General features: G+C 60.2%; 103 protein-coding genes, 1 tRNA gene and 3 pseudogenes (2 of these 107 cut by a window edge). 51 read left to right on the top strand and 56 right to left on the bottom strand.

Annotated elements, in window-relative coordinates; genetic code table 11:
• A protein-coding gene (locus tag NAV33_RS14905; RefSeq protein WP_255981385.1) for a GntR family transcriptional regulator crosses the window boundary here: on the bottom strand, window positions 1-438 show its 5' portion. It extends 222 nt beyond the left edge of the window; 438 of the gene's 660 nt are visible here — the first part of the coding sequence; it begins with the start codon at window positions 436-438; its stop codon lies beyond the left edge, outside the window.
• 240 nt (window positions 439-678) lie between these two features.
• On the opposite strand from NAV33_RS14905, the gene NAV33_RS14910 reads away from it, so the two are divergent.
• From NAV33_RS14910 to NAV33_RS14945, 8 genes are all read left to right on the top strand, one after another.
• Window positions 679-1,140: a GlcG/HbpS family heme-binding protein gene (locus NAV33_RS14910; protein WP_255981387.1), complete on the top strand. Its 462-nt coding sequence runs from the start codon at window positions 679-681 to the stop codon at window positions 1,138-1,140.
• A gap of 449 nt (window positions 1,141-1,589) precedes the next feature.
• Window positions 1,590-2,567, top strand: a complete 978-nt coding sequence (locus NAV33_RS14915; RefSeq protein WP_255981389.1) for a TRAP transporter substrate-binding protein — start codon at window positions 1,590-1,592, stop codon at window positions 2,565-2,567.
• A gap of 74 nt (window positions 2,568-2,641) precedes the next feature.
• Entirely contained in the window at window positions 2,642-3,175 is a 534-nt protein-coding gene (locus tag NAV33_RS14920; protein ID WP_255981391.1) for a TRAP transporter small permease, read from the top strand.
• A 51-nt stretch (window positions 3,176-3,226) separates the two neighbouring features.
• Window positions 3,227-4,513 carry a TRAP transporter large permease gene (locus NAV33_RS14925; RefSeq protein ID WP_255981393.1) on the top strand — a complete coding sequence of 429 codons (1,287 nt, stop codon included), beginning with the start codon at window positions 3,227-3,229 and terminating at the stop codon, window positions 4,511-4,513.
• 26 nt (window positions 4,514-4,539) lie between these two features.
• Window positions 4,540-5,334: an enoyl-CoA hydratase/isomerase family protein gene (locus NAV33_RS14930; RefSeq protein WP_255981395.1), complete on the top strand. Its 795-nt coding sequence runs from the start codon at window positions 4,540-4,542 to the stop codon at window positions 5,332-5,334.
• Window positions 5,335-5,367: 33 nt separating this feature from the next.
• A complete protein-coding gene (locus NAV33_RS14935) occupies window positions 5,368-6,555 on the top strand; it encodes a CaiB/BaiF CoA transferase family protein (RefSeq protein ID WP_255981397.1) in 1,188 nt (395 codons plus the stop codon).
• Window positions 6,556-6,625: 70 nt separating this feature from the next.
• Window positions 6,626-7,834, top strand: a complete 1,209-nt coding sequence (locus NAV33_RS14940; protein WP_255981399.1) for a pyridoxal-phosphate-dependent aminotransferase family protein — start codon at window positions 6,626-6,628, stop codon at window positions 7,832-7,834.
• 34 nt (window positions 7,835-7,868) lie between these two features.
• Window positions 7,869-10,868, top strand: a complete 3,000-nt coding sequence (locus NAV33_RS14945) for an FAD-binding and (Fe-S)-binding domain-containing protein (RefSeq protein WP_255981401.1) — start codon at window positions 7,869-7,871, stop codon at window positions 10,866-10,868.
• A gap of 105 nt (window positions 10,869-10,973) precedes the next feature.
• Here the strand turns inward: NAV33_RS14945 and rnt are convergent, their stop codons facing one another.
• Both rnt and pyrC read right to left on the bottom strand, forming a co-directional pair.
• Window positions 10,974-11,648: a ribonuclease T gene (gene rnt / locus NAV33_RS14950; RefSeq protein WP_255981403.1), complete on the bottom strand. Its 675-nt coding sequence runs from the start codon at window positions 11,646-11,648 to the stop codon at window positions 10,974-10,976.
• A complete protein-coding gene (gene pyrC / locus NAV33_RS14955) occupies window positions 11,645-12,688 on the bottom strand; it encodes a dihydroorotase (protein ID WP_255981405.1) in 1,044 nt (347 codons plus the stop codon). The genes rnt and pyrC overlap by 4 nt, the downstream gene beginning before the upstream one ends.
• Before the next feature lie 195 nt (window positions 12,689-12,883).
• Here pyrC and NAV33_RS14960 point away from each other — a divergent pair, with 195 nt between their 5' ends.
• The 3 genes from NAV33_RS14960 (at window position 12,884) to gloA (ending at window position 15,572) form a co-directional block, all read left to right on the top strand.
• Window positions 12,884-13,777, top strand: a complete 894-nt coding sequence (locus NAV33_RS14960; protein WP_255981407.1) for a flagellar protein MotY — start codon at window positions 12,884-12,886, stop codon at window positions 13,775-13,777.
• Between the two features lie 86 nt (window positions 13,778-13,863).
• Window positions 13,864-15,081 (top strand): argininosuccinate synthase, encoded by a 1,218-nt coding sequence (locus NAV33_RS14965; RefSeq protein ID WP_255981409.1) that lies wholly within the window; start codon window positions 13,864-13,866, stop codon window positions 15,079-15,081.
• Window positions 15,082-15,179: 98 nt separating this feature from the next.
• Window positions 15,180-15,572: a lactoylglutathione lyase gene (gene gloA / locus NAV33_RS14970; protein WP_122165468.1), complete on the top strand. Its 393-nt coding sequence runs from the start codon at window positions 15,180-15,182 to the stop codon at window positions 15,570-15,572.
• Between the two features lie 42 nt (window positions 15,573-15,614).
• On the opposite strand, the gene NAV33_RS14975 is transcribed toward gloA, so the two are convergent.
• The 8 genes from NAV33_RS14975 to rsxA all read right to left on the bottom strand — a co-directional run bounded on the left by NAV33_RS14975 (window position 15,615) and on the right by rsxA (window position 22,598).
• The gene (locus NAV33_RS14975) at window positions 15,615-15,794 is read right to left on the bottom strand and encodes a PA3496 family putative envelope integrity protein (RefSeq protein ID WP_255981411.1); all 180 of its coding nucleotides are present in this window, start codon (window positions 15,792-15,794) and stop codon (window positions 15,615-15,617) included.
• Window positions 15,795-15,902: 108 nt separating this feature from the next.
• Window positions 15,903-16,541: an endonuclease III gene (gene nth, locus NAV33_RS14980; RefSeq protein WP_255981413.1), complete on the bottom strand. Its 639-nt coding sequence runs from the start codon at window positions 16,539-16,541 to the stop codon at window positions 15,903-15,905.
• Window positions 16,542-16,560: 19 nt separating this feature from the next.
• Window positions 16,561-17,274 carry an electron transport complex subunit E gene (locus NAV33_RS14985; protein WP_255981415.1) on the bottom strand — a complete coding sequence of 238 codons (714 nt, stop codon included), beginning with the start codon at window positions 17,272-17,274 and terminating at the stop codon, window positions 16,561-16,563.
• Window positions 17,271-18,041, bottom strand: a complete 771-nt coding sequence (gene rsxG, locus NAV33_RS14990) for an electron transport complex subunit RsxG (RefSeq protein WP_255981417.1) — start codon at window positions 18,039-18,041, stop codon at window positions 17,271-17,273. Before rsxG ends, NAV33_RS14985 begins: the two co-directional genes overlap by 4 nt.
• A gap of 1 nt (window position 18,042) precedes the next feature.
• Window positions 18,043-19,071, bottom strand: a complete 1,029-nt coding sequence (rsxD, locus tag NAV33_RS14995; RefSeq protein WP_255981419.1) for an electron transport complex subunit RsxD — start codon at window positions 19,069-19,071, stop codon at window positions 18,043-18,045.
• A gap of 79 nt (window positions 19,072-19,150) precedes the next feature.
• Entirely contained in the window at window positions 19,151-21,445 is a 2,295-nt protein-coding gene (gene rsxC, locus NAV33_RS15000) for an electron transport complex subunit RsxC (RefSeq protein WP_255981421.1), read from the bottom strand.
• A complete protein-coding gene (gene rsxB / locus NAV33_RS15005) occupies window positions 21,442-22,017 on the bottom strand; it encodes an electron transport complex subunit RsxB (RefSeq protein WP_255981423.1) in 576 nt (191 codons plus the stop codon). Before rsxB ends, rsxC begins: the two co-directional genes overlap by 4 nt.
• On the bottom strand, window positions 22,014-22,598 hold the full coding sequence (rsxA, locus tag NAV33_RS15010) for an electron transport complex subunit RsxA (RefSeq protein ID WP_255981425.1): 585 nt from the start codon (window positions 22,596-22,598) through the stop codon (window positions 22,014-22,016). The genes rsxB and rsxA overlap by 4 nt, the downstream gene beginning before the upstream one ends.
• A 232-nt stretch (window positions 22,599-22,830) precedes the next feature.
• Here rsxA and NAV33_RS15015 point away from each other — a divergent pair, with 232 nt between their 5' ends.
• Window positions 22,831-23,274, top strand: coding sequence for a hypothetical protein (locus tag NAV33_RS15015; RefSeq protein WP_255981427.1), 444 nt, complete (start codon window positions 22,831-22,833; stop codon window positions 23,272-23,274).
• A gap of 31 nt (window positions 23,275-23,305) precedes the next feature.
• Here NAV33_RS15015 and NAV33_RS15020 read toward each other — a convergent pair whose 3' ends face one another.
• Window positions 23,306-24,127, bottom strand: coding sequence for an enoyl-CoA hydratase (locus NAV33_RS15020; RefSeq protein ID WP_255981429.1), 822 nt, complete (start codon window positions 24,125-24,127; stop codon window positions 23,306-23,308).
• 261 nt (window positions 24,128-24,388) lie between these two features.
• Window positions 24,389-25,633, bottom strand: a complete 1,245-nt coding sequence (locus NAV33_RS15025; protein ID WP_255981431.1) for an ABC transporter substrate-binding protein — start codon at window positions 25,631-25,633, stop codon at window positions 24,389-24,391.
• A gap of 242 nt (window positions 25,634-25,875) precedes the next feature.
• Here NAV33_RS15025 and ung point away from each other — a divergent pair, with 242 nt between their 5' ends.
• Entirely contained in the window at window positions 25,876-26,571 is a 696-nt protein-coding gene (gene ung, locus NAV33_RS15030) for a uracil-DNA glycosylase (protein WP_255981646.1), read from the top strand.
• A gap of 38 nt (window positions 26,572-26,609) precedes the next feature.
• On the opposite strand, the gene NAV33_RS15035 is transcribed toward ung, so the two are convergent.
• From NAV33_RS15035 to NAV33_RS15045, 3 genes are all read right to left on the bottom strand, one after another.
• Window positions 26,610-27,131, bottom strand: coding sequence for a DUF4142 domain-containing protein (locus tag NAV33_RS15035; RefSeq protein WP_255981433.1), 522 nt, complete (start codon window positions 27,129-27,131; stop codon window positions 26,610-26,612).
• Window positions 27,132-27,318: 187 nt separating this feature from the next.
• Window positions 27,319-28,155: an HDOD domain-containing protein gene (locus NAV33_RS15040; protein WP_255981435.1), complete on the bottom strand. Its 837-nt coding sequence runs from the start codon at window positions 28,153-28,155 to the stop codon at window positions 27,319-27,321.
• Window positions 28,156-28,196: 41 nt separating this feature from the next.
• Window positions 28,197-29,144 (bottom strand): YgfZ/GcvT domain-containing protein, encoded by a 948-nt coding sequence (locus tag NAV33_RS15045; protein WP_255981437.1) that lies wholly within the window; start codon window positions 29,142-29,144, stop codon window positions 28,197-28,199.
• Window positions 29,145-29,299: 155 nt separating this feature from the next.
• On the opposite strand from NAV33_RS15045, the gene NAV33_RS15050 reads away from it, so the two are divergent.
• A complete protein-coding gene (locus NAV33_RS15050; protein ID WP_255981439.1) occupies window positions 29,300-29,554 on the top strand; it encodes a succinate dehydrogenase assembly factor 2 in 255 nt (84 codons plus the stop codon).
• Entirely contained in the window at window positions 29,538-29,993 is a 456-nt protein-coding gene (locus NAV33_RS15055) for a protein YgfX (protein ID WP_255981441.1), read from the top strand. The genes NAV33_RS15050 and NAV33_RS15055 overlap by 17 nt, the downstream gene beginning before the upstream one ends.
• On the opposite strand, the gene nadB is transcribed toward NAV33_RS15055, so the two are convergent.
• Window positions 29,962-31,575 (bottom strand): L-aspartate oxidase, encoded by a 1,614-nt coding sequence (gene nadB, locus NAV33_RS15060; protein ID WP_255981443.1) that lies wholly within the window; start codon window positions 31,573-31,575, stop codon window positions 29,962-29,964. The two genes, NAV33_RS15055 and nadB, sit on opposite strands and share 32 nt — an antisense overlap.
• A gap of 354 nt (window positions 31,576-31,929) precedes the next feature.
• On the opposite strand from nadB, the gene rpoE reads away from it, so the two are divergent.
• From rpoE to pdxJ, 12 genes and pseudogenes are all read left to right on the top strand, one after another.
• Window positions 31,930-32,511: an RNA polymerase sigma factor RpoE gene (gene rpoE, locus NAV33_RS15065; protein ID WP_019342233.1), complete on the top strand. Its 582-nt coding sequence runs from the start codon at window positions 31,930-31,932 to the stop codon at window positions 32,509-32,511.
• A 31-nt stretch (window positions 32,512-32,542) separates the two neighbouring features.
• Window positions 32,543-33,142 (top strand): sigma-E factor negative regulatory protein, encoded by a 600-nt coding sequence (locus tag NAV33_RS15070; RefSeq protein WP_255981446.1) that lies wholly within the window; start codon window positions 32,543-32,545, stop codon window positions 33,140-33,142.
• 8 nt (window positions 33,143-33,150) lie between these two features.
• Window positions 33,151-34,096 (top strand): annotated as a pseudogene (locus NAV33_RS15075) (MucB/RseB C-terminal domain-containing protein).
• Window positions 34,093-34,599, top strand: a complete 507-nt coding sequence (locus NAV33_RS15080) for a SoxR reducing system RseC family protein (protein ID WP_255981448.1) — start codon at window positions 34,093-34,095, stop codon at window positions 34,597-34,599. The pseudogene NAV33_RS15075 and the gene NAV33_RS15080 overlap by 4 nt, the downstream one beginning before the upstream one ends.
• On the top strand, window positions 34,574-35,989 hold the full coding sequence (locus tag NAV33_RS15085) for a DegQ family serine endoprotease (protein ID WP_255981450.1): 1,416 nt from the start codon (window positions 34,574-34,576) through the stop codon (window positions 35,987-35,989). The genes NAV33_RS15080 and NAV33_RS15085 overlap by 26 nt, the downstream gene beginning before the upstream one ends.
• Before the next feature lie 187 nt (window positions 35,990-36,176).
• The gene (gene lepA, locus NAV33_RS15090; protein WP_255981452.1) at window positions 36,177-37,976 is read left to right on the top strand and encodes a translation elongation factor 4; all 1,800 of its coding nucleotides are present in this window, start codon (window positions 36,177-36,179) and stop codon (window positions 37,974-37,976) included.
• A 1-nt stretch (window position 37,977) separates the two neighbouring features.
• On the top strand, window positions 37,978-38,835 hold the full coding sequence (gene lepB, locus NAV33_RS15095; RefSeq protein WP_255981454.1) for a signal peptidase I: 858 nt from the start codon (window positions 37,978-37,980) through the stop codon (window positions 38,833-38,835).
• An 88-nt stretch (window positions 38,836-38,923) separates the two neighbouring features.
• Window positions 38,924-39,301, top strand: a complete 378-nt coding sequence (locus tag NAV33_RS15100; RefSeq protein ID WP_255981456.1) for a DUF4845 domain-containing protein — start codon at window positions 38,924-38,926, stop codon at window positions 39,299-39,301.
• Window positions 39,298-39,987, top strand: coding sequence for a ribonuclease III (gene rnc, locus NAV33_RS15105; RefSeq protein WP_255981459.1), 690 nt, complete (start codon window positions 39,298-39,300; stop codon window positions 39,985-39,987). Before NAV33_RS15100 ends, rnc begins: the two co-directional genes overlap by 4 nt.
• Window positions 39,980-40,891 carry a GTPase Era gene (era, locus tag NAV33_RS15110; RefSeq protein ID WP_255981461.1) on the top strand — a complete coding sequence of 304 codons (912 nt, stop codon included), beginning with the start codon at window positions 39,980-39,982 and terminating at the stop codon, window positions 40,889-40,891. Before rnc ends, era begins: the two co-directional genes overlap by 8 nt.
• Window positions 40,892-40,971: 80 nt before the next feature.
• Window positions 40,972-41,664 (top strand): DNA repair protein RecO, encoded by a 693-nt coding sequence (gene recO, locus NAV33_RS15115; protein WP_255981462.1) that lies wholly within the window; start codon window positions 40,972-40,974, stop codon window positions 41,662-41,664.
• On the top strand, window positions 41,657-42,403 hold the full coding sequence (pdxJ, locus tag NAV33_RS15120) for a pyridoxine 5'-phosphate synthase (protein WP_255981463.1): 747 nt from the start codon (window positions 41,657-41,659) through the stop codon (window positions 42,401-42,403). The genes recO and pdxJ overlap by 8 nt, the downstream gene beginning before the upstream one ends.
• 35 nt (window positions 42,404-42,438) lie before the next feature.
• Here the strand turns inward: pdxJ and NAV33_RS15125 are convergent, their stop codons facing one another.
• The 6 genes from NAV33_RS15125 to lon form a co-directional block, all read right to left on the bottom strand.
• Window positions 42,439-42,645: a DUF2905 domain-containing protein gene (locus NAV33_RS15125; RefSeq protein ID WP_255981464.1), complete on the bottom strand. Its 207-nt coding sequence runs from the start codon at window positions 42,643-42,645 to the stop codon at window positions 42,439-42,441.
• A gap of 43 nt (window positions 42,646-42,688) precedes the next feature.
• Window positions 42,689-43,579 (bottom strand): LysR family transcriptional regulator, encoded by an 891-nt coding sequence (locus NAV33_RS15130; RefSeq protein ID WP_255981648.1) that lies wholly within the window; start codon window positions 43,577-43,579, stop codon window positions 42,689-42,691.
• A 449-nt stretch (window positions 43,580-44,028) separates the two neighbouring features.
• The gene (gene cmoB / locus NAV33_RS15135) at window positions 44,029-44,991 is read right to left on the bottom strand and encodes a tRNA 5-methoxyuridine(34)/uridine 5-oxyacetic acid(34) synthase CmoB (RefSeq protein WP_255981465.1); all 963 of its coding nucleotides are present in this window, start codon (window positions 44,989-44,991) and stop codon (window positions 44,029-44,031) included.
• Complete coding sequence (gene cmoA / locus NAV33_RS15140; RefSeq protein ID WP_336605399.1) at window positions 44,988-45,731, bottom strand: carboxy-S-adenosyl-L-methionine synthase CmoA; 744 nt, start codon at window positions 45,729-45,731, stop codon at window positions 44,988-44,990. The genes cmoB and cmoA overlap by 4 nt, the downstream gene beginning before the upstream one ends.
• A gap of 105 nt (window positions 45,732-45,836) precedes the next feature.
• A complete protein-coding gene (locus NAV33_RS15145; RefSeq protein ID WP_255981467.1) occupies window positions 45,837-46,232 on the bottom strand; it encodes a protease inhibitor I42 family protein in 396 nt (131 codons plus the stop codon).
• 179 nt (window positions 46,233-46,411) lie between these two features.
• A complete protein-coding gene (lon, locus tag NAV33_RS15150) occupies window positions 46,412-48,793 on the bottom strand; it encodes an endopeptidase La (RefSeq protein ID WP_255981469.1) in 2,382 nt (793 codons plus the stop codon).
• A gap of 151 nt (window positions 48,794-48,944) precedes the next feature.
• Between lon and NAV33_RS15155 the strand changes: the two genes are divergently transcribed.
• From NAV33_RS15155 to putP (NAV33_RS15165), 3 genes are all read left to right on the top strand, one after another.
• Entirely contained in the window at window positions 48,945-49,724 is a 780-nt protein-coding gene (locus tag NAV33_RS15155; RefSeq protein WP_255981471.1) for an AraC family transcriptional regulator, read from the top strand.
• 242 nt (window positions 49,725-49,966) lie between these two features.
• Complete coding sequence (putA, locus tag NAV33_RS15160) at window positions 49,967-53,128, top strand: bifunctional proline dehydrogenase/L-glutamate gamma-semialdehyde dehydrogenase PutA (protein ID WP_255981473.1); 3,162 nt, start codon at window positions 49,967-49,969, stop codon at window positions 53,126-53,128.
• 206 nt (window positions 53,129-53,334) lie between these two features.
• Complete coding sequence (gene putP, locus NAV33_RS15165; protein WP_255981475.1) at window positions 53,335-54,819, top strand: sodium/proline symporter PutP; 1,485 nt, start codon at window positions 53,335-53,337, stop codon at window positions 54,817-54,819.
• Window positions 54,820-54,928: 109 nt separating this feature from the next.
• Here putP (NAV33_RS15165) and NAV33_RS15170 read toward each other — a convergent pair whose 3' ends face one another.
• Window positions 54,929-55,153 carry a DUF3203 family protein gene (locus NAV33_RS15170; RefSeq protein WP_255981477.1) on the bottom strand — a complete coding sequence of 75 codons (225 nt, stop codon included), beginning with the start codon at window positions 55,151-55,153 and terminating at the stop codon, window positions 54,929-54,931.
• A 485-nt stretch (window positions 55,154-55,638) separates the two neighbouring features.
• Between NAV33_RS15170 and putP (NAV33_RS15175) the strand changes: the two genes are divergently transcribed.
• The 7 genes from putP (NAV33_RS15175) (at window position 55,639) to NAV33_RS15205 (ending at window position 65,682) form a co-directional block, all read left to right on the top strand.
• Window positions 55,639-57,123: a sodium/proline symporter PutP gene (gene putP, locus NAV33_RS15175; protein ID WP_255981480.1), complete on the top strand. Its 1,485-nt coding sequence runs from the start codon at window positions 55,639-55,641 to the stop codon at window positions 57,121-57,123.
• A 478-nt stretch (window positions 57,124-57,601) separates the two neighbouring features.
• Window positions 57,602-59,092: a sensor histidine kinase gene (locus NAV33_RS15180; RefSeq protein WP_255981482.1), complete on the top strand. Its 1,491-nt coding sequence runs from the start codon at window positions 57,602-57,604 to the stop codon at window positions 59,090-59,092.
• Between the two features lie 105 nt (window positions 59,093-59,197).
• Window positions 59,198-61,123: a TonB-dependent receptor plug domain-containing protein gene (locus NAV33_RS15185; RefSeq protein WP_255981484.1), complete on the top strand. Its 1,926-nt coding sequence runs from the start codon at window positions 59,198-59,200 to the stop codon at window positions 61,121-61,123.
• A gap of 4 nt (window positions 61,124-61,127) precedes the next feature.
• A complete protein-coding gene (locus tag NAV33_RS15190; RefSeq protein ID WP_255981486.1) occupies window positions 61,128-61,700 on the top strand; it encodes a YfiR family protein in 573 nt (190 codons plus the stop codon).
• A gap of 2 nt (window positions 61,701-61,702) precedes the next feature.
• Window positions 61,703-63,247, top strand: coding sequence for a sensor histidine kinase (locus NAV33_RS15195; protein ID WP_255981488.1), 1,545 nt, complete (start codon window positions 61,703-61,705; stop codon window positions 63,245-63,247).
• Window positions 63,240-63,671, top strand: coding sequence for a response regulator (locus NAV33_RS15200; RefSeq protein ID WP_255981490.1), 432 nt, complete (start codon window positions 63,240-63,242; stop codon window positions 63,669-63,671). The genes NAV33_RS15195 and NAV33_RS15200 overlap by 8 nt, the downstream gene beginning before the upstream one ends.
• Before the next feature lie 604 nt (window positions 63,672-64,275).
• Complete coding sequence (locus NAV33_RS15205; protein WP_255981492.1) at window positions 64,276-65,682, top strand: alpha/beta hydrolase; 1,407 nt, start codon at window positions 64,276-64,278, stop codon at window positions 65,680-65,682.
• A 64-nt stretch (window positions 65,683-65,746) separates the two neighbouring features.
• Here the strand turns inward: NAV33_RS15205 and NAV33_RS15210 are convergent, their stop codons facing one another.
• Window positions 65,747-66,211, bottom strand: a complete 465-nt coding sequence (locus NAV33_RS15210) for a nuclear transport factor 2 family protein (protein ID WP_255981494.1) — start codon at window positions 66,209-66,211, stop codon at window positions 65,747-65,749.
• A gap of 124 nt (window positions 66,212-66,335) precedes the next feature.
• Between NAV33_RS15210 and NAV33_RS15215 the strand changes: the two are divergent.
• Window positions 66,336-66,642: pseudogene (locus NAV33_RS15215) on the top strand (propanediol utilization protein); the annotation flags it as partial.
• Between the two features lie 21 nt (window positions 66,643-66,663).
• On the opposite strand, the gene NAV33_RS15220 reads toward NAV33_RS15215, so the two are convergent.
• The 5 genes from NAV33_RS15220 to metG all read right to left on the bottom strand — a co-directional run bounded on the left by NAV33_RS15220 (window position 66,664) and on the right by metG (window position 71,478).
• Window positions 66,664-67,704 (bottom strand): hypothetical protein, encoded by a 1,041-nt coding sequence (locus tag NAV33_RS15220; RefSeq protein WP_255981496.1) that lies wholly within the window; start codon window positions 67,702-67,704, stop codon window positions 66,664-66,666.
• 587 nt (window positions 67,705-68,291) lie between these two features.
• A tRNA-Gly gene (locus NAV33_RS15225) sits at window positions 68,292-68,365 on the bottom strand.
• Between the two features lie 66 nt (window positions 68,366-68,431).
• Window positions 68,432-69,124 (bottom strand): pseudouridine synthase, encoded by a 693-nt coding sequence (locus tag NAV33_RS15230; RefSeq protein ID WP_255981497.1) that lies wholly within the window; start codon window positions 69,122-69,124, stop codon window positions 68,432-68,434.
• Window positions 69,124-69,333 (bottom strand): cysteine-rich CWC family protein, encoded by a 210-nt coding sequence (locus NAV33_RS15235; RefSeq protein ID WP_255981499.1) that lies wholly within the window; start codon window positions 69,331-69,333, stop codon window positions 69,124-69,126. The genes NAV33_RS15230 and NAV33_RS15235 overlap by 1 nt, the downstream gene beginning before the upstream one ends.
• A gap of 102 nt (window positions 69,334-69,435) precedes the next feature.
• Window positions 69,436-71,478, bottom strand: a complete 2,043-nt coding sequence (gene metG / locus NAV33_RS15240) for a methionine--tRNA ligase (RefSeq protein WP_255981501.1) — start codon at window positions 71,476-71,478, stop codon at window positions 69,436-69,438.
• 194 nt (window positions 71,479-71,672) lie between these two features.
• On the opposite strand from metG, the gene apbC reads away from it, so the two are divergent.
• Window positions 71,673-72,767 carry an iron-sulfur cluster carrier protein ApbC gene (gene apbC, locus NAV33_RS15245; RefSeq protein ID WP_255981503.1) on the top strand — a complete coding sequence of 365 codons (1,095 nt, stop codon included), beginning with the start codon at window positions 71,673-71,675 and terminating at the stop codon, window positions 72,765-72,767.
• A 111-nt stretch (window positions 72,768-72,878) separates the two neighbouring features.
• Here apbC and NAV33_RS15250 read toward each other — a convergent pair whose 3' ends face one another.
• On the bottom strand, window positions 72,879-73,088 hold the full coding sequence (locus NAV33_RS15250) for a cold-shock protein (RefSeq protein WP_003282211.1): 210 nt from the start codon (window positions 73,086-73,088) through the stop codon (window positions 72,879-72,881).
• Window positions 73,089-73,407: 319 nt separating this feature from the next.
• On the opposite strand from NAV33_RS15250, the gene dcd reads away from it, so the two are divergent.
• A complete protein-coding gene (gene dcd / locus NAV33_RS15255; protein WP_255981505.1) occupies window positions 73,408-73,974 on the top strand; it encodes a dCTP deaminase in 567 nt (188 codons plus the stop codon).
• 97 nt (window positions 73,975-74,071) lie between these two features.
• Here the strand turns inward: dcd and NAV33_RS15260 are convergent, their stop codons facing one another.
• The 3 genes from NAV33_RS15260 to NAV33_RS15270 all read right to left on the bottom strand — a co-directional run bounded on the left by NAV33_RS15260 (window position 74,072) and on the right by NAV33_RS15270 (window position 76,480).
• Window positions 74,072-74,755: an SDR family oxidoreductase gene (locus NAV33_RS15260; RefSeq protein ID WP_255981507.1), complete on the bottom strand. Its 684-nt coding sequence runs from the start codon at window positions 74,753-74,755 to the stop codon at window positions 74,072-74,074.
• A 179-nt stretch (window positions 74,756-74,934) separates the two neighbouring features.
• On the bottom strand, window positions 74,935-75,516 hold the full coding sequence (locus NAV33_RS15265) for a superoxide dismutase (RefSeq protein WP_255981509.1): 582 nt from the start codon (window positions 75,514-75,516) through the stop codon (window positions 74,935-74,937).
• A gap of 361 nt (window positions 75,517-75,877) precedes the next feature.
• A complete protein-coding gene (locus tag NAV33_RS15270; protein WP_255981511.1) occupies window positions 75,878-76,480 on the bottom strand; it encodes a LysE/ArgO family amino acid transporter in 603 nt (200 codons plus the stop codon).
• Between the two features lie 99 nt (window positions 76,481-76,579).
• Between NAV33_RS15270 and NAV33_RS15275 the strand changes: the two genes are divergently transcribed.
• Entirely contained in the window at window positions 76,580-77,467 is an 888-nt protein-coding gene (locus NAV33_RS15275; protein WP_255981513.1) for a LysR family transcriptional regulator ArgP, read from the top strand.
• A gap of 6 nt (window positions 77,468-77,473) precedes the next feature.
• Here the strand turns inward: NAV33_RS15275 and NAV33_RS15280 are convergent, their stop codons facing one another.
• A complete protein-coding gene (locus NAV33_RS15280) occupies window positions 77,474-77,755 on the bottom strand; it encodes a hypothetical protein (protein ID WP_255981515.1) in 282 nt (93 codons plus the stop codon).
• Between the two features lie 371 nt (window positions 77,756-78,126).
• On the opposite strand from NAV33_RS15280, the gene NAV33_RS15285 reads away from it, so the two are divergent.
• A complete protein-coding gene (locus NAV33_RS15285; RefSeq protein ID WP_255981517.1) occupies window positions 78,127-79,029 on the top strand; it encodes an ATPase in 903 nt (300 codons plus the stop codon).
• A 91-nt stretch (window positions 79,030-79,120) separates the two neighbouring features.
• Here the strand turns inward: NAV33_RS15285 and NAV33_RS15290 are convergent, their stop codons facing one another.
• From NAV33_RS15290 to hmpA, 5 genes are all read right to left on the bottom strand, one after another.
• Window positions 79,121-81,049, bottom strand: a complete 1,929-nt coding sequence (locus tag NAV33_RS15290) for an autotransporter domain-containing protein (RefSeq protein ID WP_255981519.1) — start codon at window positions 81,047-81,049, stop codon at window positions 79,121-79,123.
• Window positions 81,050-81,220: 171 nt separating this feature from the next.
• Window positions 81,221-82,423, bottom strand: a complete 1,203-nt coding sequence (gene pncB / locus NAV33_RS15295; RefSeq protein WP_255981521.1) for a nicotinate phosphoribosyltransferase — start codon at window positions 82,421-82,423, stop codon at window positions 81,221-81,223.
• Between the two features lie 29 nt (window positions 82,424-82,452).
• Entirely contained in the window at window positions 82,453-82,632 is a 180-nt protein-coding gene (locus NAV33_RS15300; RefSeq protein WP_255981523.1) for a hypothetical protein, read from the bottom strand.
• A 213-nt stretch (window positions 82,633-82,845) separates the two neighbouring features.
• Window positions 82,846-83,022: a general stress protein gene (locus tag NAV33_RS15305; protein ID WP_272887379.1), complete on the bottom strand. Its 177-nt coding sequence runs from the start codon at window positions 83,020-83,022 to the stop codon at window positions 82,846-82,848.
• A 311-nt stretch (window positions 83,023-83,333) separates the two neighbouring features.
• Window positions 83,334-84,512, bottom strand: coding sequence for an NO-inducible flavohemoprotein (hmpA, locus tag NAV33_RS15310; RefSeq protein WP_255981525.1), 1,179 nt, complete (start codon window positions 84,510-84,512; stop codon window positions 83,334-83,336).
• A 267-nt stretch (window positions 84,513-84,779) separates the two neighbouring features.
• On the opposite strand from hmpA, the gene NAV33_RS15315 reads away from it, so the two are divergent.
• Window positions 84,780-85,004 carry a DUF2188 domain-containing protein gene (locus NAV33_RS15315; protein WP_255981527.1) on the top strand — a complete coding sequence of 75 codons (225 nt, stop codon included), beginning with the start codon at window positions 84,780-84,782 and terminating at the stop codon, window positions 85,002-85,004.
• A 3-nt stretch (window positions 85,005-85,007) separates the two neighbouring features.
• On the opposite strand, the gene NAV33_RS15320 is transcribed toward NAV33_RS15315, so the two are convergent.
• From NAV33_RS15320 to gcl, 6 genes are all read right to left on the bottom strand, one after another.
• Window positions 85,008-85,895, bottom strand: coding sequence for an urea transporter (locus NAV33_RS15320; protein ID WP_255981529.1), 888 nt, complete (start codon window positions 85,893-85,895; stop codon window positions 85,008-85,010).
• Between the two features lie 99 nt (window positions 85,896-85,994).
• Window positions 85,995-87,410, bottom strand: coding sequence for a pyruvate kinase (gene pyk, locus NAV33_RS15325; RefSeq protein WP_255981531.1), 1,416 nt, complete (start codon window positions 87,408-87,410; stop codon window positions 85,995-85,997).
• Window positions 87,411-87,536: 126 nt separating this feature from the next.
• The gene (locus tag NAV33_RS15330; RefSeq protein ID WP_255981534.1) at window positions 87,537-88,808 is read right to left on the bottom strand and encodes a glycerate kinase type-2 family protein; all 1,272 of its coding nucleotides are present in this window, start codon (window positions 88,806-88,808) and stop codon (window positions 87,537-87,539) included.
• A 332-nt stretch (window positions 88,809-89,140) separates the two neighbouring features.
• Window positions 89,141-90,031, bottom strand: a complete 891-nt coding sequence (locus NAV33_RS15335) for a 2-hydroxy-3-oxopropionate reductase (RefSeq protein WP_255981536.1) — start codon at window positions 90,029-90,031, stop codon at window positions 89,141-89,143.
• Between the two features lie 144 nt (window positions 90,032-90,175).
• On the bottom strand, window positions 90,176-90,958 hold the full coding sequence (gene hyi, locus NAV33_RS15340; protein WP_255981538.1) for a hydroxypyruvate isomerase: 783 nt from the start codon (window positions 90,956-90,958) through the stop codon (window positions 90,176-90,178).
• Window positions 90,959-91,122: 164 nt separating this feature from the next.
• Window positions 91,123-92,904 carry a glyoxylate carboligase gene (gene gcl, locus NAV33_RS15345; protein WP_255981540.1) on the bottom strand — a complete coding sequence of 594 codons (1,782 nt, stop codon included), beginning with the start codon at window positions 92,902-92,904 and terminating at the stop codon, window positions 91,123-91,125.
• Window positions 92,905-93,020: 116 nt separating this feature from the next.
• Here gcl and NAV33_RS15350 point away from each other — a divergent pair, with 116 nt between their 5' ends.
• From NAV33_RS15350 to NAV33_RS15365, 4 genes are all read left to right on the top strand, one after another.
• A complete protein-coding gene (locus NAV33_RS15350) occupies window positions 93,021-93,929 on the top strand; it encodes a LysR family transcriptional regulator (protein ID WP_255981542.1) in 909 nt (302 codons plus the stop codon).
• A 304-nt stretch (window positions 93,930-94,233) separates the two neighbouring features.
• Complete coding sequence (gene xth, locus NAV33_RS15355; RefSeq protein ID WP_255981544.1) at window positions 94,234-95,079, top strand: exodeoxyribonuclease III; 846 nt, start codon at window positions 94,234-94,236, stop codon at window positions 95,077-95,079.
• Between the two features lie 102 nt (window positions 95,080-95,181).
• Window positions 95,182-95,565, top strand: coding sequence for a DUF2946 domain-containing protein (locus tag NAV33_RS15360; protein ID WP_272887380.1), 384 nt, complete (start codon window positions 95,182-95,184; stop codon window positions 95,563-95,565).
• A gap of 119 nt (window positions 95,566-95,684) precedes the next feature.
• Entirely contained in the window at window positions 95,685-97,073 is a 1,389-nt protein-coding gene (locus tag NAV33_RS15365; RefSeq protein ID WP_255981546.1) for a PepSY-associated TM helix domain-containing protein, read from the top strand.
• 24 nt (window positions 97,074-97,097) lie between these two features.
• Here NAV33_RS15365 and NAV33_RS15370 read toward each other — a convergent pair whose 3' ends face one another.
• From NAV33_RS15370 to NAV33_RS15380, 3 genes are read right to left on the bottom strand one after another with little or no spacing between them, the layout of a single operon-like run.
• On the bottom strand, window positions 97,098-98,489 hold the full coding sequence (locus tag NAV33_RS15370; RefSeq protein ID WP_255981548.1) for an efflux transporter outer membrane subunit: 1,392 nt from the start codon (window positions 98,487-98,489) through the stop codon (window positions 97,098-97,100).
• Window positions 98,486-99,670 carry an HlyD family secretion protein gene (locus NAV33_RS15375; protein WP_255981550.1) on the bottom strand — a complete coding sequence of 395 codons (1,185 nt, stop codon included), beginning with the start codon at window positions 99,668-99,670 and terminating at the stop codon, window positions 98,486-98,488. Before NAV33_RS15375 ends, NAV33_RS15370 begins: the two co-directional genes overlap by 4 nt.
• Entirely contained in the window at window positions 99,667-101,244 is a 1,578-nt protein-coding gene (locus tag NAV33_RS15380; RefSeq protein ID WP_255981552.1) for an MFS transporter, read from the bottom strand. The genes NAV33_RS15375 and NAV33_RS15380 overlap by 4 nt, the downstream gene beginning before the upstream one ends.
• Before the next feature lie 530 nt (window positions 101,245-101,774).
• On the opposite strand from NAV33_RS15380, the gene NAV33_RS15385 reads away from it, so the two are divergent.
• The 3 genes from NAV33_RS15385 (at window position 101,775) to NAV33_RS15395 (ending at window position 105,428) form a co-directional block, all read left to right on the top strand.
• Window positions 101,775-103,391 (top strand): class I adenylate-forming enzyme family protein, encoded by a 1,617-nt coding sequence (locus NAV33_RS15385; RefSeq protein ID WP_255981554.1) that lies wholly within the window; start codon window positions 101,775-101,777, stop codon window positions 103,389-103,391.
• 350 nt (window positions 103,392-103,741) lie between these two features.
• Entirely contained in the window at window positions 103,742-104,194 is a 453-nt protein-coding gene (locus NAV33_RS15390; RefSeq protein ID WP_255981556.1) for a PA2169 family four-helix-bundle protein, read from the top strand.
• 313 nt (window positions 104,195-104,507) lie between these two features.
• Entirely contained in the window at window positions 104,508-105,428 is a 921-nt protein-coding gene (locus tag NAV33_RS15395; protein WP_255981558.1) for an AraC family transcriptional regulator, read from the top strand.
• Window positions 105,429-105,431: 3 nt separating this feature from the next.
• Here the strand turns inward: NAV33_RS15395 and NAV33_RS15400 are convergent, their stop codons facing one another.
• From NAV33_RS15400 to NAV33_RS15420, 5 genes are all read right to left on the bottom strand, one after another.
• Window positions 105,432-105,893: a carboxymuconolactone decarboxylase family protein gene (locus NAV33_RS15400; RefSeq protein ID WP_255981561.1), complete on the bottom strand. Its 462-nt coding sequence runs from the start codon at window positions 105,891-105,893 to the stop codon at window positions 105,432-105,434.
• A 10-nt stretch (window positions 105,894-105,903) separates the two neighbouring features.
• Window positions 105,904-106,641 carry an SDR family oxidoreductase gene (locus NAV33_RS15405; protein WP_255981563.1) on the bottom strand — a complete coding sequence of 246 codons (738 nt, stop codon included), beginning with the start codon at window positions 106,639-106,641 and terminating at the stop codon, window positions 105,904-105,906.
• 190 nt (window positions 106,642-106,831) lie between these two features.
• Window positions 106,832-108,286: a sialate O-acetylesterase gene (locus NAV33_RS15410; RefSeq protein WP_255981656.1), complete on the bottom strand. Its 1,455-nt coding sequence runs from the start codon at window positions 108,284-108,286 to the stop codon at window positions 106,832-106,834.
• A gap of 223 nt (window positions 108,287-108,509) precedes the next feature.
• On the bottom strand, window positions 108,510-110,219 hold the full coding sequence (locus tag NAV33_RS15415; RefSeq protein WP_255981565.1) for a response regulator: 1,710 nt from the start codon (window positions 110,217-110,219) through the stop codon (window positions 108,510-108,512).
• Complete coding sequence (locus tag NAV33_RS15420) at window positions 110,206-111,726, bottom strand: ATPase domain-containing protein (RefSeq protein WP_255981567.1); 1,521 nt, start codon at window positions 111,724-111,726, stop codon at window positions 110,206-110,208. The genes NAV33_RS15415 and NAV33_RS15420 overlap by 14 nt, the downstream gene beginning before the upstream one ends.
• A gap of 470 nt (window positions 111,727-112,196) precedes the next feature.
• Here NAV33_RS15420 and NAV33_RS15425 point away from each other — a divergent pair.
• Window positions 112,197-113,541: pseudogene (locus NAV33_RS15425) on the top strand (DNA topoisomerase).
• Between the two features lie 7 nt (window positions 113,542-113,548).
• On the opposite strand, the gene NAV33_RS15430 reads toward NAV33_RS15425, so the two are convergent.
• Together NAV33_RS15430 and NAV33_RS15435 are read right to left on the bottom strand one after the other, a co-directional pair.
• Window positions 113,549-113,863: a hypothetical protein gene (locus NAV33_RS15430; RefSeq protein WP_255981569.1), complete on the bottom strand. Its 315-nt coding sequence runs from the start codon at window positions 113,861-113,863 to the stop codon at window positions 113,549-113,551.
• A protein-coding gene (locus NAV33_RS15435; protein ID WP_255981572.1) for an AzlC family ABC transporter permease crosses the window boundary here: on the bottom strand, window positions 113,860-114,537 show its 3' portion. 18 nt of this gene lie beyond the right edge of the window; 678 of the gene's 696 nt are visible here — the last part of the coding sequence; the start codon falls outside the window, past its right edge; its stop codon occupies window positions 113,860-113,862. Before NAV33_RS15435 ends, NAV33_RS15430 begins: the two co-directional genes overlap by 4 nt.

A 114,537-nucleotide genomic window follows, 5' to 3' on the forward strand; every position in this document is an offset into this window, starting at 1 on the left:
CGGGTTTCCAGAAGCCAGCAAAATCCTTTCATGTATCTGCTGGTTGGCTTGGAAATAAGCCTGCAGGTCCTTGCGCTCGTAGTAGTCGATCATTTTTTGGTGAAGCTCGCAAAGGGCTGCCAGCTCTTCGTCGTTCAGGCGACAGCAGGCGGCTTCGCCGGCCAGCCCTTCCAGGGCCGCCATGACATCGTAGGTATGTTTCACATCGCTCAGAGACAGGCGGCTCACGCGCGCTCCCCGATTCGGCAGAATTTCTACCAATCCTTCTGAGGTAAGAACCTTCAGTGCCTCGCGAAGCGGCGTTCTGGAAATGCCGAACGTCTCGCAAAGCTGTTTCTCTGAAATCTTTTCGCCTGCTACCAGCGAGCCGTGCTCAATTAATTCACGAATTCGGTTTGCAGCTTCCTGATACAGAATCTTGTGTTGGATTTTTTCCAAGGGAGCTTATTCCTGATAAGGCACACCGTTAGCTGCATCACGTCCATTGTTGATATCAGTGAAAGGTCTGCTAGCGTTTGAATTAAGAATACAAAATAGGCGAAAAGTGCGACAGAAGAAAAAAGTGGAACACAAAAGGTAGCGTGCATATGCCAGGTCAGAACTTGGCTCCGTGCCGTTGCCTCAGTACTCGTTTTGATCAGTTCGCCTGGCTCTGCCGGGCCCATCAAAGGAAATAACATGGCTGGCAAGGTTTATCGTTCGAGCGTAGTCATATCACGAGCAAAAGCCCGGCAAATCATCGATGCTGCGTTCGCGGAGGCTAGAGCCAAGGAGATGGAACCGCTGACCCTATTCGTTATGGATGCGGGCGGCAACCTCATCGCGGCCGAACGCGAAGATGGCTGTGCCCCGTTGCGCTTTCCGGTTGCCAGGGGCAAAGCCTTCGCCGCGCTGGGTAACGGCGTATCCAGCCGCACGGTCGGCGAGCGAAACGAATCGCGTCCGGCTTTTCTGGCCTCTGTGGCAGCGGCGTCAGGCGGGCACTTCGTGCCCGTACCGGGCGGCGTACTGATTCTCTCGAACAATGACGAAGTGATCGGCGCCGTCGGGGCTAGCGGCGCATCCTCCGATGAGGACGAGCAAGTAGCCATCCTGGGTATAGAAGCTGCGGGGTTACGGGCCGGTATCGTTCCAGCCTGACGCCCATCTCCAGCGCTAATGGCGGCCGGCGCTGCTGGTCGCCTCTCAATGCTCCGGCTCTTCATGACCATGATCGCTTTCGGCTGGCGATTAGTGTCAGGTATGGGCGCTCATTTCATTTGCGGCCCGTTATGTTCTAACGTCTGCGCCGCTAATAATTCTTCCTGAACCAATCCTAGCCAGGACCGACGAGCCCTTTGCCGACTTCCTGCGCTCCGCCTTGTCCGGCGTAAGGGATGCTCATGGCTGTTTTTCTTACCTCATTTCTGGCGTACCGCAAAAAGCTGGTCTAACGTCTGAATCGGGTTATGAATAATGAATTCATTTTTGTTCCCAGCGTGCGTAGCCGGTTTAGCCGCCGCCGGCCTTGCAGTCAGAGCGATGGGTCCGTCCTGACTGTAAAGATGGTACTGCGGTACGCCTCAATAAAAACAAGAGTGGAGGTCAGCATGAAAATATTGAAAACAGCTTTGATCGCATCCCTGTTCGGTCTAGCCACATCAGCAGTCCAGGCGGCCGAACTCCAGATCAAATTCGGCCACGTGGGCGGACCGGGATCACTGTTCGAAATCACAGCCAATAAATTCGCCGAGACCGTTAACGAAAAGCTCACGGGCAAGGCCAAGGTCGTGATCTACGGCTCCAGCCAGCTGGGCAGCGATTCTCAGATGCTTAACAAGCTCAAGCTGGGTTCGCTGGATCTGGCTCTGCCATCGACGGTGATGAGCAGCGTGGCGCCGGAGTTCTCCTTGTTCGAAATGCCGTACCTGATCACCGATCGCGATCATATGAAGCGTGTTCGAGACGAGCTGGTGCGCGACGTGATGTACAAGACCGCCGAAGACAAGGGGTACCGGATCATTGGCGTGTGGGAAAACGGCTTCCGGCAAATCACCAACAACTCCCGGCCGATCGTCGTGCCGGAGGATCTCGAAGGGCTCAAGCTGCGCACGCCCAACGGCATATGGCGTGTCGAGATGTTCAAGAGCTACGGCGCTAGCCCGGCTCCGATGGCACTCTCCGAAGCCTTTGTCGCGCTGCAGACTGGCGCCATGGACGGTCAGGAAAACCCCTTGGTGCAGATTTATTCCCAGCGCTTTCACGAAGTGCAGAAATACCTCTCCATGTCCAACCACGTCTATACCCCTGCGTTCGTTCTCGCTGGTGCCAGTTGGAAGCGTTTTCCAGAGGAAGTGAGGAAGGTGCTGAGCGACGCTGCTGTAGAAGCAGAGGCCTATGCGCTGGAACAAGGGGCGCAGCTCGATGAAAGCCTCGTCAAGAAAATGGAGGAGGCAGGCATGGAAGTGAACAAGGTTGATCAACAAGCCTTCATCGACGGATCCAAGGCCATCTACGCGAAATTCGCTGAAGAAGTCGAAGGTGGGCAGGAAATGCTCGACGAGGTCGAACAGCTTCGCCAGATGTAACCGACTTCGTGGCTGCAGATCGCATTCTGACTTACGCCTGAGCACGTGGTGCTCAGGTCGACCGGAGAGAGCTGATGGATTCCTTTACCGCTTTCAGAAAGGGTTTTTCCAAACTTCTGGAAATCATCGTAGTGGCCAACGTAGTTGCTTTGACGTTGGTCGTTACAGTCGGCTTCGCATCGCGGCTGGCCGGTTCGCCGTTCAGCTGGTACGACGAGGTGGCGTCCGTCGGCCTGGCCTGGCTCACCTATTACGGCGCGGCGTTGGCCGCGGCGAAGGGCGCCCACATCGGTTGCCCTAGCGTAATCAATTACTTCTCTCCAGCGCTGCGCTTGCCGATCGCTCTGGTCGCGGAGGCGATCACGATCGGCTTCTTCGTGCTGCTGGCCTATACCGGCATGCAGGTCGTGCTCATCCTGGAAGGCTCCTCACTGGTCAGCCTCACCAACGTCTCGCTGCAGTTGACGCAATCGGTGCTGCCGATCGGGTCGGTACTTTTCATCATCGCTGAGATCTTGCGATTGCCTGAGGTGATCAAGAGCGCGAAAGGCGATGGGTTCGTCGATCACGAACTGGAAGAAGTGGGCGTCAAGCCGGTGAAGGCATGACCAGGACATTTCAGAGCGAGCGCTTGCTACGGCGCTCGGGAGAATAACAAGATGATAATCCTTTACATGTTTCTGGGGCTGATAGCCCTCATCCTGATCAATGTTCCTGTCGCCATATCGCTAGGCATCGTCGGTGCGGTTGCAATCTTTTCCAGCTATGGGGCGCTGGCCCTTCCCAACATCGGAATGGTGATGTACGACGGGACGACCAGCTTTCCGCTTATTGCCATCCCGCTTTTCATTCTCGCTGGCGCGATCATGAATGCCTCGAGCATTTCCCGGCGGCTGATCGATCTGGCCTCGGCGATGCTCGGATTCATCAAGGGTGGGTTGTCGATGGTGACCATCGGTGCCTCGATCTTCTTCGCGGAGATTTCCGGTTCGGCGGTGGCGGGCGTATCGGCTATCGGCAGCATCATGATCCCGGCGATGACTCAGAAGGGATATTCGAAGGAATTCGCGGCGGCATTGTCATCCTCGGCAGCCAGCCTGGCGATCATCCTGCCACCATCGATTCCGATGATTCTCTACGCCGTGATGTCTGGGGAGTCGGTGGTGAAGATGTTCGTCGCCGGCATCTTCCCAGGCTTGCTCGGTGCCATGGGGCTGGCGGGTATGTGCTATTACCTGGCCAGGAAGAACAACTTTCCATCCGAAGGGGCCTTCCAGACCAAGCGGTTGTGGGAAGCGTTCAAGGGAGCAATCTGGGCGCTGTCGATTCCGGTGATCATCCTTGGCGGAATCTTTGGCGGAATCGTCACGGCGACCGAAGGAGCGGCGTTAGCGGTGGTGGTGGCGATCTTCATCAGTGCCTTTGTCTATCGCGAGTTCACGCTGCGCACGTTCTACAAGGCGTGCCTCGATGCCGGCGTGCAGACTGCGGTAGTGATGCTGCTGGTGGCGAGCTCCGCCGTGGTTGGCCTCTACCTGACTGAAACGCAGCTGCCGCAGCAGCTCGCCAGCTCCATCAGCGAGTGGACCAGCAACAAGTACGTGATCCTGGCGCTGCTTAACATCATCTTCCTGATTCTCGGCGTCTTCCTGCATTCTGCGGCCGCGATCATCTTGGTCGTTCCAATCGTTCTGCCGCTGGTACTAGCGGTAGGCATCGATCCGATTCATTTCGGTCTGATCGTCACGCTCAACCTGGCCATTGGTCAGCAAACTCCGCCGGTTGCCAGTGTGCTGATCGCGTCCTGTTCGATCGCCAAGTCCGATATCTGGGCCACCACCCGTACCAATCTGTGGTTCCTTGGGGTGCTCTTCGCGATTCTGCTGATCAACACCTACATCCCGGCCATTGCCATGGTTCTGGTGAATTTCGTTTACGGCGCGTGAGCGGCATCGAGCAAGAGGAGACGAAGATGAGTGATATGTCTCAAGGGCAGGTCGACTGTCGCATCGAGCAGGGCGTCGCCTGGGTTGGCTTCAACCGGCCGGATAGCCGCAATGCGATGACCTGGACCATGTACGACTCGCTGGAGCGCTTGTGCAGCGAGCTGGAGGCCGATCCCGCGGTCGTAGCGGTGGTGTTTCACGGTTGTGGTGGCAAGGCCTTCGTTGCTGGCACTGACATCAAGCAATTCGCTGATTTCGAAGGCGGTGAAGCGGGCGTGAACTATGAGCGGCGCATCGACAGCGTGATCGCGGGGCTGGAAAACCTGCACAAGCCGACCATCGCGATGCTCGAGGGATTCTGTGTCGGTGGCGGCGCGGCCATCGCGCTGGCCTGCGACTTCCGCTATTGCACGCCGTCGTTGAAGTTTGGCGTACCGATCGCCGAGACACTTGGCAACTGCCTCTCGGTGACAAACGTGTCCCGCCTCATGGATCTGCTCGGCGTACCGCGGACGAAGGAAGTACTGATGACAGCAAAACTGATCGAGGCGCCCGAGGCGCTATCGGCGGGCCTGGTCAGCGCAGTGTTCGAGCCCGACGCTATCCGTCAGGAGGTCAGTCGCAAAGCGCAGGCGTTTGCCGGTCGAGCGCCGCTGACCGTGCTGGCCACCAAAGAGGTAATCAACCGGGTGCTGGAGCACCGCCGTACTTCTGCAGACTCCAGCGATGACTGGATACGGACCTGTTACGGCAGCCGCGATTTCAAGGCCGCCGTCGACAAGTTCGTCAGTAAGACCTCGTTCGAATGGACCGGTGAGTAACGTCTCGTCGATCCCAGTGCTGGAGAGCCAAGCATGCTTCCGCTAAGCAACGTAAAAATTCTGGATATCTCGCAAATCATGGCGGGCCCTTACTGCACGATGGTGCTGGGCGACCTCGGAGCCGAGGTCATCAAGGTGGAAAAATCCAATGGTGGTGACGACAGTCGGCAAATGGGTCCCTATGTAAACGGCGAGTCCACATGTTTTTTTCAGATCAACCGAAACAAGAAGAGCATTTCGCTGAATCTGAAGGATCAACGGGCCAGGGATATTTTCTATCGACTGGCCGCTGATGCCGACGTCATCGTCGAGAATTACCGGCCGGGCGTGACGCAATCGCTGGAGATCGACTACGAGACGATCCGTGCAATCAATCCAGGGATTATCTATTGCTCGATCTCCGGCTATGGCCAGACCGGCCCTTACAGCAATAAGGGTGGCTTCGACCTCGTCGCCCAAGGCATGAGCGGCCTGATGTCGATGACTGGCGAACCCGGCAAGCGTCCGCTGAAGACCGGTATCGCCGTCTATGACATCGGGGCTGGCCTTACCGCGATCTATTCGATTCTCGCCGCTTACATCCACAAGCAGAACACCGGGGAAGGGCAGCACATCGATATCGCCATCACCGAGTGCGGGCTGCCTTGGTTCGCCTGGGAAGCGGCGGCGTATTTCGCCAACGGTACCGTGCCGCAGCCCACGGGATCGCGTCACCGCATCTCGGCGCCATATCAGGCCGTCAGGACTCAGGACGGCTACCTGATGCTCGGCTGCGCCAATCAGCGAACCTGGGAGCGTCTCTGTCGCGATGTGATTGCGCGTGAGGATCTGCTTGGCGACGAGCGCTTTGTCACTAACAGCGACCGTGCACGCAACGTCGAAACGCTCGAAAACATCCTCGAAGAGATTCTGTCCCAGCAGCCCATGAAGCACTGGCTCGATCTGTGCGACACGGCCGGGGTACCGGCAGGGCCGATCAACGACTTCGCCCAGGCCATGCACGACGAACATTATTTGGCGCGCGGCATGGTTCAGGAAGTCAGACATCCGGTGATAGGCAGCATGAAGACGATCGGCTTTCCCGCCAAGTTCTCCCGAACGCCTTTGGAAATCCGTCGACCGGCTCCGTTGTTCGCCGAGCACACCGATGAGGTGCTACACGGAATCGGCATGACCGATGAGGATATCGGCAGTCTGCGAAGTGAGGGCTGCATCCGCTGATAGAAAATCTATTTTTCGTTAGTTATGAATTCAAAACTCAAAATACAAAAACAAGATTTGGAGAATCGCTATGTTGAAGCTCGATTTTCATCCGTCCGGCCGTCATTTTCTGCAGATCCCCGGACCTTCACCGGTTCCGGACCGCATCTTGCGGGCTATGAGCCTGCCCACTATTGATCATCGTGGACCGGAGTTCGGTGCATTGGGTCGCGAACTGCTAAGCAAGATCCGTCAGGTGTTCAAGACCCAGCAGCCCGTGGTGATCTACCCCGCATCCGGTACCGGGGCTTGGGAGGCGGCGTTGGTCAATACGCTGTCGGCTGGCGACCGGGTATTGATGTTCGAAACCGGTCACTTCGCCACGCTGTGGGAAAAGATGGCCCGACGCTTGGGACTCGAGCCCGAATTCATCGGGCTACCGGGCTACGAAGGCTGGCGACGTGGTGTGCAGGCCGACATGATCGAGCGGCGCCTGAAAGAGGACAGCAGCCACACCATCAAGGCTGTCTGTGTGGTGCACAACGAGACGTCCACCGGCGTGACCAGCGACATCGCGGCAGTGCGTCGTGCCATCGATGCGGTCAAGCATCCGGCGCTGCTGCTGGTAGATACCATTTCCGGCCTGGCCTGCGCTGATTATCAGCACGACGCCTGGGGCGTGGACGTCACTATCTCCGGCTCGCAGAAGGGCCTGATGCTGCCGCCTGGTATCAGCTTCAACGCGGTATCTGAGAAGGCAATCGAGGTCAGCCGCAGCGCGCAGCTGCCGAAGAGCTTCTGGGCCTGGGACGAAATACTCGAACTAAACCGCAGCGGCTACTGGCCATACACACCCAACACCAACCTGTTGTACGGGCTGAACGAAGCGCTCGACATGCTGCTGCAAGAGGGGCTCGATCATGTCTTTGCACGCCACCAGCGTTGGGCTGCCGGCGTGCGTACGGCCGTCGCGTGCTGGGGGCTGGAGGTGCAGTGTCAAGATGCAAGCGTCTTCTCACCAGTGCTGACCGGTGTGGTAATGCCGGAAGGCATCGATGCCGACGAGGTTCGCAGCCTGATCTACCGCCGTTTCGACCTTTCGTTGGGCACCGGGCTGGGCAAGGCGAGGGGCAAGATGTTCCGCATCGGGCACCTGGGTGATTGCAACGATCTCACCCTGATCGCCACCCTCGGCGGTTGCGAGGCCGGCCTCAAGATGTCCGGTGTGTCGCTCAAGGGGAGCGGTGTGCTCGCCGCACTGGATTACTTCGCAGCGAACCCGCTGGACTACGCGCGTTGACATCCCCCTTTGACGGCAGACATGGGAGGTCCTGATGACTTCGTTTACCGAACCCAGAATACCGGCGAGCAAGGTGTCGTCAGAACGTGCTTCGGCGCTGGCAGCGCGGCTACAGCGCGAAATTGCCGGCGAGGTAATGTTCGATTCGGCGTCACGTGGCCGCTACGCAACTGACGCTTCGATCTATCAGATCACGCCGGTCGGTGTGGTAATCCCGCGTCACCAGCATGACCTGCAGGTAGCACTGGATATCGCCCGAGATGCCAAGGTTCCGCTGCTGGCGCGCGGTGGCGGCACCAGCCAGTGCGGCCAGACCGTGGGTGACGCGCTGATCGTCGATACCAGCCGCTGGCTGAATCAGATCGTCGAGTTCGACCCAGACAACCTGACGGTAGTGGTCGAGCCGGGCGTAGTGCTCGATGACCTGAACCGCTGGCTCAAGCCGCACGGGCTGTGGTTTCCGGTGGACGTGTCGACGTCTGCCCAGTGCACCCTGGGTGGTATGGCAGGCAACAATTCCTGCGGCTCGCGTTCAATTCGCTACGGCAACATGGTGCACAACGTCTTGGGCATCGATGCGTTGCTGGCCGATGGCAGCGAAGCGCGCTTCGGTCTGCTCCATGAGCTGGCACCGGGTGACCGGGTACGCCAGCTCGCCCGCGAGGTGCAGCGTATCGCCGAGCGCGAACATGCCAATATCCGTGAGCACTACCCGAAGGTGCTGCGCCGCGTGGGTGGCTACAACCTCGATCTGTTCGACTGTCAGAACCCGCTCCCCTACGACTCGGGCGGCCAGGTCAACCTGGCCCACCTGCTGATCGGTTCGGAAGGTACGCTCGCGGTCACCCGGCGGATCAAGCTCAAGCTGGCGCCGCTGCCCCAGCACAAGGTGCTGGCGGTGGTGAATTTCCCGACCTTCTATCAGGCCATGGACCTGACCCAGCACATCGTCACGCTCGACCCGACGGCGGTCGAACTGGTCGACCGCACGATGATCGATCTGTCGATGGAGAATCCGTCCTTCAAGCCGGTGATCGAGAAGGCGCTGATTGGCTATCCCGAGGCATTGCTGCTGGTCGAGTTCGCGGGCGAGGAAGTCGCCGCCCTGCATGAGCAACTCGGCAGGCTGAGCGAGCTGATGGCCGATCTCGGCCTGCCCGGTAGCGTGGTCAAGATGACCGAGTCTGCAGAGCAGACAGCGTTATGGAACGTACGCAAGGCCGGCCTGAACATCATGATGAGCATGAAGGGCGACGGCAAACCGGTGTCCTTCATCGAAGACTGCGCGGTGCCGCTGGAGCATCTGGCCGAATACACCGCCAAGCTCACCGAGGTATTTCACAAGCACGGCACCGAAGGCACCTGGTATGCCCACGCAAGTGTCGGCACTCTGCACGTACGGCCAATCCTGGACATGCGCCGTGATGGCGCGCAAAAGATGCGCGCCATCGCCGAAGAGGCGTCCGCGCTAGTCCGCGCCTACAAGGGGGCGTTTTCTGGCGAGCATGGGGATGGCCTGTGCCGCGGAGAATGGGTGGCATGGCAGTTCGGCCCGCAACTCAATGCCGCATTCAAGGAGATCAAGCAGCTATTCGATCCGGAAAACCTGCTCAATCCGGGCAAGATCGTCGATACCCCGCGCATGGACGATCATAGCTACTTCCGTTTCCCCAAGACCTATCAACCGATTCCAGTAACGCCGGTGCTGGACTGGTCGGAATGGAACGTGCTGCGCGATCCGTTGACCGGCAAGCAGAGCGCGCCCGGAAGTGGCGCCGATCCAACTGGTGGGCTCATCGGTGCCGTCGAGATGTGCAACAACAACGGCCACTGTCGCAAGTTCGACGCCGGCACCATGTGCCCCAGCTTCCGGGCGACGCGCAACGAGCAGCATCTGACCCGCGGTCGCGCTAACACGCTGCGGCTGGCGTTATCCGGGCAGCTAGGTCCCGATGGATTGGGCAGCGAAGACGTCAAGGCCGCGCTCGATCTGTGTGTCTCCTGCAAGGGCTGCAGGCGGGAATGCCCGACTGGCGTCGACATGGCGAAGATGAAAATCGAGGCCCGCGCCGCCTGGGCGAAAAATCATCCGATGCCGCTACGTGAGCGGATGGTGGCTGAAATGCCACGCTATGCGCCCTACGCTCGCCATCTGGCCGGCGTGACAGGCCTCGTCGAGCGCGTGCCGCTGCTGTCGCAATGGGTCAAGCGCACATTGGGACTGGCCGGGCAGCGTGCGCTGCCGCGCTTCGCAGGCAACTTTCTGGCGACCGCGCCAGCAAGCCGTTCGACACATACGCGGGAAGTCCTGCTGTTCGTCGATACCTTCAACAACTACATGGAACCGGAGAATGCGCGAGCGGCCTGTCGCGTACTCGAGGCGGCCGGGTATCGGGTCCATTTCAATCAGGCGCCATCAGAGCGACCGTTGTGCTGCGGGCGCACTTACCTGGCGTCGGGTCAGGTCGACAAGGCCAAGGCGGAAGCCCGGCGCACGCTCGACCACCTGCTGCCGTTCGTCGAGCGCGGCGTGAGCATCGTCGGGCTTGAGCCTTCGTGTTTGCTGACCATGCGCGACGAGTTTCTGCGCTACGGTTACGGCGAGCAGGCCAAGGCGTTGTCGAAGGCGTCCTTCCTGTTCGAAGAGTTTCTGGTCAGGGAGCAGGCTGCAGGCAATCTGCAGCTCAAGCTCAGGGCGCTAGACGAACCACGGGCTCTATTGCACGGTCATTGTCATCAAAAGGCATTCGATGCGCTGCGGCCGGTGGAACAGGTGCTGCGTTGGATACCGGATCTGGAGGTCAGAACGGTCGAAACCTCATGCTGTGGCATGGCTGGAAGCTTTGGCTACGAGCGCGAACACTACGATGCTTCGATGCAGATGGCCGAGCTGGCGCTGCTACCTGCGGTGCGTAAAGCCGAAGCCGAAGATCTGGTGGTCGCCGATGGTACCAGTTGCCGCCACCAGATCTACGACGGAGCCCAGCGTGAAGCTTTGCATGTGGCGAGGGTATTGGAGCGGGCGTTGGCCTGATGTAGCGCTGCTAGCGAGCCCTTGCATCGACGGCGCGGGTTCGCTGCGGTGCCGCTGTGGAGCTGGTTGATTGCCTTCTGAGCAATCAGCTGGTGGCGCGGCGGCTCACTCGTCGAACTCTTCCCAGCCGCCCATTTCCTTCCAGCGATTGACGATGCCGCAAAACAGTTCGGCCGTCTTCTCGGTGTCGTAGCGGGCTGAATGCGCTTCGCGTCCGTCGAAATCAATACCCGCCGCCTGGCAGGCCTTGGCCAGAACGGTCTGGCCGTAGGCGAGGCCGGCAAGGGTAGCGGTGTCGAAGCTGGAAAAAGGATGGAAGGGGTTGCGCTTGATGTCGCAGCGCGCCATGGCCGCGTTGAGGAAACCGAGATCGAAGCTGCTGTTGTGGCCGACCAGAATGGCGCGCTTGCAGCCTGCCGACTTAACCGCTTTGCGCACACTGCGGATAATCTCGTTCAGCGCCTGCGACTCGGGGACGGCCATACGCAGCGGGTGGTCCAGCTTGATGCCGGTGAATTCCAGAGCCGCTGCCTCGATATTGGCGCCCGCGAAGGGTTCCACCCGGAAGAACAGCGTTTCCTGTGGATAGAGCAGACCCTGTTCATCCATGCCGATGGTCACAGCGGCGATTTCAAGAAGCGCGTCGGTGGCACAGTTGAAGCCGCCACATTCGACATCGACCACCACCGGTAAAAAGCCACGGAAGCGCCTTGCCATGGGCGATCGCGGCTTGCCGGCGAGATTGCCTTCGAGCTCGTCGTCGAACTGCTCGTCACTCATGCGCTTGTCTCCAGCCGCCATTGCAGGGTTTCGCCCGCGCGCAGGGGCACCACGTTATGCTCGCCGAACGGTAGATTGGCCGGTACGTTCCAGGGTTCGCGTACCAGCGTGATTTGCTCGGTGTTGCGTGGCAGACCATAAAAGTCGGCACCGAAGTGGCTGGCGAAGGCTTCCAGGCGATCCAGCGCATTGCGCTGTTCGAAGGCCTCGGCATACAGCTCTATCGCCGCGTACGCGGTGTAACAACCGGCGCAGCCACAGGCGTTCTCTTTGGCGTGCTGGGCATGGGGTGCCGAGTCGGTACCGAGGAAGAACTTCCGGTTACCGCTGGTCGCTGCATCGAGCAGGGCTTCTTGGTGGGTGTTGCGCTTGAGGATCGGCAAGCAGAAGAAGTGCGGACGAATGCCGCCAACCAGCATGTGATTGCGGTTGTAAAGCAGATGGTGGGCCGTGATCGTCGCACCGACGTTGCTGCTGGCCGCCTCGACGAACTGCACTGCATCGCGAGTGGTGATGTGCTCGAACACCACCTTGAGGGTTGGGAAACGCTCGGTCACTCGGCTCAGTTGCTCGTCGATGAAGTACTTCTCGCGATCGAAGATATCGATCTCCGAACGGGTCACTTCACCGTGCACCAGTAGCGGAAGGCCGACTTCGGCCATGGTTTCCAACACCGGGAAGATGTTGTCGATGCGGGTCACGCCAGATGCTGAATTGGTGGTTGCACCGGCCGGATAGAGCTTGGCCGCGTAAACATAACCGCTGGCCTTGGCTGCGCGTATGTCGTCGGGCTGCGTGCCATCGGTGAGATAAAGCACCATCAGCGGCTCGAAGCTGTTCGCGTCCGGCCTGGCGGAGAGAATGCGCTGACGGTAAGCGTCTGCCTCCGCGGCGTTGCGTACCGGCGGGACCAGGTTCGGCATGATGATCGCGCGGGCGAACTGGCGAGCAGCATCCGCCACGGTATGCGGCAGCGCTGCGCCGTCGCGCAGATGAATGTGCCAATCGTCGGGGCGCAGTAGAGTCAGTCGGTCGGACATGCAGGTTTCCAGGCGGGTAAAACGTGCACGAATGCTACCGTAAACGGGGGAAAAAATCGCCGCAGACGGGACGTCAGGGTCCGAAAGAGCCTCTCCGAGGGGCGACCAGGCGTGCTAAACGGATGGCACGCCTGTTCAAGTTTCCGCTGCCAGCACCGATACCCCGGTTGAATGTTGTTTACCGTGGAGCCTTACGTGCGCCTGCGCCTCTTTGTTCTTGCTTGTCTACTGACTTCGCCGGCCGATGCCATCACGTTCCAGACACGTCTGGAACGGGTGCAGTGGCAGGTCGATGGCGACCAGTTCGAATGCCGGCTGGTACAACCGGTGGCCGGCTTCGGCAGGGGCGAGTTCGTTCGGCGCGCTGGTGAGCAGGCCATCTTTCGCTTGCAGTCGCCTGATCGCTGGCTGGGCAATGGCTCGGCGACTCTGCTGGCAGCGGCTGCGCCTTGGCAGCCGGAGCGTAGCGATATCAACTTGGGCATGGTCTCGGTAGTCGGTGGCGACATCCCGTTCAATAGCTCGCAATTACAGGCCGGGCGGCTGCTGAGCGGTCTGCTCGACGGGCGCAGCCCCGTGGTGCGTCATCACACGTTGCACGGTGGTGAAGCGCTCGAAGTGCGTCTGCTGCCGGCGCGCTTTGGCAAGGCGTACGAGGAGTTTCGCGCCTGCACGGCGAAGCTGCTGCCAGTGAATTTCGATCAAATTCGCCAGTCCCAGATCGGCTTTCCCAGCAGTGATGTGACGCTCGATGCGCTGGGCCAAGCCAAGCTCGATATCATCGTGCAATTTCTCAAGGCCGACCCGAGCGTCAATCACATCCAGCTCGACGGCCATTCCGACAATAGCGGCAACCGACTCACCAATCGCGACCTGTCCCGCCGCCGCGCGCTGGCGGTGGAAGAGTATCTAGTCGCCAACGGCGTGCCAAAGGAGCAAATCACGCTGCGCTTTCATGGCGAGCGCTATCCACTGGTCCCGAATAACGGCGAAACCAATCGAGCAAAGAATCGCCGGGTCACCCTGCGTCTCGATCGTGCCCCTGCGAGCACCACAGCCGCCGCCGGGAATGTCGCCCCGTCGTCTTGAGGCCGAGCGATGCTCACGCCCCTGTAAAACAAACGTCGCGACCAGTAGAATCCCCGCTTTCCTTACAATCCCGGGAGTGGATGGCAATGGCCGACGTAAAGAAGGTAGTCCTGGCGTATTCCGGTGGCCTGGACACCTCGGTGATCCTCAAGTGGCTACAAGACACCTATAACTGCGAAGTGGTGACCTTCACCGCCGACCTCGGTCAGGGTGAAGAAGTCGAGCCAGCACGCGCCAAGGCCAAGGCCATGGGTGTCGAGGAAATTTACATCGACGACCTGCGCGAAGAATTCGTCCGCGATTTCGTCTTCCCGATGTTCCGCGCCAACACCGTTTACGAAGGCGAATACCTGCTGGGTACTTCCATCGCCCGCCCGCTGATCGCCAAGCGCCTGATCGAGATTGCCAACGAGACCGGTGCCGACGCCATCTCCCACGGCGCGACCGGCAAAGGCAACGATCAGGTCCGTTTCGAGCTGGGCGCCTATGCGCTGAAGCCGGGCGTCAAGGTCATCGCCCCCTGGCGTGAATGGGATCTGCTCTCCCGCGAGAAGCTGATGGACTACGCCGCCACGCACGAGATTCCGATCGAGCGCCACGGCAAAAAGAAGTCGCCTTACTCCATGGATGCCAACCTGCTGCACATCTCCTATGAAGGCGGCGTGCTGGAAGACACCTGGACTGAGCATGAAGAAGACATGTGGCGCTGGACCAAGTCACCGGAAGCCGCACCGGACACCCCGACCTATATCGAGCTGACCTACCGCAAGGGCGATATCGTCGCCATCGACGGCAAGGACATGACGCCCGCTGAAGTGCTGACCTACCTGAACAAGATTGGCGGCGAGAACGGTATCGGTCGTCTGGATATCGTCGAGAACCGCTACGTCGGCATGAAGTCGCGCGGCTGCTACGAAACCCCCGGCGGCACCATCATGCTCAAGGGCCATCGCGCCATCGAGTCGATCACCCTGGACCGTGAAGTCGCGCATCTGAAAGACGAGCTGATGCCCAAGTACGCCAGCCTGATCTACAACGGCTACTGGTGGAGTCCTGAGCGCAGCATGCTGCAGCAGATGATCGATGCCTCGCAGGTCAATGTGAACGGTGTGGTACGTCTGAAGCTCTATAAAGGCAATGTCATCGTTACCGGCCGTAAGTCCGACGATTCGTTGTTCGATGCCAATATCGCTACATTCGAAGATGATGCCGGCGCCTACGATCAGGCTGACGCGGGCGGCTTTATCAAGCTCAACGCACTGCGCATGCGCATTGCCGCGAACAAGGGTCGGACGCAGTTCTAAAGCAACAGCTGCGCCGCGTCCGACCATAACCCCGGCCATGTGTCGGGGTTATGCTTTCTGCACAGACACGAGCCTGGCCGAATGAGGAGAAACACACCATGAGACTGCTGCATACCATGCTGCGCGTAGGCGATATGGATAGATCCATTGCCTTCTATACCGAAGTGCTGGGCATGACGCTGCTACGCCGCAAGGATTATCCGGAAGGCAAGTTCACCTTAGCGTTTGTCGGCTACGGCGACGAAGCGCATAACAGCGTGCTGGAGCTGACCCATAACTGGGGCGTCGAGAAATATGATCTGGGCGATGGCTACGGCCATATCGCGCTGGAGGTGGAAGATGTCTACAAGGCCTGCGAAGACATTCGCAGCCGTGGCGGCAAGATCACCCGCGAGCCGGGACCGATGAAGCACGGCACCAGCATCCTGGCGTTCATCGAGGACCCGGACGGATACAAGGTTGAATTGCTGTCACCGTCACGTCGGGACTGAAGGTCCGAGCGCAAAAAAGCCCCATTTACGGGGCTTTTTCAGTCAGAGGTCAAAGTCGAACTCGTTGAGTTGCTTCTGCAAACGACGCTCTTCAAGCAAATTGTCGATAATGCGGCGCTTGGTCAGGTTGGTTTTGGCCACTTCAACCGGAGCTTCTGCAGTATCGTCTTCGTCCTCGGCGACGAAGTCATCTTCAATCTGGATATCTTCTTTCTCGGACACTTATCTACTCCACGGCTAAGGCGCGCTGTTGGCGCACCTTATAGCGACAAAACAGAAAGTCGTAAAAAAGATTTTTTCAATCAGCCGATAGGTTTTTGCTCCGGTCAATCAATCGTCGGAAGTCTTGTGCTTGTACTCGCAGAGGTCCTCGATCCGACAGCTGCCACATTGAGGCTTACGCGCCTTGCAGACGTAGCGGCCATGCAGGATCAGCCAGTGATGGGCGTCGAGCAGGTAATCCTTCGGGACGAACTTGATCAGTCGTCGCTCCACCTCCAGCACGTTCTTGCCAGGCGCGATATTGGTGCGGTTGGCGACCCGGAATATATGCGTGTCGACGGCCATGGTGAACTGCCGAAAGGCCGTGTTCAGTACGACATTGGCGGTCTTGCGGCCTACGCCTGGCAGGGCTTCGAGATCTTCGCGGTTGTCCGGTACCTGGCTGCCGTGCTTCTCGATCAAGATGCGGCAGGTTTCGAGCACGTTCTTGGCCTTGCTCGGGTAGAGACCGATGGTCTTGATGTAGCTGCACAGGCCGTCGTAGCCGAGTGCATAGATGGCTTCCGGTGTATTGGCGACCGGGTAGAGCTTGGCGGTTGCCTTGTTGACGCCGACGTCGGTGGCCTGGGCGGACAGGATCACTGCGATCAACAGCTCGAACGGCGTGCTGTATGCCAGCTCGGTCTTCGGTTCGGGGTTGTCTTCGTGGAAACGGCGAAAGATTTCCAGGCGTTTTGCAGCATTCATTACAGCGTTCCATCCAGCATCATTCGATCACTCCGGTGACGCGAACGCGACGGCTTTGTACCGGCGCGTCCGGCTGTATCGCCTTGGCGCGCTCTGCGAGGTTCTCGTCGATACGGTTTTTCAGTGCAATCAACAGGCCGAGCACGATGAATGCACCGGGCGGCAGGATTGCCAGCAGAAACCCCTTGTAGTCGCAGAACAGGGTCAGCTGCCAGTCCGCGGCGACTGGGCCGAACAGCAGATGCATGTTGGCGAACAGCGCGCCGGTGCCGACCAGTTCGCGGACGCCACCCAGCACCACCAACACCAGCGCGAAACCCAGCCCCATCAGCAGGCCATCGAAGCCTGCAATCAGCGGGTTGTGCTTGGCGGCAAAGCCATCGGCGCGGCCGAGGATTACGCAGTTAGTGGTGATCAGCGGGATAAAGATGCCGAGAATCTGATACAGCTCATAGGTGTAGGCCTGCATCAGCAGCTCGATGCAGGTCGTCAGCGCGGCGATGATCATCACAAAAGCCGGCAGGCGCACGGCGGTGTTGACCACGCCGCGCACCAGCGACACGCCAATGTTCGAGCAGATCAGGACCAGCGCGGTGGCCAGACCGAGACCGAGGGCGTTGACCGCCGAGTTGCTGACCCCGAGCAGCGGGCAGAGCCCTAGCAACTGGACCAGTGCCGGGTTGTTTTTCCACAGGCCGTTGATGCTCAGTTCTCGGTAGCTGGGATTGCTCATGGTGTATCGCCTTTCTGCTCGGGCTGCGGGTCGGTGACCTGCAACTCGCCACGGGTCGCGGCGGCGCCTGCGCGCGAATGGGTTGTCGTTTCGGCAGGCTCCGCTGCGTTTTCCAGCGCATCTTCGGGCGCTATCGGTCTAGTTGACGCGCCGAGCAGCTCGGCCTTATGCGCGTCGAAATATTTCAGGGCTCGGTGCACCGCACCAACAACGGCGCGAGGAGTGATGGTGGCGCCAGCGAACTGGTCGAAATCACCGCCATCCTTCTTTACTGCCCAGTCGGACTCGTCGGGATTGCCCAGTGAACGGTTCTCGAAGCTGCGAATCCACGAACTCTTCGCCAGCTCGATTTTGTCGCCAAGCCCGGGTGTCTCGCGATGACCCACTACACGCACGCCGGCAACTCGTCCGTCCGTATGTACGCCGACGAGCAAATGTATCGCGCCGCTGTATCCATCCGGCGCGATGGCTTGGAGAATCACTGCGCTGGGCTTGCCATTCTTGATCGCGACATAAGCGGGCAACGGTCCCTTGGTCCCCAGCAGGGGATCATGCACAGCGACGCTGTTGTCGAGGAGCTGGTTGTCGTAGCTGTCTCTGGGCAGGATTTCGTTCAGGGCACGCAGCTGTGCGGCGCGTTCCGACGCCTGGATGCGTTCGGCGGTGAATTGCTGCAGTAGCGTCACCGCGCCCACGGTCACCACGGCGAACAGACCTAACACCAGGCTGTTCTTGAGCATTGAGCGGCTGAGTTCAGGAAGGATCATGTCATTCGCCCAGCTTGAAGCCGCGCTCGGCCTTGCGGTGGCCGTAGGTGCGCGGGCGGGTGTAGTAGTCGATGGTCGGCGCGCACAGGTTCATCAGCAGCACGGCGAACGCGACGCCGTCCGGGTAGCCACCCCAGGCGCGAATCACGTAGACCAGAATGCCGACGCCGGCTCCGAAGATCAGGCGCCCCTGGTTGCTGGTTGCGCCGCTCACCGGATCGGTGACGATGAAAAACGCGCCAAGCATGGTTGCGCCGCTAAGCAAATGAAACAAGGGAGAGCCGTGGCTATCGGAGCCAGAACCGTTCCAGAACAACAGGCTCATCAGGGCCAGCGCCGCGAGCATGCTCACCGGTGCGTGCCAGCTGAACAGCCGCTTGTGCAATAGAAACAGGCCGCCGGCAAGGAACGCCAGATTGACCACTTCTGAACCGATGCCACCGAAGTGACCAAAGGCCGGGCTGGCCCAGAGCTCGTCGATCGTCAGGCTCTTGTTCACTTTGAGTACATCGAGTGCGGTGGCCTGGGACCAGCCGTCTGGTAGCGAGGCGATGCCAAGGATGTGCTGCAGACCGTCGACCAGCCCGACGCTGTGCGGGATTGGCCAGGTTGTCATCTCGATCGGGAACGAAACCAGCACCACCACGTAACCGATCATCGCTGGGTTGAAAGGATTCTGCCCAAGACCGCCATAGAGCTGCTTGCCAAAAACGATGGCGCTGCCGGTGGCAATCAGCGTCAGCCACCAGGGTGAATAAGGAGGGAGCGCCAGCGCCAGCAGCACGGCGGTAACAAGCGCGCTGCCGTCACGCAGGAAGAACTGCACGGGGCGTTGACGCAGCTTCAAGACCAGCGCCTCGCAGCCGAGCGCCACGACAGTGGCCCAGATCAGGTTGATTAGAGTGCCTGCACCGTATAGCCAGATCAGTGCGAGCACGCCCGGCAGGGTAGCGGCCAATACCAGCAGCATGACCCGCTGGGTGCGGTTGCTGCCTTTGGTATGCGGTGAGGTGATGCGGGGCAGGGCCATTGGCTCTCCGGTCAAATGCTGTGCGGGGGACGGTGTAGCGTCTGTCGCCCTCGGATAGCTACGCTGACGGCGCAGCCATTTACGAATCAGTGTGTTCTTGCAGCTTGCGCTCGGCTTCGCTCAGGCGTGTCCGCGCGGCCTCGATGGCGCTGGTTTCGCTGTCTGTATCGCGTTCAAGCTTACGCAAGTCGGCGCGGGCGAAGGCGACGTCGGTTTTGAGCGTGCGGGTCAGGTCATCTACCGGGCGCTTGTCGTTGCGCATCAGCTCAGGAATGGGTTTGCCGGAATTCGCCTCTGCGTCATGCAATGCTTGCTCGGCGCTGGCCAGGCCGTCACGCAGCTTGCTCAGTTCGGCTTCTTCGGCACCAGCCTTCTCGGCTTTTTTGAGTTCGGCGCGCTTCATCGCCAGTTCGATCTTGGCTTTCTTCAGGGCCTCATCGCCGGCTGTCTTTGCGGCAGGCGCCGGAGTGTTTACGGTTGTCAAAGCAAGCGCTTTTTCAGCCTCGGCCAGCTGCGACTGAAGGCGGCTCAGCTCGGCATTTTGTTCTGCATCGCGGTTTTCGAGCTTCTCAAGCTTGCGAGCCTGGGCGCGAAGCATGGCGGCTTCGATCTTCGCTTTTTTCGCGGCGTCGTTGGTGGCCAGGGGCGGCGCTGTAGCAGTTTCGGCCGGCGGCGCGGCTGCATTGGCGTCATCCAACGCCTTCTGTGCGCTCATAGCAACGATGCGCAACTCGGCGACCTGTGCCTCCAGCTCCGCGGTCGCATGCACGGCGAGCTGCTTTTCGGCTTTCTTCAGTGCGACCTGCGCCATGCTGGCTTCGATCTTGAGTTTCTTCTGCTGCTCGGACAGGCCGGCTTTCTGTGCCTGAACGCGGGCGACCGGGTCGTCCTGGCTGGGCACAGAACTGGTTTCCGCTTGAGCCGCCTTGGCGCGTGCAGCGCGCTCGGCGCGGGCTTTGCGATCGGCTTCCTTTTGCTCTTCGGCCCGCCGCAAGCGCTCCTGGCGCAGTTCGAACCGTTGCTTGGAGTGCTCGGCCTTTTGCTGCTTCTGCTCCAGCGCACGAATCTCGCCCTTAGCCGAGCGGTAATACTGCACCAGCGGAATGCTCGACGGGCAGACATAGGCGCAGGCGCCGCACTCAATGCAGTCGAACAGGTTGTAGGCCCTGAGTTGTTCGTGCTCCTGCCCCAAAGCGAAGAAATGCAGCTGCTGGGGCAGCAGGCTCGCCGGACAGACCTCGGCGCACTCGCCACAACGAATGCATGGCAGGGCGGGCGGCGGTGGCGGCAGCTCGTCCAGGGTGCTGGCCAGCAGGCAATTGGTGGTCTTGACCAGCGGCACGTCCGTCGATGGCAGGGTGAAGCCCATCATCGGACCGCCCATGATCAGGCGATTGAGCTTGCTGCTGTCCAGTCCCGCAAAGGCTAATAGCTCGGCCACCGGCGTGCCGATCAGCGCTTCGACGTTCATCGGATGCGCCAGCGCTTCGCCGGTCAGTGTGGTGATTCGGGAAATCAAGGGTTTGCCGAGCAGGACTGCGTCATGAACGGCGACGCAGGTGCCGACGTTCTGGCAGAGCATGCCGATATCGGCAGGCAGGCCGCCGCTGGGAACTTCCTCGCCGGTGAGTATTTGAATGAGCTGCTTCTCACCGCCGGAAGGGTACTTGGTCGGGAAAACTTTTACCAAGTAAGGACGCTCGCCGACCGCCACCTGCACGGCAGCGATGGCTTCGGGTTTGTTGTCTTCAATGCCGATCAGCACCTGCTCCGGCTGGATCAGATGCTCAAGGATCTCGATACCGGCCACCAGCTCGGCGGCCTTTTCGCGCATCAGCAAGTCATCGGCGGTGATGTAAGGCTCGCATTCGGTGCCGTTGATGATCAGCGTGCGGATCTTCTGGCTCGACGGGGCACTCAGCTTGACCGCTGCGGGGAAGCCCGCGCCGCCCAAGCCGCTAATACCGGCCTGGCGGATGATTTCCAGCAGTTCGGCAGGCGGCAGTTGAGCGTATTCGGTGTGAGGTTGCCGCTCGATCCATTCGTCCTGACCATCGCTGTCGATGACGATGGCAGCACTCAGCATCCCCGATACATGCGGGTAGGGTTGCGGCCCGATGAAACTGACTGTGCCGGAGGTTGGTGCGTGAACCGGTGCGCTGACGAATCCAGTCGCCTCAGCGATTTTCTGTCCTTTGAGCACGCGTTCGCCGAGCTCCACGCAGGGCTCGGCCGGCGTACCCAAGTGCTGGGCGAGTGGCACGACCAACTGTGCGGGCAATGGCATCGGTTGAATCGGCGTGCGCCTGGACAGAGCCTTGCGCTCAGGCGGATGAATGCCGCCGTGAATATCCCAGACGTTCAATGAAGTCATGCAGCCTGCTCCCGGTCGCTGGCAATCAGCTGGCCTGGTGTCAGCGGTTGGTCCCACTTCCAGCTCTGCAGGTTGCCTCCAACCTCGATCATGTCGATGCAGTCCACCGGGCAGGGCTCGACGCAAAGGTCGCAACCGGTGCATTCGGAGACGATGACTGTGTGCATCTGCTTCGCCGCCCCAACGATCGCATCGACTGGGCACGCCTGAATACATTTGGTGCAGCCGATGCACTCGGCCTCGCGAATATAAGCGACGCGGGGCGGAACTTCGCCTTCGGCGGCATCGAGCGGCTCGGGCTCGACGTCGAGCAGGTCGGCCAACGCCTGGATTGTCGACTCGCCGCCCGGTGGGCATTTGTTGATCTTGTCGCCGCCGGCAATCGCTTCTGCGTAAGGCTTGCAGCCCGGATAGCCACACTGCCCACACTGGGTCTGTGGTAATAAAGCGTTGATCTGTTCGGCAATCGGATCGCCCTCGACACGAAATCGCACGGCGGCAAAGCCGAGAATCGCGCCGCATACCAGGCACAGCGCGAGCAAGGCGAGCACCGCAATCATGACCAGGCTCATAGCTTGATCAACCCGGAAAAGCCCATGAATGCCAGCGACATCAAACCGGCAGTGATCATGCCAATCGCCGCGCCCTGAAAGGATTTGGGCACGTCGGCAATCGCGATGCGCTCACGCATGGCGGCGAAAAGCACCAGCACCAGGGAAAATCCGACACCTGCTGCGAAGCCGTTCGCCGTGGCGGTAAGGAAGGTAAATTCCGACTTGTTGGCGTTAAGCAGGGCGACGCCCAAGACGATGCAGTTGGTGGTAATCAATGGCAGAAAAATGCCGAGCACGCGGTACAGCAGCGGGCTGGTCTTGTTCACTACCATTTCGGTGAACTGCACCACGACGGCAATTACTAGAATGAAGCTGATGGTGCGCAGAAATTCGAGATCCAGCGGCTCGAGCACGTATTGCTGAACCAGGTAACTGCACATCGCCGCGAGCGTCAACACGAAGGTTGTGGCCAGCGACAGGCCGATAGCGGTCTCGATCTTCTTCGATACGCCCATGAATGGGCACAGACCGAGAAACTGCACCAGCACGAAGTTGTTGACCAGAATGGCGCTAACCATGATCAGGGCGAGTTCGGTCATCGCGAGGTTCCTGAGGTGCTCTGCATGAGCCCGAGCTAAAAGGCCGCTATTATCGGGAAGCGACGGTGGCCATACAAGCCGCGGGTGCCTGCGTATGCCGCACGGGACGAGGCGGGGCGCTGACATATGTGGAAATGCACCGACTGTCCGCTCGATCGTCAGGTGGCTATTTGCTGTGGTCTTATGGAGTGAGGTCGCAGCTTTCAGGCAGAGCGGCTGTTGGAGGTGCTCGATGAAGATTCGAATCTTGGTTTTGTTGCTTGGCCTAGGGCTGGGCACCCAGGCGTACGCCGACTCGCGCGGCGGCGTATGGTTCTACCAACCGGATGGCGGTAGTTATCGCGTCGACAGTCGTTCGTATCAGTACGACCCGCGAAGCCCATATCCGCAGCATCGGCAATATCCACAAAACCTGCCGCCGCGCTACCAGGGTCAGTTGCCACCGCAGTATTACGACCGGCACCGTGGGTCTGACCGGCAACGCTGGGACAATGACCGCCGCCGAGCGATTAATCAGCTACAGGGCTCGAACAACGGCCGGCATTCGGGGTTCGATCGCTCTCAGCGCTGGAATCGCAATGATCGGAATTTCGGGCGGCCGCCGCTGGTTCGTGACGGCCGCGATTACCGGATGCATCAGCATCGCGACTTCAATAACCGAGGCTATCGTCATTAAGATGGCAGCGTCATTCTGAGCGAAACGTGATCTACCGGTTTCTCCAACGCGGGTCGCGCTTTTCCAGAAATGCATTGACGCCTTCGAGCGTGTCGTCAGCCTCGAATAGATCGACGAAGGCTTCGCGTTCTTTCGCAGCAAGGGTGGCTGGGCCGCGGGTGTGCATCGAGTCGATGAGCGGCTTGATCGCGCGCACCGCGACCGGACTCTGACGAGCCACGCGCGAGGCTAACAACAATGCATGTCCGCGGGCCTCGCCGGGCTCTACGATCTGTTCTATCAAACCGATACGCAACGCAGTATCTGCGGTAATTCGCTCGCCGCAGAGGATTATCCGCTTGGCCCAACCCTCGCCCACCAGCCAGGCGAGCGCCTGGGTGCCGCCCGCGCATGGCAGCAGGCCGACCGACGCTTCAGGCAGGCCCATTTGTGCCTGTTGTTCGGCGATGCGGATATCGCAGGCCAACGCACACTCGAGCCCGCCGCCGAGCGCGAAGCCGTTGATAGCCGCTATCGATACGCCGCGAAACTCACGCAGTGCTTCGAACGCTTCGCCGAAGCGCCTCGCCATCTCCTGCGCGCGGGTGCGGTCGCCATCGGCGAAGAGTTTGAGGTCGGCCCCCGCGCTGAAGAATTTTTCGCCCTGGCCGCTGATTACTAACGCGTAAACCTCGTCATCATGGTTCAGATGATCGACGACTTGCTTGAGACCAATGAGCGACTCACGGTCCCAGGTGTTGGCGGGCGGATGGTTGATCGTGATTAGCGCGGTATGTCCGTGCTTTTCCACTGTCAGCTTATGGGTCAGGTCGAAGACCCCGGACTTGTAAGGTTCAACTGCAGTAGTGCTCATGGTCATCTTCCTCGTCGGGGGTCAAATGCGTACTTGTCTGCATGAGATTCGCGAATGGCCTGTGCGTTTCAGGCGCTCATGGCATCTGCGCGATACGCTAGTTCAGTGGCGGTGCCTTGGCTGGTATGCGATGCGGCGTTGGGCGGGGGAGGAGGCGATTGGTGCGGTGATATGGATGCTTCCATATTCCGCGTGCAGGGGAGTCGGGCCGGCGAAACGTTAGAGTGGCACTGGGTTGTCCAGTGCCACCCTGTCTGCGGCTTATTGCAGTGCCAGTGTCTGGCCGGCTGTACGGCGCTCGGCCTGCCATTCGGCATGGGTCGGCGCGGCTTGCTCACCGGTCAGGCGATGGACGATTTCGAAGTAGTCCTGCTTGAAGCGGTCCTTGAGCACTTCCTCACGTGGCTTGACCTTGACGGCGTATACCGTCTGCACGTTCTGGTGGTCGAAGGCGCGCCATTCCTGTTCGTCTTTAAGCAGGCTGTAGCGATGGCCTTCGAGCGCCGCGATGATCTGTTCGCTATCCAGACTGCGGGCGCGGGTCGCTGCATCGGCCCACTGATAGACGATGCTGTACGCTGATGCAGCCGAGCTGGACGGGTGAGTTTGGTAGCGTTCGTCGTAATTCTCGACGAACTTCTGCCCGGCAGCCGCGCCTTCCAGCTTCGGTACCCGCCAAGTCCACGGTTCGGTGCCCAGCACGCCGCGCATAATGTCTGGGCCTGCGGTTTCGACCATGCTCAACGTCAGGTTGGGTACAGCGATTTGCATCTTCTTGTTCAAACCCAGGTCATCGGCGATCCGCATCGCTCGTACCAAGTCTTCGCCGAACAGTACCAGCGCTAAAACTTCAGCATCGCTATTGGCCGCCTGGGTCAACGCTTCGCGATAATCCGAGAGACGTGCTCCAGGAAATGCTGTCTTGAGGCCAGGATGCTTGCTCTTGTCCTGTGTACCGGTTGCCTGGCGCAGCGAGCTTTCGCTGGTATGGCCCCAGGTGTAATCGGAGGTGATATAGAAATAGCGCTTGTTCGGCAGGTTCTTGTTCAAATACTGGCCCAGCACCTGCGCGCTCATCCAGGCATTGTTGCATTCGCGAAACATGTAACGATGACCGTCCTTGCCGGTCGTGTCGTTGGAATAGGTAAGGGTGCCGAAGTAAAGCAAGCCGCGCTCTTTGGCACGTTTGCCGGCCGCGATGGCGACCGCGCTCGAGACGCCGCCAAACAGCATGGCAGCCCCTTCGTCAGCCAGCTTGTCGACGTTGGCCACGGCCTTCTCCGGTCGCGATGCAGAGTTGCGGCTGGAAAGTTTCAATGGCCGGCCCAGCACGCCGCCTTTAGCGTTGATTTCGTCGATGGCCAGCAATGCGCCGCGCATCTGCGAAAGGCCTTCTTCCTTATAGCTGCCGGTACGGGGATAGTTGAGGCCGAGGGTAATCGGGTCGGCAGCTTCAGCAGCAAGACAGAAACCCAACCCCAGAGCTAAGAGGGTAGTCCGTTTCATCGCAGGATCCTTGTTGTATTTTTTTGTTGGCGAGATGCTTTTTTTACCGTGCCCTGCGGCTATTCGTCACCCTTTAATTAGTCGTAGGCAAAGGCCTTATGTACAGGCGTGCGGCGTACGACATTTTTGAGAGAATTGTCGGCTGCAGTTGGGGCAAGAAGCAGAGGGTTGCGTGGGGGCACGCATTGACTCGTCGGTTTCCTTTCCTTAGGGTCGGCGACTCGGCGGACCAGGAAAGCGCTATGACACAAGATGACCGCGTCAAACTCGAAGCCAGCTGGAAGGCGGCCTTGCATGAAGAGTTCGAGCAGCCATACATGAAGGAATTGGGCGCGTTTCTGCGGCGCGAGAAAGCGGCAGGGAAAGTCATCTATCCGCCGGGGCCGCTGATTTTCAATGCGCTGAATTCGACACCGCTGGAGCAGGTCCGGGTGGTCATTCTCGGGCAAGACCCCTATCACGGCCCCGGGCAGGCGCACGGGTTATGCTTTTCGGTGCAGCCGGGTGTGGCGCCACCGCCGTCACTACAAAACATCTTCAAGGAGCTAAAACGCGACCTGAATCTGGCTATTCCTCGCCATGGCTATCTGCAGCATTGGGCAGATCAGGGCGTGCTGATGCTCAATACGTCGCTCACCGTGGAACAAGGGGCGGCGGGGTCACATGCGAAGATGGGCTGGCAACGCCTGACCGACAGAATCATCGAAGTGGTGAGCGAGCAACGGCCAAACGTGGTGTTCATGCTCTGGGGCGCGCATGCGCAGAGTAAGGCCAAACTGATCGATCCGACCAAGCATCTACTGCTTAAGTCGGTACATCCGTCGCCTCTGTCGGCGCATAGAGGTTTTATTGGTAACGGTCATTTCAGTCGGGCTAATCAGTTTTTAAAGCAGCAAGGCCTGGTGCCGATCGGCTGGGAATTGCCGGCCGAAGTTTGACACCTGGCGCCGTGCAGGCGGCGCCAGGTGCCGCCGCCTTATTGCTGTTTCCCGCCGTGCTTGGAAGCAAGCTCTTTGGCATGCTGCAGATGCTGCTCAAGCTCCTGCAAAGTCGATTCGGCAAACTGCTTGAGCTCGGCATTCTCGCCATTCTGCGCATATTCGCGATACAGCTCGATAGTCTGCTCGTGAGCGACAACCTGGTTGTTAGCATAGGCTTCATCGAAATTCTCGCCGTCACGCAGCTTTAGAATCATGGCCTTGGCCTTGTCCATCAACATGGCTTCGTCAGACATCTCAAGGTCTTCGTGCTGCCCGGCCAGTTCGGCAAGTTTCTGATTCGACTTGGTGTGGTCATCGATCATTTTCTGGGCGAATGTCTTGACGTCCTCAGAGGTGCCTTTATCCAGCGCAAGCTTGGCAGTTTCGATTTCCGCCATGCCCTTCGCAGAGGCCTCGTCAACGAAGTTCTCACCTTCGGCTGCCAGCGCAAAGTTTGCGGCTACACCAAATAACAATGCAGCGGTACCCGATAAAAATGCTTTGGTTGTGCGAGTCATCTTGTTCTCCTTCATCTAACCGGCAAGCTTGTGCGGCGCCGAAGGCATGGCCATGGGTGCACTAGCGAGGATGCGGCAGGAACGCCGTCTATTTTGTGACTGGAGTGCGCAATAGCGGTTCCATGCACCCGGCGAGCGGTCGAGAAGGGGGCAGGGCGAGCGGGTGCTGAGCGGCACCCGCGAAGGGTTATTGCAGCATGCTCATGGCCGCGTCCATGGCCGCCGACAGGTCTTCGTCTTCCTGCAGTAGGGAGTTCGGATCGATCCCTAGTTTGGCGAACGCGGGAATCTGGTTCCAATCCAGCTGCGTATAGGGGTGCGATGTACCGCTGTAGCTCTGCAGGGTCGCCACTTGGACGATATCCACGTAGTCGGCCTTATCCGACACGCGAGAAAAATTAAGGTGCTGGCCAGGAACCGTGGCGATCGAGTCTGGAAATTCCCAGGTACGCAAAATTTTCTCGCCGATGATTGGATGGATCCGGTCGATCACATGGTTGAGGCTGATTGAATCGCTTAGCAGCGCACTGTGTTCTTCGGCGTAGGTCAGGATCGGCAGTATACCGATTTGGTGCACGAGCCCGGCCAGTGTCGCCTGATCAGCGGGAAGGCGTGTGAAGTTGCGGCAAAGAACATGGCTGATAGCGGCAATCTCGGTGCTTTTGTTCCAAACTTCACGCATTTTACGGTCCACCACGTCGGTGGTGGCCTGGAACATCTGCTCCATGGCGAGGCCGGTTGCCAGGTTCGAGGTGTAGTTGATGCCAAGACGACTGATCGCCATCTGCAGATCGTTGATTTCCCGATTGGTACGCAGTAAAGGGCTGTTGACGACCTTGATGATGCGAGCGGTAAGGGCGGTGTCGTTGCCGATCACCTTGGCCAGCATCGGAATGCTCACGTCTGGATCTTCCGCTGCCTCGCGGACACGTAGTGCTACTTCCGGAAGTGTCGGCAGGACCAGTTCGTCATTTTCAATCGCTCGCATCAATTCTTGTTGGACTTTATCGGCAATGCTGCTCATGTCGTTCCTTAATATTCTGTGTTGGGCGTGGCAGGCAATGGCTAGCGCTGGATTTCTCTGGCCGCGTCTAGCATGTATGGCAGATCGAGCAAGGTCAGCGGCAGGCCGTCTGGTGAGCCGAGGAATATTCGACCGTCTGCAGCGGCGTCCTCCTGCAGCACGGCAAGCAGTTCCAATGCACCGTCGACGCTTGCCGCTAGGACCACTTCGCCCACGCTGGAGCCATGAACGGGTGAATACAGCTCTAGCCCTGGAGCGGGCAGTTCCGCCTCGGCATTTTCAGCGGCAAGCCGATGCAGGCGGCGCTTCAGTTTGCCGAGATACTGCATCCGCGCAACGATTTCCTGGCCGGTATAGCAGCCTTTTTTGAAGCTGACGCCACCCAGCGCCTGAAGGTTGATCATTTGCGGAATGAACAGGTCCCGGGTACCGGTGACGACCTGTCCGATCCCCGCGCGAATCTGTGCCATTAGCCAATGTTCAAGCGGTGCTTCGGGAAGCTGGGCGCTGAGCCGCAAGCGGATGGTTTCGGCGTCTACCGCACGGACCCAGAGCTCTGCACGACCATCCGGAAGGCGGATGGCGATCAGTCCGTGGGCGGTGACCATCCTGTCGGCTTCTGGCGGAAGATCCAGGCCGAGGTTGACCAGAACGCCATCGCCTGCATTGAGCCCGAAGCGGACCCATTCGGTGCTCTCGTCATACAGTTTGGATTTTGAGAATGCCGCATATTTGGTCAGGTCCGCGAGTTGCGTTTGCACCAGCTCGCGTTCCATGGCCAACAGATAGCCTTCGCCCTCCGGCAGGATGCGGAAACTCGACTGCATGCGTCCTTTAGGGGTGCAGCGTGCGCCGAGGCTCGAATGCTGGGCGTCGAGGTAATTGAGGTTGCAGGTCAGTTGTCCCTGCAGGAACTTGCTGGCGTCCGGGCCGCGTACGGCCAGAACGCCCTCATGCGACAGGACGCAGAAAAAAGCAGTGTCGGTCATGACTGGTCGCCGTGAAAATTCCGGACGGGCATCATAGCAGGGCATTGGCAAAACACAGCGTGCGCCAGGTGCCACTCTGCTCTGGCTTGCTGACAGACGTGCCGGCCCGCTGCGCCACCCGTTATAATGCCGGGCTTCAACTCAGGAGCATTTGCATGGTCGAACAATCCGAACTCAATCGCCTGTTCTGGCAGAGCCGCCGCGGCATGCTCGAACTGGACGTCCTGTTGGTGCCCTTCGTTAAAGAGGTTTACCCGCAACTGGATGAAGAAGACCAGCGCCGCTACCGCAAGTTGTTGAGCTGCGAGGACCAGGACATGTTTGGCTGGTTCATGGAGCGCTCCGAGCCCGATGACGAAGATCTGCGCTACATCGTTCGGATGATTCTCGATCGTGTCCAGCCCAAGTAACCAGACATTCGAATGCCGCTGGCAGGCTTCGAGCCTGTTGTTGGCACTCTATGTGACGGTGCTGCTAGCGGCCATCGTTACCCTGTTGGCGCTGCCAATCCCGTTCTGGTTTCAATCTCTCAGTTTGCTGCTTTGCCTGCTGCATGCTGGCTGGGCGATACCTTCTCGCATCCTGCTTTCCCGCGATTCGTCCTGGCTCGGCTTGCGCCAGGATCAGCAGGGTTGGTCGCTATGGAGTCGGCGTGCTGGCTGGCAACCCGTCCAGCTGCGCCCTGACAGTCTCGCGTTGCCGCTGGCTGTAGTGCTGCGCTTCAAGGTGCCAGGCGAATGGCTCGTTCGTGGGATCTGCATTCCCCGAGGCTCGATGCCGCCCGAACAGCATCGGCGCCTACGGGTCAGGTTGAAGTTCAGTCGCCGTAGGTGGGCGGCACCAGAATAGTATCCACCGCATCGGGCAACTGCTCAGGGTAATCCAGGGTGTAGTGCAGTCCTCGGCTTTCCTTGCGCTGCATCGCTGAACGGATCATCAGCTCCGCTACCATGGCTAGATTCCGCAGCTCGATCAGGTCGCGGCTGACTTTGTAATTGCTATAGAACTCGTCGATCTCACCAAGCAGCAAGCGCACCCGATGCTGTGCGCGCATGAGTCGCTTGTTGGTTCGGACGATACCGACGTAATCCCACATGAACCGTCGCAGCTCGTCCCAGTTATGAGCAATGATCACGTCCTCGTCCGAATCGGTGACCTGGCTGGCGTCCCAGGTCGGTAGGTTGCCTGGCGCTTCTATATCCGGCAGCTCGCTGAGCATATGTTGGGCGGCTGATTGGGCATAGACGAAGCATTCCAGCAGCGAGTTACTGGCCATGCGGTTGGCGCCGTGCAACCCGGTAAAACTGGTTTCGCCAATTGCGTAGAGCCCTGGTATATCGGTCCTGCCGGACTGATCGACGACAACGCCGCCACAGGTGTAGTGAGCTGCGGGTACTACTGGAATCGGCTCGCGTGTGATGTCGATGCCGAACTCCAGGCATCGCTCGTAGACCGTGGGAAAATGGCTCTTGATGAATTCCGTAGGCTTGTGGCTGATGTCCAGATAAACGCAATCGACACCTAGTCGCTTCATCTCGTGGTCTATCGCTCTGGCAACGATATCTCGCGGAGCCAGCTCAGCACGAGCATCGAAGCGCGGCATGAAACGTTCGCCATCAGGCAACTTGAGCAAGGCGCCTTCGCCACGTAATGCCTCGGTGATAAGGAAGCTCTTTGCCTTAGGGTGGTAAAGGCAGGTGGGGTGGAACTGGTTGAATTCCAGATTGCCGACCCGGCAGCCCGCGCGCCAGGCAATGGCGATGCCGTCGCCGCACGCGCCGTCCGGGTTACTAGTGTAGAGATACACCTTGGCGGCTCCGCCGGTCGCTAGAACGACGAATTTCGCTTGAAATGTATCCACTTCGCCAGTGCCTCGGTTCAGCACGTAAGCGCCAAGGCAGCGCTTGCCGCTCAAGCCTAGCTTGCGCTCGGTGATCAGATCGACGGCGACGCGCTGGTGCAACAGATCGATATTACGTCGGTCCTGAGCGCGTGCAAGCAGCGTATTAAAGATCGCTGCGCCGGTGGCATCGGCTGCATGGATGATGCGGCGGTGGCTATGCCCGCCTTCACGTGTCAGGTGATACTCGAAGCTGCCATCCTCCCGATCCGCTTCATCTTTGGTGAAGGGAACGCCTTGTTCGATCAACCATTGAATGGCTTCGCGACTGTGTTCGACCGTGAAGCGCACGGCTTCTTCCTTGCACAGCCCGCCGCCCGCGATGAGTGTGTCGACGACATGGGATTCAACCGTGTCGGTGGTGTCCAGCACTGCAGCGACGCCGCCTTGAGCCCAGTACGTCGATCCGTTGGCCAGGTCACCTTTGCTCAGTACCGCGACGCGGAGGTCGGTCGGTAGGTTGAGTGCCAGCGTCAAGCCAGCGGCGCCACTGCCGATGACAAGAACGTCGTACTGATAATGTTGGCTCATTTCGGATCTCGCATTGAAGATGACCCTAGTATATAGAGTGCTTCCCCCTGCAAAATAGCAGCCCATGTCTTATGTGGCTGATGCCTTGGAACTTTTTTTGCAAGTCCGTCTCTATACACAGTTGTGGATGCAAGCCGGCTGGCCATCAATGCGTGGGCGGCTGGTTTTTGCTGTGGATACCAGTAGAACGTTGTCGAAACGATCTGTTTTGCGGCGTTGCTTGCCAGTGCCGTCAGGTGTGTTGCAGGAAAGCTTGCTTGGAGGGGGAGAACTTTTGTGTAAAGCCCGGGTCTATTCTGGCAGGTCAGCTCGCTGGCGAGCGCAGCACTCCTTCCAGGTCATGGAGGAGTGTTTATGCTAACCCAGGAGCAGGACCAGCAACTGGTCGAACGAGTGCAGCGGGGAGACAAAAGGGCTTTTGATCTGTTGGTACTAAAGTATCAGCATAAGATTCTTGGGTTGATCGTACGCTTCGTACATGATTCTCACGAAGCTCAGGATGTTGCGCAGGAAGCCTTTATCAAAGCCTACCGTGCGCTGGCGAATTTTCGCGGGGACAGCGCCTTTTATACCTGGCTGTACCGCATCGCCATCAACACGGCGAAAAATCATTTGGTGGCCCGAGGACGGCGGCCGCCTGACAGCGATGTCAGTTCCGAAGATGCGGAGTTCTATGAAGGTGATCACGCCCTCAAGGACATCGAGTCGCCGGAGCGCGCGCTTCTAAGGGACGAAATAGAAGACACAGTTCATAGAACTATCCAGCAACTACCAGAAGATTTGCGTACGGCTCTAACACTGCGTGAATTTGATGGTCTTAGTTATGAAGACATTGCAAACGTCATGCAGTGTCCGGTGGGTACGGTCCGCTCACGGATATTCCGGGCGCGGGAAGCCATCGATAAAGCATTGCAACCTTTGTTGCATGAATCCTGAGACAGCGGCGACAGCCAAGAGAGGAACCGCCATGAGTCGTGAAGCCCTGCATGAATCGCTGTCCGCGGTGATGGATAACGAAGCGGACGAGTTGGAATTACGTCGAGTGCTTGCTGCAGACGGCGACACCGAAATGCGATCGACTTGGTCGCGTTATCAAATTGCTCGTGCCGCAATGCACAAGGAGTTGGTCGAGCCTCGTCTGGATATTGCCTCGGCGGTGTCGGCTGCCTTGGCTGACGAGCCCGTCATTACTGCGGTTAAGCCACAGCGTTTTGCTTGGCGCAACCTGGGGCGTCTGGCCGTTGCAGCTTCGGTTACCGTAGCGGTGCTAGCTGGTGTGCGCCTGTACAATCAGAGCGAAGTCGCTGGTCCGCAGGTCGCGCAGCAGGCCGCTCAGCCTAGCATTGCGGTGCCGCAGGCCAATCAAGGGCCAGCTGTGTTGGCTGGCTATAGTGAAAATGCTGGTGCGCCGGAAGCTCAGACGGCGAGTGCCCAGGTGCCCGTCGAAGGGTGGCATGAACAGCGTTTGCCGGCGTACGTCCGCCAGCACGCACAGCAGGCCGCTTTCGGTAGTGGCTCTGAAAGCGCGCTGCCTTATGCTCGTGCTGCCAGCATGGAAGATCGTTAAGGAACAACATGCGTGTAATACCGCTGTGTGTGGTACTCGGAGGCTGGCTATCAATGCCGGCCTTTGCTGCTGATGCTGAAGACTGGATGCAACGTCTTGCGGCGGCTGAAAAAAAAACAGAGCTACCTCGGCACCTTCGTGTATGAGCGCAACGGTAGTTTTTCCAGCCATGCCGTCTGGCAGCTTGTCGATGATCAGAAGCTGCGCGAGCGTTTGCTGCAACTGGACGGTCCGCCAGCAGAGGTTTCGTTGGTGGATGGCAAGGTTCAGTGCGCCAGTGAGGATTTAGCATCTCAAGTCCGTGATGCCCAGTCTCGGCGTCACCAGCAGTTCGATCCGAACGTACTCTCCAAGTGGTACGACTTTCAGGTCATTGGTGAGTCGCGAGTTGCCGGGCGACCCACCGTAGCACTGGCTATTCGGCCGAAAGATCAGCACCGTTACGGTTTCGAACTGCACTTAGATCGCGAAACGGCATTGCCGCTCAAGTCTCTGCTGCTCGATGAGAACGGCCAATTGTTCGAGCGCTTCCAGTTCACCCATTTCTCTCCAGGTTCAGTTCAGCTCACCGACGTCCAGGCTGGGTCGGCATGCAAGCCTGTTTCATTGAATGCGGAGCGTGAATCGAAAGTACCGAAATGGCACTCTGACTGGCTTCCGATGGGTTTCCAGTTGCTCGACTCGAACGTTCGCCCCAGTCCAGCTTCCGACGAGTCGGTGGCTTGGCTCTCTTATGGTGACGGACTCGCTCGTTTTTCGGTGTTCCTGGAGCCGCTACGCGGGGCTGTAGTTGAAGATGCACGCAGCCAGATGGGACCAACGGTGGCGGTGTCCAAGCGCATTTCCACAGCCGGCGGTGATGTGATGGTGACGGTCGTTGGCGAGATTCCACTGGGTACCGCTGAGCGAGTCGCGCTGTCGATGCGGTCCGGGGCCGAACAGGCGTCGCGATGATTGAAGAGCCTGGGCGCGTGATCGCTGTAGAGCCTGGGGCTGTTTGGGTTGAGACGCAACGTAACAGTACCTGTTCAGGCTGTTCCGCCAGGAACGGTTGTGGCCAAAGGCTGATGGACCGTCTTGGCGTTCGCGAGCGACGCGAGCTGATATGCGCGGTATCCAATCTTCAGCTTCGTGTGGGTGATTTGGTCGTCGTCGGTATCCGTGAGGACGCGTTGCTGCGTGGCGCCATCCTTGTTTATCTTTTTCCGCTGGTTGTGCTGTTTGCCTCGGCGCTTATTGCTACGAAGCTTTCGGTAGCAGAGCCGTACGTGATACTTGCCGGGCTTGGGGGATTTCTGTTTTCTTGGCTGATCGTGCGTAAGCGCAGCCAGCGAACTGCAGGCGATCCAGGTTTGCAGCCAGTTGTGTTGCGCGCATTGCCGGTGGGCTCTGCGGCAGGTGGTCGGGTGGGTTTGTTTTCATCAAGGGAGAATGATTTTGAAGGTTCAACGGAATAGCTGCTTTGCTCTTGTCGCTGCACTGTATTTTCTAGGGCAGGTCGCGGTGGCTAATGCGCAGTTACCCGATTTCACGCCCCTGGTTGAAAGCGCCTCGCCTGCAGTAGTCAATATCAGCACCAAGCAAAAAGTGCAGACTCGTGCCGCCAGCCCGCACATGCCGGATCTCGAAGGACTGCCCCCAATCTTTCGAGAGTTCTTTGAACACGGCATTCCGGAAATGCCGGGCCAGGATCAGCGGCGCGAGGCGCAGTCGCTAGGCTCCGGCTTTATCATTTCGGCCGATGGTTATGTGTTGACCAATAACCATGTTGTTGCCGATGCAGACGAAATAATTGTTCGCTTGCCGGATCGCAGTGAACTGGAAGCAACACTGGTCGGTGCTGATCCTCGTACCGACGTGGCATTGCTAAAAATCGAAGCTACCGGTTTGCCGACGGTTAGGCTGGGAACGTCCAGTGCGTTGAAGGTCGGTGAGTGGGTACTGGCAATTGGTTCGCCGTTCGGCTTCGACCACACCGTAACGGCGGGTATTGTCAGTGCGACCGGGCGCAACCTTCCAAACGAAAGTTATGTTCCCTTCATTCAAACCGATGTCGCGATCAATCCCGGTAATTCGGGCGGGCCGCTGTTTAATCTGCAGGGCGAAGTGATCGGCATCAACTCGCAGATATTTACACGGTCGGGCGGTTTTATGGGCCTGTCGTTTGCTATTCCAATCGATGTCGCCTTAGACGTTTCAGATCAGTTACGAACTGACGGAAAAGTCAGTCGTGGCTGGCTGGGTGTGGTCATACAGGAGGTCAATCGAGACTTGGCCGAATCGTTCGGGCTTGAGCGCCCGGCGGGCGCTCTGGTCGCTCAAGTGATGGACGGCGGCCCTGCAGCTCAGGGCGGTCTGCGCGTGGGCGACGTGATCCTTAGTGTCAATGACAATGTCATTGACATGTCTGCCGACCTGCCGCATTTGATCGGCGCGATCAAGCCGAACACCAAGGCTAAGCTTGGCATCGTTCGCGATGGCGACCGCGAGACGTTGACCGTCACGATCGGCGCATTGCCGGAAGAGGGCGAGGAGTTAGCGGCAACAGGCGGTCGCGCAGAAAAAAGCAGCAATCGGCTGGGCGTCAAGGTGTCGGAATTAACTGCCGAGCAAAAGAGCAGCCTGGACTTGCCTGGTGGCGTGGTAATCACCGAGGTATTGAGTGGTCCGGCCGCGATGATCGGCCTGCGACCGGGTGATGTAATTACGCATTTGAACAATCAGGCGATCGACTCTGCCTCGACCTTCGGCCGCGTTGCGGAGCAACTGCCGAAGAATCGGTCGGTTTCCATGCGGGTATTGCGTCAAGGAAGAGCGAGCTTCATCACGTTCAAGCTTGCGGAGTAAAGCGATTGGGTAAAGAAGCGGCCTCCGGGCCCTCTTTTTTTGTTCTGAAGGATTGTTTTCGCTGGCGTGGTTCACGGACCTGCTGGGTTGGGTTCTGAGGCGGCGTGGCGCTGAATAGACCGATCAGGTACACTTTGCGGCTATTTTCGGCGGGCAGTCAGCTCGCGGCATATTCGAGTGTTTAGCTGTGAGCGACCTGAGTCATATCCGCAATTTCTCCATCATCGCGCACATCGATCATGGCAAGTCGACCCTGGCTGACCGTTTCATCCAGATGTGTGGTGGTCTGACCGAGCGTGAAATGAACGCGCAGGTGCTGGATTCGATGGATCTCGAGCGTGAAAGAGGCATCACCATCAAGGCGCATAGCGTCACGCTTTACTACAAAGCTAGGGACGGCAAAACCTACCAGCTAAATTTCATTGACACCCCGGGACACGTGGATTTCACCTATGAGGTGAGCCGTTCGTTGGCGGCCTGTGAAGGTGCGCTGTTGGTCGTCGATGCAGGTCAGGGAGTCGAGGCTCAATCGGTTGCCAACTGCTATACGGCGATCGAACAGGGCCTGGAAGTGATGCCTGTCCTGAACAAGATGGACTTGCCCCAGGCCGACCCCGACAAAGTAAAGGACGAAATCGAGCACATCATTGGTATAGATGCTACCGATGCCGTCGCTTGCAGTGCCAAGAGCGGCATGGGTGTGGACGATGTCTTGGAGCGCCTGGTGGAAGTCATCCCGCCGCCAACGGGCGAAATTGATGCGCCGTTGCAGGCGCTGATCATCGATTCCTGGTTCGACAATTATCTGGGCGTTGTCTCGCTCGTGCGGGTCCGTCATGGTCGGATCAAGAAGGGCGACAAGGTTCTGGTCAAGTCCACCGGGAAGACGCATCAGGTCGACAGCGTCGGCGTATTCAACCCGAAACACACCAGTACGGCCGATCTCAAGGCTGGCGAAGTAGGCTTCATCATCGCTGGCATAAAAGACATCCATGGTGCTCCGGTGGGTGACACGCTGACGCTCTCCAATACACCGGACGTCGAGATGCTTCCCGGCTTCAAGCGGGTCAAGCCACAGGTCTATGCCGGCTTGTTTCCGGTCAGCTCCGACGACTTCGAAGATTTCCGTGAAGCGCTACAGAAGCTCACGCTAAACGATGCCGCCCTACAATACGAGCCTGAAAGCTCCGACGCGCTGGGCTTCGGCTTCCGCATCGGTTTCCTTGGCATGCTGCACATGGAAATCATCCAGGAACGGCTCGAGCGGGAATACGATCTCGACTTGATAACGACCGCGCCAACGGTGGTCTATGAGCTTGCGCTGAAGAATGGCGACACGCTGTACGTTGACAGTCCGTCCAAGCTTCCCGACTTGTCCTCTATCGAAGATATGCGAGAGCCCATTGTGCGGGCCAACATTCTGGTGCCGCAGGAGCACCTAGGCAGCGTTATCACGCTGTGTATTGAGAAGCGTGGCGTGCAGAAGGATTTGCAGTTTCTAGGAACACAGGTGCAGGTGCGTTATGACTTGCCCATGAGCGAAGTGGTTCTGGATTTTTTTGATCGGCTGAAGTCGGTCAGCCGCGGTTACGCCTCTCTGGATTACAGCTTCGAATGCTTCCAATCGGCCAACCTGACCCGCCTGGACATTCTGATCAACGGGGACAAGGTCGATGCGCTGGCGCTGATCGTGCATCGCGACAATGCACATTACAAAGGCCGCATGCTGGTCGAGAAAATGAAGGAGCTCATTCCCCGGCAGATGTTCGACGTGGCGATCCAGGCGGCTATTGGTGGCCAGATCGTTGCGCGAAGCACTGTAAAGGCGTTGCGCAAGAATGTCCTGGCCAAGTGTTACGGCGGTGACGTAAGCCGCAAGCGCAAGTTGCTGGAAAAGCAGAAGGCCGGCAAGAAGCGCATGAAGCAGGTCGGCAATGTTGAAATCCCGCAAGAAGCTTTCCTCGCGGTGCTGAAGGTAGATAGCTGATATGTCGATCAATTTTCCGCTGTTGCTGGTAATTGCCGTTGCGGTATGCGGTTTTCTAACGCTTGTCGATATGGTGTTTTTCGCACCTCGCCGCCGGGCTGCAATAGCCAACTATGAAGGTCGCACTGGCGGCGAGCCTGATCAATCGACGCTAGATGCGCTGAACAAAGAACCGGTTCTGATCGAGTACGGCAAATCTTTCTTTCCTGTGCTGGCTATCGTGCTGGTGTTGCGCTCGTTTCTTATCGAGCCGTTTCAGATTCCGTCCGGTTCGATGATCCCGACACTCGAGGTGGGTGATTTTATCCTGGTCAATAAGTTCGCCTATGGCATCCGTCTGCCGGTAGTCGATATGAAGATCATCGACGTCAGCGATCCGCAGCGCGGCGATGTAATGGTGTTTCGTTATCCGAGCGACCCGAACATCAATTACATCAAGCGCGTCATTGGCCTTCCGGGTGATGTGATTCGCTATAGCAGCAATAAGCGTTTGAGCATAAATGGCAAGCCGGTTCCCGAAATGCTCATTGGCGAGGAGCCGGGTAGCTTGGGTAGTGCCAAGCTGTATCAGGAAAAGCTGGGCGAAGTGGAGCATCTGATTCGCAAGGAAATGGGCCGTTATCGAGTCGAACCTGACCGCGAATGGCGCGTCCCGGAAGGCCACTACTTCATGATGGGCGACAACCGCGATAACTCCAATGACAGTCGCTACTGGCACGATGCGGCGATTCCCGCCGACCTGGCTGGCATGGTTCCGGACCGCAACATCGTCGGCAAAGCGTTTGCCATATGGATGAGCTGGCCAGATCCGAAATTCAGCAACCTGCCAAACTTTTCGCGAGTCGGGCTGATTCACTGAGTCTGTGAATCAGGGCCCGGTTCTCCTGGCCCGGCTCGCTATATTTAAGCAACCCGATCGGTGGGTAACGTACGACATAGAGGTCGACATGAGTTTTGCTCGTTCGCAAAAAGGGCTGTCCATGCTGAGCTGGATCATGGTGCTTGCGCTGGTGGCGTTCTTTGCCAGTACTGCATTCAAGATGCTGCCGCACTACTTTGACTATATGTCCATGGACAAGATCATCAGCGCAGTGGAAAGTGACCAAGCCACGGAGGTCCGCACGGTGCGTGACTTCTATAGCCATGTGCGCAAGGGAATGGATGTGAATGGCATTCGTGACCTTGATCTCGAAGAGGCGATGAAGGTCGTGATTGAAAACAATGAGTTCAAGGTCAACCTGAACTACGAAAAACGCGAGCCCCTGATCCGAAACCTAGATCTGGTGGCGAACTTCGATAAAGAATATCGCCTAAGGATGCCGTGAGCACTTCGTTAGCCCGTCTTGAGCGCAAGCTCGGATATCAATTCAAGGATCAGGAGCTGATGCTTCTGGCCCTGACGCATCGCAGCTATGCCGGACGCAACAATGAGCGTTTGGAGTTTCTCGGTGATGCCATTCTCAACTTCATCGCCGGCGAGGCGCTGTTCACCCACTTTCCGCAAGCCAAGGAAGGGCAGCTGTCCCGCCTGCGTTCACGCCTGGTCAAGGGCGAGACCCTGGCGGTGCTCGCTCGCGGCTTTGAGCTCGGCGAGTACTTGCGCCTCGGCTCGGGTGAGCTGAAGAGCGGCGGTTTCCGTCGCGAATCCATTCTCGCCGACACACTTGAGGCACTGATCGGTGCCATTTATCTGGACGCTGGCATGGAGGCCGCACGCGACCGCGTGCTCGCCTGGCTCGCCAACGAACTGGAAGGACTGACGCTGGTCGACACCAATAAGGATCCGAAAACCCGTTTGCAGGAATTTCTCCAATCGCGTGCCTGCGAGCTGCCGAAATATGAAGTGGTCGCCATTCAGGGGGATCCGCATTGCCGAACGTTCTTCGTTGAGTGCCAGGTGTCGCTGCTCAACGAGAAAACGCAAGGGCAGGGTGCCAGCCGGCGTATTGCCGAACAGGTTGCCGCTGCCTCGGCACTGATCGCCTTGGGCGTGGAGAATGGTAATGACTGATGTGCGTGTAGAAGACGATGCCGTAAGCCGCTGTGGTTATGTGGCAATTGTGGGCCGTCCCAATGTTGGCAAGTCGACGTTGCTCAACCACGTCCTCGGACAGAAGCTTGCGATTACATCACGCAAGCCTCAGACCACGCGCCACAACATGCTTGGGATAAAGACCGAGGGTGCCGTCCAGGCCGTCTACGTCGATACGCCCGGTCTGCACAAGAACGGCGAGACCGCCCTCAATCGCTATATGAACCGCACCGCGTCCTCTGCATTGAAGGATGTCGATGTGGTGGTTTTCGTTGTCGATCGAACGCGCTGGACCGATGAGGACCAATTGGTGCTCGAACGCGTGCAATACGTCGAAGGTCCGGTGATCGTTGCGGTGAACAAGACCGATCGCGTCGAGGACAAGGGTGAGCTATTGCCGCATTTCGAGTGGCTGGCGCAGCAATTGCCAAAAGCCGAGATCGTGCCGATATCAGCCCAACACGGGCAAAATCTCGATGTATTCGAGAAACTAGTGGCCTCGCATCTGCCCGAAGGCGAGCATTTCTTTCCAGAAGATCAGATCACTGATCGCAGCAGCCGCTTTCTGGCAGCCGAGCTGGTACGGGAAAAGATCATGCGGCAGCTCGGTGCCGAAGTGCCCTACCAAATCACCGTCGAGATCGAGGATTTCAAGCAGCAAGGGCATGTGCTGCATATCCACGCGTTGATCTTGGTCGAGCGCGACGGACAGAAAAAAATCATCATCGGCGACAAGGGTGAGCGCATTAAGCGCATCGGTCAGGAAGCGCGCAAAGACATGGAAGTGCTGTTCGATTCCAAGGTCATGCTCAACCTTTGGGTGAAGGTGAAGAGCGGCTGGTCCGACGACGAGCGTGCTTTGCACTCGCTGGGATACAGCTGAATAAGCAGCGACAAGCTCCAAGGAGCTCAAGCTGAGCGAAGCTTTTTAAGCTTTGACATCCAGTCTCCAGTCTGAATCCCATGACCAGCCAAACCGCCTTCGTCCTGCACAGTCGCCCCTATCGCGAGAGCAGCGCCCTGGTGGATTTCTTTACACCGCAGGGGCGGCTGCGGGCGGTGTTGCGCGGTGCGCGAGGCAAGGCGGGCACTCTGGCTCGGCCTTTCGTGCCGCTCGAGGTTGAGTTTCGTGGGCGTGGCGAGCTGAAGACTGTGGGGCGGTTGGAAAGTGCCGGCCTGGCTTTCTGGCTCGACGGCAACGCGCTGTTCAGCGGCATGTATCTAAACGAACTACTGATCCGCCTGCTTCCTGCTGAAGATGCCCATCCCGCAATGTTCGAACACTACGCCGCGACTTTGCCGGCGCTGGCGGCCAAGCGTCCGCTGGAGCCAATTCTGCGCTCGTTCGAGTGGCGACTGTTGACTGAGCTCGGCTATGGTTTCGCCTTGGATAAGGATATCGCTGGCCAGCCGATTGCCAGCGATGGGCTCTATCGCCTGTTGCCCGATGCCGGGTTGGAACCGGTGGGTCAGTTTCAGCCGGGGCTGTTCAACGGCGCGGAACTGCTTGCAATGGCCGAAGTTGACTGGAGCTTGCCAGGGGCGCTGGCGGCAGCGAAACGATTGATGCGCCAGGCGCTGGCGCCACACCTAGGTGGCCGACCGTTGGTCAGCCGCGAACTGTTCATGAACTTGAAGGAGGCCCCACGTGACTGAAGCCAATCGAATCCTGCTCGGCGTCAACGTCGATCACGTCGCCACCCTGCGCCAAGCGCGCGGCACGCGCTATCCCGACCCGGTCAAAGCCGCGCTGGATGCCGAAGAGGCGGGTGCAGACGGCATCACGGTCCACCTGCGTGAAGATCGCCGGCATATTCAGGAACGCGATGTGCTGATGATGAAAGACGCCCTGCAGACGAGGATGAACTTCGAGATGGGCGTCACTGAGGCGATGTTGACTTTCGCCGAGCAATTACGCCCGGAGCATGTTTGCCTTGTGCCAGAGACGCGTCAGGAGCTCACTACCGAAGGCGGACTCGACGTGGCCGGACAGGAGTCTCGTATTCGGGATGCGGTCGATCAGCTGGCCGCCTGCGGTGCAGAAGTTTCGTTGTTCATCGACGCCGATCCGCGCCAGATCGAAGCTGCCGCACGCATCGGCGCTCCGGCCATCGAGTTGCATACCGGGCGCTATGCCGATGCGCATAGCGTGGCCGAACGTGCCAGTGAGCTGGCGCGAATTCGTGAAGGTGTCGAGTCAGGCCTTGGCCACGGGTTGATTGTCAATGCAGGCCATGGGCTGCATTACCACAATGCCGAGGCGATCGCCGCGATCCGTGGGCTCAACGAGCTGAACATCGGGCACGCCATCGTCGCCCACGCGCTGTTTGTTGGCTTCAAGCAGGCCGTCAAGGAAATGAAGCACCTCATCCTGGCCGCGGCAGCTCGCGGCTGACAAGCGTGGCGATCTGTTCACGGCGGGTCGCCTAGCTAGCGTCTGAACAGGTTCAACAGAATCGTCAACACCACGCTCAGGATCGCCATCGAGGTGATCGGGATGAAGGTCCTACTGCGTTCTGATTCGATGCGGATGTCGCCCGGCAGCTTGCCGAACCAACTCAGCAGCCCCGGCGCATAGTGAAGGGCAACGCCGAGCAGGAGTAGTACCACACCTGCATACATCAGCCACTTTGTCATTCCGTCTCCCGAAAATTCATCTCAGGCCTCGCCATCCGGCTCGTCAGTGATAGGCGGCAAAGGCTGCCACGACATGTCGTGAAAGCACCTCTACCGGCTCGCTGCGCTCCGCGGCGCATAGCAGCTTGATCTGATACTCGCCGAGTGATGGCAGGCTGGCGCCTTCCTCCAGCCGCTTCAGCGGAGGCCTGACCAGGCTCAGCGGATACGGCGCAACTGCAAGATCGGCGATCATCGCCGCTTCCTGACCGGCACACTGCTCGCTGGAGTAGGCGATGCGATACGAGCGATCAGCTCGGTCGAGCGCGTCCAGCGCCTGGCGCCGCCAAGCGCAATCAGCACTGGCCAGAGCCAGCGGCAATGGGTTGCGCTCCACCGCGACACCGCCCGTCCTACCGGCCCAGACCAGCGGCTCGCTGTGAATGACCTCACCGCGTGAATCGTCCTGGCCGAGATTGCCGACGCTCACCAGAGCCACGTCCAGCTCGCCAGTGTCGATGCGCTGGATCATATCGATGCTACGTCCCACCGATACATTCACTTCGACTCCCGGATGAGTCCGTGCGAATAGTGATAGCAGGCCAGGCAGGATGTGCGTGCCGATGTCTGCCGGCGTGCCAAAGCGAACCCGCCCATTCAGTCGCGGCGCGATGAATGCGCTGACCGTTTCCTCATTAAGTTTGAGCAGCCTGCGCGCATAGCCCAGCAATCGTTCGCCTTCTGCAGTAAGGGCGATGCGTCGGGCCTCCCTGATGAACAGCATGCAGCCGAGCATGGTTTCCAGGCGTTTGATTTGCATGCTGACGGCTGAGGTAGTGCGAAATATCTGCCCGGCCGCGCGCGTGAAGCTGCCGCTTTCGGCGATGGAAACGAATGTTCGCAGTACGTCGATTTCCAGCAAAGGCATGGCGGACTGAGGAAATTCTTCGGGCATACCGGGCATGGGTTCGCCTTCAATTTTTCTGAATCGAGAGTTCTATTGTAGTCGTTTGTCTGAATCGTCAAGGGCGCTCAACCTGATGCTGTCGACACGCGAGTTGCAGTCGACAGGCATCGGGTGCGCCTGTGCACCCTCTGAATAGTAGGAGGTTGCGATGCGAAATTCCGAACGGCGGCAGCAATGCCGCGTGGCTGCGGATCGGCGCGCGCCGGCCATGCCGGACGTGTATCTACCAGCGATGTGGCCGGTAGGGCTCCAGCAGATCATCGCCGACTGGTACAAGGCGTGGCGCAAGCGATGCTTGTATCGGCAACTGCTGGCCCTGAGTGATCGTCAGCTTCGCAGTCGCGATCTGAGCAGGCCGAGGCTTCGCGAAAGGGCTGCGCTGCCGTTGCGGCAGATTGTCGCTGAGCAGCGCAGGCGGCGCTGTCATGAACGGGCAGTTAGGGCTTACGAGCGATCAGCACGGCGCGCATCGGTGCTGGCAAACCTTCGACGGTTTTGCTGTGGTTCTGCGGATCGAGGAAGTCAGGTAGCGACTGATAACGCATCCAATCAGTGCTGCGCTGCTCTTCGATGCTGGTAACGCTGACGTCGGCGCAGCGCACATCGACGAAGCCCGCGCGGCGCAGCCAGCACTCTAAGGCGGCGACCGAGGGCAGGAACCAGACGTTGCGCATCTGCGCGTAGCGGTCTTCCGGGACCAGCGCGGTGTGCTCGTTGCCTTCGACCACCAGGGTTTCCAGCACCAGCTCGCCGCCCTTGATCAGGCAGTCCTTCAGATCTAGCAGATGGTCGATGGGCGAGCGCCGGTGGTAGAGCACACCCATGGAAAACACCGTGTCGAAGCCTTCAAGTTTCGCCGGCAGCTCCTCCAACGCCATCGGCAGGTGCCAGACCGGCAGTTCTTCGAGGTAGCGCTTCATCGCATGGAACTGGCAGAAAAACAGCCAGTTCGGATCGACGCCCACCACCGAGTCAGCGCCAGCGCCGAACATGCGCCACATGTAGTAGCCGTTGCCACAGCCGACATCGAGGATGCGCTTGCCGGCAAGATCAAGATGCGGCGCGACGCGATCCCACTTCCAGTCCGAACGCCACTCGGTATCCACGTGAACACCGAACACGTCGAATGGCCCCTTGCGCCAGGGCGACAGGCCAAACAGCGCGTCATGGGTAACGGCACGCGTGGCCTCATCGCAATTCGCCTCAAGACGGAAGGCATCGCGCAGCTCGACGACACTGGGCTGGATATTCGGCAGCGCATCGACCGCACGACGCCAGCGCGGCAAATCCCCGTGACCGATGGCGAGCTTGGCGTCGAGTTGCTGTTGCAGGCCATTGGCCCAAGCGGCCAGCGGGGTGCCGGCCAGACGCCAGGCGAGAGAAGTCAGATCAAGGTTCATGGCAGGGCGATCAAGGAGGCGAAATTCAGGCATTGGAACCAGGGCACAACCTTGGAAAAACCGGCGCCCAGTAGGCGCTGGCGGTGGGTTTCGAGGCTGTCGGGCTTCATCACGTTTTCGATGGCGCTGCGTTTCTGGGCGATTTCTAGTTCGCTGTAGCCATTGGCGCGCTTGAAGGCGATGTGCAGGTCAGTGAGCAATTCCTGCTCCTGCTCGTCCTCGAAGCGCAGTTTCTCCGACAGGATCAACGCGCCTCCCGGCACCAGCGCCTGGCGGATCTTGCCGAGCAGGACTGGCCGCTGTTCGCGCGGAATGAACTGCAAGGTGAAGTTAAGCGCAACCAGCGAGGACGGCTGGAAGTCGAGCGCGAGGACATCCGCCTCGATCACCTCGACCGGCAACAACTCCTGAAACATCGAGTCCTGCGCATGTAGATATTCGCGACAACGCTCGACCATCGCGGCGGAATTATCTACGGCGATCACCTGGCAGTTATCGGTTTTAACGTGCCGACGCAGCGCCTGGGTCACTGCACCCAGCGAGCAGCCCAGATCATAGAGGCGAGTATTCGACTGAGCGAATTGCGCAGCCAACACGCCGATGTTCTCAACGATGGTCGGGTAGCCCGGTACCGAGCGCTTGATCATGTCGGGAAACACCCGCACCACGTCTTCGTTGAAGGCGAAATCCTGGGGCTGTGCGAGGGGCTTGGCGAACAGGCGGTCTGGGTCGTGGATCACGGCGGCGTCTGGGCAGGCTGAAAAATAAGGGCGGCATTGTAGCGGAAAGCCGCTCGGATCGCCGTTCGCCAGCGGACGGCCGGCGCAGGCGCTTTGTATTCGCGATTACTGGACTTCGATACGGCAGTCGAACAGACCGGTCGGCTCCGCGTCGGCTTCCCACGGGCGCTGATAGGTGAGAAACAGACGGCCACTACCGGTATCGGCTGCCTCGAATCGCCATGTCGAGACGCCGTCGCCGCCGATCATGCCGTTCTCCGGCGAAGTGAACACTTCCGGGCCGAGGCTCTTTAGTTGCTCGGCTGAGGCGTCGCGAAGATTCCAGCGATAACCGGTGGCCGGGTTACTGGGCAGGCTAAGGATCAACGTCTGGCCTGGCTGCAATGACAGCGGGCAGGCAGCATCGTCGTTCAGCGCGACGCTACTGGGCGGGGTGTTGGCGCAGCCGGCAACCAGGAGCAGGGAAGCGAACGGCAGCAGGCGGGGCAGAACAGAGTGCATGGGGCGACCGGCTCAAGAAGGAAAAGGAAGGCTCGGGTGTTGGGGTAAAACCTTAAAACCCTGGCAGCTGATCGTAAAGGCGTCAGTATGATTGTCAGGGTTGTTCGTGCTGCTATCGGGTTCTGCACGTAAACGAGCGGGCCGCGCTACGCAAGTCGCGGCCCGTTGAGTTCACCGGATCAGAACAGCACCTTGACCACATCACTGAAGCGCTTGGCGAAATGCATCGTCAGGCCTTCTTTCAAGTAGTCCGGCAGCTCCTCGAAGTCACCCCGGTTCAGCTCGGGGATGATCAGTTCGTAGAGCTTCAGGCGCCGGGCCGCGATCACCTTTTCACGCAGGCCGCCGATGGGCAGGACCAGGCCGGTCAGGGTCAGCTCGCCGGTCATGGCTACGCCTTTCTTCGGTGCCTGGTTGCGTGCCAGCGATAGCAGCGCGCTGGCCATGCTGATGCCAGCGCTGGGACCATCTTTCGGCGTCGCGCCTTCCGGCACATGCATATGCACGAAGGCCTGATCGAAGAATTTCGGGTCGCCTTTGAATTCTTTCAAATGCGCGTTCACGTAGCTGAAGGCGATTTCGGCCGACTCCTTCATCACCTCGCCCAGCTTGCCGGTGAGTTTGAAGCCGCGGTTGAGCGTATGGATGCGCGTCGCCTCGATCGGCAGGGTGGCGCCGCCCATGCTGTTCCACGCGAGCCCGGTAACCACGCCGACGCCGTTGAGCAATTGCTCCGGGTGCCAGAACGCCATGCCCAGGTAGCTCTCGATGTCCTTCGGGCCGATCTTGATCTTGCTATCGGGTTCGTCCAGCAACTTGACCACTGCCTTGCGTACCAGCTTGCCGAGCTGCTTATCCAGCTGTCGCACCCCGGCTTCCCGTGCATAACCCTCGATCAAGCCGCGCAACGCGCTGTCGCTGATCGATAGGCGATTCTTCGGTACACCGGCCCGCTCCAGCTGCCGCGGCCATAGGTGGCGCTTGGCGATGGCGAGCTTCTCTTCGGTGATGTAACCGGATAGGCGAATGATCTCCATGCGATCGAGCAGCGGCCCGGGGATCGAATAAAGGCTGTTAGCCGTGCAGACGAACAGCACTTTTGAAAGGTCGAGGCGCAAATCAAGGTAGTGATCCAGGAAGCCGACGTTCTGCTCCGGGTCGAGGGTCTCCAGTAGCGCCGAGGCCGGATCGCCCTGATGGCTGTTGCCCAGTTTGTCGACCTCGTCGAGCATGATCACCGGGTTCATCACCTCCACTTCCTTCAATGCTTGCACCACTTTGCCGGGCAACGCGCCGATGTAGGTGCGGCGATGGCCCTTGATCTCCGCCTCGTCACGCATGCCGCCGACGCTGAATCGGTAGAACGGACGTCCCAGGGATTCCGCGATGGATTTGCCGATACTGGTTTTGCCCACGCCTGGCGGGCCGACCAGCAGCACGATGGAACCGGCGATCTCGCCGCGAAACGCGCCTACCGCGAGAAACTCGATGATGCGGCTTTTGATGTCGTCGAGCCCGGCGTGGTGCTCGTTGAGTATCTTTCGCGCCCGTGCGAGGTCCAGCTTGTCCTCGCTGTACAGGCCCCAGGGCATCGAAGTGGCCCAATCCAGATAGTTGCGGGTCACCGCGTATTCCGGCGAGCCGGTTTCCAGCACCGAGATCTTCTGCAGTTCGTCGTCGATACGTTTTTGTGCCGCGGGCGGTACCACCTTGCCCTCCAGGCGCGAGCGGAACTCATCGGCGTCGGCGCTGCGGTCGTCCTTGGTGATGCCCAGCTCCTGTTGGATGATCTTCAATTGTTCCTTTAGGAAGAACTCGCGCTGGCGTTCGCCAATCTTGCGATTAACCTCGCCGGTGAGCTCCTTTTGCAGCTTCGCTACTTCGACTTCCTTGCGCAGCAGCGGCAGCACTTTCTCCATACGCTTGAGCACCGGAACCGTGTCCAGCACTTCCTGCAATTCCAAGCCCGGAGCAGTAGTCAGCGCAGCGGCGAAGTCGGTCAGCGGCGACGGTGCGTTCGGGCTGAAGCGATTGAGGTAGTTCTTCAACTCTTCGCTGTATAGCGGATTGAGCGGCAGCAGCTCCTTGATCGCATTGATCAGCGCCATGCCGTAGGCCTTCACCTCGTCGCGCGGATCTTCGTCGCTCTGCGGATAATCCACCTCCACCAGATACGGCGGCTTACGCCGTAGCCAGCCACGGATCCTCACGCGCGCCATGCCTTGTGCGACGAACTGCAGCTTGCCGCCCTCTTTGGATGCGTGATGCACGCGAACCATGGTGCCGTGTTCGGGCAGGCTGTCGGGATCGAAACTGGCTGCATCCTGTACCGGCGTGTCCATATAGAACAGCGCAAGGCGCTGGTGCGGTGTCTTCGATACCCGCTCCAGGGTTTCGGCCCAAGGCTCCTCGTTGACGATGACCGGCAGCACCTGAGCGGGAAAGAAAGGCCGGTTGTGCACCGGGATGACGTAAAGCTTGTCCGGCAGTTCCTGATCCGGCAGCACCAGGCCGGTGGAAGAAATGTCCTGCTCGAATTCCTGATTACTGTCGTCGTTCATGCGGCACCTGCTTCGATTACATGTTTCTTAGATGGGTCTCGGGCAAATGATTTCAATCGGATTGTCATGGGCTCCTGCCTTGGCTGGGAAAACCTGTTCCGCTCCGGTAAAGTGCCGCGACGAAACGGGAACAGACCCTAGGTACCCCGCCATGCTCAACGCCCGTCTCCTTCGCCTCGATGATCAGGCCCACGAACACGCCCACGACTACCATCAATTGGTACTGTCGCTGGCCGGCAGTGCGGAATTCGAAGTGGACGGCTCGGGTGGCGAGGTCTGTCGCATGCGTGCTTGTCTGGTGCCGGGCCATGCCGAGCATGAGTTTGCTGGCAAGGGCGACAACCGCATGCTGATCATCGATCTCGACGAGCAAGACGTGAGTAATGATGATCCGCGCTTATTGGCCCAGTTGTTCGAGACGCCACGCTATCCCGCACTGGATGCCGATTTTCATAATCTGCTCAATTACGCTGGCGCCGAGCTTGCGCGCTACGGTAGTGATCCGCTGCTAGCGCGCGCATTGGGCGGCGTGCTGCTGCGGGCGCTGCATTTGCGTGTATTCGGAGAGTCGACGCGCCGGCCGACCGGTGCGCTGGATATCGCCCGTCTCGATGCACACATCGAAAGCAATCTGGCGCGACGGATCACCGTTGCCGAGCTGGCACAGGTGGTCTGTCTGAGCCCCAGCCACTTCCACGCGCAGTTCAAGGACAGCGTCGGCCTCACGCCCCATCAATACTTGCTTAAAAGCCGCCTTGATCGAGCCAGCCGTTTATTACGGGAAAGTCCGTTGCCGCTGGTAAGAATTGCCGAAGAGTGTGGCTTTTCCAGCCAGAGTGCATTGACCACCGCCACACGACGTTATCTCGGACTGACGCCCAAAAGATTGCGCAGCAGCGACGAAACGCCTGAATCAAAAATGCACCGATAAGGTGCGTTATTCGTTGTCTGGTCATTATTTCGCATCGTCCTAGCGAACTTTCATGACGGCGTTCTGACAGTCCGAAAACCCCGTAGCTTTCTGCAAAACTTCCATAGTTTTGCGCAACAACGCAAAACCCTCCCGCCGTAGATTCGCCTACCGCGTTCGGCGAGCCGCTGCGCAAATTCGCGCGCGAGCCATCCGCCAAACCAGATCCAGACACAACAACACTCCACGAGAGGAGCGGCGCGATGTTCAAAGCCGGTCAAGTCTTGCAGGGCGATTTTGCCAATCTGAAAGCCGCCGAATTCTTTCCCGCTATTAGCGCCAATTACAGCGTTGACGAGGCGGCCTACCTTACCCAACTTTTGCAACTGGCCGATCCCGGCGAAGCGGGCATCGACGCCATTCGCTGTGAAGCCCGCAGCCTGATCGAAGCCGTGCGCGGTCGTGATAACGCCGTCGATACGCTCGATGCGCTGCTGCGTCAGTACAGCCTGGATACCCACGAAGGGCTGATGCTGATGTGCCTGGCCGAAGCGCTGTTGCGCGTGCCGGATTCGGCCACTGCCGACGCCCTGATACGTGACAAGCTCAACGCCGCCGAGTGGGAACGCCACCTTGGCCAGAGCGACAACGTGCTGGTCAATTTCGCCGCCTGGGGCTTGGTGATGACCGGCAAGGTGGTCGACCCGGAAAACGCCGATGGCCGCCCAAAGAATGTCATCGGTCGACTGGTCAAACGCTCCGGTGAGCCGGTGATCCGCGCCGCGATGAACCAGGCGATGAAGCTGATGGGCAAGCAGTTCGTGCTGGGTCGCACCATTTCCGAAGCGTTGAAAAACGGCCGTCCGGAACGCGAGAAGGGCTACACCTATTCCTTCGACATGCTCGGCGAAGCGGCACTGACCGTCGAGGATGCGCGCAAATACATGGCTGACTATCGTCAGGCCGTGGAAACCGTCGGTGCCGAGCCGCAGGTTGGTAAAGGCCCGCGGCCGTCGGTGTCGATCAAGCTGTCCGCACTGCACCCGCGCTATGAGGTCGCCCAGCGTGAGCGCGTGCTTACCGAGCTGTTCGAGAGCGTGCGCGAGCTGGCGATCCTGGCGCGCAAACTCGATGTCGGCATCACTATCGACGCCGAAGAAGCCGATCGCCTCGAACTGTCGTTGGAGCTTTACGAAAAGCTCATGCGCGATCCGGCCATCGTCGGCTGGGGCGAGTTCGGTCTGGTGATCCAGGCCTACTCCAAGCGTTGCCTGCCGGTGCTGGTCTGGCTGACGCTGCTCGGCAAGGAACTGGGCGCACGGATTCCGCTGCGTCTGGTCAAGGGCGCCTACTGGGACAGCGAGATCAAGCAGTGCCAGGTTCAGGGGCTGGACGGCTATCCGGTATACACCCGCAAGGAAGGCACGGACACTTCCTACCTGGCTTGCGCCCGCTATCTGCTGTCCGAGCACACGCGCGGCGTGATCTACCCGCAGTTCGCCAGCCACAACGCGCATACCGTCAGCTGCATCCTAGCGATGGTCGGCGAGCTGAAGACGCCTCGCGAGTTCGAATTCCAGCGCCTGCACGGCATGGGCGATGCGCTGTACGACACGGTGATCGAAAAGTACCGCAAGAACGTGCGTATCTACGCCCCCGTCGGTGCCCACAAGGACCTGCTGCCGTATCTGGTGCGGCGTCTGCTGGAAAACGGCGCCAACTCATCGTTCGTCCACCAACTGGTCGACCCGCGTGTGCCGGTCGAGACGCTGATCGACCACCCGGTGACCCAGCTGCGTCAGTTCAAGACCCTCGGCAACCATCGCATCCCGCTTCCGCCGGCGCTGTACGGCAACCGGACCAACTCGCAAGGCATCAACATGAACATCCAGACTCAGTGGAACGAACTGTCCAGCGCCTACCAGACCTTCCTCGACTGCCAGTGGCAGGCTGCGCCCGTCATCGCTGGCCATAAGCTGACCGGCGCGCCGCACAAGGTGCATTGCCCGTACGAACTCAGCCAGGAAGTGGGCACCGCCCAGTTCGCCACCGCCGACCAGGCCAAGCAGGCCATCGATGGGCTGGCCGCTTTCTGGCCGCGCTGGAACGCTACGCCGATCGAGCAGCGCGCACAGATTCTTGAACGCCTGGGCGACCTGCTTGAAGCCAACCGCGCCGAACTGATGGCCATGTGCACGCTGGAAGCCGGCAAGACCCTGCAGGACGGCATCGACGAAGTCCGCGAAGCCGTCGACTTCTGCCGTTACTACGCGCTGCAGGCTCGCCTGAAGCTTGGCCGCGAAGAGCTCAAGGGCCCGACCGGCGAGCGCAACGAGCTGTTCCACGAAGGCCGTGGTGTGTTCGTCTGCATCAGCCCCTGGAACTTCCCGTTGGCGATCTACCTCGGGCAGATCACTGCCGCTCTGGTCGCCGGCAACACCGTACTGGCCAAACCGGCCGAGCAGACCAGCCTGATTGCCGCCCGTGCACTGGAACTGATGTTCGAAGCCGGCCTGCCGAAGGAGGCCATCGCCTTCCTGCCAGGCGACGGAGCCACGTTGGGCGGCGTGTTCTGTCGTGATCCGCGTGTGGTGGGCGTGTGCTTCACCGGTTCCACCGACACGGCGCGCATCATCAACCGTCAGCTGGCCGAGAAGGAGGGCGCCATCGCCACCCTGATCGCCGAAACCGGTGGCCAGAACGCGATGATCGTCGATTCCACCGCGCTGCCCGAGCAGGTGGTCAAGGATGCCGTCGGTTCGGCCTTCACCAGTGCCGGCCAGCGTTGCTCGGCCCTGCGCGTGCTCTACGTGCAGCGCGACATCGCCGACCGCGTGATCGAGCTGATCAAAGGCGCCATGGCCGAGCTGAAAGTAGGCCCGACCTACTTGCGCGAGAACGATCTGGGTCCAGTGATCGATGCCGAAGCCCGTGACGGTCTGCTGGCCCACATTCAGCAGCTCAAGGCGGAGGGCAAGTTGATTGCCGAAGCCAAACTGCCCGGCAGTCTCAATGGCCACTTCGTCGCGCCGGTCGCGTTCGAGATCGGTGGGATCCACGAGCTGAAGAAGGAGCAGTTCGGTCCCGTGCTGCACGTGGTCCGTTTCGATGCGGCGGATCTGGAAAAGGTCGTCGCCGACATCAATGCCACCGGCTACGGCCTGACACTTGGCGTGCACAGCCGTAACGAGGAGACCGCGGCGCGCATCGAAGCGCTGGCGCGGGTCGGCAACCTCTATGTCAACCGCAACCAGGTTGGCGCCGTGGTCGGCGTGCAGCCGTTCGGTGGATGTGGGCTGTCCGGTACTGGCCCGAAAGCGGGCGGCCCGAGCTACCTGCTGCGCTTCGTCAACGAACGCACCACGTCCACCAACACCACCGCTGTGGGCGGTAACGCGTCCCTGCTGTCGCTGGTCGACGACTGATTATTAGCTTGGCAACAACAGCCGGCGGCTCGGCTCAGAGACCGTCGGCGAAGTAGAACAACCAGAACAGTTGGCGGATCGCTCTTCCGCCACTGACGGGCCCGATTGGGTCCGTCGCCGGTGATGGCACGAACCGCCATCGCCCTCTGCCAGGTGGGATCGGGAATACCCTCGCGCCCATCAACAACAACTAACGAGGGAACAAGATGAGCATCAGTACACCCACTCTGATCACGTTCGTGATCTATATCGGCGCCATGCTGTTGATTGGCTTCGCCGCCTATCGCGCCACCAAGAATTTCGACGACTACATCCTCGGCGGACGCAGCCTGGGCAGTTTCGTCACGGCACTGTCAGCCGGCGCTTCGGACATGAGCGGCTGGCTGCTGATGGGTTTGCCGGGCGCGATCTTTGTTGCGGGGCTGTCCGAAAGCTGGATCGCCATCGGCCTTATCGCTGGTGCCTGGCTGAACTGGCTGATCGTGGCCGGCCGCCTTCGTGTACACACCGAGCGCAACCAGAATGCACTCACGCTGCCCGACTACTTCTCGCACCGTTTCGAAGACGACAGCCGTCTGCTGCGCATCTTCTCGGCGCTGGTTGTCCTGGTGTTCTTCACTATCTACTGCGCCTCCGGTGTGGTCGCTGGCGCGCGCCTGTTCGAGAGCAGCTTCGGCGTGCCGTACGATCTGGCGCTGTGGATCGGCGCTGCAGCAACCATCCTCTACGTGTTCATTGGTGGTTTCCTGGCGGTCAGCTGGACTGACACCGTGCAGGCTACGCTGATGATCTTCGCACTGCTGATCACGCCGGTGTTCGTCATCCTCGCGTTAGGCGACATGGGTGCGGCGATGGACACCATCGCCACCCAGAACCCAGCCGCCTTCGACATGTTCAGCGGGCTGTCCTTCGTCGCCATCATTTCGTTGCTGGCGTGGGGCCTAGGCTACTTCGGCCAGCCGCACATTCTGGTGCGCTTCATGGCCGCCGATTCGGTGAAGACCATCCCCAACGCCCGCCGCATCGGCATGGCCTGGATGATTCTGACCCTTGCGGGTGCTGTGGCGGTGGGCTTCTTCGGTATCGCCTATTTCGCCGGGCATCCGGAACTGGCCGGCCCGGTCAGCGAGAACGGCGAGCGTGTGTTCATGGAGCTGGTGATGATTCTGTTCAACCCCTGGGTTGCCGGCGTCATCCTCTCCGGCGTACTGGCCGCAGTGATGAGTACCCTCAGCGCGCAGCTACTTGTCAGCTCCAGCGCCCTGACGCAGGACTTCTACAAGGCCATGCTGCGCAAGAACGCTTCGCAGACCGAGCTGGTCTGGATCGGCCGCGCGATGGTGCTGCTGATCGCCTTCATCGCCCTGGGCATCGCCTCCAACCCGGACAGCAAGGTGCTGGGCCTGGTGTCCTACGCATGGGCCGGCTTCGGTGCTGCTTTCGGTCCGGTGGTGTTGATCTCGCTGCTGTGGAAGCACATGACCCGCAACGGCGCGCTGGCCGGCATGGTCGTGGGCGCCGTCACCGTAGTGGTGTGGAAGGAGTTCATCGGCATGGGGTTGTACGAGATCATCCCGGGCTTCATCCTCGCCAGCATCGCTATCGTGGTCTTCAGCAAGATCGGCCAAGGCGCCTCGCCCAGCATGATCAAGCGTTTTGAAGACGCAGAAAACGAATACCACGGCCGCTGATCAACCGGCTGCCGTAACAAAGGAACCCCGCTGTCGATTACTCCGGCAGCGGGGTTTCTTTTTTCTATGAACTGCCGAGCGTCGGTCGGCTTCGGTTCATGCAGTTCGTTCAGTCGTCGGCAATTAGATTCTCGCGATCATCCTTGGCACCTGCGGCAATCAGGTGTTCGGCCTGGTCTTCGGGAACGTGCACGCTGGCGCTATCAATATGTGCAACCGACATGCGCGCCGCCGGATCGGTGCTGACGCGAACATCCATGACCGCGCTGCGGTAGGTAGTGCCCTGGACGGTGGTGGAGCAGGTGCCGGTAGCGGTATCGATGCTGACGGTCATGGCAGACCTCCTGGTTTCGCTGTCAATGGAGCCCGTGCTGCGGATGCGGGCGGCTGTTACTTGTCAGACCGCCGCTGGAGCGATCGGTTTGCGCGGAGGTAGCGCAATGGTCGGTTTGAGAAGTAAAAAATCGCTGATCAGGCAGTGGCAATAGGCTGGCCTGATCCTTCAACGCGCTGGTTGAGAATCTGCAGGATGCGATGGTCGCCGAGGCTGTGCCGATCGCCTGCTGGCGCGCCTTGCGCCCATGCGCGGGCAGGTGATCGATCGCTAGCGATTGCTCGCTGTGCCATCGGTCCTTAGGGCTGATCACCCAGCGAGTTGTACTTCTTCTGATGAGAACTGTCTGGTCACGAGCGAAGAGGACGTCGAGACGCTATGCTTTCCTACCGACTCGACCATCCATTGCCAGCGCTGCGCCACAAGCGTTCGCGTTTCGCCAGTGGCGGCGGAGCAATGCCTGTGCAGCACAAGGAAAAATTCAAATGAATGTGAGCACCCCGACTCTGATCACTTTCGTGATCTACATCGCGGCCATGATTCTCATCGGCTTCACCGCTTACCGCGCCACCAAGAATTTCGACGACTATATCCTCGGCGGGCGCAGCCTCGGCAGCTTCGTCACGGCGTTGTCGGCGGGCGCTTCGGACATGAGTGGCTGGCTGCTGATGGGCTTGCCGGGCGCGATCTTTGTAGCAGGCTTGTCGGAGAGCTGGATCGCTATCGGACTGATTGCCGGCGCCTGGCTCAACTGGATCTTCGTTGCTGGCCGTCTGCGTGTGCACACCGAGCACAACCACAACGCGCTGACACTGCCGGACTACTTCTCGCATCGCTTCGAGGATACCAGCCGGCTGCTTCGGATCTTCTCGGCGCTGGTGATTCTGGTGTTCTTCACCATCTATTGCGCCTCCGGCGTGGTGGCTGGGGCCCGCTTGTTCGAATCGACCTTCGGCATGGAGTACAGCACCGCGCTTTGGGTTGGCGCAGCGGCGACCATCCTTTATGTCTTCATCGGCGGCTTCCTGGCGGTGAGCTGGACTGACACCGTACAGGCCACGCTGATGATCTTCGCGCTGCTAATCACGCCGCTATTCGTCATTCTGTCCCTCGGTGACATGGGCGCGGCGATGGACACCATCGCCGCGCAAGATCCTTCGAATTTCGACATGTTCAAGGGCCTGTCCTTCATCGCGATCATTTCACTGCTCGGCTGGGGCCTGGGCTACTTCGGCCAACCGCACATCTTGGTGCGCTTCATGGCCGCCGATTCGGTGAAGACCATCCCAAATGCGCGCCGCATCGGCATGGCCTGGATGATTCTGACGCTGGCCGGCGCAGTGGCGGTGGGTTTTCTCGGCATAGCCTACTTTGCGAATAACCCCGGCCAAGCCGGCCCCGTAACCGAGAACGGTGAGCGGGTGTTCATGGAGCTGGTTAAGATCCTGTTCAATCCCTGGGTGGCTGGGATCATCCTTTCCGGCGTCTTGGCGGCGGTGATGAGCACTCTCAGCGCACAGCTGCTGGTCAGCTCCAGTGCCTTGACGCAGGATTTCTACAAGGCGTTCTTGCGCAAAGGCGCCTCGCAGACCGAACTGGTCTGGGTCGGCCGCGGCATGGTTCTGCTGATCGCCCTGATCGCCATCGGCATCGCATCCAACCCGGACAGCAAGGTACTTGGATTGGTGTCCTACGCCTGGGCCGGCTTCGGTGCCGCCTTTGGCCCGGTGGTACTGATTTCGCTGATATGGAAGCGCATGACCCGCAACGGCGCGCTGGTGGGCATGCTGGTCGGTGCGATTACCGTGGTGGTATGGAAAGAGTTCATCGGCCTCGGGCTGTACGAAATCATTCCAGGCTTCATCCTTGCGAGCCTCGCCATCTATATCGTGAGCCTAATGGGCAAGGAGCCGGCACCGTCCATTCAGCAACGTTTCGAGATTGCCGATGCGGAGTATCGCGCGGGTTAGGTGATACGTGTCACGGCGTCACTGTGCTATGCGACCGATAGCACTTGCGAGCAGGGCGGGCGCGATGGTGGCAAGCGGCCCGTGCCAGGCGATCCTCTCTGACAATCTGCCGCGGAGTCCCAACCAGTGCCGTTTCGTCGATAAATATCCCGTCAGGCGAAGCGGGCACGGTTGACAAACATGTGCATCGAAACGGTTTTTCTTGGCGATAAAAAACGCCCGACTGACGCATCGCTCAGGTCAGGTAGAACGCGTGCAAGGTTGTTTTACTCGCAATCGCTCTTCCCTTATGCTCCGTTGCGCTAACGGGACCGCACAGTCGGGCCCGAATGTGATTCATTCTTGTCGGCCCGCTTAGTTTCTCACGTTCGCCACGTCGCCCTGGAGGGTGCCGCGATCGTTTTGTCGGGTGCCCGTATTGCCTTGGACGTATGCTGGCTGATGCCCCCTCAAAGTCCCGAAATTGCGGAGTAATGGAATGCCGGATCCGTTGCAGGTTCTCATTCTCGAGGATAGCCCGATCGATGCGGAGCTGGAACTTCATGAGCTTCGCCGCGCGGGCTTCGAGCCTACCTGGACGCGGGTGCAGACAGAGGCTGAATTCATCGCACAGCTCAGGCCCAATCTGGATCTGATCATTGCCGATTATCAGCTGCCTCAATTTACTGGCGTTCGAGCGCTGGCCTGCTTGCGCAAGGCGCAACTCAGCGTGCCGTTCATCATCGTATCGGGCGCGATCGGCGAAGAGCTGGCGGTTGAACTGATGCGCGAGGGCGCCACCGATTATCTGCTCAAGGATCGCCTCGCTCGTCTTGGCGCCGCCGTGCGGCGGGCGCTTGATCAACGTCGCGATCGGCAGATCCGGGCCGAGGCTGAACGCGAGCGGGAGCGCTTGGCCGAAAAAGTTATCTATCAGGCTCGGACCTTCGATACGCTCCTTTCCGCCGTCCCCGATCTGCTCATTCTGATCAATGCGGATCGCCGTCTGAGCTACGCCAATCGGGCCGCGCTGGATGCCTGGGGCGTGACTTTAGAAGGCATCGTCGGTAAGCGCATCGAAGAGCTGGAATTATGCGCCGACGCCACTGCGCGGCTGAGTGCCGCATTGGATGAAGCGTTGCTCGGCAGGACAGTGCGTAATGAAGGCGCTTTTTTGCCGCCTAGCGAAGCCGCCTTGCTCTACGAATACATCGTCAGCCCCGTGACCGACGGCGAGGGCATCGTGATCGCGGTTGCCTGCGCCGGGCGCGACATGACCGAGCGCGCTGCGGCTGAAGCGCGGATTCGCGGCGAACGTGAAATGCGCGAGCTGTTCATCTCAACGCTTTCGCACGACATGCGCACGCCCATGACGGCGGTGAAACTGAGCGCCGAACTGCTGATGCGCAAGAACCAAGGCGATGAAGCCAGCGCAAAGTTGCACAGCCGCATCATCGAGAATACTGATCGAGTCGATGACATGATCCAGACCCTGCTTGATGCCGATCTGGTGCGAGCGGGTGGGCGCCTGTCGTTGAACATGCAGACATGCGGTTTGCGTCGCACTGCGCAAATAGTGATCGAGGAGCTGTCCGCCCTGTATGGCGATCGCTACCGGCTGTTCGCTCCGGCCGAGGTGGAGGGCCTTTGGGATTGCCGCCTGGTTCGCCGCATCCTGGAGAACTTGCTCAGCAATGCCGTGAAGCACGGCGACCCAGCCGCGCCCGTCTCGCTCAATATCCAGACCGAAGGCTGCGACGCGATTCTCAGTGTGCACAATCAAGGTGCGCCGATTCCATCGGAAGATCATGCCATTCTCTTCGAACCGTTCCGCCGGGCCTCGTCCGAGCGCAACAGCAACCTCGCCGGCTGGGGACTAGGGCTGTCCATGGTGAGAGCAGGTGCCGAGGCGCATGGCGGCAGCGTGAGCGTTTCGAGCAGCCGCGCGGAAGGCACCACTTTCTCGGTCCGCCTGCCAATGTCCGTCTGATGCGCTGGCGATCGTCATTCAATCAACGGGCAGCCCTGCTCGTATTCGTCCAAAGGAAGGCCCCCGTTGCGTAGTTCAGGCAAGCCAGCATTATTGATCGTGACCATGATCGCACCGTTCGCGCTTTGGGCAGCGCATGCTGACGCTGCCCAAAGCGCGCGCCTGCCAGATCTTTCCATCGAGGCTTTGGCGGAGATGGACGTGACCTCGGCCTCGAGACGACCGGAGCCGCTATCCGGTACCGCCGCCGCGATCTTCGTAATCACCGTCGAGGACATCCGGCGTTCCGGCGCCACCAGCATCCCTGAAGCCTTGCGGCTGGTTCCAGGGTTGCACGTAGCGCGCATCGACAGTCGTCGCTGGGCCATTAGCAGTCGCGGCTTCAATGGCGAGTTTGCCAACAAGCTGTTGGTCATGATTGATGGCCGTAGCGTCTACACACCGGTGCATGCAGGGGTTAACTGGGATTCACAGGATGTGCTCCTGGCCGATATCGAGCGTATCGAAGTGATCCGCGGGCCTGGCGCTGCCCAGTGGGGTGCCAATGCCGTTAACGGCGTTATCAATATCATCACCAAGTCCTCTCACGATACTCATGGCGGTATTGCGTCGCTGACAATGGGCAACGAGTTACAAACCAGCGCCGTGCGCTGGGGCGATGCGTTGGGCGAGACCGGCAGTTACCGCGCCTATGCCAAACAGCTCCGCCGCGATGATTCGCCACGGGCCACTGGCGATGCGGGCGATGAGTGGAGCCAGGAACGAGTGGGCTTCAGAAGTGACTGGGCACCACAGGCCAACGCGTTCACGCTGCAAGGCGACCTCTATCAGGGTGAAGTGGGGCGGCTGTTTCCGGTGGTGTCGTCGCCGACTCCGCCTTATAACCAGCCTAAGCTCATTGAGAGCGACACCCGGGGTGGCAACGTGCTGGGGCGCTGGACGAATACACAATCGGCTGACAGTGAAACCTCGCTGCAAACCTATTTTGACTGGTACCAGGCGCGGCCATTGCAGATCGAGGAGGAGGTGTACACCTTCGATCTGGATTTTCAGCATCACCTGCGCCTGAACGATACGCACCAGCTCGTGTGGGGCGGAGGCTACCGGCACATTCGCGATTCATTCGCGCAGAGCTACACCATCTCGTTCGATCCGGACAGGCAGACCAGTGACATTTTCAGCGCCTTCGCGCAGGACACCATGGCGCTGACCGATACGCTGGCGTTTACGCTCGGGGCGAAGGTCGAGCACAACGATTACACGGGCTTCGAGTTTCAACCCTCGGCTCAGCTGAGCTGGACGCCGAACGAGCAGAACACCCTGTGGGGCTCGGTGTCCCGGGCGGTTCACACCCCCAGCCGGGCGGACAACGATGTCCGTGTGCAGGTCATTAGCCCGACCGCTCCGATTCGGGTGGTGATCTCTGGTAGCGACTCGGTCGACGCGGAGGAGGTGACAGCCTACGAGCTCGGCTACCGCGTATCGCCGACGGCCGGTTTGTTTTTCGATCTCACGCTGTTCGTCAACGATTACCGAGAGTTGCTGGGTACCCGCACTGGCATGCCCTATGTGGGAGATGATGGCCGTCTAGTGGTTCCGGCGATCTTCGCCAATGGCGTGGATGGCCGGGCCTGGGGGACGGAGCTGGCGGCGCGTTGGCAAGTGTTGCCGGCCTGGCGCCTCGACCTTGCCTACAGCTCGCTGAAGATCGATCTCGACGCTGCGCCCGAAGTAGCGGGCTCGGATGCATCGGAGAATGCTGCACCGCAGCAGCAGTTCAGCCTTTTTTCCCGCTACGACCTGGGCGAGCACTGGAACCTGGACGCTGTCGTTAGGCATGTCGACCGGCTTGAGGCGTCAGGCCTCTCGGCTTATACCGAGCTCGACGCCCATGTCGCTTGGTCACCCGTGCCGGAATGGAGCCTCAGCCTGGTCGGACAGAACCTGCTGGACGCGCAGCACCCAGAGTTTGTCGACATTGGCGCCGAAGTGGAGCGCGCCCTGTACGTGCGCGCGACGCACAGGTTCTAGTCGCATGCCTTGTTCATTCTTTCAGCGTGATCGTAATCCATCGCTACGGGCTCGCCCGTTCGCGCTGGGTGCCCTGGCTGTGTTGATGTGGGCGTCGCTCAATGGCTTGGCGTTTGCGGCTGCAGACGAGTACGACATCAAGGCCGCGTTTCTGCTGAATTTTGCCGACTACGTCGAATGGCCGGCTGGTTCAGGCCCCAGGCCCGACGCGCCGGTACGCATTTGCCTGGTGGGTGTCGATCCCTTTGGCGCTCGGATCGATCGATTGCTGGCGGCGCGCTCTACGGCCAAGCGGGCGCTGATCCTGCACCGCATCGATCTGCCTACAGCGGCACAGGGCTGTCATATCGCTTTCGTCAATCCGCCCCAACCGAGCATGGCCAAGGGCTACCTGCAAAGGCTTCCCGCTGGGGCAATACTGACGGTCGGCGAGGGTGCGGCGTTTGCCGATGACGGCATGATTGCGCTTCACATGGTGCAGGGGCGGGTCCGGCTGATCATCAATCTTGCCCAGGCGCGGCGCGAGCAGATTCAGCTTAGTTCACGCTTGCTTTCTCTCGCTCAGGTGAGGGAATGATCATGGTTGGTTTTTTGCGCAACCTGCCGATCGGCACGAAGATCATCGCGGCGATTCTGCTCGCCAGTACCCTGTCGCTGATGGGGGCCGCGGTGGTCATCATTGGCTACGAAGCCAATACCGCGCGTGATCGCATGTCGGCTGAACTCCTCAGCCTGGCCAGGCTGTTGGCGGTCAATACCGAGGCTGCGTTGAGTTTTAACGACGAGGCCGCGGCGGCCGAAAACCTTAACTCGCTGGTGGCGCAGCCGCATATCGTCAGCGCGGCGGTTTATTCGAGCGACGGCTCGCTGTTTGCCAAATACCGTGCTTCGCCTCTCTTCGAGGTTCCTGAGCAGGCGCCGACACCCGGTGAGCGTTTCAGTAGCCAACAGCTCGAGTTGGTTTATCCCATCGGGCCACAAGACGACCCTGCAGGTGTCGTTTACCTGAAGACCGATCTGGCGCCACTGACTGCATTCATCAAACGGTACGCGTTAATCGTCGTCGGCATGTTCGGCGCAGTCTGGCTCTGCGCTGCGCTGTTGGCAGCTTTATTACAACGGGTCATTACCGCGCCGATTCTGCGCATCGTCGAGGTGGCGCGGGCAGTCACTGATCGCTCCGATTACAGCCTGCGTGCCGACAAGCAAGGCACCGATGAGATTGGCGACCTTTCTGACGCGCTGAACCAAATGCTGGCGCAGATCCAGACGCAGCATCAGCAGTTGGAAAAGACCTATTTGGACCTGGGCGTCAAGCACGACAGCTTGCTCAGCGAGATGAGCGAACGGCGCAAGGCCGACGAGGCTCTGCGTGCACTCAACGCCGAACTTGAATCGCGCGTGGCCGCACGCACGGCTCAGCTCGAGGAGAGTAACCATGAGCTGGAGAGCTTCAGCTACTCCGTCTCGCACGACCTGCGTGCGCCGTTGCGCGGTATGGATGGTTTCAGCCGGATCTTACTTGAGGAATACGCGCCCCGACTCGATGCGGAGGGGCTGCGGCTGATCGGGGTGATCCGCCAGAATTGCGCAAGCATGGGCCGGCTGATCGACGACCTGCTCGCTTTCTCGCGGCTGGGGCGCAAACAGCTGAGCAAAACGAAGGTCGATATGGGAGATCTGGTCGCCGATGTGATTGCCCAGCTGGCCGCAGTGCCGGGCGAACACTTGCCATCGATCGAACGGGGGCCACTGCCTACTGTCGCCTGTGACCCATCGCTGATTCGACAGGTTTGGACCAATCTCATCGCCAATGCCGTTAAATTCAGCAAAGGCCGGAACACTCCGCAAATCCGGATATGGGCTGAACAGCGGGGCCGCGAGCAAGTTTTTGTCGTTGCTGACAACGGCGTGGGCTTTGATATGGACTACTACGAAAAACTGTTTGCCGTGTTCCAACGCCTCCATGGCAACGATGAATTCCCCGGCACAGGCGTGGGTCTGGCAACGGTCAAGCGGATCGTTGTCCGCCACGGCGGCCAGGTTTGGGCTCAGGCCAAGCCCGACCAAGGGGCGACTTTCTATTTCAGCCTGCCAGAAGGGAACGATGATGGCCGTGTCTAACGACATTCGGATACTGTTGATCGAAGACAGTGCCACCGATGGGGAATTGACCATTCGCGCGCTCGGCAAGCACGGCCTGGCCGAGCGCGTTACCTGGCTCCGCGACGGCGCGCAGGCGTTGGACTATCTGTACAGGAACGGCGCTTATGCCGAGCGCGCCGAAATCCCGCGCCTGCTGATTCTGCTCGATCTCAAACTACCGAAGGTCGGAGGCCTGCGCTTGCTCGAACGCCTCAAGGCCGACCCGGACAAGGCGAGCATTCCTATCATCGTACTCACCTCGTCTGCCGAAGATCGCGACCTCGAAGAGGCCTACAGGTTGGGCGTCAACAGCTACCTGGTCAAACCATTGGAATATCAGGCATTTATGGATGTGGTGAGTCACGCCGGCTGGTATTGGGTTCTGAACAACCGGTTACCCTAGCGGCGGTTACAACACCGACTGTGCTGGTCATGCGTTTTTTAAAACTGCGCATGACTGCTGCGCTTTTGGCCGATGTGCAAATATCGTTGGTTGATTCTTGCATCGTTGCAGGAATCTGTAGGGGCGAGCTTGCTCGCGAATTCCTGGCTAGCGCAGGGTCAGGCAAGACACCATTGATTGCGTCGGTGGTAGCTACTACGGTCGGCTGACGTCAGCCCGTCGCACCTTGCTGCCTGGCATCAGTTACGTCCGTAAGCCAAATCTTTCGAACAGCTCAGCTATCCCGCCACCCAAGGCGCTAGCCTGCCGGCAGGCTGCGTTCGAAGCTGGCCCGCAGGGTAAAAATTTCCGACGAACGGCTGCTACTGGAAAGAAACAAGCCATACCTCGACATAGAGCGGGCGCGACGGTGTCGTGGGACACGGAGCCGCTCGCCGGACTTCCTGCGCCGCGTTGCACCCCGGTCGGCTTGCGAACATTCGTCTAGCCTGGCAAGTCGTAGGCAGTTGCCACGCTGATATGAGTGACATGTAGCGTCTTCGCTCAGCAATCTGGCGCAAAGCTCGCATCGCTAGAACAAAAACAATAATTCAGGAGACTTCCCATGCTTCCAAGCAAGTTGGCTTCAGCCTGTGCACGTGCCGTTGTCGGCGTAATGCTAGTTGGTACGATCGGAATTGCCGCTGATGTTCAGGCTCGGTCAAAACCCATAAAACCACCGGTATCGCACAGCGAATCACGTGAGCAGGATTCGCGCATTTTTGTTCCGATCGTATCGCCGCTGGCGGCATTTCCGGGGCTGCCAAGTGAGCGTTGGACCGGCATCTATCAAGGCTCGTCCTACCAAATCGAAGTTCCGCCGAACTGGAACGGCATGCTGGTCATGTACGCGCACGGCTACCGAGGCACAGGACCGGAACTCACCGTCGGGCCACCACCGATCCGTCCATGGCTGTTACAACAGGGCTACGCCTGGGCCGCTTCCAGTTACAGCAAGAATTATTACGATGTGCGCGCCGGCGTCGAAGATACCAATGCCCTGGCGCTAGCCTTCAGCAGCCTGACAGGCAAGCCGCAGCCGTCCAAGACCTATATCACCGGACATTCAATGGGCGGCCACGTCGCGGCAGCGGCAGTAGAGGCCGAGACATACGCTACTGCCAATAACCCGGTGCGCTACAGCGGCTCGGTGCCCATGTGCGGTGTCACTGGCGATGTCTATGAGTTCGAGTACCTGATGAATTTCACCCTGGCCGCGCAGCACCTGGCTGGACTGGGGCCAACCACGTTTCCGGCGACCGATTTCCAGGCAAAGCTGCCGCAGATCATCGGTGCGCTATGGAACACCTACCCAACCGATCCATCGCCGCAGGGCTTGAAGCTCGAAGGCATCGTGCGTGAGCTCAGCGGCGGCGAACGTCCAATTTTCGCCGAAGGTTTCCGCACAAGTTTGCAGAGTGTGGTGCTCGGTACAGGCGGTCGGGATGGTTCGGTTGACGGGATACTCGCCGACTCGCTCACCGGCAATCTCGCCACGCGCTACCAGTTCGATACGCGCAAGGCGATGTCCCGGGAAGAGCGCGAGTTCAACGATTCGATTATCCGTGTGATCGGCCATCCGCCAGCCAACAGCATCCGCCCGGACGGCCTGCGCTGGATTCCAGTAGTAAACGGCCAGTTCAACGTCCCGGTGGTCAGCATCCACACGCTCGGTGACCTCTACGTGCCGTTCATCCATGAGCAGATCTACCGCCGCAACGCTGTAGCCAACGGCAACGGCGACCTGCTGGTACAACGTGCCATCCGCGCACCCAGTCACTGCGACTTCAGCTACCAGGAACAGGTCGAAGCGATGGCAGCGATGCTGCAATGGGAACAGCAGGGCATCAAACCGGCCGGCGACGACGTCATAAACCCACGTGTCGTCGCAGATCCCGCCTACGGTTGCCGGTTCACCCGTAACGAAGGTGTTCCAACGCGTGCGTTGCTGCCGGCTTGTCCTGAGAGTTGATGCAATAGCGTCTTGAGCGAAGAAAGCCCTGCGTGTGCAGGGCTTTTTATATCTGAAATCTCACTCAGGCGTTCCCCTGCCACGATCCACCGTGCAGGCTCGAGTTGCCCCAGCTCCGGAGAGCATTCTGCTTGATGCTCGATATTTTCCAATCGCCCTGTATGTCATCGAAGAGGAATTCATAACTTCCACACGAGTGGAAGAAATCGCCTGAGCCGGCAGAGTCAAAACGAAGAATCAGATAGTTGCATCGCGCACTGACAGTACGCTCATCTGCACCACGCGCGATAAGAAGGTTGGAAAAGCTATGGTGCTTGGCCAACCTATCAACCGCATTCTGCCGGCGGCTAACGAAGTCTTGGCCACTCATCGTCGTGGGCTGCTCCCGACCCGAGGACGAGTAATCAATCGCCACCAGAGGCGCAAGGCATTCGACCATGGCAGGCCAGTCCCGCCGATCAAAGGAAAGGAAAAACTGACAGAGGAGGTCGTTGATCTGCAAGAAGATGGTCGTATCTATGGCTTTCAAAAATATGCTCCGGTGGATAGCTAATATTCAATAACTCAGCACTGCACAGCTAGTGCGGGGACAATGAACGGATAAGCGAGTCAGCTCGGTCTGTCACGTTATTTGACCTATGCCGCTCCAGCGAGAGCTGCGGGCGCAGCAACTCATGTGCAAGCGTATACGTGAGCATCCGCACCGGCATGTTCAAACCGGACGAATCCAAGTTCGCCAAAGGTGTCGTCTGTGAGCTGCCGTACCCAACCGACGACACCCGCTACATCACTCGCGCTGCTATCGCCGGGCTGGAGCTTATCTATGAAGGCTTTCCTTCAGCGAGGTTGTATTGCTGATCGGCCTGTGCCAGCGCGGCGAATACACCGATGACTCTTCACCGAAATCCAACCCGCCGCAACGCCAAGTGGGTACGCAATGCCCTCAGGCTGGGCCGCGTACCACTGGGGGATACAGCTGTTTTACTGTTGGAGAACGCTGGTTATGTTGCCGCTACCGTTCTGAACGACGCTCGCTGAATTACTGCCAAGCGATTGAGCTTGCGTCAGGAAAGCCTGGTTGCCGTGACCCGTTTGGCTGATGAGCGCTTCATGGGCGTGAAATTCTTGGCGGGCTTCTATCTGGTTATAAGACCCAACCTGAACGATATCCAGGCTGTTGTTGTTTCCAACCTGCGACGTTACCACCGTGTTGTAATCGCCTTCTGAGTATCCGGTTAAGCTACTGTTCTGCCCGGCCATGTAGGCGTCAAGCTCGTTTCCTGTGCCACGTTGTATATAGTCCAGCGAGCTGTAGCCGCCACCAGCTTCGATCTGCGCGATGTTGGCGACACCAATTTGCTGTAGAAATACATCGGCGGCAGGGTAGCGTCCGGAGAACTGCTGTATGTTCGCCTGGTTGGCGATGCCGTTCTGTTCGACCACAGCGAAACCACCACCAATGCCGGTGCTTACCTGTTCCAGCTGCACTAGGTTAGCCGTACCGGTCTGCTGAATTTCTGCGGTGCTGAAGCCGGACTGGTCCACTTGGACGATGTTGCCTTGACCGATCGACACCACGTCAAGCTGGTTGCCTACCCAGGCCTGCCTGGCATTGAGTTGGTTGCCAGTACCCTCCTGATGGATAGTCGCAGTAACGGCAAGCTCGTCACGAGACTCATGCTGTTCGAGCGCGGCGCTATTTGCATTCCCTGTCTGATAGATATACGCGCTTGCCATCCCGGGCCGGCTTCCATTCACCTGATAAATTTCGGCGGTATTCAGCGCTCCTACTTGCTCGATGCTTGCCTGACCACCCTCGCTGCTGGTGCCAGATTGGTTAGTGAGTGCGCTGTTCTCCGTGCCGTTCTGCAGGATGAAGGACCGCTGCATGACGCCGCTCTGCGTCTGTTCTGCGCTGTTATCAATGCCGTTCTGTTCTACCTCAGCCACACGTTCGTTGGCTAATACGCTGCCGCTTACCGCGAATAAAAGCGCTGCAGTTAAAGGAGTGATTTTAGACATTGGAATCTCCTGTTCGCATTGGATTAGCTCCGTACATCACAGGCGAAGCAAGGAGAGTGTTGTCGGTCCGTTCAGGTTGCGGTATAGGTCAAAAGAGCCAAACGGTGGCTGACGGGGATTAGCTCCTTTCCTCGTGCATGCCGGCCTTTTTTGCAGTGATCATGTATTTGCCACAGTTCCCAGCTGCGGTTTCGTCTATGGCATGTAGTTGTTGGCAGCTGCGCATGCGGGCTGGTATCGGCTGCCCGTCTGCTTGAAGGCGACCTCGGCACCTTTCGGCGTTCGCGGTAGATCAGGGCCGCGTTTGTAGTTTTGGCACACACTGTTGAAGTCGATCTGGTCGTTTACGACTGCCCACTTGAACTGTCCGCCGACGCGCTGTCTGTTATAGCCCGCTCTCTCAGCTCCAATTGCTTAGGTGGGTCTGACGGCTTACGGAGCGCGTCTGCCTGCTGTTGGATGAGTTCGCAGCGTAGTAGCGAGCCGGGGGATGGCTGCATTTTGTTTACGGTGGGGCGGGCGTGCAGTTGTCGTCGCTGGGAACAATACCGACGCGAACTCACTGGTCCTGCCAAAGCGATGGTATCTGGAGCGGGCGAAGGGAATCGAACCCTCGTCATGAGCTTGGGAAGCTCAGGTAATGCCATTATACGACGCCCGCGCAGGCAGCCTTTGTACCAGAAGGGCGGGGCGAGTTGAAGCTGATGAAGTGGTTTTCCCCGTTGTTTCAGGTCTGCTCGATTTCCTCTGGAGTCAGGCTGCGGTATTGGCCGGGGGCGAGGGTGGGATCGAGCTGCAGCGGGCCCATGCGTTCGCGGTGCAGTCTGGTGACCTTGTTGTTGAAGTGACCGAACATGCGTTTGACCTGATGGTAGCGGCCTTCATGCAGGGTCAGGCGTGCCTGATGCGAGCCGAGCAGTTCGAGCGCGGCGGGCAGGGTAGTGAGGTTCTCGAAGCGGAAGTAGAGGCCTTGGGCGAAGCGCTCGACGCAGATGGGGTCGATGGGGTCTTCGGTTTCGACGAGGTAGGTTTTGCCCAGCAGGCTTTTCGGTTGGGTCAGGCGGCGTGACCATAGGCCGTCGTTAGTGATGACCAACAGCCCGGTGGTGTTGAAGTCCAGCCTCCCGGCGATGTGCAGTTCGCCCTTGTCCGGTTCATGTAGCAGGTTGAGTACCGTGGGGTGCTGCGGATCGGCGGTGGCGCTGACGCAGCCAGCCGGCTTGTTCAGCATAAAGAACCGCGCGGGTTTGCCTGCCTGCAACACCTCGCCGTCCAGCTCGATACGGTCGAAGATGCGGACATCATGGGTGCCGTCGCAAACGGTCGCTCCATTCACCGAAGCACGGCCCGATGCCAGCAGGAGACGCGCTTGGCGATGACTGCAGTCGGGCAGGTTGGCAAGGAAGCGGTCGAGGCGCATCAGGGTTTTGCTGGAGACTCGCCGCGAGCGCAGCGCGGGCAGATGCAGGCTTTATTCAGCGTGTCGTCCGGAATCCGTTCACGGGACTCGGGGGATATCTCGGCGCTAAAGCACCAGCACGGCTGAGTTGCGGTAGCCGGGTTGGACAGGCTGCATTGATTCGACTGGCCGCAAACTGGGCATTTACTGGGATCGGGTGTCTGGTTCATTACCGCCTCCGGGGAATGTCAGCAGCTCGCTGTGGTGAGACGGTCGTTGGGGAATCGAAGCGGGAGCCCGGCGTTGCGCCGGGCTCCCGTGCTGTTACGTCGTTACTTAACGCGCTGACCAGGTTTAGCGCCGCTGTCGGGGCTGAGCAGGTAGATCTCTTCACCGCCAGGGCCGGCGGCCAGCACCATGCCTTCGGAGATGCCGAACTTCATCTTGCGCGCGGCCAGGTTAGCGACGTACAGGGTCAGGCGGCCTTCGAGCTTGCTCGGGTCTGGGTAGGCGCTCTTGATGCCGGAAAAAACGTTGCGCTTGGCGTCGCCGATATCCAGGGTCAGGCGCAGCAGCTTGTCGGCACCTTCGACGAACTCGCACTTCTCGATCAACGCGATGCGCAGGTCAACCGCAGCAAAGGCGTCGAAGGCGATTTCGGCGGCGATCGGCTCCTTGGTCAGTTCGCCATTGCCTTGGGCTGGCGCAGCGGTTTCAGTGGAGGCGAGGTCTTCCTTGGATGATTCGATCATGGCTTCGATTTTGGCAGGCTCGATACGGGTCAATAGCGGGGTGAAGGCGTTTAGCTGATGGTTGCTTAGCAGCGTCTGAAGGTCAGTCCAGCCCAGCGGCTCGACGTTCAGGAAGCGCTCGGCGTCGGCAGCCAGGTTTGGCAGCACTGGCTTGAGGAAGATTACCAGCTGACGGAACAGGTTGATGCCGGTGGCGCAGATCGCCTGGACTTCATCCTGCATGCCGTCCTGTTTGTTCAGTGCCCAGGGCGCCTTATCGGCGATCCAGGCATTAGCGCGGTCGGCCAGCGCCATGATCTCGCGCATGGCACGGGCGAAATCACGGTTCTCGTAAGCGTCGGCAATGGACGGTGCTGCCGTCTGGAAGGCGTCGGTCAGTTCCGGTGCGGCGTTGCGGTCGACCATCACACCGCCGTTGCCCTTGTGGATGAACCCGGCGCAACGGCTGGCGATGTTGACCACTTTGCCGACCAGATCGGAATTGACCTTTTGCACGAAATCTTCGAGGTTCAGGTCTAGGTCGTCCACGCCGCGGCCGAGCTTGGCCGCGTAGTAGTAGCGCAGGTATTCCGGGTTCAGGTGATCGAGGTAGGTGCGCGCCTTGATAAAGGTGCCGCGCGACTTGGACATCTTCTGCCCGTTCACCGTCAGGTATCCGTGCACGGCGACGGCGGTGGGCTTGCGGTAGCCGGCACCTTCGAGCATGGCAGGCCAGAACAGGGTGTGGAAGTTGATGATGTCCTTGCCGATGAAGTGGTACAGCTCGGCGCTTGAGTCTTTGTTCCAGAATGCATCGAAGTCCAGTTCTGGGCGGCGCGAGCAGAGGTTCTTGAAACTGGCCATGTAGCCGATGGGCGCATCCAGCCAGACGTAGAAATACTTTCCGGGCTCGTCGGGGATTTCGAAGCCGAAGTAGGGCGCGTCACGGGAGATGTCCCACTCGTGCAGGCCGCCGTCGAGCCATTCGGCGATCTTGTTCGCCACCGAATCCTGCAGGCTGCCGCTGCGGGTCCACTCTTTGAGCATCGCCTCGAAGTCGGGCAGCTTGAAGAAGAAGTGCTTGGAGTCCCGCAGCACCGGCGTGGCGCCGGAGATGGCCGAGCGTGGGTTCTTGAGTTCGGTGGGCTCGTAGGTGGCGCCGCACTTTTCGCAGTTGTCGCCGTACTGGTCCTCGGCCGCACACTTCGGGCAGGTGCCCTTGATGAAGCGGTCAGCGAGGAACATGCCTTTTTCAGGGTCGAAATACTGGGTGACCGAGCGCGTGGCGATGTGGCCGGCGTCGCGCAGCTTGGTGTAAATCAGCTCAGACAGCTCGCGATTCTCTTCCGCGTGGGTCGAATGGAAGTTGTCGAAGTCGACCAGGAAGTCGGCGAAGTCGGCGCTGTGTTCGGCCTGCACATTGGCGATCAACTGCTCGGGCGTGATGCCTTCCTTTTCGGCGCGCAGCATGATGGCCGAGCCATGGGCGTCGTCGGCGCAGACATAGATGCACCGGTTGCCGCGCAGCTTCTGAAACCGCACCCACATGTCCGTCTGGATGTACTCGAGCATGTGGCCAAGGTGAATCGAACCGTTGGCGTAGGGCAGGGCACTGGTAACGAGGATCTGACGGGCTTCGGACATGGGGGAAATCTGCAGTCGGGGTTGCGAAGTTAGTCGGACACTATAAAGGTGCGAGGTTTTTTTTTCACCCGCACTGGCGCGGCTGGTGCCGGTCGAATACCGAGTGCCGCGCCATGTTGACGCGGTTGATGGGCCCATACGGCACCACGGGGTAAGATGCCCGTCTGTTTTACTAGGTTTTCTTGGGAGTAGTCATGACCGTCACACGCGAAGCTGTCGAAGCCGTACTGCGTCAGTACACCGACCCGAACCTGAACCAAGACCCGGTGACCGCCGGTTGTGTACGTTCCATCGAAGTTCAGGGCGATCGCGTCGGCGTGCAGCTCGAGCTGGGTTATGCCGCCGGGCTGTTTCGCAGCGGTTGGGCGCAAATGCTCGCGATGGCGATCGAGCAGCTCGAAGGCGTGACGCGTGCTGATGTCCAGGTCGACTGCGTAATCAAGCCACACAAGGCGCAGGACCAGGTGCCAGCGCTGGCCAATGTGAAGAACATCATCGCGGTGGCTTCCGGCAAGGGCGGTGTTGGCAAGTCCACCACGGCGGCCAATCTGGCGCTGGCGCTGGCGCGCGAAGGGGCGCGTGTAGGTGTGCTGGATGCGGACATTTACGGGCCGAGCCAGGGCATCATGTTCGGCATCGTCGAGGGCACGCGCCCGCAGATACGGGACGGCAAAGCCTTCATCCCGCTGGAAGCGCACGGCGTGCAGATCATGTCGATGGCGTTTCTGGCCGACGACAAGACTCCGATGGTCTGGCGCGGCCCGATGGTTTCCGGAGCCTTGCTGCAGCTGATCACCCAGACGGCGTGGAACGATCTCGACTATCTCGTGGTGGACATGCCACCGGGCACCGGTGACATCCAGCTGACCCTGGCGCAGAAAGTGCCGGTGGTGGGCGCGGTAATTGTCACTACGCCGCAGGACCTGGCGCTGCTGGATGCCAAGAAGGGCGTCGAGATGTTTCGCAAGGTGAACATTCCGGTGCTTGGAGTGGTGGAAAACATGGCCATCCACATTTGCTCGAACTGCGGCCATGCCGAGCATCTGTTCGGTGAAGGCGGCGGTGAGAAGCTGGCAGAGCAGTACAACGTCGAGCTGCTGGCCTCGTTGCCGCTGTCGATGGCAATCCGCAGTCAGGCCGATGCCGGCAAGCCAACCACTATCGCCGATCCGGAAAGCCAGATCGCCATGATCTATCAGCAGATGGCGCGCAGCGTTGGGGCGCGGATTTCACAGAGCGGCCAGATCATTGCGCAGTCGATGCCGAACATCGTCGTCTCCGACGATTGACCCGTGAGCGGGCGGCGCTCGTGCGTCGTCCGCTGCCGGGCCGCTTGATGCAGCAAATCGCAGGCATAAAAAAGCCCCGCCGAAGCGGGGCTTTTTCAGAGAAACTTCAGGTTAGATAACCTGAACTTCCTCAGCTTGCATGCCCTTCTGGCCGCGGGTAGCGACGAAGGAAACTTGCTGGCCTTCTTTCAGGCTCTTGAAACCGTCGCCCTGGATGGCGCGGAAGTGTACGAAAAGGTCGTCACCGGATTGCGGAGTGATGAAGCCGAAGCCTTTCTCATCGTTGAACCACTTAACGGTACCGGTTTGGCGATTGGACATTTGAAATGTCTCCTTGAACAAGGTGTAGAGATAATTTGAACGGGCAAATACCCCGAACGGTGACTGTGTGCAAGGAGTTAGGAGTCGTAGCAATGATCGGATCGAAATCTAAACATGTAGCGATTCACGGTGACACATGCAGCAGCAGCCAATGAAAGATACTCCATTTCTGTCGCAATGCGAGCATTATTTTCATATTCCGCCAAAGCGTCAGAGATGCAGCGCATCGTACTGGCTCAGGGGCTTTGAACCGGCTTCGTGGGCTCGGTAAGATGCACGCCTTTCTTTGACAACTACCAGCCAAATCAGGACGCCCGCCATGAGCATCAAATCGGACAAGTGGATTCGCCGGATGGCCCAGGAGCACGGCATGATCGAGCCCTACGTCGAGCGCCAGGTGCGCGGCGAGGGCAGCGAGCGCCTGATTTCCTATGGCGTGTCCAGTTATGGCTACGACGTGCGCTGTGCCGATGAATTCAAGGTGTTCACCAACATCAATTCGGCGACGGTCGATCCGAAGAACTTCGACGAGAAAAGCTTCGTCGACATCAAGAGCGATGTCTGCATCATCCCACCGAACTCGTTCGCTCTGGCCCGTACCGTCGAATATTTCCGCATTCCGCGTAACGTTTTAACCATCTGTCTTGGCAAGAGCACCTACGCCCGTTGCGGCATTATCGTCAACGTGACGCCGCTCGAGCCCGAATGGGAAGGGCACGTGACGCTGGAATTCTCCAACACCACCACATTGCCAGCGAAGATCTATGCCAACGAGGGCGTGGCGCAGATGCTGTTCCTGGAGTCGGATGAAGAGTGTGAGACGTCATACCGCGATCGCGGCGGCAAATATCAGGGCCAGCGCGGTGTAACGCTGCCTAAGGCATAAAGCCTTTCAGGAACCCCTGGCTACTTTATCGATGCGGACGGTAGCTGATGCTGCCGCCCGCATTGTTGTTTCAGGGGTCGGCTCGTCGCTCCGTTCATCACCAAGGTAGCGTTTCGCCCTGATAGTCGATGAACCGATGGCCACCCTGGCCGGCAGCGCGCGTGACCTGCTCGACCATGCCGCGGCAACTGGTTTCGATATCCAGTGGCGCTTCCGCTCCGCCCATATCTGTCTTGACCCATCCCGGGTGCATCGAAAGCACAGTTAGGCCCGTGCCTTCTCCGAGACCTGCAACGAAGGTTCGTGTCAGATGGTTGAGGGCCGCCTTGCTCGCGCCGTACAGCGGCATGCCCATCCCCGGGCCGGTTTCGACGCTGCCCATAATAGAACTCATGAAAGTAATGACGCCCGAGTGCGAGTCGAGCAGGGGCAGCATGCGCTTGGCCAGTCGCACCGGCGCGATTGCGTTGGTCATGAACAACTGGCTGACGTTTTCCGGCGTAGCGGTGTCGGCCGAGAGCGCGCGTGAGCCAGCAATCCCTGCGTTGATGTAAAGCACATCAAGTGTGATGCCGGACAATCGCTGGGTGAGGGCATCGACCCTTGCGGGATCGTCTATATCCAGCGCTTCGATACGGATATTCGCGATGGCCTTCAGCGCATCCGCGCGCTGCGGGTCACGAAGGGTGGCGATCACTTGCCACCCTTCGCTGGCGAACTGCTTCGCCAAACCCAGGCCGAGGCCACGTGACGCGCCGATGATCAGAATTGTGTTGGGCATGGAAAGAGCTCCGAAATAGACGGGCTATAAGCATAGCTAATGCTGCTGCAGTGCCTTTTTAATCTCGCAGGTTTCGTGCGTTGTACCGCTAGAACGAAAAATGCCCGCATCACCAGGATGCGGGCATTTCGGTTGCGAGTGTCACGGGACTAGCCGTCCCATGTTGCAAGCCAGGTGACTCAGCCGGCGAAGTTCTTCGCGACGAAGTCCCAGTTGACTACGTTCCAGAATGCTTCAACGAACTTCGGACGCGCATTGCGATAGTCAATGTAGTAGGCGTGTTCCCAGACGTCGCAGGTCAGCAGCGGCTTGTCGCCAGCGGTCATCGGGTTGCCGGCACCGATGGTGCTCGCCAGGCCGACGCTGCCGTCGGACTTCTTCACCAGCCAGGCCCAGCCGGAGCCGAAGGTGCCGATGGCGGTCTTGGTGAACTCTTCCTTGAACTTGTCGAAGGAACCGAAGGAGGCGTTGATGGCATCAGCCAGAGCGCCGGTCGGCTGGCCACCGGCGTTCGGTGCCATGCAGTTCCAGAAGAAGGTGTGGTTCCAGACCTGAGCGGCATTGTTGAAGATGCCACCGGACGAGGTCTTGATGATGGTTTCCAGGTCCTTGCCTTCGAACTCGGTGCCCGGGATCAGGTTGTTCAGGTTGGTCACGTAAGCCTGGTGATGCTTGCCGTGATGGTATTCAAAAGTCTCGGCGGAAATGTGCGGCTCAAGGGCATTCTTTTCAAACGGAAGCGGCGGCAATTCGAAAGCCATGGTGTATCTCCTGCTCAGGTGTCGAGAATAGATGCGGCTCGGAAGGAGGCAGCTGCGCTGTTGACCAGCGCCTCGCGGAACGGAGAAAACTACTGCACTGATGCTCGTCCGTTTACGCCTGTCTTTCCCTTCGCTCGCTACATGCGTGCGCAATCTTTCGGCCGTTCACGGGCGGCCGTAATGGCGGGCTGAAGCGTTCCACTCCATGCCCGCGAACCAGGGATCATAGCACCCGGCTTGCGGCAAAACCACGCGACAACTGTGTGGAAAAGCCGAGGCCAGAGCTTGTCGCTTGGGCTCGCTCAGGGCGGGGTGCTGCATGGGACCCTCTGCGTGGACCTCCGCTTACAGCAGGCGTTCCTCAGGTGAGGATAACCAGTTGCGCAGCGATGGCGAACATCATTCCCGCCACGCCCAGATCAATCAGCCGCCAGGTCAGCGGCCGTGCGAGCCAGGGCGCCAGCCAGGCGCCGCCAAGGGCGAGAATGAGAAACCACAGAGTCGACGCACTTGCGGCACCGAGCGTATAGGCGCCGGGCTCGGGCTGCTGGGCACCGAGCGAGCCGATCAGCAACACCGTGTCGAGATAAACGTGTGGATTGAGCAGCGTGACCGCCAGCGCGGCGAGCAGCACGCTCTGCAACGAGCGTGGGCCGCGTTGCGCGTCCTCCAGCAGGGCTTGTGGACGTGCCGCGCGGCGCAAGGCGATAACACCGTAGTACAGCAGAAACATCACGCCACCCCAGCGCGTGATCTGCAGCAACAGCGGACTTTCCGCCAGCACCGCGGCGAGGCCGAACACGCCGATGCTGACCAGCAGAATGTCACAAAGGATGCAGAGGACGGCTACGGGCAGATGGTGTTCTCGGCGCAGGCTCTGTGCCAGGACAAAGGCGTTTTGGGCACCGATGGCTATGATCAGTCCTGCCGTCACCAGTAATCCGTTGAAATAGCTCTGCCACATAGTCGCTCTGCCTGTTCGCATTCGAATGAATGCTCACAGTCTCGGTGGCTCTGTCGTATAAGAAAAACGAAATATCTTAATGCTATATAAGGAAATCTGATGTTCGATTACAAACTGTTGGTCGCTCTGGCGGCTGTGGTCGAGCAGTCTGGATTCGATCGCGCCGCCCAAGCGCTGGGGCTGTCGCAATCGGCAGTGTCCCAGCGCATTAAGTTGCTGGAGGCCCGGCTCGGGCAGCCAGTGCTATTGCGCGCTGCGCCGCCTCAGCCGACTGAAGTGGGTCGGCGTCTGCTCAATCACGTGCAACAGGTGCGTTTGCTGGAGCGCGATCTACAGGGGCAAGTGCCGGAACTGGATGAGAGCCGCCTGCCGGAAAGGCTGCGTATCGCCCTCAATGCCGACAGTCTCTCGACCTGGTGGGCCGAGGCGGTCGCGCCGTTCTGCACGGCGCATGGGGTGGTGCTCGATCATGTGCTGGAAGATCAGGCGGTGGGCCTCAAACGCATGCGGGCGGGGGAAGTGGCGGCCTGCGTGTGCGCGGTGGAGCGTCCGCTGGCCGGCGCGCGCAGTCAGTTTCTCGGTGCCATGCGCTATCGCGCCCTTGCCAGTCCGGCCTTCATCGCCCGCCATCTGAGCGGCGATCCGCCGACGGAGGCTCTATTGCGGGCGCCAGCGATAGTGTTCGGTCCTGATGATCAATTGCAACGTCGCTATCTGGCCTCGCTGGGTCTCAGCGGTGCCTTCAGTCATCACCTGTGTCCGTCGTCCGAGGGCTTCGTTCGCTTGCTGCAGAGCGATCTTGGCTGGGGTCTAGTACCTGAGCTTCAGGTACGCGGTGAGCTGGCTAGTGGGGCGCTAGTCGATGTGTTTCGCGGCAAACCGATCGATGTGCCGCTCTATTGGCATCATTGGCGCAATGGCGGCGAGTTGCTCGCCGAACTTACCCAGCAACTCACGCGCTCGGTCAGGCAATGGCTGGTCGATTGAGCGTGTTCAGGCCATGATTCGCTGGCCGCGATAGATGCGCACCGATGGTGTGTAACCGTTGCTGCTTGCGGAAGGAGAAGGTTTCGCCAAAACGGGCGGCGGCATATCGCTGTAGGCGGCCAATTGTCTGCCAAGGTCGCGGGTAGTTTCGTCACTGGAGCCTAGGCATGCCGTCAGCATCGCCATGATGGCGTCGGGTTGGCTCAGGCGGATATCAAGCTGTTGTTCTTCGCGTAACCGGCGGCGAAGAGTCTGCATGCAATCGAGTACAGCCTTGTTGAACTCCATGATGATTCGTTCCTCTTAGTTCCGCCTCAGCCGCCCGAATCCCTAGGCCCGACATCCTTGTCGGCAAATGCTATCCACTGGCATGACTACCAAAGCAACAGGCGTACCAAGCTTCGGTTTTCGGCGCATTTCGCATCAGAATTTCGCTCCAAGCCCGGCGTGGCTGGCTTGGGTATGTATAGGATTTCTGTTTTAAGAGCGGGCCAGCGCTGTTGCCTATTAACCGCTGCGGCGCATTGCACATCCTTGAATCGTGGCAACGCCTGCGCGCTTGCAGATGGTGCGTTTATCCATCCTCTCATCGCTGAAGTGACGCTGCTGAATCGTTATACTGCGCGTTGACTCTCGCTTCGCGCCATCAAAGGTATCCCATGCGCAACGATGCTCACGACGAACTGGACCATGTACCCAGCCTGACCGCTGGCCGTGACCGCGATCCCTATCCCGCGCCGGAGCTTGAGCCGATCAGCAAGCCCGTGGAAAGCCGCTCGGATGATGGGCGATCACGGCAGAAGCGCCGCGGCGTCAGCACCGCACCGCTATGGGTGATGATTGCGGCGCTGTTCGCCGCATTGGCGGCACTGGGCTGGTGGAGCATGCAACAGATCTCCCGGCTCGAGGCGCAAGTGGTCGCCACTCAGGAAAGCTTCGCGCGGATCAGCGAAGACGCGGCAGGCAGGCTGCAGGATATCTCCGGAAAGATGGTAGCGACGGAGTCCAGCGTCACCACTGAAGGCGAAGCGTTGAAACTGCGCATCAAACAGCTTGAGAAGCAGGCGCTCGATCTGGCGGAGCAACAGCGCGCCATCACTACTCAGCAGCAGAGCCTGACGGGCAAACAGGGTAATCAGGATCAGCGCCTGGACGAACAGGCCAGGCGGGTCGAAGCGGTAGCGACAGACGTGCGTAACCAGCAGGGCACAGCCGCGACCCTTGCCGAAGGCCTGAAAGGGCTGACCAGCGAGCAGGCGGCGCTGAATTCCACGGTGAACGAACTGAAGGGCTCATCCGACAGCATCGACAAACTTTCCGCTCGATTGGATGGGATGAGCAACGACATCGCCGCGCTGAAACAGCGAGGTGATTCCAATCCGGCAGTCAGCCGCCTCGAACAGGAGGTGCTGATTCTGCGCAGCGAGCTGGACAATCGACCGGCCGCCACGCCGGGTGTGAATATCGGTGAGTTCGATGCATTCCGCGCACAGATGACGCGCAACCTCAGCACCCTGCGAGGGCAGATCGCCAACCTGCAGGAGCAAATCGATCGCCGCTAGGCTTCGGCGCTGGTTCGCGATGAATCGTAAAAAAAGCCGCGGCGCAATGAACGCAGCGGCTCAGCCAGAGCAAGCCAAACGAGAAGAGGTATTACAGATCCAGCGCCAGGGATAGGCCGATACCATGGTTACGGTTGTCGTTACCCTGGTAGTTGTAGTTGGCGCGAACGCTGAGTCCCGCTGTGAGCTGATGCGCGACACCAACGCTGAAGCGTGTCTGATCGCCGGTGGGAGTGGCGCCGGGCAGCTCGAAGCTATTGTTCGGTACGCTGTTCAGCGACATACGCAGATCGTCACGTTCGTCATCCTTGCGTTCGACCTCGCGTGCGACTTCACCAAAAAGGCGAGTGCGCTCGGTCAGCGCATAGCCGCCAAATAGACCGAGCGACAATCGCAGCGAGTCCAACTCCTGGTCTTCATAGGTCAGTGCGGTAGCGCTGGCGCCTTTTTCGCTATAACCATCGACTTCGATTTTCTGATAGCTGGCGCCGATGAACGGGCCGAACTGAAGGCGTTCGCCCTGTTGCATCAGGTTGAAGCCGGTTTTGCCCGAAACGCCCCAAAGCATTCCTTCAGTACTTCCCTTCTCGGAGCGCTCGGCGACGCCGAGGGCGAAGGTGCGCTCGAGATCATCGTAGTCCAGGTAACCGGCACTCACACTGAAGTCAGCGAACAGGCGTTCCTGCTGGAAGCTGGCGAATGCCGTGGCTAGGTAGCTGCGCATGTCGTAATCCGAGTCTCCCTCGCCCAAGGTCAGCGAGTTCTGTCCCAGCCCAAGGCTGAGCCCTGCCAGCCAGTTGTCGCTGACTCGGTTGGTCGCACCGATCGCAAGCGTTGGGTTGTCCCCATCGCCACCGCCGAAGCCGTCGTATTCCGGACTGTTGTAGCCACCCTGTACGAAGGTGCGCCAGGCACCGATCGATTGCCAATTACCGCGCTGCACGGTCAGCTCGTTGTCGAGCATCTGCAGGTGATTGCGCAAGGCCGAGCGGCCCATTTCAGGCAAACGCGAAACCTCAGCCGGCGCGGAAAGAATTGAATAGATGTAGTCGGCACTGATCTGATGAACTGCCGTGGTGGGGTGCACCTGGTCATTGAATAGCAGGCGGCTCGGATCGGCGTTGGCGGTGCCCAGACCGTAATTGGGGTCGAGCGGGCAGTTGCCCCCGTCGAAGCACACCGCGGTCTGATCGATGGTCGGGTCGAATCCATAGCGGGCGAGGTCCGCGCGAACTTCCGAGAGCAGCAGTCGGTTGTTCAGCAGCACGTAATTGCCACCCTGCGCCTGGAGTCCAGCGGAAAGTTCAGCGTTGAACGTGTCGCTCAGGTCGTTCAGCACCGTGCTGAAGCCTGGCAGGCTGTTGCCCAGAGGGGTATTGCCAACGTCCGGCAGGTCGGAGATCACGATATAGCGCGCGCCGGCCGCCTGAAGTGCACCCACAGCCGCGACCATATTGGCGGCTGATTGCGCCATCGTGATTGGGATGGGGGAAGTCCCTTCGACGAGCTGAAAAATATCGTTGGCGCCGCCATTGAGGTAGTACAGCCCGTTCGGGTCGACTTGCGGGTTTTCCACCAGATAGCCGGGACGACTGCGAGACAGACCAGTGCCGGTATCGACGATCGACCTATCGTTCAGCGAGTCGAGGATCTGATCCGAACGGTAACCACCCACGGCATAGTTGGTACCGTCCGGATTGCCGGTCAACAGCGCTGGCAGCAGGGGTGTCGAGGGCAGCGACTGCAGGCCCAGGCGATCGGCGAGTACCTGGGTAACAACCTGCCCTGCATATTCGGTGTTGTTCGGCGCGTACGTCGGACCGGTGCGGTTGGTGAAGCGCAGACCGCCGGTCGGCAACCCGTTTTGAAGTGGGCTGGCCAGGTCGGGAAAGTTACCGGCATCACTGAGTGAGTCGCCAAAATTCACGAATTGACTGAATGGCCCTGTGTCGGCTGCGGCCGTCATTGACGCACAGCTCAGTAGCACTGCGAGGGCAAGGGGTGTGCGAGCGCTTCGCATCAAAAATCTCCTATTGTTGTTTTTGTTGGCTTCGTGGTCGGCGACTGCTTCAGCCCCTGACCACTCAAACTAATAACTCGGAGGGGTATGTCATAAGCGCTCTAAAGCGTCATTTTTCCGGTCGAAACTCTGTCGCTCTAACGGATTAATGAGCCGGGGGCGAATCAGCATTCAGTGACCGTTCACACCGAACACATGCTTGAGGTACGCAACGAAAGCTTCGTCGCGACACATGGTCTTGCCCGGGGAGTCGGATATTTTCGCCACGGGCTGACCGTTGCAACTGGTCATCTTGATCACCATGTTGGTCGGCTCGACGCCCGGGATGTCGCAGGTCAGTTGCGTGCCGATACCGAAACTGGTGTTGCTGCGGCCTGCCAGGGAGCGGTAGATGCCAAGCGCCCTGGGAAAGTCGAGACCATCGGAGAACACGAGTTGCCGTGTCATCGGGTCGATGCCAAGACGGCGGTAATGGGTGATGGCCTTTTCCGCCCATTCGACTGGGTCACCGGAATCGTGGCGCAGGCCGTCGAACAACTTCGCCAGGTACAGATCGAAATCGGCCGTAAAAGCATCCATGGTGATGCAATCGGTAATGGCGATGCCCAGCGCGCCACGGTATTCGCGCGCCCAGCAATCCAGCGCCGCGCTTTGGCTGTCGATGAGCCTGGGACCCAGTTGCTGGTGCGCCATGATCCACTCGTGAGCCATGGTTCCCATGGGCTTTAGATCTAGTATGCGGGCGAGGTGAACATTGCTGGTGCCGACGAAATTGCCGGGGAAACTGCTCTTCAGACGTTTGACGACCGTAGCCTGGACCGCAAAGGAAAAGCGTCGGCGGGTGCCGAAGTCGGCGAGGTTGAACCCGGCGAGTTCCTCATCGGTGGCTTCGTCGCGCAGCCACTGAAGTTTATCTTCGAGCCGCTCCTCGGCTTGCTCCAGGGTTACATGGGGGTAGCGCGCTCGATTGCGGACTTCGCTAATGATCGCCAGCAGTGGCACCTCGAAAAGAATCACATGCAGCCAAGGGCCGCGCAGGTAGACCACCAGTTCGCCCGCTTCGACCTCGACCCGCACGTAGCGCAAATCGAAGCGAAACAGCCCGAGGAAACGGATGAAATCCGGCTGCATGTAGGGGATACGTTCGAGGAAGGCGAGTTCTTCCTGATTGATTCTAAGCGCGGCGAGCGCCTCGATCTGCTGGCGAATGTCGCTCAGGTAAGGCGCAAGGTCTTCCTCGGAGCGACTGCGAAAGGCCCATTCGACTTCAGCGTTGGGGTAGTGATGCAGCACCGCCTGCATCATCGTCAGCTTGTAGTAGTCGGTGTCCAGCAGGCTCTGGATGATACGGTCGGAAAAGGCGCTAGCGCTCATTGACTGCTGCTCCTGTTTGCCGACATGTATCAGGCCCCGCCGATACCTTCGACCACCTTGCCGGTACCGCCACAGTTTTGGCATTCACCGGACTCACTGCGGCCGCTGCCGTTGCACACCGGGCAAGTATCTTCACCGGTGCCGGGCGTACCAGGCGGCGCTTGATCACCAGGATTGGTTGTCACCGTTTCGTTATTAGCTTTGATCATGTCGATACGGTTCCTGCAGTGGTTTGGTATGGCTGAGTTACTCGATTTGTCGAGAATTTGTGTGGATTGATTTAAAACAAATTTAATATTAAAAGTGTCGGCTTATTGTCGTAGGCAAAACTGTCCTTTTATTTTGCCGTAACGATGAAAAATTAAATATGAAACAAAAAGGCAAAGGTATTTAACCTTTGCCTTTATTTTTAGCGACACACATTAGCTGTTGCTGTTTCGACCACCGCCGTGGCTGTTCTGGCCGCCCTTACGGCCTGCTTCAGAGGCCTTTTCGCGGTCGTTTGCGAAGTTGCCGCCGCTATTGTGGCCGCCCTTCTTGCCAGCTTCCGACGCTTTTTCGCGGTCGTTGGCAAAATTGCCGGGATTCTTGTTTGTCATGTCTTTTTCTCCTCGATGGATAGAGACTTTCTGCAGGGCTGCACAACTTCATCAGCCTTCATGGTTTGAGAGTTAGGTTCCGCCTCTGGAGTTTCCAGCAAAGAACAAACGGCAGACGAATGGTTATCTACAAATATCGTGGGGTTATGGCGTTATGAAGGCACAGCGAAACGGCACGCTTTGAAAGTTTGCATCTTGAACTAGACATTATCCACGAAGGAACTGCCTGAGTTCGGATGGCTAAAGGGCGCATCACGTAACCGACCTTCAGCGCGGCGGCCGAGATTCCTGCAGCCACGCCGTCTGGCTAATTACTCCAACGCCGAAGCCGGGCCGAAGAATTCAAAGCGGGTCTGATGCTCCGGAACTCCAAGCGTTCGCAGCTGCCGGCGAATCGCCGCCATGAAGGGTTTAGGGCCGAGGAAATAGGCATCCAGGTCGCGATCGGCTGGTAGCCAGGCGTCCAGCCTCTCTTCGGTCATCAGGCCCACGGCGTCCGGCTGGGCTTCGCTGCTGTGGTGCTCGTCATAGCAATAGAAGCGCTTGAGCTGAGCATGTTGCTCGGCCAGCGCATCGATAGTCTGGCGGAACGCATGCGCATCGGCATTGCGTGCGCAATGGATGAAGTGGATCGGCCGGTCGGTGGTGACGGCCTCCTCAAGCATCGCCAGAGTTGGGGTGATGCCAACACCGCCGCTGATTAGCGCTAGTGGCTTATCGCTAGGCTGCAGGGTGAACTTGCCAGCCGGAGCGAACAGGTCGAGGCTCTGACCTTGTTCCATTCCATGCAGGGCGTTGGAGGCTACGCCGCCGGGCTCGCGCTTGACACTGATGCGGTAGTTGCGGCCGTTGCTGGCTGCGGAGAGCGAATAATTGCGGCGTAGCTCCTGCCCGTCGACTTGCAGGCGCAAGCCGATGTATTGGCCAGGCTTGTGAGCGACGACCGCGCCGCCATCTTCTGGCTCCAGATAAAAGGAGACGATTTCGGCGCTCTCGACTACTTTGCGGGCAATCCGGAAACGCCGGGCGCCGCGCCAGCCACCGGGTGCGTCAGCGGTAGCGCTATAGCGTTGTTCTTCGGTGCTGATGAGGATGTCGGCAAGTTGCCCATAAGCTGCGGCCCAGGCCTCGATCACTTCATCTGTGGCGATTTCGGCGCCGAGTACCTCGCGTATGGCCCGCAACAGGCAGGAGCCGACAATAGGGTAGTGCTCCGGCAGTACCTGCAGAGCCACATGCTTGTTGACCACTTGCGACACCAGTCCACCGAGCTGATCCAGGCGATCGATATGCTTGGCATACATCAGCACACCATTTGCCAAGGCGCGGGGCTGATCGCCGCTGGCCTGATGCGCCTGGTTGAACAGGGGGCGCACTTCGGGGTGCTCGGCAAGCATCAGTTTGTAGAAATGGCTGGTGAGCGCTTCGCCACCGGTCTCCAGCAGCGGGACGGTGGCTTTGATCAGGGCACGTTGTTCAGCACTGAGCATGGTGAACTCCAATAGTGGGGAAATACCGCCCATGTATTGCGCAGCCATCGCGCAGTACGGACAGGTTGCGCATCCCTTTCAATATCTGTTCCAGCTTGGAATCGGCCTGAAATCGGGGCTTTAGCGTGGGGATGGTGGTTATTACCATAATCGGCTCGGTAATTTTTACCCTGTCAGGTGATAAGTACCTGCGTCGATATGCCGAACGAACCGCTACGCGTGCCAGCGTTCTATAGCTTTGACTATCGATTAGCTTACGGAGGCAACATGGAGAACTACCACATCACGCATGACGACGACCGTTGGGTGCTGCGCGAGGAGGGTGACAAGCGGGCACTGCTCGAGGCCACGACCAAGGAGGACATCATCAACGAGACCCGTGACTATATGAAACTGCGTACTGCCTCGGTGAAAATCCATACCGCTGACGGACAGATCGAAGAAGAGCGGACCTACCCGCGCGACCAGGACCCGCGCGCGACCAAGGGTTGAAGGTCAGACCGTTTGCGTTTCAAGCTGGCGCTGGATCAGTCGAGTACCCAGCGCCACCGCCCAGCAGGCAAGGATGAAGGGCATGGTCAGCGCTGGAATACCCAGTTGATCGAAGGCCAGTTTGCAAATTATCGCCAGTGCGATGCCCAGCGCTGGTGCCAGCGCCGAGCGGTGCACCTGGCTCAACGCAAGAGCCGCCAACGCCGGGTTATACCCAGCCAGCCCCGCTAGCGCCTGTGGTTCCGTTGCGCCGGTCAGCAGGGCGCAATACACCCCAACTGCCGAGCCACAAAGCGCCCACAATCCGGCGCGCCTGTCCGCAACCAGTATCGCTAGCAGCAAACAGAGTCCGGCTCCGGCCTCGCCGAGAAACATCACTTGCCCAACGCCGCTTGCCATGGCGCCCACCGCGCCCCATCCGTCCAGCCTGGGCTCGGGCAGGCGTGCTTCTGCGACCGACTCGAGCATGCCCGCCACTACCAGCACCAGCCAGCCGAGCAGAACGAAGCACAGGGTGAAGACTGCTGGCCCGCCGCGCTCGCGCATGGCGCGCAACAAATATCGCTGCAGCGGGCTCGACAGCGCTCCGGCAACCACCACCAGGAACAGAGCCAGCGGTGATGAACCCAGTACAAGCGTGACCAGCAGCCCCAAGAGCGCCGGGTTATAGCCGTAGAGCCCGGATTCGATGTCCTGGCGCGCATACCCCAGCAACCGGGCGGCGAGGGTTCCGCTGAGCAGACCGAGCAGCGTCCCAGCCAGCAGAGAGGGCGCGTAAAAGGTGATGGTCATGAGCATCAGCAACCCGCAGGTCGGATTGGCGTGCAGGAAAATCTGACTGACACCGTTGAGCACCGCGTGTGACGCGTGCGGTAGGAAAGTACGGCGCATTTGTGAGGTTTTGAGAACCGGTGAGAGAAGGGCGGCGGTTTAATGCGAATGCCGCCTGCATCGCATATTGAGATGCAGGCGAATGCCAGCTTGGTTGAGCTAGTTGAGCGTCTCGATACGCAGCGAGTTAGTCGTTCCCGGTTGTCCTAAAGGCACCCCAGCAGTGATCAACACCGTGTCACCGGTGCCAGCCATGCCTTGGGCACGAGCCAGCTCCAATGCGTTCAGACAGACATGCTCCATGTCCTGCATCGGCGCATCGATCATCGAATACACCCCCCAGGCCACAGTCAGTTTGCGGGCTGTCGCCAGGTTTGGCGTCAGGCTGAGAATCGGCGTGCTGGGCCGCTCGCGCGAGGCGCGCAAACTGGAGCGCCCGGACTCGGTGTAATTGACCAGTACCGCCACGGGCAGAATGCCGCAGATACGGCGGATCGCGCAGCTGATGGCGTCCGGCAGAGTCGCCTCGGCGTTTGGACGGTGTACATCGAGTTGGGCTTGGAAATCCGGCCCGCTTTCTACTTGGCGGATGATCTTGCTCATCATGCTCACGGCTTCCAGCGGATAGTCGCCCGAGGCGGTTTCCGCCGACAACATGACCGCGTCCGCCCCTTCGGCTACCGCATTGGCCACGTCCGTAACTTCGGCGCGGGTCGGAGCGGGGGAGAAGCGCATCGATTCGAGCATTTGGGTCGCCACTACCACCGGTCGGCCGAGCTGGCGGCAGGTGCGGACGATGTTCTTCTGGATACGCGGAACGTTTTCCGCCGGTACCTCAACGCCGAGATCGCCACGCGCGACCATGATCGCGTCGGACAGGCGAGCAATCTCGCGCAGGTGCTGCACCGCCGATGGCTTTTCGATCTTGGCCATGAGGAAGGCGCGGTCGCCGATCAGCCCGCGTGCCTCGTGAATATCCTGCGGTCGCTGAACGAAGGACAGCGCCACCCAGTCAACGCCCAGTTCCAGGCCGAAGGCCAGGTCACGGCGATCCTTGTCGGTCAGTGGGCTCAGTTCCAGCACCGCTTCTGGCACGTTGACACCTTTGCGGTCGGACAGCTCGCCGCCAGCAACCACGCGCGTGTCAATGGCGTCGGCATGCTTGGCGATTACCGTCAGACGCAGCCGGCCGTCGTCTACCAACAGGCTCATCCCCGGCTGTAGTGCATCGATGATTTCCGGATGCGGCAGATTAACCCGGCTGGAGTCACCTGGCGTCGGGTCTAGATCCAGACGCAGGGTTTGACCGCGAACCAGTTGCACCTTGCCTTCGGCAAAGCGACCGACGCGCAGCTTGGGTCCCTGAAGGTCCATAAGAATGCCGATCGGCTGATTGAGCTGACGTTCGACCTCGCGAATCCAGGCGAAGCGCTCAGCATGATCGGCATGCTCGCCGTGGCTGAAGTTGAGGCGGAACAGATTGACCCCGTTTTCCACCAGCTCGCGCACATCATCGATGCTACGAGTGGCCGGTCCCAGGGTGGCGAGGATCTTGACCTTCTTGTCGGGTGTCATGGCAGGCTCTATCGGCAGTAGTTGTTATGGGACGCATGTAACAGACGCGTGCAACAGGCGTGCAGCCGATGCGTATAACGAACACATCGACAAGCGCGCTTGGCAGCAGCGCGCACGCAACCGCCGTTAGCGGGACGGCGGCAGGATCAGGATGGCGCGGAAATCGTTGACGTTAGTGCGTGTCGGCCCGGTCATCAGCAAGGCGTCCAGTGCCTGGAAGTAACCGTAGCCATTGTTGTTGGCCAACTCATCCGCAGCCTTGAGGCCGAGGGCTTCGGCGCGGGCGTAGCTGTCCGGTGTCATCACGGCGCCGGCGTTGTCTTCCGAACCATCGATACCATCGGTGTCGCCGGCCAATGCGTACACGTTCGGCAGGCCCTGAAGGTTTTCCGTCAGGCTGAGAAGAAATTCCGCGTTGCGTCCGCCGCGTCCGTTGCCGCGCACGGTCACCGTGGTCTCGCCGCCGGAAAGAATCACGCAGGGCGGCGTGATCGGCTGGCCATGCAGGACCACTTGACGGGCAATGCCAGCATGAACCTTGGCGACCTCACGCGACTCGCCTTCCAGATCACCGAGAATCAGCGGCGTAACGCCGGCAGCGTGCGCTTTTTCGGCCGCCGCATCCAGCGATTGCTGGGGCCTTGCGATCAGCTGGAAATGGCTGCGTGATAGACATGGGTCGTTCGGCTTGACCGTCTCCGAACGCGGATCTTCAAGCCATGCGCGAACATTGGTCGGTATCTCGATGCTGTAACGGGCAAGTATTGCCAAGGCTTCGGCCGAAGTGGTCGGGTCGGCCACGGTAGGGCCTGAGGCGATTACCGTAGCCTCGTCGCCGGGTACATCGGAAATCGCATAGGTGTAAACGCTGGCCGGCCAGCAGGCCTTGGCCAGACGGCCGCCCTTTATCGCCGAGAGGTGTTTGCGTACGCAGTTCATCTCGCCAATGTGCGCGCCGGAACGCAGCAGCGCCTTGTTGATGGCCTGCTTGTCGGCGAGACTGATGCCCTCGGCCGGCAGCGCCAGCAGCGAGGAACCGCCGCCGGACAGCAGGAATATCACCCGGTCGCTTTCCTCAAGGTTGCTGACCATTTCCAGCACACGACGGGCGACGCGCTCGCCGGCATCGTCCGGTACCGGGTGTGCGGCTTCCACCACCTCGATCTTGCGACAATTGGCTCCGTGACCGTAGCGGGTTACTACCAGTCCGGAGAGCTCGCCCTGCCATGCTGCTTCGATAGCTTCGGCCATGGCGGCGGCCGCCTTGCCGGCACCGATGACGATGGCGCGCCCGCTACGGTCAGCCGGTAGATGATCGGCCAGCACCTGGCGCGGATGGGCGGCATCGATGGCGGCGGTGAACAGCTCGCGCAACAAGGCTTGCGGATCGAGGCTCATGTACAGCTCCTTCTAATGGGGTCTGGGGCCGATTCCAGACCTTAGTGCTCGGTTACGCAAGTAAAAAAGCAAGCACTAAGGTTTGGAATCGACCCGCCCGGCAATCGGGCCGTGACTCCTTCTGCCGAGCAGGTCGAAAGGGGTGCCGCCCGAAGGCGGCGAATGAACTGGTTGCTGAACGGAGCATTGCGTCGTGGGGGACTTGATTCCAAGCACTCCGCACAGCAGCCGGCTCATGACTTGCAAGTGGCGTTGAGCGCAGCGCTACCCTGCGTTGCTGTCTGGATCCAACACTGGATAGCGCGGCTCAACTCAACTCTGTTGCTTCGCGATCACTTCTTGCGGATCGAGAAATTGGCCATGTGCTCCAGGCCTTTGATCAGTGCCGAGTGGTCCCAGCCGCTGCCGCCGATGGCCGCGCAGGTGCTGAACACCTGCTGAGCGTTGGCGGTGTTGGGCAGGTTCAGACCCAGCTCGCGCGCGCCAGCCAGGGCAAGATTGAGGTCCTTCTGATGCAGGCTGATGCGGAAGCCTGGATCGAAAGTGCCCTTGATCATGCGCTCGCCATGAACTTCGAGGATCTTCGAGCTGGCGAAGCCACCCATCAGTGCCTCGCGAACGCGGGCCGGGTCGGCGCCGTTCTTGGCGGCGAACAGCAGCGCCTCGCCGACGGCCTGAATGTTCAGCGCGACGATGATCTGGTTGGCTACCTTGGCGGTCTGGCCGTCACCGTTCTCACCGACCAGGGTGATGTTTTTACCCATGGCCTGGAACAGGGGCAGGGCGCGAGCGAAGCTTTCTTCACTACCACCGACCATGATCGACAGGGAAGCGGCTTTGGCACCGACTTCACCACCAGATACCGGCGCGTCGAGATAGCGGGCACCCGTAGCGTTGATCTTCTCGGCGAACTGCTTGGTGGCGCTGGGGGAGATCGAGCTCATGTCGATCACCAGCTTGTTCGGGCCGACGCCCTCGGCGATGCCGTTCTCGCGGAACAGCACGTCTTCGACGTGCGGGGTGTCCGGCACCATGACGATGATGAACTCGGCTTCCTGAGCGACTTCCTTCGGGTTGGCCAGGGCTACGGCGCCTGCTTCAACCAGTGCTGCCGGGGCAGGGTCATGATGGGTGGAGATGAAAATGCTGTGGCCGGCTTTCTGCAGGTTTTGAGCCATGGGCAGGCCCATGATGCCGGTTCCGATAAATCCAATCTTAGCCATGAGTGTGTTCCTCTAATTCGTCTGGGTCGCTGAAAAAACTACCTGCGTTGACAATACATCGTTGAAAACAGCCCTCAGAATGCTCATTTCTTCGGTTGTCTTCGCCTCGTCTTGCCTGCCTCGCTTACGTTTTTCCAAGGGTTGCTAAATGGCGTTGTGCGCCTTCATCCAGCTGAGGCCGGCGGCGGTAGTGGTGGCCGGCTTGTACTCGCAGCCTACCCAGCCCTGATAACCGATGCGGTCCAGGTGCTCGAACAGGAAGCGGTAGTTGATCTCGCCGGTACCGGGTTCGTTGCGGCCCGGGTTGTCGGCCAGCTGCACGTGATTGATCGCTGCCAGGTTGGTTTCGATGGTCCGTGCCAGGTCACCTTCCATGATCTGCATGTGATAGATGTCGTACTGCAGGTACAGGTTGGTGCTGCCGACCTTGTCGCGAATCTCCAGCGCCTGCGAGGTGTTGTTGAGGAAGAAGCGCGGAATGTCGCGGGTGTTGATCATTTCCATGACCAGACGGATACCAGCGGCTTCCAGCTTCTTCGCGGCGTAGCGCAGGTTTTCGATGAAGGTAATTTCCAGCTTGCCAATGTCAGCACCCTTAGGGGCGATGCCAGCCAAGCAGTTGACCTGGGTATTGCCCAGAACCTTGGCGTAGGCGATGGCTTGGTCGACCCCAGCGCGGAATTCCTCGACTCGCTCCGGATCGCAGGCAACACCACGATCACCGTTGGCCCAGTCGCCGGCCGGCAGGTTGAACAGCACCTGAGTCAGGCCGTTGGCGTCCAGGCGTGCCTTGATCTCCTCGGCTGGGTAGTCGTAGGGGAACAGGTACTCGACACCGCTGAAGCCGGCTTCGGCAGCAGCGGCGAATCGATCGAGAAAATCCATCTCAGTGAACAGCATGGACAGGTTGGCGGCAAAACGGGGCATGGGTATCTCCTTGTCTGTAGGGACAATCCCCGAACGGGTTGGAAGCTACTGCTACCAGACCCGTCGGGGGTGTTGGTGGATGTGCTTCGCGACATCCACCCTACGTTCACTTGCGTAGGGTGGAAGATCGCGAAGCGCCTTCCACGCGTTTGGTTACGGTTGAATCAATCCAGCAAGCCGATCGCGGTCGGTGCATCTTCTCGGCCTTCAGCCAGCGCCTCGAATTCATTGATGGCGTCGATCTCGGTGCCCATGGCGATGTTGGTCACACGCTCAAGGATCACTTCGATCACCACCGGTACCTGGTGCTCGGCCATCCAGGCCTGGGCCTGTTCGATGGCCGGTTGCAGCTCTTCCTGGCGGAACACGCGGATCGCCTTGCAGCCCAGACCCTCGACCACCGCGACGTGATCGACGCCGTAGCCTTCCATGCCGCTCTGGTCGGCATTGATGTTCTCGAAGCCCAGCTGCACGCAGTAATCCATCTCGAAGCCGCGCTGTGCCTGGCGGATCAAGCCGAGGTAAGCGTTGTTCACCAGAATGTGGATGTAGGGCAGCTTGAACTGCGCACCTACCGCCAGCTCCTCGATCATGAACTGGAAGTCATAGTCGCCCGAGAGCGCCACTACCTTGCGTTGCGGATCAGCCGCAACCACGCCGAGCGCTGCAGGAATGGTCCAGCCGAGCGGGCCGGCCTGGCCACAGTTGATCCAGTGGCGCGGCTTGTAGACATGCAGGAACTGCGCGGCGGCGATCTGCGACAGACCGATGGTGCTGACGTAGCAGGCATCTTTGCCGAAGGCGTTGTTCATGCACTGGTATACGCGTTGCGGCTTCATCGGCACCGAGTCGAAGTGCGTCTTGCGCAGCAGGGTACGCTTGCGCTCCTGGCAGTCGGCGGCCCAGGCATTGCGATCCGGCAGCTTGCCAGCGGCCTTGCGCTCTTTGGCCACTTCGACGAACAGCTTCAGCGCGGCGCCAGCATCGGAAGTAATGCCGAAGTCCGGTGAGAATACTCGGCCGATTTGGGTCGGCTCGATATCCACGTGCACGAAGGTGCGGTCCTTGGTGTAGACCTCGACCGAACCGGTGTGGCGGTTGGCCCAACGGTTACCAATCCCGAGTACGAAATCCGAGGCCAGCATGTTGGCGTTGCCGTAACGGTGGCTGGTCTGCAAGCCGCACATACCGGCCATCAGCGGATGGTCATCGGGAATCGAGCCCCAGCCCATCAGGGTCGGGATCACCGGCACGCCAACTGCCTCGGCGAACTCAACCAGCAGCGCTTCGGCGCCGGCGTTGTAGATACCACCGCCCGCGACTATCAGCGGACGTTCGGCGGCGCAGAGCATGTCGATAGCTTTCTCGATCTGCTTGCGGGTGGCCGCTGGCTTGTAAACCGAAAGTGGCTCGTAGGTTTCTACGTCAAATTCGATTTCAGCCATCTGCACGTCGAACGGCAGATCGATCAGTACTGGGCCCGGACGACCGGAGCGCATTACGTGGAAGGCCTGCTGGAATACGCGAGGAACCAGTGCCGGCTCGCGTACAGTAACGGCCCACTTGGTTACCGGCTTGGCGATGGACTCGATATCCACTGCCTGGAAGTCTTCCTTGTACAGGCGTGCGCGCGGCGCCTGGCCAGTGATGCAGAGGATCGGGATGGAGTCGGCCCAGGCGGAATACAGCCCGGTGATCATGTCGGTGCCGGCCGGGCCGGAAGTGCCGATGCACACGCCGATGTTGCCAGCCTTGGTGCGGGTGTAACCCTCGGCCATGTGCGAGGCGCCTTCCACGTGGCGAGCCAGGATGTGGCGGATGCTACCGTCGGCGCGCAATGCGGAATACAGCGGGTTGATCGCGGCACCGGGGATGCCGAAGGCAGTATCGATGCCTTCCTTGCGCAACACCGCTACTGCGGCGTCAATTGCTCTCATTCGGGCCATGGATCATTCCTCCTGACGTTGACTCGATAGTTTTTATACGTGGCCCAAGCATGAAGCCGTAGATTGGATGGGGGAATTAGTCGAAACTTCAGTTCTGTCGATATCAGGAGTATCGAATGGATCGTTATACGTCCTTGCACAGCTTTGTGCTGGTGGCCGAATACGGCAGCTTTGCTGCGGCTGCGTTGAAGGAAGGTGTTACACCGGTGGTAATGGGGCGTCGGCTCGATGCGCTTGAGCGGCACCTGGGCGTCAAATTGATGCACCGCTCCACCCGCGGGCTGGCATTGACCGATCTCGGTGAGCAATATCTGGAGCGCGCACGCGGCCTGCTGAAGGATTTCGAGGAAGCGGACGCCAGCATCAGCCATCACCGTACTTCGGTGCGCGGGCATCTGGTGGTGTCGGCACCAGCTGCGTTTGGCCGGCGACATATCGGGCCGCACGCGCCAGCGTTTCAGGCGCGTTATCCGGATTTGCAGCTGTCGTTCAATTTCACCGACAGCGTGGTCGACCTGGTGCGTCACGGCTATGACATGGGCATTCGTATCGGTGAAGTGACCGACCCCAACTATGTCGCCATCAAACTGTTCCCCAATCGCCGAGTGGTCTGCGGTGCGCCGGATTATTTCGAGTTGCAGGGCGTACCGCGCACGCTCGAAGACCTGACGCGGCACAACTGCCTGGCGTTCAACCTGCAGGGTGGCCAGCAGCGCGGCTGGACCTTCCTGCGTGATGGCCGTCAGGTCGCGGTGAGAGTGGCTGGCAACCTCGACTGCAACGATGGCGAGCTGCTGTTCAATTGGGTCAAACAGGGGCTCGGCATCGGCTGGCGCTCGACCTGGGAAATCCAGGCTGAACTCAAGCGCGGCGAGCTGGTGACGGTGCTCGACGAATACGCATTGCCGGCCTATGACATTCAGGCAGTGTATCCGCAACAGCGCTATCTTCCGGCCAAGGTGCGCTTCTTCATCGACTACTTGAAGGCGATCTACAACGCGCCCGGCTATTGGGAAACCCGCTGAGACGACCACGATGTAGGGTGGGACGGGCGGCGCTCCGCTTCAGCCCACCGCATGGCCTGGCGGTTGGTCTGAAGCCTCTCGACCCTCGTGTTTGGCGCGTTTTTCGGTGGGCTAAAGCCCACCCTACCTCTGTGTGTTGCAGTTACGGCCAGGCCGGATACGCAGTTGTGTAGGGTGGGCTTCAGCCCACCGTCATCTTGCGAACGGCTCTACATCCGCCTGCTCGACGCGGAACCGGCTGGAAGCGAACCACGCCGCGCCACCGCGAGTCACAATAAGGTCATTCATCGGCGCGAGGCTTCTCGTGGATATCCTGAAAATCGCCACCTTCAACATCAACGGCATCCGCGCGCGCCGGACCAATCTGCTCGAATGGCTGGCCCGCGAAGAGCCCGATGTGGTCTGTCTGCAGGAGCTGAAGGCGCAGGACGCGGACTTTCCCATCGACGACATCCGCGCCGCCGGTTACGGCGCCATCTGGCACGGGCAGAAATCCTGGAATGGCGTGGCGATCCTCGCGCGTGGCGCCGATCCGCTGGAAATCCGCCGCGGCCTGCCCGGCGATCCGGACGATACGCATAGCCGATACCTTGAAGCGGCGGTGCACGGCGTGATCATCGCCTGCCTCTATTTGCCCAACGGCAATCCGCAGCCGGGGCCGAAGTTCGACTACAAGCTGAGCTGGTTCGAGCGCTTTATCGAGCACGCCGCCGGCTTGTTCGCCAACGGCCACCCGGTGGTGCTGGCCGGCGATTACAACGTGGTGCCTACTGACGAGGACATCTATAATCCGCGCTCCTGGACCAAGGACGCACTGCTGCAGCCGGAGAGCCGTGAGTGTTTCCAACGGCTGCTGGACCAGGGTTGGACCGACGCGCTACGCGCCAAGTACCCGGACGAGCGTATCTACACCTTCTGGGATTATTTTCGTCAGCACTGGCAAAAGAATTCCGGTCTGCGCATCGATCACCTGCTGTTGGGCGCCGATCTGGCGCCGCGGTTGGCCGACGCTGGCGTCGATCGTTGGGTGCGCGACCAGGAACACGCCAGCGATCACGCGCCAACCTGGGTGATCCTGCGTGGCGAGTCAGCGGCCGAAAAACCTGCGCCGAAGCGCGGCAAGACCAGGCGCAACCCAGATCAACCCTGACCGAAAGCGAACAATGCGGCACCTTCCGTCCTTATCCGATTCTGCAGGAGCCGTCTGACAACCATGCACCGCCCCCGTCGCGCCCCGGTCTGGATAGCCGCTTTGGCGGTGCTGCTGCATCTGTTCGCGATGCCGCTGATGGGTGCCGGCGCGCAGATGTCGGGCATGGTTGGGCATTGTCCAATGGGCGAGGCCAACCGGCACGATTCCTCCCATCTCGCCACGCATGACAGTCACGCGACTCCTATCGTCCACGCGTCGCATGACAGCGAACCGATGCCGAAGCCGGGCCCCGCACATCACATCGGTATGCCGTGTTGCTGCGCGGCGGGCTCGGCGTCGCTGGCTGCAATTCCCAACAGTACGCCGGAGCTGCACGAGCCGCGGCTGGTGCAGTTGGTTGTCCTTCCGGTCGTCATGGCGACGCCGCTGGCACCGCGTTTCCGCTGGCCCAGTCTTAATCCCCGCGCTTCTCCGCTCACCTGATCGTTCCAAAACTACTTGGGCCCCACCTAACTGCTGCGTGAGTACGGCTGGTGGCGGTGGTCCGTGTCGCCAACCCGAAGCGCTGGGTTGGCCATGTTTTCTCGATCGAGTGATTCTTCATGTCGTCATCCATTTCTGGTGCCCAGCCTGAAGCGCCACCCCTGGCATCCCGGGCGCAGCGACCGCTGCTGGCGCTGCTAATCCGCCTGCATCTCTACGTCGGCTTGTTCGTCGGGCCTTTCATCCTCGTCGCGGCCTTGAGCGGCTTGTTTTACGCGCTGACGCCACAGCTGGAAAACCAGCTCTACGCCGAACAGCTGTTTACCGATAGCACCGGTCCGTCGCTGCCCCTGGCGCGTCAGATCGAAGTCGCGCAAGCGCACATCGGCGAGGCGGCGACGCTTTCGGCGGTGCGCCCGGCACCGCAACCCGGCACAACCACGCGGGTGATGTTCAGCGCGCCGGGGTTGGCGCCGTCAGAAAGTCGAGCCGTGTTCATCGATCCGGTAACAGCCGACATCCGCGGTGATCTGGTCGTTTACGGCACCACAGGTGTGCTGCCATTGCGGACCTGGATCGATGAGTTCCATCGCAACCTGCTGTTGGGCGAGCTCGGCCGGATCTACAGCGAGCTGGCCGCATCCTGGCTATGGGTTGCGGCGCTGGGCGGACTGGCGCTCTGGGTTATTCGGCGCCGAAAGGCGAGCGTGGCCAGGACGCAACCCCTGCGCCGTTGGCATGCCACGCTGGGGCTATGGTTGCTGTTGGGGTTGCTGTTCTTCTCCGCCACTGGCCTGACGTGGTCGCGCTGGGCGGGGGGCAACATTGGCGTCGCGCGGGCGGCCTTCGGTATGTCCACGCCGAGCGTATCCACTGCGCTGACCGGCGAGGCGGCTACTCCTGCAGGTGAACATGCCCATCACGCCGGGATGCAAATGGCTTCGGCTGAGCCTGGCGACCTTGCCTTATTCGATGCTGTGCTGGCTGCTGCGCGCCGCGCCGGTATCGACGCCGGCAAGCTGGAAATCGTTCCGGCTGCAGGCCCTGATCGAGCCTGGACGGTGACCGAAATTGATCGCAGCTGGCCGACTCAGGTCGACGCGGTAGCCATCGATCCGCGCTCGCTGACGATCGCTGACCGCATCGATTTCGCCAGTTTCCCGCTGGCGGCAAAGCTGACGCGCTGGGGTATCGATGCGCACATGGGCTCGCTGTTCGGCCTGGCCAACCAACTGCTGCTTGCCGTCACCGCGCTCGGCCTGGTGACGCTGGTGAGCTGGGGTTACCTGATGTGGTGGCGCCGCCGTTCGCCTGTGCGCAAGCCCGGTGTGCTGCGGGCGCTGCGCGATCTGTCACCGACTGCTCGAGTAGTGACGGTGGGGCTTGCGGTGCTGTTCGGTTACTGCTTGCCGGTGCTTGGTGGCAGCCTGGTTCTGTTCCTCTTTGCCGAGTGGGTATTCGGCGGTATACGGCGCACCGATCGCGAAACCCTGCGCCAGCCGGGCTAAGCCTTCAGCGGCTGGGCTAAGCCTTCAGCGCTCGGCGGCGGCCTGCCAGCCACCGCCGAGTACCTGATAGAGACCAATCAGCGCATTGAGCTGGCTTTCGCGCAGTTGTACGGCGGTCAGCTCGGTATTGAATAGATTGCGCTGGGCGTCGAGGGTTTCCAGATACGACGAATAGCCAGCGCGGTAACGATCCTCGGCGAAGGTCAGCGACCGCTCGAGAATCTCGCGGCGAGCCTCGACGCGTGCGATCTGTTGCCGCAGATTGCCCACCGCCGAGAGGCTGTTCTCGACCTCGGCGAAAGCTTCCAGCGCAGTAGCGCGATAGGCGAAGGCCGCTTGATTGCGCTGCGCGACCGCGATGTTCACGCCCGCTTCCAGGCGCCCGGCGTCGAAGATCGGTGCCAGCACGCTGGCGCCTATATCCCAGACGCGGACCGGGTCGTAATCCAGTGAATTGACGAACAGCTGGCCGAAGCTGGCTGATACCTGTACCTGCGGCAGGAAGCGGTCGCGCTGGGCTTGCAGGTTGAGGTCGCTGGCCGCCAGCAACAGTTCGGCCTGATGAATATCCGGCCGCCGCCGCAGCAATTCCGAGGGTAATACGCCGGGCACACCCGGCGGTTCGATGGCGAGCAGCCCGGCGCCGCGCTGCACCGCGCCCGGTAGCGCCCCGGTGAGCAGACGCAAGGCATGTTCCTGCTCGCGAATCGCCTGCTGCAGCTGAGGCAGTAATTGAGCCGCGGCTTCGTATTCGGATTGTGCCTGGGTCAGCTCCAGCTGCGAGGTGTAGCCGAGGCTGGCGCGATCTTCGGCGACACCCAGCGCCTGCAGGCGCGACTCAACGGTGTCGCGGGTCACGGACAGCTGCCGGTCCAGCGACAACAGCGAGACATAGGCACGTGCCGTGGTGCTGGCGACGGCCAGCCGCACTGCGTCGCGTTCGGCCTCGCTGGCCTGATATTGCAGTTCCGCGGCTTCGCGCAGACGCCGTAGCCGGCCCCAGATATCCAGCTCGTAAGACACCTGCAGCGAGGGTTGCACCGCCGTGGTGTGGGCGATGCCGAGCACGCTGAGCTCGCGCGTGCGTTGCGCCCCCAGCACCGCGTCGAGACTCGGCAGCAGTGAGGCATGGGACAGGCGGATCTGTTCGCGTGCCTGTTCGACCCGCGACGCGGCGATCAGCACGTCGGTGTTATGTGCTAGCGCCGCTTCGACCAGTGTCGTCAGCTGCGGATCACCAAACGCCTGCCACCAGATCGCGGAGATTTCGGCGGTGCGCGCCGCGTCCTCGCGCCATTGCGTGGGCGGGGTGAATGCAGCCTCGGGCGGCAGCGGCTGCCGCGGCGGCATGCAGCCGGCCAGCGTTATCAGCAACAGGCCCGACAGTAATCTCGGAACGCGAAACTGACGATTCATCGCCTGTCGTCCGTGGCCGTTTCGGCGGTTGTGGCGTCGCCGCTGGTATTCACGTGCGTGACCACCGATAGCCCTGGCCGCAAGTGTTGGCTCAGCGGCTGGTCCGGATCAATGGAAATGCGCACCGGTATCCGCTGCACCACCTTGGTGAAGTTGCCGGTGGCGTTATCCGGACGCAGAACGCTGAATTCAGACCCGGTGGCAGGCGCCAAACGCTGTATGTGTCCGCTCAGGCGCGCACCGTCCAGTGCGTCGACTTCGATCGACACCGGCTGGCCTGGGCGCATGGCAAAAGTCTGGGTTTCCTTGTAATTGGCAATGACCCAAAGCTGCTCCGGAACTAGATAGAGCAGCTGCGAGCCGGCCGCGACATATTGGCCCTGGCGCACCGTAACTTCGCTGACCCGGCCGTCGCGTGGCGCCTCGATGACTGTGTTGTCCAGGTCAATCTGGGCCCGCTTCAATGCCGCTTCGGCAATTTCCACCTGCGCCTGAAGGCCGCCGCGCGAGACTTCGCTGGCCTTCAAGGTCTGTTCGGCAATGGCGATGGCGGCTTGGGCCTGCTTCACGTTTGCTGCTGCGGCGCGAGCGCTGGCGCGGATCTGATCGCGCTCGCGAATCGAGACCGAGCCACGTTCGGCCAGCTCGTTGACGCGTTTTTCGTCGGCGAGAGCGCGTTGCAGTTCCGCTTCGGCGGCGGACAACTCGGCGCGGCGTGACGCCAGCGTCGCGCGATTGGAAGCCAGGGTCTGTTCGAGGTTTTCTAGCCCGAAACGCTGCGCGGCCAGCTCGGCACGGCGCTGCTCGACCAGTTGGCGATACTGTCGATCATCGATGCGTACCAGCGGTTGACCGCGCGCGACTTGCTCGAAATCCTGTACCAGCACCTCGGTGACGTAACCGTTGACCTGCGGCGCGAGCACGGTGATTTGCCCGCGCACATAGGCGTTTTCAGTGACCGCGACTCGGCCGCTGAAAGGCCACAGCTGCCAGGCGTAGAGAATCGCCAGAACGCCAGCGAGCGCGACCAACGCCATCAGCATGACCGAGCGACGGCTCGGTTTGATCGTCTTCGGCGGATCGTCCGGCGCTGGGCCGGCGTCGGTCACAGCGGCGGAAGCCTGCGGTGGCTGGGCTGTTTGCAAGGTTTCTTCTTCGTCGGGTCGTTTGGTTTCACTCATGGAGGCGGAGCATTCCTGTTCTGCCGCGCAAGGCGCAGGGTGTGATAGAGCGTCCAGCCGAACACGCCGATGGCGAGCGTGCCGATCAGCCGGAAGACATCATTGAAGGCCAGCACGTTGGCTTCGCGGGTGACGGTCTGGCTCAGCTGCCCCGCGCTCTGCGCCTGGCGCAGCTGCGGGTCGCTCTGGCGCGGCGCCAGCGCCTGGCTCTGGGCCTGCAGCCGCTGCGCGACACGCGGATCGCCCGGCACCACCTGCTCGGTCAGGTGACTGGAATGGTATTTCTCGCGAATAACCTGGTAGCTGCCGAACAGCGCCGGCGCCGCCAGCCCGCCGAGGCTTTGAGTCATGGTGAACAAGACGATGAAGGTCACCAGATAATTCGGCCCGTTGCGTAGCGCCTTGCCGATGCCGGTGATCAGCAGCGGACCGAGGAACATGCCGCTGGCGAAAGCCAGCAGGCCCTGACTAAGGAACATGTCGTGCGGGCGAGTCAGGTTGGTGGCATCGATGTCCAGAAAGCTGGCGACCGCGATCAACACGATCGACAGCAATATTTGCGGCAGGGCGGTGGTCGGGCTGAAGGTCATGGCGCTGCCGGCGATACCCATGCTCAACCCGAGCAGAATCACTGCATACAGCGGCTGCAGCTGTTCAGTGCCCATTCCTAGCGTTTGCAGCAGGCCGACCGCGCCGTAGGTCTGCTCCGATAAAATCAGGCGCAGGGCGAGCGCGCCGAAGGCGAAGCGCAGCATTTCCGCCGTGCCGAGCCAGCGGGTGTGCAGCAACGGATTGCGTCGGTGATGTTCGATCATGAAGGCCGTGCACATCAGCACCAGCGCGGCTATCAGTGCATAGCCGAGCCAGGGTTGCTCGGTCCACCAGAGTATCCGTCCCTGGACCAGCACCGCAGCGATCAGCGCCAGCGCCGGGGCGAGCAGGGCAAAGGTGAGAAAATCCAGCGGCTCGAAGACCTTGATGCGTTCGCCCAAGGGCAGCTTGAGCACGACCACCGCCGCCAGCGAGCAAAGCGCCAGGCCGCTTTCGAACACATAGAGACGGTGCCATTCGCCCATGTCCAGCAATGCCGGTGACATCAGCCAGGCCAGAGGCGTGCCCAGTTGGCTGATACCGAACCCGATAATTACCGCTTTTGGCAGGTCCGCTTTGCGAAACGCCTGCAGCATGTAGAACAGCCCCAGGGACGAGGTGGTGGCGGCCGCCAGCCCGCTGGCAGCCCGCACGAAGATTGCCATTTCCAGCCCTTCGATGAAGACGTGGGCGATGCTCAGCAACGCATAGAGCGTCAGGCCGATCTCGGCGAAGCGGCGCAGGCCGTACTGCTGGCGGAACTTGATCATCAACAGGTTGGCGGAAACGTTGACCATGAAGTACGCCGCAGGCAGCCAGGCGGCTTGCGACGGCGTCAGGCCAAGGTCGCCCTGAATGCTCGGCAGGTTGGCGATGAACAGCGCGTTGCCCAGGCCCCCGGTCAGCCCGACCAGCACGGCGACGCAGGCATAGGCGATGCGCATCGGCATCGGATGCAGCAGGATCGCCGGCGAACCGGGCATGGATGGGCGTTCATGGGGTTCCCAACGGGGAACGGGTGCGAGGTATTCCGGCATGTTTCGCAGGGCTCGACGGCGATGAACAGGGTTGTGTGTGCTCCTGCCGAGTCGGCAGACATTCTTGGGACAATCGCGAGCAGGAAACGGTTGGCCACACTTTGCGTTAGCGTGGCAAAAAAGCGGCTCACCAGAAGCCAGCTCCTGCTCCAGTTCCCGTTTCGTCGCGTCGTGATCCTGATGCCTACCACGCCACTCTTACCATTGGGCGAACACTGCGTCGCCGGAATTGACGCAGGTTAATGCCTGTGCAAAAGTCGATACTAGGTAGTAAAGCGAAATGCTGTTTCGCATTGCGAAACAGCGTGGGAAAGATCGAAATTCGTCATTACCGCTATAAGAACGACAACAGGGTCAGGAAGAATTGCCATGCGTACCAGCCATCACACGGGCGTGCCCGCTTTTAGCAGGCCGTCGCCTGCCAGCCAGAAATTCCCGTCCTTGCCGGATCGGTTACACCAGAGCGAGGTGTGCTGATGGCTCTGTCACAATCGATGACTGCGCCGGACGAAATGATCAATGGCCGCTGGGCCAGCGAGCTGATCGCCGAGCTGCCGCAGCGCCTGAGCACAGGGGTGCTGGAACGTGCAGATCGCACGCCCGGACTTCAGGCGCTGGTTGATGGCGAGGTGCGCTGGAGCTATGCCGAGCTGGCCGAAGAAGTTCGTGCTGCAACGGTCTGGCTGAAGGCGCTTGGGGTGCGTCCGGGCGATCGTCTGATGAGCGTCGGTGAAAATTGCCGCGCGTTGGTGGTGCTCTTGCTCGCCGCGAGCGAACTCGACGCCTGGTTGGCCATTGTCAACGCGCGACTGTCAGGCGCCGAGGTGGACGCAATCCGCGAGAACTGCGAGCCACGACGAGTTTTCTATACCACCGGCGTATCCCCGGAAGCCTGTGAGCATGGCCAGCGTCACGCAGCCGAGCATTTCGCACATCCTCGGCTTGGTGAGCTGATGATCGGCGCGCTTGCGGAGGCCGAGTCCGAACCGGTGTACGCCAGCGGTGCCGAGCAGGTTGCGGCGATGATCTACACCTCGGGCACCACCGGTACGCCCAAGGGCGTGATGCTGACCCACCGTGGCATCCTCTATATCGCCTCGATCTCCGGCGGTATGCGTCGTCTCACTGAGGGCCAGCGCGTCTACGGTGTGCTGCCGATGTCGCATATTTTCGGCCTGGCTTCGGTGTGCATGGGTTCGCTATACAACGGTGCCTGTCTGTTTCCGGTGCCGCGTTTCGAGCCGGCAGCGTTGTTGCAGGCGCTGGGTGAGGAGCGCATCACCGTGTTGCAGGGTGTGCCGGCCATGTATGCACGACTGCTCGAATACCTAAAGCAGCAGAATCTGACGCTGCAGGCACCAGCACTGATCTACATGTCCGCCGGCGGCTCGCCATTGGATGGTGAGACCAAGCGGCGTGTCGAGGCCTGCTTCGGCATGACGCTGCACAACGGCTACGGCCTTACCGAGGCCAGCCCGACCATCAGCCAGACCCGTATTGAAGACCGCCACACCAGCACCACCGTCGGTCGCGTGCTGCCGATGCTCGAGTACCGCCTCGAACCGCTGCAGCGCGCTGACGTCGAGGCACCGGAAACCGGCGAGCTATGGATTCGCGGCCCTAACGTCATGCGTGGCTATTTCCGCCAGCCGGAGGCGACCCGTGCCTGTCTGGACGAGGACGGCTGGCTGAACACGGGCGACATAGCCCGCGTCGACGAGCGCGGCGAGCTGTTCATCGTCGGTCGCAGCAAGGAATTGATCATTCGCTCGGGCTTCAATATTTACCCACCGGATGTCGAGGCAGTGCTCAACTCGCATCCGCAGGTCACGTTGTCGGCGGTGGTCGGCCGACAGATTCCCGGCAACGAGGAGGTAGTCGCCTTCGTCCAGTGTGCCGCGGGTGCCGACCTGAGCGAGGCCGGGCTACTGAGCTTCGCTGCCGAGCGGTTGGCGCCCTACAAGCGGCCCTGCCAGGTCGTGATGGTCGAAGCGTTGCCTGCGACCGCCACCGGAAAGATCCTCAAGGGACAGTTGCGCCAGCGCGCCCAGACCATGCCCAGCCCATCGGCGACGCGCAGCTCGGCTGGCTGAACGCAACCGGTAACGAAAAGCGCCCCGACTGGTTCGGGGCGCTTTTTTCGTTGCGGGGATTAGCGTGAGAGGCAAGTCGCCGCATCATTCGCTTCGACAAACGATGCGACGGCCGCTTTCAATCAGACCGAGGGCGCCGGGGTTGGCGCAGTAACACACCAAAGATAAGAAAACCGATGACCAGCCCCGCGAACGCCTGCCAACCTGCACCCGTTTCGGCCTTCCTTTTCGTCGTGTGGCTCCGATTCCATCGGGCAGCTCACCTGAACCTTTATCGAAGCGGGGCAGTCGACTGAACAGGTTGGCCGTGTTGTTTCCGGCCGTTTAGCAAGCTCCAGGAGGAATGCTCAATGGATACCAAAGACACCATCTCCGTACTCAACGACCTCATCGAAACCAGCAAGGACGGCGAGAAAGGCTTCCTTGAGTGCGCCGAAGACTTGAAAAGCCCGAACCTCAAAACCACGATGACCCAGCGTGCCCATGACTGTGCCACGGCGGCCGCCGAGCTGCAGCAACTGGTGCGTACTCTGGGTGGCGATCCGGAAACCACCACCAGCACCGCGGGCGATATGCACCGCCGCTGGGTCGATCTCAAGTCGATGATCACCGGCAAGAGCGACGAAGCGATCCTCAACGAGTGCGAGCGCGGCGAAGACGTCGCCTTGAAGAGTTATCGCAAGGCATTGGAAAAAGACCTGCCGGTCGATGTGCGCAGCGTGGTCGAACGCCAGCTCCAGGGCGTGCAGCGTAATCACGACCAGGTCAAGGCTCTGCGTGACGCCGAGCGCGCCCGGAGCTGACTGCTCAATGCTCAAGAAGCGTCGGCGAACGCCGTAATAATGTTGTTCGCCTAGGACGAGCGCCGCACTGGTTGCGGCGTTTTTTCTGCCCTAAGCGAACCCGCTGCCCGTAGGAGCGAGCTTGCTCGCGAACCCAGGCCACGCAGAGCTTCGCGAGCGCGCTCGCTCCTACAGGCAGGGCCGTCACGCCGTCTAAACACCTTAGGTGAACAGCATTAAGGCGGACGCCAGCGTTTTTATTGAGAAAGAGAACAGGCGGCGTGAAATGTCGAGAGCAGCTAAGCTGATTCCTTCGTTTCAAGGAGCCCGCTTCATGAACACATTCGTAACTCCTTCGGCGGATGAAACCAGCACGCAGCGCGCTGAACTGGCGCAGTTGGTGGAGCGTTTCGTCAGTGAAGATGGCATGCACCCGACCGCCATCGATCCCTTGTATCTGATCCGCTGCGCGGAGCCGGGCGAGAAGACTTGGGGCGTACACAAGCCAGCGCTGTGCATCATCGTGCAGGGCGGCAAGGAAGTGCGGTTGGCCGACGAACTTTATAGCTATGACCCGCTGCACTATCTGGTGGTCTCGGTCACGTTGCCTGTGGCGGGTTGCGTGGTTCGCGCCTCGTCGCAAGAGCCCTATATATGCATTCGCCTGGACATCGATCCATCGCTGATAGCCGAGCTGATCAGCGAAGCCGATCCCTTCGCCGAGCTGGAAGAGTTGCCCCAACGCGGCCTGTACCTGGACCGCATCGATGCGCCGCTGCTGGATGCCACCCTGCGTCTGGTGCGCTTGTTGGACAAACCCAAGGACATTCCGGTACTGGCACCGCTGGCGCTCCGGGAAATTTTCTATCGTCTGCTTTGTGGGCCGCAGGGCCAGCATTTGCAGGAAATCGTCCTGCAGGGCAGTCAGTCGCATCGGGTGACCCGCGCGATCGAGTGGCTCAATCAAAACTATGTCGAGCCGCTGCGCATCGAGGAGCTGGCGCGCCGGGTAAATCTCAGCAGCTCCAGCCTGCATCACCGCTTCAAGGCGCTGACCGCGATGAGCCCGCTGCAATACCAGAAACAGCTCAGGTTGCAGGAGGCTCGGCGGTTGTTGATGGCCGAAGGGTTGGAGGTGTCGGTGGCCGGTTACCGGGTCGGCTACGAAAGCCCCTCGCAATTTAGCCGCGAGTACAGCCGACTGTTCGGCGCGTCCCCAGTCAAGGACATGGCCCGGTTGCGCAGCATCGCCTGAGCCTCATCGCGCTGTCGGCGGGTTCGGCACCTCCCGCAGCGCCTGCGCCGCATCGATGGCGCGCGGAAAGCCTGCGGTAACGGTCGTCAGGTAGATTATTTCCTTCAGCTCATCGCGCGTGACCCCGAGCCGCAGCGCATAGCCGGCATGAATCTTCAGATACGGCAAGTTGCCTTGTGCGGCGAACGCAGCGACGGTGGCCATCTGGCGGGTTCGGTCGTCTAGTTGCGTTCTGCCCCAGACATCACCCAAGGCGTAGGCGGTAACGCCCTCGGCGAGAAAGGGATAGTCCCGTCGTAAAGCATCGAGTACCGGTTGTCCGGCACCGCCGGAGAGCCGCTCCATCACCTTCATGCCTCGCTCGTGCCGCTCGCTGCCGTCGGCTGCGTAGGAGGCGGCAGTCGACAAGCCGACGAGCAGCGCCAGCCCTGCTGCTAAAAGGGTTCTGCTTGCATTGCCATTCATGGGCGTGTCCTCAGTAGGGGCTGGCGGTGGGGCGGACGATCAGCTCGCTGACATCCACATCGGCAGGCTGGTCAACGGCGTAGGCGATGGCACGGGCGATTGCTTCGGCGGGGATGGCGATCTGGCGAAAGTCGTGCATGACCGCGCGGGCGCCCTCGTCGGAGATGCTCTCTGCCAGCTCCGATTCGGTCACGCCGGGGGAAATAAGGGTCACACGGATGTCACCGCCGACCTCCTGACGCAACCCTTCGCTGATGGCGCGCACCGCGTATTTGGTGGCGCAATACACCGCAGCGGTCGGACTCACTGAGTAGGCGCCGATGGAGGCGATGTTGATGAATTGACCGCTGCGCTGACGTTGCATCAGCGGCAGTCCGGCGGCGATACCGTGCAGCACGCCGCGGATGTTCACGTCGATCATCCGGTCCCACTCGTCGACTTTCAGCGCTTCCAACTTCGAAAGCGGCATCACGCCGGCGTTGTTGATGATGACGTCGACGCGGCCGAACTGCTGCTCGGCGAAATCGATGAAGCCCTGCATGTCCGCACGACTCGTGACATCCAGCGCACGGGCCACCGCGCTGCCGCCGTCCCGGTTGATACCCGCGGCCAGCGCCTCCAGACGCTCCAGGCGCCGCGCCCCCAGAACCACCTGCGCGCCTTGGCTCGCCAGCAGGCGTGCGGTTGCTTCACCGATGCCGCTGCTGGCGCCGGTGATGGCGATGACTTTTCCGTTGATGTTCGACATGTGCAGAACCTCCGGTTGCATTCATGAATGCAGCACCAATGTGCTGTGAGTGAATGCTAGGGAGGCGTGCCGACGGGACGTTAGGCGGATTCTGCCTGGTACTTGCCTGATTCTGGCGGCCCGTATTGTCGTGCTGATGCAACCCAAGTGCTGGCCGTGCGTGGTTGCATGACGGCGTGCAGTGATCTCATTAACGCCGCATCTGGTCTGCTTCGCTGGCCGCGATGGCCTCGATCTCGAACGCGATGCTCCAGTTGTGCAGCGGGTAGGGCTTGTCCGCCAGCACGTCGATATCCGCGTCCGGCGGCATGCCTTCGTCCGGCAGGTATTCATAATTTGCGTCGGCCAGGGTTGGATCACTGTCACGCAGCTCGCCGGCGCCGCCGGTCGCATGGCTGGCGTAGCGGATTCGCGGGGTGCCGATCAGAGGGCGTCCGGCCGTCAGACGCACCACTGTACTTGCGGCGAGCTCGACCGCTTCGATCGGCACTTCACCGTGGTCGTCACTGAGTGTGAAGCCTCGGTCGTCGATCATCTGCGCTTCGTAGCCGAGGTAGGGCTCGTCGAACGCCAGCGGCGGATGCGGTACGTGAAAATCGATGAGGATTTCGCGGCCTTCGACTGTGGCGCCAAGCGGCGACAACGGCACCCAGTTGCGGCGCTCAACTACGACCTGGTGATACACCTTGCCGAGCATCTGGCCGAACCAGCGATAACCATTGGCCGAAAGATGCGTGCCCTTGTCGACGTAGGGATAAACCGGGCCGGCCAGATACCAGTTGGGCTCTTCCCGGGCCAGTTCCCACTGCGCCATACCGATATCGAGGCTGCCGTCCACGACCGATGATTTAGCGTCGGTCTGGTAGCTGATAAACGCCGGCATGCGCTGCTGTCCGGCGATGGCTTGCGCGGTGTCGGCGTTCAGGTCGTCGCGTAGCTGGCGCATCATCTGCTTGTAGTTTTTCTTATCGTTGATTCCGCCCTGGACCTGCGTGTAGTCGTATTCCCCCTGTAGCCAGAAGAACGCACTTAGGCTGTAACTGGCACCTTCGGCGTCCGCAATCTGCTTGGCCTGATCGACAGCCTGCAGCACCCGCCGGTACTCGTTGGTGCCGTCGACCTTGGACAGCTGCGCAATGGAGCGACCGGACGTGGACGCGTTGCTGGCGACGAACAGGTGCTCGGGGTCGGCTTTGACGCCGTGTTTCTCTAGATAGAGCCGGCGCGCCATGTTCAGCGCGCCGACTTCCACTGACTCGCCTTCTTCCTGCGCGTGTTTTTCCAGTTTCGCCACTGCGCGGCTATCGAGAATGACCTTTGGATCGCGTTTGTACTGCACCACAGCTTTTAGCGGCTTGAATGCCGCCTCGCCGACCGGCACGAAGCGATCGCCGCTGAACGTCGCCGAGCGCACCGAGTCGCCCAGCATCAGGTTGTCGTAGCCCGGCTGCTTCGACAGCGCCGGCCAGCCTTCGGCGGCCGATGCCAGGGACTGGCCGTAGGTAATGATGTGGTTGTACTTCGCGGTTGGCGTCGGGGATAGATGGTTGGGCTTGGCCATCAGCCGCTCGGTGAGGCGCTTGTTCTGTGCATCGCGGGCGGCCAGCGCTTGCTCATCAGCCAGCAAGGGTAGCGAACAGCCCATCAGCAATACGCCCAGCAGCGCCGCGGTTCCTGGTTTGGTGGTTGCGGGTCGGGCAAGCGGATAAGGGATATCCCGAGGCGCGGGCATGGTCGATTCCTTCTGGTTGACGCAGACGAATAGCCAAAGCCGCAGCGAAACCGCAGCGGCTCGAACTCGCGTTTCGACGGCCTTGTCTGTGGTTAGTTCGTGAGTGCGGCGAGTCTCATCGGCCTATGGCGGCGAATTAGAGCGCGGGTAGGCTGGTCAGCTCGGGGCTTTCAGTCGCGGCTTCCATGGCGTTCTTCAATGCCACGGCCAGCTCTTCGAGGCGGTAGGGCTTGGCCAGCACATGCACGCCTTCGGCCTCCGCCGATTTGTTTGCCGCCTCGGCGTAGCCGCTGGTGAGCAGGACAGGTATGCCGAGTTGGCGCGTGCGGATTTCCCGAGCCAGCTCCACGCCGTTCATGCCGCCGGGCATCATCACGTCGGAGAAGACAACGTCTACTCGAGGCCCGTTCGCCAATGCCGCGAGGGCAGCGGCAGCACTGCCCGAATGAGTCACCTGATAGCCGAGGTGCTCGAGCATTTCGCCCACCAGCGCGGCGACTTCTTCGTCGTCATCGACCAGCAGGACGCTGCCTGCGGACGCCTCGGGAGATTCGTCAACGCTGGCATCCTCGATAGGCACCTGATCCGGCTGATGTTCCGAGCGAGGCAGCATCATGATCACGCTGGTGCCTCGCCCGCATTCGGTATCGATCCACACCGTGCCGCCGGATTGACGGGCGAAGCCGTACACCTGGGCAAGGCCGAGACCGGAGCCTTTGCCAATCTCCTTGGTGGTGAAGAACGGGTCGAATACCCGGCCGCGCACGTCGGCGGGAATGCCGGTACCCGAATCGGTCACCGTCAGGCGGACGAAGTCGCCCTGCCGCCCCAGTACATGCTCATTCGGTGCGTTGGTTGCCTGCAGCAGTATCGAACCGCCTTCGAGCATGGCGTCGCGGGCGTTGACCGCCAGGTTGAGTATCACCAGTTCCAGCTCGCCCGGATCGACCTCCACTGGCCATAGATCGGGTGCGAACTTCACCTCCACGTGCACATCGCCGCGCAGGCTGCGGTCGAGCAGTTCGCTCATCTGGCTGATGCGCAACGCAAGGTCCACCGGCTCGGGCGCCAGTGACTGGCGTCGGGAAAAGGCCAGCAACTGGCGGGTCAGGGCGGCTCCGCGTTGCGCAGCCTGACGCATGCCATCCATCAGGCGCTGACGGCGCTCCGGATCCGCTCGCCGATCGATCATATCGAGGCCGCCAGATATGACCATGAGTAGATTATTGAAATCATGGGCGATGCCACCGGTGAGCTGGCCGATGGCCTCGATCTTCTGCGTTTGGCGCAGGGTTTCCTCGATATGGGCGCGTTCAGCCATTTGCGCGCGCAGTTCAAGGTTGGTCTTTTCCAGCTCGCTCGTGCGCTCCACTACCAGCGCTTCCAGTTCTAGGGATGCCTGTTCGCGTGCCTCGATCAGCGCCCGCACCTCGTACTGGCGATGCCGCCCGCGCAATGCGGTTCGAAGCGCGCTGGTGAGGGTAATGCTCTGTACCGGACGTTCGAGCAGCGAGACGTTGCGCAACGCTGCAACCATGCGTTGACGCCAGGCGGCGACTGCCGGTTGCTGATGTTTGCTAGTCAGCACAACGAACGGAAAATCGGACCATGCCGGTTGTTGATCGACCCAGGCTGACAGCACGTCGAGATCCTGGCCGAATAGCCCTTCTTCGGCGATGAACACCGCATCGGCATCCGTGCCGGCGCGCTCCAATATTTCGTCGACACTTTGACAGACCACCGCGTCCATGCCGCTGCGGCGGAGCAGGGCGGCTGAGGCAGGACCGTCCCTGCCAATAGGGGCGTAGACGGCTACTGTCGGGCTATCTCGCTTAGGCGTCGTCATGCTCGTCTTTCATGAGGGGAGCGGCATCGCCGGTGTAAACCGGCGTGCCCGAAAATATACCGCTGAACTCCGAAAGCGGTGGCCCGACCTTGATGCCGGAAGCACCAAGCCGGAACTCCCGGATGGTGTTTTCGTGGCGTCCGCTGCGTTTCTTGACCACCGACAACGCGCGGCGAACGACGCCAGCATGCTCGAAATAGCGCAGCATGATAACCGCATCACTCAAATAGCTGATATCCACGGGCGTATCCATCGGCCCGACCAGGCCATGCTGAGCCAGAACCATCACACTCATCACACCTTTCTGGCCCAGATAGCTGAGCAACTCATGCATCTGCAAAATCAGGAAACGGCCGTCTGGCATCGCATTGAGATAACCGTTGAGACTATCCAGCACCACCAGTCGCGCGCCATGCACTTCGACGCTGTGGCGCACTGTAGCGGTGAATTCACCGGGTGAAAGTTCGGCGGGATCGATCTGTTGCAGGCGCAGCAGTCCTTTTTCGACCCAGGGTTCGAGGTTTAGCCCCAGCGCGCGGCCACGGGCCAGCAGGGTTCCGATCCCCTCATCGAAAACGAAGAAAGCGACCTGTTCACCGCGTTGGCATGCCGCTACGGCGTAACCTAGAGCCAGCGACGATTTGCCGACGCCGGCGGAGCCAATCAGCAGCGCGTTAGTACCGCGCTCCAAGCCGCCACCGAGCATTTTGTCCAAGGGCTCATTGCCGCTGGATGTCAGTTCCCCTATGAAGTGCGTGTGATGCTCAGCGGCGATCAGCCTCGGATAGATCGCCAATCCACCTTTTTTGATGGTGAAGTCATGGTAGCCGCCACGAAACTGGATGCCGCGCATCTTGATGACGCGTAGCCGCCTGCGCTCGGCGCCGTAATCAATGGCCAGTTGCTCGAGCATCACCACACCATGAGATATCGAATGCAGCTGCAAATCGCCGCTTTCGGAAGTCTGGTCGTCGAGCAGGATTACCGTGCAATGTCGGGTGGTAAAGAAATGCTTGAGCGCCAGTACTTGCCGGCGATAGCGCAGCGGGCTTTGAGCAAGCAGGCGCATTTCCGAAAGACTGTCGAACACCACCCGGCTCGGGTTGGTTTCGCTGACGCGATCAAACACTTGTCTCGTGGTCTCGCTCAGTTCCATCTCGGCCGGATGCAGGACCGTCAGCTCTAGATCGGGATCGAGGCTGTCTTCGGGCGTTACCAGCTCCAGGACGTCGATACCTTCGAGTGTCCAGCCGTGGCGCTTGGCGACCAGCTTCAATTCCTGTTTCGTTTCCGACAGCGTGACGTACAGGACGCGTTCGCCCTGGCGTACGCCTTCGAGCAGGAACTGCAAGGCGAGGGTGGTCTTGCCGGAGCCGGGGCTGCCCTCGTAGAGATACATCCGGTTGGGATCTAGACCACCGCCGAGGATGTCATCCAGACCTTCGCTGCCGGTGGAGATACGCGGCGAGTCGTCTGGGTCGAAAGAAAATTTAGGAGAATCAGTCATTCCATACTCCTTATGCAGTCTACGCAGCGTAGTTGCTGCGTTCCTCGTCGCCGCAACGCTGGCCATGATAGCGGCCCGACGCGAGGCAGGACACGCCCAGAAAAATCCCTGCGGGCTGGCCGGGCTGAAAGCCACTCGATTGATCGCCTATTGGATTTGCGGGGCGCTCGCAGGGCGTTCCGCTGGATGCTCGAGAGGCGCAGTCATTTAATCCGACTCGGCTTTCCCCACGCCGTTCCGCATGGTCGGTTTCGCAGGCTGCGTCAGCAGCGTCGTTGCGAGCAGCTGGATGTTCTGGGGCAGCCCGGCGTCGGGCAGCTTCGCTGCTTACGGCGCGCCCATCCCACAGCATCGAGTCGCTAAACGACCACCAGCGGACCTAAGCCTGTATATCCATACAGATAAAGATTGTCTGATTGGTCATCACTGCGCATGCTGTGCGACACCGAAAATGATCCAGTGATGACTTGATGCGGCTGTTTCTCTGCGAAAAACCTTCCCAGGCCAAAGACATCGCCAAAGTGCTCGGCGCCACACGGCGCGGCGATGGTTGCTGGTTGGGCACCGGTGTGACGGTGACCTGGTGCATCGGCCATTTACTGGAAACCGCACCACCGGACGCTCATGACGCACGCTACAAGCGGTGGGTGGTGGCTGATCTGCCCATTGTTCCCGAGCGCTGGAAGATGCTGGTCAAACCAAAGACGGCCAGCCAGTTCAAAGCGGTCAAACGCCTGCTGGCCGAGGCGCGGGAGCTGGTCATCGCCACCGACGCCGATCGCGAAGGCGAGATGATCGCCCGCGAGCTGGTCGAGCACTGCCGCTATCGAGGGCCGATCCTGAGGTTGTGGCTGTCCGCCTTGGACGATGCCTCGATTCGCAAGGCGCTCGGCGGGCTGCGCGCGGGCAGTGACACCTTCAATCTGTATCAATCGGCGCTGGGCCGTTCGCGGGCCGACTGGTTGATCGGCATAAATATGAGCAGGCTGTACACGCTGCTCGGGCGCCAGTCCGGCTATCAGGGCGTGCTGCCGGTTGGCCGCGTGCAGACGCCAACGCTGCGGTTGGTGGTCGATCGCGACCGCAGCATCGCCGACTTCGTGCCACAACCGTTCTGGACCATCGAGGTGCAAATGCTCGGCGAGGGCATGCCGTTCACCGCGCAATGGCGCGCAGCGGAAGACCGCTGCGATGACCAGGGCCGTTGCCTCGACCAGAACTTGGCGGAGGAAGCCGCCGAGGCCATGCGCCAGGCCGGCGAAGCGCACCTGCGAAAACTCAAGACCGAGCGCATGCGCGAAGCGCCACCACTGCCGTTCGATCTCGGTACGTTGCAGGAAATCTGTTCGAAGAAGCTCGGGCTCGGTGCCCAGGAAACGCTGGATATAGCCCCCAAAGCTCAAACAGAAGCTCAAGGACACCACTGGCATCGGCACCGAGGCGACCCGCGCCGGCATCATCCAGGGCCTGCTCGATCGTGGCTACCTGACCAAACAGGGTAAGGCATTGGCTGCGACACCTGCGGCTTTCAGCCTGATCGATGCGGTGCCACGCGCCATCGCCGACCCCGGCACCACGGCGATCTGGGAACAGGCGCTCGACATGGTGCAAAGCGGCGAGATGAGCCTGGAAGAATTCGTCAGCAAGCAAACGGCCTGGATGAGCAAGCAGATCGAACGCTGCAAGGGCGTGCGCCTGACCATTGATGGCCCGGCACCTGCCGCCCGCGGTGCGCCCTGGAAGAAATGCAAGGGCGCTGGCCGCAAAGCGGCGCCGCGGGCCCGCCGCACCGCGAAATCACCCAGCCCGGCGTAACGTTTGGCTACGCGGCAAACCACGGCTGCAGCAGGTAATAGCAACCGCTACCCAGCCCGGCCGTCACGATCAGGCCCAGCCGTGTCGCAACGGCGACGCCCGCCACCATGGCCAGCGCAACCGTGGCAGCGAGCGGCTCCTTGATGGCCTCGCTGTAGAGGATGTAGACCGCAAAATTGATGAACACCGCTGTCGGCAGCACGCGTTCAAGGAGGCGTCGGGTAGCGTCAGACAGCTCGAGGGTGACGAATACTGGAAAAATGCGAACCAGGCAGCTGGTAGCGAACAGTGCCGCAATTGCCAGCAGGACGGACGTATTCATGGGCGCACCCGCGAGAGCACCAGCGTGGCGAGCAGCACGCTGGGAACCCAGAAATACAACGGGCCGAGCAGCAGGATCAGCAGTACGGCAATTAGCGCGCAGAGCATGACGGCCAACAGCAAACGCGCCTTTCCATCGCCGAGCAGAGGCAGGCGTGCACGCAACTGGCTGATCGAGAGATACATCAACACCACGCTCGCCGGGAAACCCAGATTCAGCTCGGCATCAATCCATGCCGCCGGAATCAGGCTGCCTATCAAGGCACCTGCTACTCCGGCAATCACCCAGGTCGTGAAGAGGCTGCCGCGAATCACCGCCAGCGACGTCCAGGAGTCCTGTTCACGTTCGGTGGCGTAGGCTTCGTCGCCCAGCATATGAGCGAGGAGGGCACGAAGCCCCCATGACTGTGGCAGCCCAGATGCTGAAACATAGGCGATGGGCAGATAGCGGCTGTTGATCGAGGCGGTGAGCAGCAGCATGGTGACGAACCCGGCGCCGGAATCGGCCAGCGGCAGCACGGCAAACTGACCGCTACCGGTAAAGCCCAGCAGGCCAATCATTGCGACTTCGAGTGGGCTCCAGTCCGAGCGGCCAGCCAGCACGCCGAACAACAGGCTCACCGGAATAACGGCCAGAGCGGCGGGCGCGACCCGGCGCAAGGCGTCGAAGGGGTG

The organism is Stutzerimonas stutzeri (assembly GCF_024448715.1).
Taxonomy (GTDB): domain Bacteria; phylum Pseudomonadota; class Gammaproteobacteria; order Pseudomonadales; family Pseudomonadaceae; genus Stutzerimonas; species Stutzerimonas stutzeri_AR.

Bases quoted from the DNA above. Each gene is read 5' to 3' on its own strand.
- NAV33_RS14910 (WP_255981387.1), top strand. From the start codon at position 679: ATGGCTGGCAAGGTTTATCGTTCGAGCGTAGTCATATCACGAGCAAAA.
- NAV33_RS14915 (WP_255981389.1), top strand. From the start codon at position 1,590: ATGAAAATATTGAAAACAGCTTTGATCGCATCCCTGTTCGGTCTAGCC.
- NAV33_RS14920 (WP_255981391.1), top strand. From the start codon at position 2,642: ATGGATTCCTTTACCGCTTTCAGAAAGGGTTTTTCCAAACTTCTGGAA.
- NAV33_RS14925 (WP_255981393.1), top strand. From the start codon at position 3,227: ATGATAATCCTTTACATGTTTCTGGGGCTGATAGCCCTCATCCTGATC.
- NAV33_RS14930 (WP_255981395.1), top strand. From the start codon at position 4,540: ATGAGTGATATGTCTCAAGGGCAGGTCGACTGTCGCATCGAGCAGGGC.
- NAV33_RS14935 (WP_255981397.1), top strand. From the start codon at position 5,368: ATGCTTCCGCTAAGCAACGTAAAAATTCTGGATATCTCGCAAATCATG.
- NAV33_RS14940 (WP_255981399.1), top strand. From the start codon at position 6,626: ATGTTGAAGCTCGATTTTCATCCGTCCGGCCGTCATTTTCTGCAGATC.
- NAV33_RS14945 (WP_255981401.1), top strand. From the start codon at position 7,869: ATGACTTCGTTTACCGAACCCAGAATACCGGCGAGCAAGGTGTCGTCA.
- rnt (WP_255981403.1), bottom strand. From the start codon at position 11,648: ATGAGTGACGAGCAGTTCGACGACGAGCTCGAAGGCAATCTCGCCGGC.
- pyrC (WP_255981405.1), bottom strand. From the start codon at position 12,688: ATGTCCGACCGACTGACTCTACTGCGCCCCGACGATTGGCACATTCAT.
- NAV33_RS14965 (WP_255981409.1), top strand. From the start codon at position 13,864: ATGGCCGACGTAAAGAAGGTAGTCCTGGCGTATTCCGGTGGCCTGGAC.
- gloA (WP_122165468.1), top strand. From the start codon at position 15,180: ATGAGACTGCTGCATACCATGCTGCGCGTAGGCGATATGGATAGATCC.
- nth (WP_255981413.1), bottom strand. From the start codon at position 16,541: ATGAATGCTGCAAAACGCCTGGAAATCTTTCGCCGTTTCCACGAAGAC.
- NAV33_RS14985 (WP_255981415.1), bottom strand. From the start codon at position 17,274: ATGAGCAATCCCAGCTACCGAGAACTGAGCATCAACGGCCTGTGGAAA.
- rsxG (WP_255981417.1), bottom strand. From the start codon at position 18,041: ATGATCCTTCCTGAACTCAGCCGCTCAATGCTCAAGAACAGCCTGGTG.
- rsxD (WP_255981419.1), bottom strand. From the start codon at position 19,071: ATGGCCCTGCCCCGCATCACCTCACCGCATACCAAAGGCAGCAACCGC.
- rsxC (WP_255981421.1), bottom strand. From the start codon at position 21,445: ATGACTTCATTGAACGTCTGGGATATTCACGGCGGCATTCATCCGCCT.
- rsxB (WP_255981423.1), bottom strand. From the start codon at position 22,017: ATGAGCCTGGTCATGATTGCGGTGCTCGCCTTGCTCGCGCTGTGCCTG.
- rsxA (WP_255981425.1), bottom strand. From the start codon at position 22,598: ATGACCGAACTCGCCCTGATCATGGTTAGCGCCATTCTGGTCAACAAC.
- NAV33_RS15015 (WP_255981427.1), top strand. From the start codon at position 22,831: ATGAAGATTCGAATCTTGGTTTTGTTGCTTGGCCTAGGGCTGGGCACC.
- NAV33_RS15020 (WP_255981429.1), bottom strand. From the start codon at position 24,127: ATGAGCACTACTGCAGTTGAACCTTACAAGTCCGGGGTCTTCGACCTG.
- NAV33_RS15025 (WP_255981431.1), bottom strand. From the start codon at position 25,633: ATGAAACGGACTACCCTCTTAGCTCTGGGGTTGGGTTTCTGTCTTGCT.
- ung (WP_255981646.1), top strand. From the start codon at position 25,876: ATGACACAAGATGACCGCGTCAAACTCGAAGCCAGCTGGAAGGCGGCC.
- NAV33_RS15035 (WP_255981433.1), bottom strand. From the start codon at position 27,131: ATGACTCGCACAACCAAAGCATTTTTATCGGGTACCGCTGCATTGTTA.
- NAV33_RS15040 (WP_255981435.1), bottom strand. From the start codon at position 28,155: ATGAGCAGCATTGCCGATAAAGTCCAACAAGAATTGATGCGAGCGATT.
- NAV33_RS15045 (WP_255981437.1), bottom strand. From the start codon at position 29,144: ATGACCGACACTGCTTTTTTCTGCGTCCTGTCGCATGAGGGCGTTCTG.
- NAV33_RS15050 (WP_255981439.1), top strand. From the start codon at position 29,300: ATGGTCGAACAATCCGAACTCAATCGCCTGTTCTGGCAGAGCCGCCGC.
- nadB (WP_255981443.1), bottom strand. From the start codon at position 31,575: ATGAGCCAACATTATCAGTACGACGTTCTTGTCATCGGCAGTGGCGCC.
- rpoE (WP_019342233.1), top strand. From the start codon at position 31,930: ATGCTAACCCAGGAGCAGGACCAGCAACTGGTCGAACGAGTGCAGCGG.
- NAV33_RS15070 (WP_255981446.1), top strand. From the start codon at position 32,543: ATGAGTCGTGAAGCCCTGCATGAATCGCTGTCCGCGGTGATGGATAAC.
- NAV33_RS15080 (WP_255981448.1), top strand. From the start codon at position 34,093: ATGATTGAAGAGCCTGGGCGCGTGATCGCTGTAGAGCCTGGGGCTGTT.
- NAV33_RS15085 (WP_255981450.1), top strand. From the start codon at position 34,574: ATGATTTTGAAGGTTCAACGGAATAGCTGCTTTGCTCTTGTCGCTGCA.
- lepB (WP_255981454.1), top strand. From the start codon at position 37,978: ATGTCGATCAATTTTCCGCTGTTGCTGGTAATTGCCGTTGCGGTATGC.
- NAV33_RS15100 (WP_255981456.1), top strand. From the start codon at position 38,924: ATGAGTTTTGCTCGTTCGCAAAAAGGGCTGTCCATGCTGAGCTGGATC.
- era (WP_255981461.1), top strand. From the start codon at position 39,980: ATGACTGATGTGCGTGTAGAAGACGATGCCGTAAGCCGCTGTGGTTAT.
- recO (WP_255981462.1), top strand. From the start codon at position 40,972: ATGACCAGCCAAACCGCCTTCGTCCTGCACAGTCGCCCCTATCGCGAG.
- NAV33_RS15125 (WP_255981464.1), bottom strand. From the start codon at position 42,645: ATGACAAAGTGGCTGATGTATGCAGGTGTGGTACTACTCCTGCTCGGC.
- NAV33_RS15130 (WP_255981648.1), bottom strand. From the start codon at position 43,579: ATGCCCGAAGAATTTCCTCAGTCCGCCATGCCTTTGCTGGAAATCGAC.
- cmoB (WP_255981465.1), bottom strand. From the start codon at position 44,991: ATGAACCTTGATCTGACTTCTCTCGCCTGGCGTCTGGCCGGCACCCCG.
- NAV33_RS15145 (WP_255981467.1), bottom strand. From the start codon at position 46,232: ATGCACTCTGTTCTGCCCCGCCTGCTGCCGTTCGCTTCCCTGCTCCTG.
- lon (WP_255981469.1), bottom strand. From the start codon at position 48,793: ATGAACGACGACAGTAATCAGGAATTCGAGCAGGACATTTCTTCCACC.
- NAV33_RS15155 (WP_255981471.1), top strand. From the start codon at position 48,945: ATGCTCAACGCCCGTCTCCTTCGCCTCGATGATCAGGCCCACGAACAC.
- putA (WP_255981473.1), top strand. From the start codon at position 49,967: ATGTTCAAAGCCGGTCAAGTCTTGCAGGGCGATTTTGCCAATCTGAAA.
- putP (WP_255981475.1), top strand. From the start codon at position 53,335: ATGAGCATCAGTACACCCACTCTGATCACGTTCGTGATCTATATCGGC.
- NAV33_RS15170 (WP_255981477.1), bottom strand. From the start codon at position 55,153: ATGACCGTCAGCATCGATACCGCTACCGGCACCTGCTCCACCACCGTC.
- putP (WP_255981480.1), top strand. From the start codon at position 55,639: ATGAATGTGAGCACCCCGACTCTGATCACTTTCGTGATCTACATCGCG.
- NAV33_RS15180 (WP_255981482.1), top strand. From the start codon at position 57,602: ATGCCGGATCCGTTGCAGGTTCTCATTCTCGAGGATAGCCCGATCGAT.
- NAV33_RS15185 (WP_255981484.1), top strand. From the start codon at position 59,198: ATGATCGCACCGTTCGCGCTTTGGGCAGCGCATGCTGACGCTGCCCAA.
- NAV33_RS15190 (WP_255981486.1), top strand. From the start codon at position 61,128: ATGCCTTGTTCATTCTTTCAGCGTGATCGTAATCCATCGCTACGGGCT.
- NAV33_RS15195 (WP_255981488.1), top strand. From the start codon at position 61,703: ATGGTTGGTTTTTTGCGCAACCTGCCGATCGGCACGAAGATCATCGCG.
- NAV33_RS15205 (WP_255981492.1), top strand. From the start codon at position 64,276: ATGCTTCCAAGCAAGTTGGCTTCAGCCTGTGCACGTGCCGTTGTCGGC.
- NAV33_RS15220 (WP_255981496.1), bottom strand. From the start codon at position 67,704: ATGTCTAAAATCACTCCTTTAACTGCAGCGCTTTTATTCGCGGTAAGC.
- NAV33_RS15230 (WP_255981497.1), bottom strand. From the start codon at position 69,124: ATGCGCCTCGACCGCTTCCTTGCCAACCTGCCCGACTGCAGTCATCGC.
- NAV33_RS15235 (WP_255981499.1), bottom strand. From the start codon at position 69,333: ATGAACCAGACACCCGATCCCAGTAAATGCCCAGTTTGCGGCCAGTCG.
- metG (WP_255981501.1), bottom strand. From the start codon at position 71,478: ATGTCCGAAGCCCGTCAGATCCTCGTTACCAGTGCCCTGCCCTACGCC.
- apbC (WP_255981503.1), top strand. From the start codon at position 71,673: ATGACCGTCACACGCGAAGCTGTCGAAGCCGTACTGCGTCAGTACACC.
- NAV33_RS15250 (WP_003282211.1), bottom strand. From the start codon at position 73,088: ATGTCCAATCGCCAAACCGGTACCGTTAAGTGGTTCAACGATGAGAAA.
- dcd (WP_255981505.1), top strand. From the start codon at position 73,408: ATGAGCATCAAATCGGACAAGTGGATTCGCCGGATGGCCCAGGAGCAC.
- NAV33_RS15260 (WP_255981507.1), bottom strand. From the start codon at position 74,755: ATGCCCAACACAATTCTGATCATCGGCGCGTCACGTGGCCTCGGCCTG.
- NAV33_RS15265 (WP_255981509.1), bottom strand. From the start codon at position 75,516: ATGGCTTTCGAATTGCCGCCGCTTCCGTTTGAAAAGAATGCCCTTGAG.
- NAV33_RS15270 (WP_255981511.1), bottom strand. From the start codon at position 76,480: ATGTGGCAGAGCTATTTCAACGGATTACTGGTGACGGCAGGACTGATC.
- NAV33_RS15275 (WP_255981513.1), top strand. From the start codon at position 76,580: ATGTTCGATTACAAACTGTTGGTCGCTCTGGCGGCTGTGGTCGAGCAG.
- NAV33_RS15280 (WP_255981515.1), bottom strand. From the start codon at position 77,755: ATGGAGTTCAACAAGGCTGTACTCGATTGCATGCAGACTCTTCGCCGC.
- NAV33_RS15285 (WP_255981517.1), top strand. From the start codon at position 78,127: ATGCGCAACGATGCTCACGACGAACTGGACCATGTACCCAGCCTGACC.
- NAV33_RS15290 (WP_255981519.1), bottom strand. From the start codon at position 81,049: ATGCGAAGCGCTCGCACACCCCTTGCCCTCGCAGTGCTACTGAGCTGT.
- pncB (WP_255981521.1), bottom strand. From the start codon at position 82,423: ATGAGCGCTAGCGCCTTTTCCGACCGTATCATCCAGAGCCTGCTGGAC.
- NAV33_RS15300 (WP_255981523.1), bottom strand. From the start codon at position 82,632: ATGATCAAAGCTAATAACGAAACGGTGACAACCAATCCTGGTGATCAA.
- NAV33_RS15305 (WP_272887379.1), bottom strand. From the start codon at position 83,022: ATGACAAACAAGAATCCCGGCAATTTTGCCAACGACCGCGAAAAAGCG.
- hmpA (WP_255981525.1), bottom strand. From the start codon at position 84,512: ATGCTCAGTGCTGAACAACGTGCCCTGATCAAAGCCACCGTCCCGCTG.
- NAV33_RS15315 (WP_255981527.1), top strand. From the start codon at position 84,780: ATGGAGAACTACCACATCACGCATGACGACGACCGTTGGGTGCTGCGC.
- NAV33_RS15320 (WP_255981529.1), bottom strand. From the start codon at position 85,895: ATGCGCCGTACTTTCCTACCGCACGCGTCACACGCGGTGCTCAACGGT.
- pyk (WP_255981531.1), bottom strand. From the start codon at position 87,410: ATGACACCCGACAAGAAGGTCAAGATCCTCGCCACCCTGGGACCGGCC.
- NAV33_RS15330 (WP_255981534.1), bottom strand. From the start codon at position 88,808: ATGAGCCTCGATCCGCAAGCCTTGTTGCGCGAGCTGTTCACCGCCGCC.
- NAV33_RS15335 (WP_255981536.1), bottom strand. From the start codon at position 90,031: ATGGCTAAGATTGGATTTATCGGAACCGGCATCATGGGCCTGCCCATG.
- hyi (WP_255981538.1), bottom strand. From the start codon at position 90,958: ATGCCCCGTTTTGCCGCCAACCTGTCCATGCTGTTCACTGAGATGGAT.
- gcl (WP_255981540.1), bottom strand. From the start codon at position 92,904: ATGGCCCGAATGAGAGCAATTGACGCCGCAGTAGCGGTGTTGCGCAAG.
- NAV33_RS15350 (WP_255981542.1), top strand. From the start codon at position 93,021: ATGGATCGTTATACGTCCTTGCACAGCTTTGTGCTGGTGGCCGAATAC.
- NAV33_RS15365 (WP_255981546.1), top strand. From the start codon at position 95,685: ATGTCGTCATCCATTTCTGGTGCCCAGCCTGAAGCGCCACCCCTGGCA.
- NAV33_RS15370 (WP_255981548.1), bottom strand. From the start codon at position 98,489: ATGAATCGTCAGTTTCGCGTTCCGAGATTACTGTCGGGCCTGTTGCTG.
- NAV33_RS15375 (WP_255981550.1), bottom strand. From the start codon at position 99,670: ATGAGTGAAACCAAACGACCCGACGAAGAAGAAACCTTGCAAACAGCC.
- NAV33_RS15380 (WP_255981552.1), bottom strand. From the start codon at position 101,244: ATGCCCGGTTCGCCGGCGATCCTGCTGCATCCGATGCCGATGCGCATC.
- NAV33_RS15385 (WP_255981554.1), top strand. From the start codon at position 101,775: ATGGCTCTGTCACAATCGATGACTGCGCCGGACGAAATGATCAATGGC.
- NAV33_RS15390 (WP_255981556.1), top strand. From the start codon at position 103,742: ATGGATACCAAAGACACCATCTCCGTACTCAACGACCTCATCGAAACC.
- NAV33_RS15395 (WP_255981558.1), top strand. From the start codon at position 104,508: ATGAACACATTCGTAACTCCTTCGGCGGATGAAACCAGCACGCAGCGC.
- NAV33_RS15400 (WP_255981561.1), bottom strand. From the start codon at position 105,893: ATGAATGGCAATGCAAGCAGAACCCTTTTAGCAGCAGGGCTGGCGCTG.
- NAV33_RS15405 (WP_255981563.1), bottom strand. From the start codon at position 106,641: ATGTCGAACATCAACGGAAAAGTCATCGCCATCACCGGCGCCAGCAGC.
- NAV33_RS15410 (WP_255981656.1), bottom strand. From the start codon at position 108,286: ATGGGCTGTTCGCTACCCTTGCTGGCTGATGAGCAAGCGCTGGCCGCC.
- NAV33_RS15415 (WP_255981565.1), bottom strand. From the start codon at position 110,219: ATGACGACGCCTAAGCGAGATAGCCCGACAGTAGCCGTCTACGCCCCT.
- NAV33_RS15420 (WP_255981567.1), bottom strand. From the start codon at position 111,726: ATGACTGATTCTCCTAAATTTTCTTTCGACCCAGACGACTCGCCGCGT.
- NAV33_RS15430 (WP_255981569.1), bottom strand. From the start codon at position 113,863: ATGAATACGTCCGTCCTGCTGGCAATTGCGGCACTGTTCGCTACCAGC.